The organism is Actinoplanes sp. SE50/110 (genome assembly GCF_900119315.1).
Classification (GTDB): domain Bacteria; phylum Actinomycetota; class Actinomycetes; order Mycobacteriales; family Micromonosporaceae; genus Actinoplanes.
Genome location: NZ_LT827010.1, coordinates 7,629,019 through 7,744,361, shown reverse-complemented (window position 1 = coordinate 7,744,361; position 115,343 = coordinate 7,629,019). Strand labels below are relative to the sequence as shown.

Sequence of the window (115,343 nt, the reverse complement as noted above, 5' to 3'; positions counted from 1 at the left end):
GCACGAATACGTCAACCACCCGGAGGGCACCGCGCTCTCCGAGCAGCGTCGCGCGAACGGGGCGGAGAAGCCGTACGGCATCAGGATCTGGTGTCTCGGCAATGAGCTCGACGGGCCCTGGCAGATCGGGCACAAGGCCGCACAGGAGTACGGGCTGCTGGCCGCCGCCACGGCGCGGGCCCTCAAATCCGCCGAACCGGACCTCGAACTCGTCGTGTGCGGCAGCTCCAGCTCGACCATGCCGACCTTCGGCGCCTGGGAGTCGACGGTCCTGGAGCACGCGTACGACGTGGTGGAATACGTCTCCTGCCACGCCTACTACGAGGAGCACGACGGCGACCTGGGCTCCTTCCTGGCCAGCGCGGTCGACATGGACCACTTCGTGAACAGCATCGTGGCCACCGCCGACGCGGTCGGCGCCCGGCTGAAGAGCACCAGGAAGATCAACCTGTCGTTCGACGAGTGGAACGTCTGGTACCTCTCCCGGTTCCAGAACGCGCCGCTGCCGAACGAGTGGGAGGTCGCCCCGCGGGTCATCGAGGACCGGTACAACGTGGCCGACGCGGTGGTGGTCGGCAACCTGCTGATCTCGCTGCTCCGGCACAGCGACCGGGTGACCGCGGCCTGCCAGGCCCAGCTGGTCAACGTGATCGCCCCGATCATGACCGAGCCCGGCGGCCCGGCCTGGCGGCAGACCATCTTCCACCCGTTCGCCCGCACCGCGGCGCTGGCCAAGGGCGAGGTGCTGGAGACCCGGGTGGACAGCCCGACCTATCAGACCGCCAGATACGGCGAGGCCGACCTGGTCGACGCGGTGGCGACCCACGACCCGGCGACCGGCGACGTGACGCTGTTCGTGGTCAACCGGTCGCAGGACGGGCCGGTCGAGCTGACCGTGGACCTCGCCGCCTTCGGCGCCGGGCTCGCGGTCGGCGAGTCGGTCACTCTCGCCGACGACGATGTACGGGCGGTCAACACCCGCGACGACCCGGAGCGGGTGACCCTGCACCCGACCGCCGGCATCACCGTGGACGGCACTACGGTGACCGTCCCGCTGCCGCGAGTGTCCTGGACGGCGCTGCGCCTGAGCCGCTGACGTCGTGGCGCATCGGTTCTCCCCGATGCGCCACCCGGTCTTCCGGCTTTCGGCGAAAAATTGTTATCCGCCACCGGAAAAAACGTCGACGTTAAAGCAACCTTAAACGATGCCCGGGATCGGCCTCCGGCTTCCCATAATGGGAGGCCCCGCACCGATCTCCCGGAGGCTGTTTCCGATGCGCCGGAAAAGAACATTCCTGCTGACCTCGCTGGCGACCGTCGCCGCGCTCGGCACCGCCTGGTTCGCGCTGCCCGCCTCGGCCGCGTCCGCCACAGCCACCCTGCGTACCGTCTCCGACTGGGGCTCCGGCTGGCAGGACGAGGTGGTCGTGAGCAACGACGGCCGGTCCGCGATGACCTCCTGGAAAGTCGAATTCGACCTGCCCGCGGGCACCTCGATCGGCAGTTTCTGGGATACCGACATGGCGGCCGCCGGCAGTCACCGCACATTCACGAATCGTAGTTGGAACGGCGCGATTCCGGTGGGCCAGTAGGTGACGTTCGGCTTCGTCGGGTCGGGCGCGCAGCCGGTGAACTGCAAGCTGAACGGCGCCCCCTGCGGCGACTCGGCCCCGGTGCCGGTCCCCACCACCGTCCCCGCTTCCCCCACCGCGCCCGCCACCCCTGCCGTCCCCGCCACCTCCGCTCCCGCTACTTCCGGTCCCGTCACCACCTCCGCCCCGGCCACCATCCCGCCGAGGGAGGCTCTGCTCCCGGTCACGGTGACCAACAAGACCGGCCGCGGCGACGCCGTCCATCTCTACGTCCTCGGCGTCAACCTGGACACCGGCAAACTCGGCTACGTCGACCGAGCAGGCAGGTTCACCGCCTGGTCCGGCGGTGGCGCCGTCCCGCTCGCCGCCCCGGACGTCTCCATCCCCGGACCGGCCACCGGCGCCAGCACCACCATCAGGGTCCCGCGCAACCTTTCCGGCCGCCTCTACTTCTCGTTCGGCCGGAAACTCGACTTCCGCCTCACCCGGGACGGCCTGGTCCAGCCCGCCCCGTGGGCGGCCGGCGACCCGAACCACGACATCCTCTTCGACTGGAGCGAGTTCACCGTCAACTCCTCCGGCCTGTGGCTGAACAGCTCCCAGGTCGACATGTTCGCCGTCCCGCACACGGTCAGCGTCACCGGCGGCTCGGGCACGACCAGCTCCACCGGCACCCCGGTCGCGAACGGCCGCCAGCGGGTGATCGACGCGATCAAGGCCAGCCCCGACTTCGCCAGAAGCGTCGTCACCCGCTCCGACGGCACCGTCCTGCGGGTCCTGGCCCCCGGCAAGGCCGCCGACGCCGGCCTGATGAGCCCCACCTATCTGGACCCGTACATCGCCACCGCGTGGAACGCCTACACCGGCAGGACGCTCACCGTCACCCCGTTCACCGACCGACCCACGGTCAGATACCTCGGTCGTACGTCCGGGAACGTCATGTCCTTCACCGACCCGGCCGGCCGGGTGGTGGCGTCCTTCACCCGCCCCTCCACGGCCGACGTCTGGGGCTGCGACGGCGCCCTCGGCGCCCCGAACGACCAGGTCGTCGGCCCCATCGCCCGCACCCTGTGCGCTGCGCTGCAGCGCTCCACGCTGGGCCGCATCGACACCCAGCCGGCCGGTCGGGCCGCCGACTTCTACCAGGGCAACCCGGCCAACCTGTACGCCAAGGCCGTCCATGCCGCCATGCTCGACGGCAAGGCGTACGCCTTCGCCTTCGACGACGTCCTCAACCAGGAGTCCCTGGTCCACGACGGCGACCCCCGCACCGCGGCGATCACCTTCACCCCGTTCTGACCGGTACGCTCCGGCTCCGCACGGACGGGCCGCGCCGCAACCCGGCGCGGCCCGTCCGCCGTCGTTTCACCGGACCGTCGGGCGGCCCACGTCGATCCGGGTCTCCCCGGTCACCGAGGTGTCCCATCCGACGGCGACACCGGCGCCGTGCCGGATGGTCAGCGTCGGGCCGCCGCCCCGCAGGCTCGGCGTCCGCAGCCGGTCGGCGGCCAGACGCGCCACCATGCCGTCCGGGACGAGCACGCTGACGTCGACGCCGTCGACCGCCCGCCGGACCGCCTCCCGCAGTGCGGCCGTCGCCTCGGGCGTCCCCCCGGACCGGCGGTGGTCGAGGATCGCCTGTCGCACCGGGGGCAGTGCGACGACGGCGCCGAGGTCGGCGGTGCAGGACGGGATCCGGTGGGTGAACACGCTGTGCTGACGGCTTCCGGTGCCGATCGAGACGCCGCTGGAGCGGATGATCCGGGTCTGCATGCCGTCGGTGCCCGTGGCCCGCACCGGCTCGACGCTGTGGAACCACGCCTCGGTGTCGGCCGCCTCGTCGTAGTCGAGCAGCGACGCGACCTCGATCACCGGTCGCTCGACGGTGCAGCGGTGCACGACGTGCACCGTGGTGCCGCAGCCGTAGACCACGGCGCGGCTGTCGCGGATGGTCAGGTCCGCTATCGGACGCCGGGGCGCCGACCCGTCGAGGCCGCCGGCCGGCCCGGGAAGCGTCCGGATCTCCGGCTCGCCACGGTTCTCCAGCTGCTCGATCACGGTGTCGAGCAGATCCGTCATGCTCTCGGGATCGTCGTGCCACGCGTGTTCCACTGCGCCGAGCTGCCGGCAGGCCCGGTCGATCTCCCGCAGGCACGCTCGGATGTCGGTCCGGCGCAGCTCGGCCAGCCGATCGGTGAGCGCCTGCGGATCGGCGACCAGCGGCAGCCGTCCGACCCGGACGATCAGGTCGTCGAGCCTGTCGAGCCGGGTCTCGACGACCCGCCATTCCGCCGTCCCGCTCGGCGCACCGGCCGCCAGCGTCGCGGCGACGGAGCGGTCGAGCTCGCGGAGCAGGGTGAGCGGGGAGTCGGCCGCGGCGTCGGTCGTCGCGTCGGTCGTCGCGTCGGCAATCGCGTCGGCCGCCTGGTCGAGCGGTGACCAGGGTTGCGGGCTGAACGGCTCGACCGGCTGGGAGAGGTGCTGTTCATCGATCGCCGGTCCGGACGGGGAGGACCATGCGAAGGTGCGACCGGGCGGTCCGGTGGTGGGGCGCGGGGCCGGCCGGGCCATTTCCGACATGAACCCATTCTGGCGCCCCGATCGCGCTCTGGCCGGGAACTCGCCACGGAAGGCGCCGCTACCGGGCCGAGGCGGCGGGCCGTGGGCGCGCGGCGGCGGCGCAAAAGGCGAGAGCATGGCTTGTGCACGCGCGATATAGAAAGATATCGTTCGAGCTTGTCGGTATGTGTGCGGCTCGGCGGCAAGTGGAGGCTGCGATGAAGCATCCGGGTTCTGGCTCGCGATGGATGCGGATCTTGATCGGCGCCGCGCTGGTGGTGGCGATGTCTCCGGCGCCGGTGCACGCGGCGGCGGCCGCCCCGAAGCCGAAACTCGCCCATTCGGTCACCTTCGACGGCTATTCGTTCCTGATCGACGGCCGGCGCACGTACCTCTGGTCGGGGGAGTTCCACTACTTCCGGCTCCCCAGCCCGAGCCTCTGGCTGGACATCTTCCAGAAGATGAAGGCGGCCGGCTTCAACGCCACCTCGCTCTACTTCGACTGGGGTTACCACTCGCCGGCGCCCGGGGTTTACGACTTCACCGGCGTGCGGGACGTCGACCTGCTGCTCGATATGGCCCAACGGGCCGGGCTGTACGTGATCGCGCGACCGGCCCCGTACATCAACGCGGAGGTGGACGGCGGCGGGCTGCCGGGCTGGCTCACCACCAAGGACGAACAGAACCGCACCGACGACCCCAGGTTCGAGGCCCACGCCGACGAGTGGCTCACCCAGATCGACCGGATCCTGGCCCGGCACCAGTTGACCAACGGCACCGGCTCGGTCATCGCGTACCAGGTCGAGAACGAGTACTACACCGGTACCACAGCCGGCCGGGCGTACATGCAGCACCTGGAGGACAAGGCGAAGGCGGACGGCATCACGGTGCCGCTGACCGGCAACAACAACGGCACGTTCAACTCCGGGACGGGCGCGCTCGACGTCGACGGCCCGGACTCGTACCCGCAGGGCTTCAACTGCTCGAACCCGGCCGCGTGGCAGGGCGTGCCGGACATCAGCTACGACCACCCTGCCGGGCGGCCGCTGTACACGCCGGAGTTCCAGGGCGGCGCCTTCGACCCGTGGGGCGGCCCCGGCTACGACAAATGCGCGCAGCTGATCAACGACCAGTTCGCGAACGTCTTCTACAAGAACAACATCGCGGTCGGAGCCACCGCGCAGAGCTTCTACATGACCTACGGCGGCACCAACTGGGGCTGGCTGGGCATGCCGGAGAACTACACGTCCTACGACTACGGCGCGGCGATCCGGGAGACCCGCCAGCTCGATCCGAAGTACTACCAGGACAAGCTGATCGGCTTTCTCACCCAGTCGATGCCCGACCTGACCAAGACCGACAAGATCCCGGTTACCGCGCCGGACGACCCGGCGATCGTCGACACCGCCCGGCGCAACCCGGACACCGGCGCCCAATTCCACGTGCTGCGGCACAACGACTCGACCTCGATCGCGGTCGACCGGACCCACATCGCGATCGACTTCAACGCCCGGGCCGGCACCTCGTACACCTACGACGACGCCGATCCCGCCCTGCAGTACACCGGCGCCTGGTCGCATGTGTCGAACCAGAGCTACACCGGCGGCGATTACCACAACTCGGAATCGTTCTCGAACGTCGCCGGCGACTCGCTCGCCGTCGATTTCACCGGGACCGCGATCCGCTGGATCGGCTCCAAGACCAACAACCACGGGTACGCGGACGTCTACGTCGACGGCGCGAAGCAGGCGACCGTCGACACCTCGGGCAGCGCCGCCCAGGCCGTGCTCTACCAGGCGGCCGGGCTGGCGACCGGTCCGCACACCCTGAAGATCGTGGTGACCGGGACACACGCCGCCGGCTCGACCGACGACTTCGTGCCGGTCGACGCGATCGACCTGCCGCCGGCCGTGGCCACCGCCGAGGCCGTCTACCCGAGGGTGCCGCAGAAGCCGGGCACCGCGATCACCCTGAACGGCCGCGACTCGGACATCATCGTGGCCGACGCCAAGCTGGGCGACAGCCAACTGCAGTACTCGACGTCGGAACTGCTGACCGACGCCCGGATCGGCTCGCGCGACGTGGCCGTCCTCTACGGTGACCCGGGGACGGACGGCGAGACCGTGCTGCGCTTCGGCAGCAAGCCCGCCGTCCAGGTGACAGGCGGCCCGGTCGAGCAGACCTGGGACCCGGCGACCGGCGACCTGCGGCTCGACTACACCCACTCCGGCCTGACCCGGGTGTCGATCACCCCGGCCTGGGGGCACCCGCTGCAGCTCCTGCTGGCCGACAAGGCGACGGCCGAGACGTTCTGGCGGCAGGACACCGCGGCGGGGCCGGTGCTGGTCCGCGGCAGCCACCTGCTGCGCACCGCGACCAGCGCGGCCGGTGGCCGGGCACTGGCGCTGACCGGCGACAACGCGACTGACCCGACCATCGAGGTCTTCACCGCGGCGACCGCGATCCGGTGGAACGGCCGTCCGCTACGGACCCGGTCGGCTGGGCCCGGCAGTTTCACCGCCGCCATCCCGGCCGCCGCGCCCGTCACCCTGCCCGCCCTGACCAACTGGAAACACCAGGCCGAGTCGCCGGAGGCGCAGCCCGGCTTCGACGACTCGAGCTGGCAGGTGGCCGACAAGACCAGCACGTTCAGCGTGACCGGCCCCGGCTCGCTGCCGGTGCTCTACGCCGACGACTACGGCTTCCACACCGGCAACACCTGGTACCGAGGCCGGTTCCGCACATCGGCCGGGACCACCGGGGTGCATCTCAGCTCCGATTCGGGCGGCGGCGCGCAGGCCTTCTCGGCCTGGCTCAACGGCGTCTTTCTGGGCAGCTCGACGAGCGGCAGCGGCGACTTCACCTTCCCGGCCGGCGCCCTGCGGACGACCGGCGACAACGTGGTCTCGGTGCTGACCGTGAACATGGGGCACGAGGAGGACTACAACTCGAGCAACGGCAACAAGGCGGCCCGCGGCCTTACCGGGGCCTCGCTGATCGGCGCGCCGACGGCGCCGGTCACATGGCGCCTCCAGGGTGTCCGGGGCGGGGAACGCGAGATCGACCCGGTCCGCGGCCCGCTCTCGACCGGCGGCCTCTACGGCGAGCGCGCCGGCTGGTCGCTCCCCGGCTTCGACGACCGCGCCTGGACGTCGACGACCCTGCCGAACCGCGACACCACACCCGGCGTCTCCTGGTACCGCACGACGGCTGACCTGCGCCTGCCGGCCGGTCAGGACACCTCGCTCGGGCTGACCGTGACCGACGACCCGCCGCACCGCTACCGTGCCGAGCTCTACGTCAACGGCTGGATGATCGGCAACTACGTCAACTACCTCGGGCCGCAGCACAGCTTCCCGATCCCGAACGGCATCCTGCGTACCGACGGCCGCAACTCGATCGCGATCGCGGTCTGGAACCTGGACGGCTCGACCGGCGGCCTGGGCGCGGTCTCGCTCACCGACTACGGCAGCTACGCCTCGTCGCTGCGGGTGGCCGACGTTACCAGCCCGTCCTACGACCCGCGGAAGTACGCCCTGCCGGCCGCCCCGGACGTCCACGTCGATTTGCAGGTTCCGGCCAGCGTCCAGCCCGGCACGGCGTTCACCGCGACCGCGACGGTCACCGGTCCGCGGTCGGTCTCCGACGTCGTCCCGGCCCTCACCGCGCCGGCCGGCTGGACGGTCAGCGCCCCGAGCCCCGCCAGGACCCGTGCGCTGCCCGCGATCGTGACGTGGCAGGTCCGGCCGCCCACCGGCGCCCAGCCGTCGACGGCCGCGCTGACGGCGACCGTCGCCTACTCCGAGCGCGGCCGCCGCTCGACCGCGCGGGATGAGCGGATCGTCGGCGACTACTCCCCGCCGCCCGCCGGCTCGGTCGCGGTCAGCGACCTGCCGTTGCTCTCCGCCACCAACGGTTGGGGACCGGTCGAGCGGAACCAGAGCAACGGCGAGCAGGGCGCCGGTGACGGCAAACCGATCACCATCGCCGGTCAGACCTACGCCAAGGGTCTCGGTACCAACGCGGTCAGCGACGTCGCCGTCTACCTGGGCGGCAAATGCACCCGGTTCACCGCTTCGGTGGGCGTTGACGACGAGCAGAAAGGCGCCGGCACGGTCACCTTCACGGTGGCTGCGGACGGTAAGACCCTGGCGACCACTCCGGTCCTGAAGGGCGGGCAGGCGGCCGCCTCGATCGACGTGGACGTCACCGGGGCGCAGGCGCTCGACCTGGTGGTCGGTGATGGCGGCGACGGGAACGGCAACGACCACGGCGACTGGGCGACCCCCACCCTCACCTGTAGTTGAGTCCACGGCGGCCGGTTTCGTTCAGCTGCCGGGGCGGAACCGGTCGGGCCGGTCCTTCTCGTAGTCCTCGGCCGGGAAGTCGCTCGGGCTCGCGCCGGTCAGGAACGCCTCGCGCACGCTCTCCGCATACGCCTCGTTGCGTGGGCGCCACGGCGTAGCGGGATGTACATGACGTTGCCCCAGCCCTTCTGGTCCTGCACCGGCGCGACGCTGTGAACCATGTCGCAGTGCCATCAGACCGAGTCGCCGGCTCGCACATCCGGGATGCCGGACAGCGCCGCCATGAGGTCGGGGTACCGACCGGTGCGGGAAAGCGGTGACGATGCGAGCGATCGGATCGCGGTCGGATCAGCACGATGATGGGTCAAGGGCTGTCATCGGTAGCTTGTGGCCGTGGCGTAAGGCTCGGGCCCGGCGTCGGTAGACGGTGCCGGCGGCGCCGATCGAGGCGGCGAGGTAGATGTTGACGGTCAGAGCGCCTCCATAGGCGAGGATGGGCGCCTTCTGGAGGAAAGCGACCTCCGCCAGGTAGTGGGCGACCAGGCCGGCGAGGAAGAGCGCACAGGTGGCGACGCCGCCGCGGCGTACGGCCGCCTTCTGCTGCGGTGACCAATACACCCGCGCGGCGCGGCCGCGCAGCGCGCCGAAGAGTGCGCCGATGCCCGCCGAGACGACGAGGTATGCCCATACGGCGGGGGTGAGGGTGAACCACCACGCGTTGAGGATGATGATCAGAATTCCCATGCCGCCGATGATCAGCGGCGCGGTCGGCCGGCCCGCGATGCTCTTCTCCTTGAACTGACCTCGGAAGATCAGCACCAGCACGAGGGTCGGCCATGACACGGAGATGATCAGCGCGGTCATCGGCTTGCCGCCGCGGTGGGTGCGAAAAGGTGGTGCAGGACGGCGGTGTAGGCGTCGGCGTCGAGGTGGGCGGATCGCCGTGCGAGGCCGATGGCGAATGCGTCGATGGCGCCGCGCAGCGCTCTGGCGAGGTCGTCGGTGCCGGCCGGCGGAACGCCGGTTTCGGCGCGCGCAGCCTCGATCAGCGCCGAAAGATCGGCGAGTATCGCCTCGTCGACGGCGGCGCACAACGTGCGGACGGCGGAGACTCCGCTGGTGCGCAGGATGATCAGGGCGACCGTGGCCTGCCGGCGGGCGGCGATCCAGGCGATGTTGGTCGCGACGTACGACCTCAGTGCGTCAGCGGCGCAGGCCTCTTGCCTCACGGGACTCATCGCGTCGGCCGCGTCGCGGTAGATCGAGCGGGTCACCGCGAGCAGCAACTCCTCGCGGGACCCGAAGTGGTAGGCGATGGTGCCCTTGCTGGCGCCGGTGCGTCCGGCGATCGCTGCGAACGACGCGGCCTCGATGCCCGACTCGGCGATCAGATCGATGGTCGCGGCGGTGAGTTGGGCCCGCCGCTGTCGCTCGGTGAAGCTGGCGGCGTCCTTCGGTTCTCGCACCAGGTCGGTAAACGTTTGCATGGCGGACAACGTAGCACGATCGTCTCAATAATTGAACGGCTGTTCAGAAATTGATTCGCATGGTCAACCGATGCGCCGCCGCCAGGCTGGAGCCGACGTCGAACGGGTTCCCCATGCGGTCGGCCAGCGTGGTCCAGGCCGCGCCGTACTCCATCAAGCCCCGTCTAACTGGTTGAACGGCAGGTTCAGACCTTGGCCTTGAACGTGCCGCGGTAGGCCTGCGGTGTCGTGCTCAGGCGCTGCGTGAAGTGGTGCCGCAGCGTCTGGGCGCTGCCGAAACCCGACCGGTCGGCGATCGCGTCGATGCCCAGGTCGGTCTCCTCCAGCAGGCGGCGGGCGAGCAGGACGCGCTGGGCGGTGAGCCAGTCGTGCGGGGTGGCGCCGGTCTCGGCGCGGAAGCGGCGGGCGAACGTGCGCGGGGCCATGTGCACGATGTCGGCCATCGTGTCGACGGTGTGCTCCCGGTCCAGGGTCTCCAGCAGCAGCGTCAGCAGCGGCTGCATGGTCTCGCAGCTGACCGTGGGCATCGGTGTCTCGATGAACTGCGCCTGGCCGCCGTCGCGGTGGGGTGGGACGACCATCCGGCGGGCGATCTGGGCGGCGACCGCCGAGCCCTGCTCCTCGCGGATCAGGTGCAGGCCGCTGTCGATGGCTGCGGCCGTGCCGGCACTGGTCAGGATGGTGCCGTCAGCGACGTAGAGGACGTCCGGGTCGACCTCGGCCCGGGGAAAGCGGGCGGCCAGGGCGGCCGTGTGCAGCCAGTGGGTGGTGCAGCGGCGGCCGTCGAGCAGGCCGGCCTCGCCGAGGGTGAACGCGCTGGTGCAGACGCTCATCACCCAGGCGCCGCGGGCATGGGCGCGGCGCAGCACGTCGAGGATCTCGGCCGGGACCGGGCGCAGGTCGTTGGGGGCGACGGCGACCAGGTCGGCGGTCTCGGCGGGGGCGAGGTCGTGGGTGGGTGCGATGGTGAACCCGGGGCGGGACCGGACCGGTTTCGCGTCGACACTGCACACGGCGAAGTCGTACGCCGGGAGGCCCTCCGCGGAGCGGTCGTAACCGAACAGTTCACAGAGGACACCCAGTTCGAAGGGTGCCACCCCGGACATGGTCAGCACCGCGACACTGCGCAACATGTCCCCACGGTAACCGGAGGTGGCAGGATTTTGAAGATGTATGGCATTCCTGCCACTGTCCCGGGAGTGGTTCCGGGACGACGCTGGAGGCATGGAAATCGCGATGCTCGTCTTCTTCGTCCTGCTCCTGGCCGCCTCACTGGCCGGGCTGACCGCCGACAGCCGGGACAGCGCCGACTGGAAACCCACCAACGACGGCCGCCGCGCCGCATGACGCGCGGCAGGGGAGGGCCGCCGGACCGCACCGGTCCGGCGGCCTGCGGAACCGGCTGACTCAGCCCAGGATCGACTTCGGCCGGAGGGAGACCACCGGCGGCAGCCGCTTGCCGTGCACCGCGGCGGCCGCGGCCACCCGGGTCGCCACCGTGCCCGGGTCGATCGGCTCGGTGAACGGCTGGTGCTCGGCCGCGCAGACGGTGCCCTTGGCCGGCAGCGTGCCGTTCAACAGGTACCGGTCGATCGCGGCGGTGGCGCAGTCACCCGTGCCGTACGCGGTGTGACCCCAGTTGTCGCTGCTCAGCAGCCGCGAGTTGGGCAGCGTCCGGCTCACCGCCACCGAGGAGTCGTAGTTGGTCGCCGGATCCCAGAAGCTGCCGACGATCAGCACCGGGGCTGCGGTCCTGTGGTTGAACGGGCCGCGGTACGCATCCTCGTCCCGCACGGTCCACGTGTCGCGGGCGCACGGGGTGTCGATGTAGCCCCAGGCCCGGCCGAAGTACGGGGCCTGCTTGTCACGGGCCGCGGTCGCCGCCGGCCAGGTCGCGGCGTTCTTCGGGTGGGTGCCGTCGGTGCAGATCACCGCGGTGCCGGCTTCGAGACCGTTGTCGTACGGGAAGTCGTAGCCGACCGATCGCGCCGCCTTGATCCGCTTCAGCAGGGTCGTGCGTGCCGCCGCCACGGCCGCCGGCGAGTCACCCTTGATCAGGGCGGCCACCTGCGCCGCGGTGTCCATCGCGCTCTCCCCGGCGTACGTCGAGTAGAGCCCGCCGAGCACGGCGCTGACGAAATCGGCGTACGTGATGGTGTACGTCCCCGATTCGTCGGTGATCACCAGCGGCTTCGCCTTGAGGCTGGCCGCGATCGCCGCGAAGTTCTTCTCCGGGTCACCGGCCGCGAACGAGCAGTACTTCTCCCCGGCCCTGTCGCAGCGCTTGAAGATCTCTTTCAGGGCGCGGTACGCACCGTCGGCCGAATGCAGACGGGCATCCAGGATCTGGTTGCCCGCGGCGCCGGCCCCGACCCAGGCCCGCGGATCGAGGTTGCCGTCGATGACGAGCGCCCGGAACCTGTCCGGGAACAGGTTGGCGTAGTACTCACCGAGCGCGGTGCCGTAGCTGAAGCCGAGATAGGTGAGCTTCCTGTCGCCGACCGCGCGGCGGATCACGTCCATGTCGCGGGCCACCTCGGTGGTGGACACCGCGCCGGACAGCGGTTTGCCGGTCGACGAGCACGCCTTGCCCAGGGCGCGGGCGCCCGCGACGTACGACGCCTCCTGCTTCCTTCCCAGCGGGAACGCGATGTTGAGCTGGTCGACGACCGCGGTCTGGTCCTTGACCGTCTTGAAGCAGCGGATGTTGGCGCTGGCGCCGATCCCGCGCGGGTCGACGCCGACGATGTCGAACTTCTGCAGCAGCTCGTCACTGAGGAAGTCCGATGCGCCGAGCGCGAAGTCGGTGGCCGAGCCGCCCGGGCCGCCCGGGTTGACGAACAGGCTGCCGATCCTGTGTTTCTGGTCCTTGGCCTTCACCCGCAGGACGGCGATCTCGGTCTTCGCGCCCTGGGGCCGGTCATAGTCGAGCGGCAGCTGAACGGTCGCGCACTCGGCGATCGCGTAGCATTTGTACCAGCCGAGCTTCGGGGTCGGAACCGCGTCGACCCCGGTGGCCGCCGCTTGGGCGGGGACGGACACGCTCGCGGCGAGAGCCACACCGGCAATTCCGGCGGCCGCGAAACGTGATCTGGAGAGGTGCATGAAGAGCCCCTTTCTCACGAGGCTCGCATCGTAGGAGACCGATGCACGCACCTTCCCCGATCGTGGTCAGACGCCGGTCACGGCCAGACTGCGGGTGATCACCGTGTCCCGCCACTGCGGGGTGCCGAACGCGGCGGGGTCCACCGTCGTACGCCGGCCGGTCAGCACGAAGCAGACCGTGACCGCGCTGACCACCCCGACCAGAGCGGACGCCCAGACCGCCGGCTGGCCGGTGCCCAGGCCGTAGACCAGCCAGGCCGAACTGGCCGCCGTGGCCAGCCGGAATCGCGCCGCGGACAGTCCCGAGATGTCCTGGGCGCGGTCGCGCAGCAAGGCCACCGGCTGCGGCAGCGCGGACAGCAGCGACGAGAGCGCGAGCACCGTGCCGAGCAGCGCGCCGGCCCGGGCCGCGGTGACGTGCGGCAGCAGCACGCTCGACGCCGCTGCGCAGATGGCGAAAAAAACCGGCCCGGCGATGCTCGCGGCACCCCGCAGGTTCGGCCGGCCGGCCAGCAACGCGATCAGCACGGCGACCCCGGCGATCAGGTTCAGTGTGTTCGACACCACCTGGATCCGGTCCCCGATCAGCAGCCCGTAGGTCAGCCAGCCGGCCGGCATCGCGACCGAGAGCAGTACCGCGGCCGGGGACAGTCCGCCGGTGCGGCGCCGAACGCACGAGAGGAAGACCTGGGGCCAGGCGATGGACATGGACAGGGCGGCCCCGAGAAGGCCGAAAGCGTGCGCAGACATGATCCGATTCCGAGTCGGGGGCGTGGAGTCACCCTCCGCATCGACCGGCGGTACGCATCGCTGATCATCAGCACCCGAATGGCAACCGTTCGCACCCCGGGGGTGACCGGAGCGGGCCGGCATTTGGCACAGTGGACTCATGCTGACCGACGTGGACCTGCCCGCGCCCGGCCTGCTGTGGACCCGCTGGGCGGCACTCAGCGCAGTGACGACCGGAACTGATCGCGGCACGCTGTGGTCGGTCGATCCGTCGGGCGCCCGCCACGACGACCCGGCGACCGGGTGGGCCCGCTTCGCTCTGCTCGACGGCCGCCGGGCGGTCCTGTACGGCGCGCATCACGACCACCACGCGGCGGTGTCGGCCGACCCGGCGGCGGATCCGCTGACCGGGGCGCCGGACTGGCTGCCATGGTCGGAGCTCACGTCACTGGCAGAAAGTGATCAGCTCGGGTTCGTGCTCTGGCACGATCAGGGCCGGTGGTCGCGGGTCCGGTACCGGCGGCCCTACGAGGACGGCCTGGCCGACGTCCTGTGGCCGCTGCTCACCGAGGCGGATGCCGTCGCCGCGCTGCACGCCCGGCACCCGCGGGCCGTCGGTCGCACCACGGCCGCCGCCCTGCTGCACGCCGCGATCCGCGGCGAGGTCGACGCCGGCCACCTCACCGCGCTGCTGGGTGAGGAAGCTGACATTCCGGCCGCGCTCGCCATCGCGGGCCGGGCCGGCCTCACCCCCGGCACCACCCCGCCCCGGATCCCGCCCGGCCGGCGCCCGGCGATGCGCCGGGTCCGGCACCTCAGCCACGGCGAACACGACCGGCTGGTCTGGGCGGCGATGCACGACGCGGCCGAGCTGCGGCGCCCGGCCCCGCCGGACACCGAGGAGCTCGGTGAACTGGTCCGCTGGCTGCGGGAACGCGCACCGGCCGGGGACGGCCGATGTTCACTGCTGGCCTACGCGGACGCGACCAGCTTCAGCTCGCAGCCCGGCGACCATCCGCCGGCGTCGCGGCCGGCCGAGGAGCGATACGCGGCTTTCCGCCGCTTGACCGAGCTGGTCCGGGCCCTGCGCCGCGCCGAGTCCGACCCGCGTTACGGCCGCTGGCTGTTCGTCCGGGTGGAGACGACCGCCGCGGGCCACGAGATCGAGCGCTGCTACGACTCGTGGCCGGCGTGGTGGCACGACGACGGCGTCTCCGGCCCGTGGCGCACCGACCTGCAGGAGGAGACGGACGCCCGACACGACCGCTGGCGCCCGTCCTGGACCCCGCTGCTGGACCCGGAGATCGCCTACCGCCCCACCTCCTGACCGGTCGCCGCCCAGCGGTCGCGGGTGAGGAAGGCCAGCCGGGCCCGCTTGTGCCCGAGGTCGATCTCCGGTCCCGGCTCGAACCCGTGCCGCCGCATCCGGGTCACCGCCCTGGTGTTGCGCACATCCGGCTCGACGACGATGCGCCGGACCGCCGGGTCGCGGAAGCAGAACCGCAGCAGCGCCGGGATCACGACGCTGGTCAGGTGCGGGAGGTGCCGGTCGCCCGGGTCGAACATCAGGTGCAGACCGAAGTCGCCGGGCCGGGTGTCGTAGCACCCGCCCACCGGGTCGTGCTCCGGCTGGTAGGTCTGGAAGACGCCGATCGGCCCCTCGTCGATGAGCTGGAGGTAGGCGTGGTGGGTGTCGAGGCTGTCGACGAAGGCGTAGATCTCCCGGACCTGCTCGGGGGTGTGGTCCAGCATTCCCCAGAACCGGTTGCGGGGCCGGGTCACCCACGTGTGGACCAGGTCGGCGTGCGCCGCCGGATCCAGCCGGACCAGGCTGAACTCGCCCAGGCCGGTGAGGTGCTCGGTGAAGACGGTGGTCATCGGGGCTCCAGGGTGAGGCGGTCCCAGTCGGTGACGAGGGGCACCAGGTCGCCGTTCGCCCACAGCGGCAACTGGTCGGAGAAATGCGGCGAGCCGGGGTCGTCGAGCGCGCCGAACGGGACGACCCACCGGCTGCGCTGCCGGTCGGCGAGGTCCCAGACGTAGCGGGCCACCGGGCCGCGCGTACACCGGTCGCTGACCCCGGGGACGCTGGACGTGTTCAGCACGCAGCCGGACGAGCCGCCCAGCTCGACCCGGGGCACGGTGACGTCCAGGCCGGTCAGCACCACCGGGGCGAGCAGGTGCCGGGCGCCCCAGGGACCGGGCGCCGGTGTGTCGGTGACGGTCAGGCCCAGACCGTCGAGGACGCCGTCCAGGTGGTGCCCGATCCGGGCTCGCGGGTCGGTCCACGGCGTGAAGAGCGGGTCGTACCCGGACGGGGCGAACAGCGGCCGCAACGCCGGATGACCGTGCAGGCCGCGCGCCGTCTGCGACCGGGACCACGCCTGGTGGCCCGGCGACCCGGCCGGCAGCGCGGTGTCCATGTGGATCTGCTCGGCGGTGGCGCCCCGGTCGAGCAGCTCACGGATCCGTGCGGCCCGGCCGGGCGGGCAGAAGTCCACGCCGTAGGGCGCGGTGTCCGGCCGGCGGTCGTTGGCGTTGACCGCCCTCGCCACCGGGGCCCGGAAACCCGGCGCCCAAGCCGGCTGCCAGGTGTGCCGCGGCTCCCAGGCCGGCACCGGCACCTGCCGGTTGCGGTCGTCGCGGACCGGCACCCGGCCCGCGGTCAGCTGCAGCAGCGTGCCCGCGGAGTCGGCCACCAGCACGCTGTTGACCGGCTCCACCCAGCCGGCGAAGGCGTCCGCCACCTCGCCCGCGGTGCGCGCGCGCAGCAGCGGCAGCAGGGCGCCGAAGCCCAGGTCGGACGACACCCGGGCCGGTGTTCGCAGGGTGAGGCCGCTGTCGATCAGTGGGCCACGGGCGGTCTCGATGACGTCGATCGGCACCGGCTCGGCGCCCCGGACGTCGATCGTCTCCCGATGCCGCCGCGCCGGCTCCCAGCCGTCCGGCCCCCGGGCCTCGAGCCCGGCGGGGGTCTCCCGGAACTCCTCCCGGTACAGGTCCTGGTAGTCGGCCATCGCGTTGGTCACCGCCCAGGCCACCTCCCCGGCGTGCCCGAAGTGCTGCACCCCGGGCACGCCCGGGAAGGTCAGCCCGGCCACGTCGAACTCGTCGCAGGCCAGCCGGATCTGCTGGTAGACGCCGGGCAGCTCGAGCAGCCGGTGCGGATCCCCGGCGATCTGCCCGGGCGTCGCCCAGGCGTTGCTGCCCGAGCCGCCCGGCGGTCCCTCGACCGAGAACCAGCCGGTCGCCGCCGGGCCGAGGGTCCGCTCGACGTGCTCCCGCCACAGCTTGTGGGGAAACGTCCCGAACAGGATGTGCTGCACCTGGAAGACACCGAGCGGCGACCACGGGTCCCAGTCGCACCCGCCGGCCCGCACGCCGTCGGCATAGGCGGTCAGGAACCGCCGGGTCTCGTCCGGCAGCCCGGCGAAACACCGGCGTGCGGTGTCGTCCAGGCGGGCACGCCGGGCGAACCGGTCCCACGGCACCTCGTCCGGGCCGGCCACGGCGGCCAGTCGGCCCAGCGACCGCAGCCGCTCGACGGTGATCTGCCGGCCCCGGTCGGCGGCGGTCACCCGCCCCTGCAGGCAGGCCAGTTCGAGGACCGAACCGGCCCGCAGGTGCGGGATCCCGTACGCGTCGCGGTAGACCCTCACCCGAACACCGCGATCGGGTTCTCCAGCTCACCCGCGAAGATCAGCGAGCCGGCCTGGTCGGTGAGGTCCACCATCTGCAGCGTGTCGCGCAGCTGCAACCGGTTCAGGCAGGAATGCCGGAACGTGGGCCGCAGCAGGTTCAGCCGGCCGGCCAGCTCCGGATGGTCCTTGGCGTGTCCCCGCACGCAGTCCCCGGCCAGCGTCCAGAAGTCGCGTTCGGCCAGCACCCCGTCGACCGCCAGGATCCCGGCCAGGTGCCGCAGGAACCCGTCGAAGACGTCGGTGAACAGGGCGAGTTCCTTGATCTCGTCGCTGACCTCGGCCCGGATCCGCTCGACCCGCGGTGGCAACGGCCGGTCGTCGAGCACCGCCACCTCCTCGCCGATGTCCTTGAGGAACACCCGGCTCGGCACGTGATCGGCCAGCACCAGGATCAGGTTCTCGCCGTGGGGCATGAAGGCGAGATCGTGGGCGAGCAGGCAGTGCACGATCGGCCGCAGGTAGGCCCGGAAGTAGGCCGCGACCCACGCGGCCGGCTCCCGGCCGGACTCCCGGATCAGCGCGGTGACCAGCGCGTCACCGGCCCGGTCCCGGTGCAGCAGGCTGGCCATGGTGGCCAGCCGCTCACCCTCGGCGAGCAGCGGCACCGGCGACTCCCGCCAGAGGGCGGCGAGCATCCTGGTGTACGCGCCGGCCGTGCCCGCCCGGTGGTAGGCGTCGCCGGTGTAGCCGATCGCCGCCACCTCGCGCAGCACACCGAAGCCGCATGCCCGCAGCTCCGGGTCGCCTCCGACGACCTGCGCCACCCACTCGTTGATCGGCGGCGTGTCCCGCATGTACTTCGGCGAGAGCCCGCGCAGGAAGCCCATGTTCTGCACCGCGATCGCGGTCTTCACGTAGTGCCGGTCGGGCCGGTCGACGTTGAAGAAGGTACGGATCGACTGCTGCGCGCGGTACCGGTCGGTGCCCTCGTCGAGCGGCACGATCGCCCGGCGCGCCACGTCCGCGGCGAAGGTCACGGTCAGCTTGTGCTCCCACTGCCAGGGATGGACCGGCAGGTAGCGGTAGTCGTCCGGGGCCAAGCCCAGCGAGCTCAGATACCGCTCGTGCCGCTCCAGCCCGGCGGCCCCGAGCTCGGCGAGATAGTGCGCCCGCTCGTCGCCGTCGGTGACGAACAGACTGGCATCCTTGCGGACGGCAACCCAGCGCAACCGGACCGGCCGGCCCGCCTCGGGGGCGTACGCCTCGTGGTCGCGCAGCCCGAAGCCGATCCGGCCGTTGTTGGCCACGAAGCCGGGATGCCCCTCGGTCATCGCCGTTTCGATGGTCGGGAAGTCGGCGTGCACCAGCTGCGCGGCGGTCTCCCGGCGGTGGGTCGCCTTCCACGCGGTGCCGGCCAGGGTCGCGGCGATCTCCTCCAGATAGGTGCCGAGCAGTCGCTCCGGGATGCCGAGCGTCTCGCGCAGCCCGCTGATGAAGTCGAGGGCATCGAGGGGGCCGTCCAGCGAGTCCGGGTCGACCACCCAGTGCTCCAGCGCGAACCGCCGCGCGCGGAAGGTCAGCGCACCCAGCCGGTACGCGCCGTCGCCGAGATCCTCCGGCGCGAGCAGCCGCTCGTGACTGAACTCGGCGATCGCCTTCGCGATCAGCCGCCGATGCGCGTACGCCATGACGGCCGGCCGCAGATGCGGCACGCTCATCTCGTACCCGGTGCGGGTGCAGAAGCTGAGGCGGGCCACCTTGTCGCGCAGCCGGACCTGTCCCTCCTCGACGAAACCGGCCTCCGCGTTCTTCCGGGCGATCGCCTCGTTGCGGACGTCCGGCTCCACGACCACCCGGTCGATCCGCGGGTCGGCGAAGCAGAAGTCGAGCACCGCGCGCAGCACCGCGGAGGTCACCCCGGAGCGCGGCCGGGAGGGGGGCGCGACCAGCACGTGCATGCCGATGTCACCGGGGCGCACCGGGTAGTGGCCGGCCAGCTCGCTGTGCGCCGGCTCGTACGTCTCGGCCAGGAACAGCGGGGTGCCGTCGTCGTCGAGCCCGAGCCACGCGTGGTGGTGCGGGTCGTCCCGGATCCGCTGATACTCCGCGCGGACCCGGTCCGGGCCGGCGCCCTGCAGTCCCCAGAAACGGGACCGCGGGTGGGTCACCCACCGGTGCAGCAGCTCCAGGTCACGGTCGAGGTCGAGGGGGATCAGCCGCATGTCGTCACCAGCTGCCGGGTGGGGACGCCGAACTCCTGGAAGGCGATCCGCTCCTCGATCGGATAGACCTCGCGCCCGGTCAGGCCGCGCAGGATCACCGAGTTGCGGTACGGACCCATGCCCAGGTCGGGGGCGGTCAGACTGTGGGTGTGCTCCTCGGCGTTCTGCACGAAGATCTCCTTGCCGGTCCGGTCGACCGAGTAGTCGACGGCCACGTCGAAGCGGCCGCGGGCGTCCCAGTTGATCCGGTCCCGGACCGGTTCCAGGAACGACGGCACCCGGGGCGTGTATCCGGTCGCCAGCACCAACCCTTCGGTGTTCGTGGCGAACGACCGGTCCTGCTCCCGGTGGTGCAGGCCGAGCGTGTACCGGCCGGCCGCCGCGTCCCAGGTGACGTCGGTCAGCTCGACACCGGTGAGCAGGCTCGTCGGGACCGGGCCGGTGAGACTCCCGGCGTACAACCTCTCGTGGATCGCGTCGACCAGGTCGGCGCTGATTCCCTTGTGGAGGTGACGCTGCTCGCGGGCCAGCCGGTCGCGGGTCGCCATCGGCAGGCCGTGGTGGTACCGGATGTACTCCGGTGAGGTCATCTCCAGCGTGAGCTTGGTGTACTCCATCGGGAAGAACCGCGGCGAGCGGGTGACCCAGCTCAGGTGGTATCCGTAGGTGTCGATCCCGGCGAGCAGGTCGTGGTAGATCTCGGCGGCGCTCTGCCCGCTGCCGACCACGGTGATCGACCCCAGGGTGCGCAGCCGGTCCCGGTGGGCGAGATAGTCGGCGCTGTGCACGTGCGGCACCCGGCCCGCGACGGCCGGGACGTGCGGGGCGGTGCCGACGCCCAGCACCAGCCGGCGCGCCCGGAACGTCTCCGCGGCGGTGTGCACCAGGTAGGCCTCACCGTCGTGGGTGACGGTGTCCACCCGGGCGTTCCACCGGATCGCGGGCAGCTGGGCGGCGACCCACCGGCAGTACGCGTTGTACTCGGCCCGCAGCGGGAAGAAGTTCTCCCGGATGTAGAACGGGTACAGCCGGCCCACCTGCTTGAGGTAGTTGAGGAAGCTGAACCGGGACGTCGGGTCGGCCATCGTGACCAGGTCGGCCAGGAACGGGACCTGGATGGTGACGCCCTCGATCATCAGGCCCGGGTGCCAGTCGAACCCGGGCCGGGCGTCCAGGAAGACGCCGTCCAGATCCGGCACGTTCTCGGTGAGCGCCGCGAGACCCAGGTTGAACGGGCCGACGCCGACGGCGGCGAAGTCGTAGGTGCGCATCAGGCCGGCACCGCCGGGCCGTGCAGCACGGCGGCCGCCTCGATCAGGTCCAGCGTGTCGTGCAGGTGCCCGGCCGTGGTGGCGGGGTTGAGCACGGTGAACTTCAGCCAGTGATGGCCGTCGACGGTGGTCCCGGCGACGATCGCGGCGCCGTCGTGGAACAGCCGCTGCCGCAGCCGGGGCATCAGCTCGTCGCATTCGGCCACGCTCATCCCGGCCGGGCGGAAGCGGAACAGCAGCGTGCTCAGCGTCGGTGCGGCCAGCGTCTCGAAGCCGGACCGGGTCCGCATCGCCGCGAAGATCTCGTGCGTGCGGTCGACCACGGTGTCGAACATGTCGCCGATCCGGTCGGCACCGATGGTCCGCAGCGTCATCCACAGCTTCAGCGCGTCGAAGCGCCGGGTCGTCTGCAGGCTCTTGTCCACCTGGTTGGGGACGGTCGCGGCGCGGGGGTTGAGGTAGTCGGCGTGCACCGCGATCCGGGACAGCGACTCACCCCGGCGCACCACCAGGGCGCTGCAGCTGACCGGCTGGAAGAAGCTCTTGTGGAAGTCGACGGTGACCGAGTCGGCCCGCTCGACGCCGTCCAGCAGGTGCCGGCGGCGGCGCGAGACGAGCAGACCGCAGCCGTACGCGGCGTCGACGTGCAACCAGATCCGCTGGTGCCCGCAGACCGCGGCGATCGCCGGGAGCGGGTCGATGCGCCCCAGGTCCGTGGTGCCGGCGGTGGCGACCACGGCCATCGGGATCCCGCCCGCACGGCGGACGTCGTCGATCGCCACGGCCAGCGCGGCCGCGTCCATCCGCCCGTCCCCGTCGGTCGCGACACCGACCACCGCGTCGCCGGCCAGGCCGAGGATGCCGGCCGACTTGATCACACTGAAGTGGCTCTGGGCGGTCGCGAAGATCCGCAGCCGGGGGAGCGCCTCCGCCCGGTCCCGCCGCTCCAGCGCGTGCTCCCGGGCCAGCAGCAGACCCTGCAGATTGGACTGGGTGCCCCCGCTGGTGAAGACACCGTCCGCGTCGGGCCCGAAACCGATCCGGCCGGCGGTCCAGTCCACCAGGCGGCGCTCGATCAGCGTGGCCGTGGTGCTCTGATCCCAGGTGTCCACCGAGGAGTTCACCGCCGAGAGGAGCACCTCGGCGCTGAGTGCCGGGATGACCACCGGGCAGTTCAGGTGCGCGACGTAGGTCGGCTCGTGGAACCAGACGGCGTTGTCCAGATAGAGCCGGGCAACCTCGTGCAGGGCCGCCCCGGTGTCACCGAGCGGCCGATCCAGATCGACCGCGTCGACCTGCTCACGCAGCTCGGCCACGGTCGCCCCGGCATACGGCTGGCGCACCGCCTTCACCCGATCGGCCAGCAGGGCCGAGGCGTGCCACACCGCCGACGTGTACGCGTCGAGGGTGGACCCCGAGAACAGATGCGGCAATACGGGCTCCAACGCGGCCTCCTATAAGGTTATCCTAACCTAACTTGGAGGAGGCTAGCCTGCCGCCGTCGGATGGCAAAGCCCGCCCCCGGGACCGGCGGTCAGCACGTGATCCGGAACGGCGCATCGACAGGGCGGCTTGCCGGCGTCGGGCGAATGCCGCCACCGGGCGGGCGACGAGAGCTCGGCGCGGTCGGCGCGGAACCCGGTCCGCGCGGCGAGATCCGCCGGCCCGCCTGGTCCACCGAGATCGTGCGCGACCACTACTGAGCCGTGGGCGGTGCCGCGATCCGGCGCCGCTGCACGGTTCAGTCCTCGATCGTCCGGCCCGGCCGGGCGGCCGGGCCGTTGCTGTCAGCGGAGGCGGGGGAGTTCCTCCTGGGCCGCGGACAGCCAGTCCAGGGCGTATTCCAGATCGGCCGCGGCGGCCCGGCGCGGGTAGTGGCGGTCGGCACGCGCGGCCGCCGCGCAGGATTCGATGGCGCGGCGGAGGCGGGCGTACAGGAAAGGGTCGTCGATCGGCGCGGGTGGGTCGGCGGCCCGGCGGTGGCGGCGGACCTGGAGGTGGCGGAGGCCGGCGCGCAGCGCGTAGGCCGCCCAGACCCCGGCGACCGCGATCGCGGCCAACGGCAGCGGGCGGGTCGCATGCGGGATCAGGAGCACCAGGGGCAGTACGACGAGGGCGACGGCGGCCAGCGCGACCGGGACGGTGACGCTGCTGATCGCCGACGGCTGGACGCGGTAGCGGGCGGCGGCGTTGCGGACCTCGTGGCGTACGTGGCCGAGGCGGGCGAAACCGACCCGGTCGGGGCGGTCGGCGGTCCAGTCGCGGCACTGGGCGTCGATGATCGCGGTGGTGAGTTCGCGGTCGATGCGGCGGTAGCGCGGGGACACGCCGCCGGTGAACGGATCATCCCGGACGTTCATGACAACTCCCGCGAGGCGACGGCGACGAAAGAGCGCGGGGCAGCGGCGGCAGGTGGGCATGCTGCCGCGGCCACAAAGGCAAGAAAGGCAAACAAGGCAAACAAGTCCGAAAGGGCGGACAAGGCCGATGAGGTGGTCATGGCCAGTCCTTGCCGGCGTCGTCGAGGTAACGCTCCAGGCAGTCGATGGCCTGGCACAGCAGCAGGTCCGCGTCGGCCAGCCGGGCCAGCACCGGATCGGTGGTCATCGCGCGGTGCAGGGCCGGGGTGTGCCAGTTGGCGCGGCCGGCGTGGCGCAGACCGGCCGACACCAGCTGCACCCGGGCCCGTTCCAGGGCGAACGGGACTGCCACCAGCCCGGACCCCGGCGAGTCCGGGAGTGGCGGCAGGTCGGGGGGTACGCCGCGGCGGCGCAGGACGGTGGCCAGGTGCAGGGCGGCGGCCAGCACCAGGGCGGAGAACATGGCCACGGCGGCCGGGGGTGCCTTCGTCGCGGTGGCGAGCGCGGCGCACAGGGTGACCACCACGGCGGTGACGGCAGTGTTCACCAGCATCGAGGTCAGGGCGGAGCGGCGGGGGAGCAGGGCGGCCAGGACGGCGTCGGCGGCGGCGAGCCGGCCGCAGGCGGAGCGGATCCAGACCTGTTCCACGTCGCCGTTCCCGGTGAGTTCGGCGAAGCCGTCGGCGATCAGCGCACGCACGGCGCCGACTTCGGCGGGCAGCGCGCGAACCGGCGACATACTCAGCAGAATCGCACCGATGGGGCGGTGGTGAACTGTCAGGTTTCTGCGTCGGGCCGGCGCCACCCGGCGGCGGGGCGCGCAATGGTCGACCGTTGGGCTCATGTCCACGGGGTGGCCGCCGATCGTCCCGCCGTGCGCAGACAGTGGCTGAAGCTGCCGGCCGGGACCGTGGCACGGACCCGGGTCGCCGCCGTGGCAGTCGGCGGCATCGGCATCGTGATGCAGCTGGGTCAGCTGGGCAACGCCATGCGGCCGGTCGCGTTCAGCCGTGTCTCCGGCGCGTCGATCGTCGCCCTGGTGCTCCTGCTGGTGGTCATGCACCGGCGGCAGCGCAGCGGATGGTGGAGCGTCCCGGTTATCCCGGTGCTGATCGCGGTGGGCGCGGCCGGTCTGCGGGACCCGCTGGCCGCAACCGCGCTGTCGCTGGCCACGCTGATCACCTGCACGCTCTACGACACGCCGCGCCGGTGGCTCGCCCGGGTGGTGGCGGCGCTGGTGGCCCTGCCGGCCGCGGTGGCCATCTCCCCGGACGTGCTGCCCCAGGCGCCTTCCTGGCACGCGCCGTCGGTGCTCGCCCTGCTGCCGCAGATCCTGCTGATGGGCCTGCTGACCCGGGCGTTCCATCTGGCGCTGCAGCGCCAGGAGCGGGCCGCCGAGCGGGACGCCCTGCTCACCCGAGCCGGGCAGAAGCTGCTCGCGGTCACCGACAACCAGGGGATCCACCGGGTCGGCGAGCGGACCGCGCTGCGGCTGGCCGACATGCATCCCGGGGTGGTGCTGGTGATCGTGGTGCGCGACGCCGACGGGCTGTTCGTGGAGTTCTGCGCCGGCGTCCCGTCCGGACCGGTCGGGACCCGGCTGTCGGGGGCGGCGCCCGATCCGGCGGAGCTGACCACGCTGCTGCCCGGTTACGGTCACTGGCACACGGACTCGCTGGGCGGCGACCCGGCCACCGCGCCGGTGCTGATGATGGTCGGCGGCCGCAGGGCGGTCCCGGTGGAGGTGCTGGACGCCTTCCGGAGCCTGTCCTACCAGGTGACGTTGGCCGGCGAGGCGCACCAGGCGCGGGTCGAGCTGGAGTACCGGGCGAACCACGACCAGCTGACCGGCCTGCCGACCCGGGCGAAGTTCCGGGCGGCGGCGGAGGCGGCGACCGGCGGGGTGGCGCTGCTCAACATCGACCTGGACGGGTTCAAGCGGGTCAACGACGAGCACGGGCACGCGGCCGGGGACGAGTTGCTGGTCGCGGTGGCCGGGCGGATCGCCACGGCGGCGGGCCGGCACGGGGTCGCGGCCCGGTTCGGCGGCGACGAGTTCGCCCTGCTGCTGACCGGCGTCGAGGATGCCGGGCAGGCCGAGGCGGCGGCCGGGCGGTTGTGCGCGGCGCTGGCCGAGCCGGTGCGGCTGGGTGCGGCGACGGTCCGGGTCGGCGCCAGCATCGGGGTCGCGCTGGCCGAGCCCGGTGTCGGCGTCACCGACCTGCTGCGCCGCGCCGACCTGGCGATGTACACGGCGAAGCACGGCGGCAAGAACCGGGTGGTCCGCTACGGCGTGGAGTGTCCGGCGGCGGTCTGAGCGAGCCAGGCGGCGGCGGCCTCGGCGGTGGGCACGGTCGCGGCCGCCGGCAGCGGCGGACGGTCGATCATCAGCACCGGTACGCCGAGCTCCCGCGCCGCCACGAGCTTCGCGTCCGATCCGCCGCTGTCCTTGGTCACCAGCACGTCGATCCGGTGCCGCAGGAGCAGGTCCCGCTCGCCCGCCACGGTGAACGGCCCCCGGTCGAGCAGCACTTCGAGGCGCCGGGGCAGCGGCGGCTCCGGCGGTTCCACCGATCGGGCCAGGAACCAGCAGTCGTCGCGGGCCGCGAACGCCCCGATCGTCTGCCGGCCGGTGGTCAGGAAGACCCGGCCGCCGGTCAGACGCGCGACGGCTGCTTCCAGGGACGCGACGCGGTGCCACGCGTCGCCCGGCGTCGCGGTCCAGCCGGGCCTCCGCACGACGAGCAGCGGTACGCCGGTGGCCGCGGCCGCCGAGCCCGCGTTGCCGCTGATCCCCGCCGCGAACGGGTGCGTGGCGTCGACCAGCACGTCGATCCGCTGCTCGACCAGGTACCGGGCCAGCCCGTCGGCCCCGCCGAACCCGCCGATCCGCACGTCCCCGGCCGGGCGCAGCGGCGCGCTGGTCCGCCCGGCCAGTGAGGTGGTCACCTCGTGGTCATCGGCGGTCAGCCCGGCGAGCCGGCGGGCCTCGGTCGTCCCGCCGAGCAGCAGGATCCTCACGGCCGGCAGCGGTCGGCCGAGTACAGGTGGCTGTCCGGGAACTGGGCCGCGGTCAGCGCCGCACCGACCACGATCACCGCGGTGCGCTTGATCCCGGCCTCCTCGACCTTGGCCGCGATGTCGGCGAGGGTGCCGCGGACGACCAGTTCGTCCGGCCGGCTGGCCCGGGCCACCACCGCGACCGGGCAGTCCGCGCCGTAGTTGCCGACCAGTTCGGCGACCACCGCGCCGATCCGCTGCACGGCCAGGTGCAGCACCATGGTGGCCCGGCTCGCCCCGAGGGTGGCCAGGTCTTCGCCGGGTGGCATCGCGGTGGCCCGCTCCGCGGTGCGGGTCAGGATCACCGTCTGCGCCACCGCCGGCACGGTGAACTCGCGGCCCAGGGTGGCGGCGGCCGCGGCGAACGCCGGCACGCCCGGGGTCACGTCGTACGGCACGCCGGCCGCGTCCAGGCGGCGCATCTGCTCGGCGACCGCGCTGAACACCGACGGGTCGCCGGAGTGCAGGCGGGCCACGTCCCGGCCGTCGGTGTGGGCGGCCACCATCTCGGCGACGATCTCGTCGAGGGTGAGGTTCGCGGTGTCGACCAGGCGCGCGCCGGGCGGGGCGGCGTCGAGGAGCTCGACGGGCACCAGGCTACCCGCGTACAGGATGATCGGACTCTGCCTCAGGAGCCGATGTCCGCGCAGCGTGATGAGGTCGGCGGCGCCGGGACCGGCGCCGATGAAATGTACGGTCAACGGGTTACCGCCCAGATCGTCACCGGCATGGAGGTGCGCCAGCCGGTGAAGCCACCGACCGGCGAGCCGCGCTGCACCGTCAGGCGGGTCAGCGCGCCGCCCAGTCTCGCGTATGCCGCGGCGACCACCGCCTCCGACTCGACGGTGACCGCGTTGGCCACCAGCCGGCCGCCCGGGCGCAGCGCCGCGAGACAGCTGTCGAGCACGCCGTCCCTGGTCAGGCCGCCACCGATGAAGATCGTGTCGGGCCGGGGGAGACCGTCGAGGGCGTCCGGGGCGCGGCCGTGCACCACCGTCAGGCCGGGGACGCCGAGCCTGGCGGCGTTCGCGGTGATCGTCGTCACCCGCTCGGCGGACGACTCGATCGCGATCGCCGCGCAGGCCGGATGGGCGCGCAGCCACTCGATGCCGATGCTGCCGGAGCCGGCACCGACGTCCCAGAGCAGCGCGCCGGGCACCGGGGCGAGGGCGGCCAGCGTCACCGCCCGCACCTCCCGCTTGGTCAGTTGCCCATCGCCGTCGTACGCGTCGTCGGGCAACCCGGTGACGACCGGAAGCGGCGGCCCGTCGCCGCACTCGACCGCGATCACGTTCAGCGGGTCGCCGGGTGGCAGCGCCCAGTCGCCGGCCGCGCCGGTGCACACCCGCTCCCGCGGCCCGCCGAGCTGCTCCAGGACGGTGAGCTGCGCCCGGGGATAGCCGCGCGCGGTCAGATAGGCGGCGACCGCGGCCGGGGTGTCCGCGCCGGCCGACAGGACCAGCAGGCGGCGGCCCGGGTTCAGCACCCGGCCGACGCTCGCCACCGGGGCGGTGACCAGGCTGACCACGTCGGTGCGGGCCAGGTCCCAGCCGAGCCGGGCGGCGGCCAGCGACACCGACGACGGGTGCGGCAGGACCCGCAGCCGCTCGGGGCCGAGCAGCGTCGCCAGGGTGGCGCCGATCCCGTGGAACATCGGGTCGCCGCTGGCCAGCACACAGATCCGGCGGCCGTGGTGGGCCGCGAACAGGTCGGGCAGCCCGGGCAGCATCGGGGACGGCCAGGGCACCCGCTCGGCCCCGACCGAATCCGGGAGCAGGGCCAGCTGACGGGGGCTCCCGAAGATCACTTCGGCCGCGGCGAGCGAGGCTGACGGCGTACCGCCGTAGTCCGGGAAACCGCCCGCGCCGATCCCGACGACCGTGACCACCGGAGGGTTTTCCGCACGCATCCGCAGAACCTATCCCGTCCCGGATTCCGGAATTTTCCGGTCCGTGGTTGAGCCATCCGGCGACCGCGTGCGTACGCATTCGTGACGGCGTCGACCGAGACCGGCCCGTCACGTCGGCCGCAGGGGTGGCGGACGCCGCGGGACTAGTGGTGAGCGGGTGAGGACGATGGCCATACCGGCCTTCCAGGACCAGCGTCAGCTGCCGGAGGACGACGACGGCTACTTCGCCGGCCTGCGCTCGGACACTGACGACCGGCCGTCCTGGAACGGGCCGTCGCATGCCGGGCCGACCTGGGACGCCATGCCGGAATGGCCGGCGGCGGCGCCGTCGCAGCCGGCCGATCCCTACCGGCGCGGCGACATCCTGGTCGAGTCGAACACCTCGCCGACCGGCTGGAAGGCCGGCACCGGCGTGCCGGTGCCGGAGGACCGGCCGCCGGCCGAGGCGACCTCGGGCAACCGGCTGTTCACCGTGATGCTGTTCTTCTCCGGGCTGGCCACCAGCGTCTCGCTGTGGCTGTTCGACACCCACGCCGGCGCGGTGCACGACACCGCCAGCATGATGCTGGCCACCGGCCGGATCACCGGGCTGATCGGCGGCTACCTGCTCTTCATCCAGCTGCTGATGATGAGCCGGGTGTCCTGGCTGGAGGAGTGGGTCGGGTCCCGCGACCTGCTCCGCTGGCACCGCTGGCTGGGCACGTCGATGCTGGTCGCGGTGCTCGCGCACATCGTCACCATCGTCTACGCGTACGCCCTGCAGGCCGACACCGGCGTGGTGGACCAGGCGTGGAGCGTGATCACCACGTTCCCCGAGATGATCAGCGCCACGGTGGCCACCGGTCTGCTCGTGCTGCTCTCCTTCACCTCGATCCGCTGGTTGCGGACCCACCTGCCGTACGAGCTGTGGCACCTGATCCACCTCACCGGCTACCTGGTGCTGCTGCTCGGCTACGGCCACCAGGTCGCCACCGGCGCGGACCTGAGCGGGCGGTACGCGTCGTACTTCTGGCCCGGCCTGGGCGCCCTGGTGATCGCCGCGCTGGTCTGGGGCCGGATCGTCGAACCGGTCTGGCTCAACGCCCGGCACCGGTTCAGCGTCGCCGAGGTGGTCGCCGAGGGTGCCAACACGTTCTCCATCTACATCGCCGCGAAGAACCTGGACAGGCTGCCCGCACAGGCCGGCCAGTTCATGCGCTGGCGGTTCCTGAACGCCAACGGCTGGTGGCAGTCGCACCCGTTCTCGCTGTCCGCCGCCCCCAACCGGGAGTGGCTGCGGCTGACGGTGACGGTGGCCGGCGGGCACACCGCCAAGCTCGGCGCGCTGCGGCCCGGCACCCCGGTCTGGGCGGAGGGACCGTTCGGGACGTTCACGGCCCAGCGGCGTACGCGTCGCCGGGCCCTGCTGATCGCCGGCGGCTCCGGCATCGCGCCGATCCGGGCGCTGCTGGAGGACATGCCGCCGGACACCATCGTGATCTACCGGGCCAGCCGCCCGGACGAGCTGGTCTTCCGGGCCGAGCTGGAGGAGCTGGCCGAGCAGCGGGACGCCTGGGTGCGCTACATCGTCGGCTCCCGCACCGACCCGGGGCCGCAGCGGCTGTTCACCGAGGCCGGCCTGCGCGGCCTGGTGCCCGACGTGAACCGGCGCGACGTGTACCTGTGCGGGCCGCCCGGGCTGGTCAACGCCGCGGTCGCCACCCTTCGCCAGCTCGAGGTGCCGGACAGCCAGCTGCACCTCGACCCCTTCGAGTTCTGATCCTTTTCGGGAGAATCGTCATGCGTCGTAGCACCGCAGCAGCCGTCGGCACCCTGACCGGTGCGGCCCTGATCCTCGGGGTGCGCCTGAGCGTGCAGCCGCCGGCGGCCCCGGCGGCCGAGGCCGCGCCCGTCGCGGATCAGCAGACCACGGAGCCGGCCGCGGGGAAGAAGCCGGCTTCTTCGGCGCCGTCGAAGAAGAAGGACGAGAAGCCGGCCGACAAAGCGGCCGACAAGCCGGCCGCGTCGGGGCTGAAGGACGGCACCTACAAGGGCCGGGCCGTGCAGAACCAGTACGGCACCGTGCAGGTCACCATCAAGGTGACCGGCGGCAAGGTGACCGACGCGACCGCGACCTACCCCAAGAACGGGTACAGCGGCACGATCAACCCGAACGCGGTCACCAAGCTCGGCCAGGAGACCCTCAAGGCGCAGAGCGCCAAGGTCGACACGGTCTCCGGCGCGACCTTCACCAGCGGCTCGTACAAGACGTCACTGCAGGCGGCGCTCGACGCGGCGGCGTAGGTTGCGGGGGTGCGGCACGTCGAACACGTCATGGGTACGGTCGTCAGCATCGACCTCGCCGACGACCTCCCCGAGTCCCGGCTGCGGGAGCTGATCGCGTCCACCTGCGCCTGGCTGCACGAGGTCGACGCGCGGTTCAGCACGTACTCCCACGACAGCGAGGTCAGCCGGCTGCGGCGGCGGGAGATCCGGCCCGAGGACTGCTCGGCCGACCTGCGGCTCGTCCTCGACCGCTGCGCCGACCTGTGGCGGGAGACCGACGGCTACTTCGACGCGTACGCGCGCGGCCCGCTCGACCCGTCCGGATACGTCAAAGGCTGGTCGGTCGAGGTCGCCTCGGCCCGGCTCGCGGCGGCCGGCTCCACCCGGCACCACCTCAACGCCGGCGGCGACATCCGGATGCGCGGCGCCGGACCGGGCGGCGGCCCCTGGCGGGTCGGTGTCCGGCACCCGTGGGAGGCCGACAAGCTCGCCTGGGTGCTCGGCGTGCGGGACGGTGCGGTGGCCACCTCCGGCACCTACGAGCGCGGCGCGCACATCTGGAACCCGCGCACCGGCCGGGCCGCGGCCGGGCTGCGGGCGGTCACCGTGACCGGGCCCGATCTGGCGGTCGCCGACGCGTACGCGACCGCCGCCCTCGCCATGGGTGAACCCGGCCTCGCCTGGCTGGCCGAACGGGTCGCCGACGGCTACGAATCGGCGGCGGTCACCGAGGACGGCCGGGCCTTCACCTCACCCGGCCTGCCGGTCATCGACTAGAAATCGGCGAACATGTACGGCGTACGGCGGGGGAAGAGCGCGTCCAGCCGCGTGATCGCGTCCCGGTCCAGATCACCCAGGCCGCGGGTGACCACCTCCACCGGGTCCAGCACGCCGTAGACCAGCGCGCTCAGGCCCGCGACGGTCAGCGTGGCCGCCGGGGTACCGCCCGGCCGCACGGTCAGCCGCCCGTCGTCGGCGCCCAGCCGCCACACCCCGCCGATCAGCGGATCCCCGGGCACCGCCACGGTGATCCCGCCCACGCCCACCTCGACCCCGGCGAGCGCCGGCAGATCCAGCACCCGGACCATCGGGGCGTTCCTGACCGGGTTCTGCACGGTCGCCGCGGTGGTCACGGTCATGTCGGTGCCCCACAGCTCGGGCAGCTCGTCCGCGCCGAGCAGCACCTCCACCCGGGACACCTGATCGACATGCCGGGCCAGGAACTGCAGCAGCAGCGCGCGGCCCAGCGGACCGGTGCTGAACAGATTCGACCCCAGCAGGTCACCACCGTGCGCGTCGATCCGGTAGCGCAGCCCGCCGACCGTCTCCCCGTCCACCCGGGCCAGGGCGATCCACACCGGGTCCTCGCGCAGCAACTGCGAACGGGTCTCGTCGAAGACCGCGAAGCCGTGCCGGTCGGCGAGGAGACGGTGGGTGAGAACGTCGTACTCCGCGAAGCCGTCCCGCCCCGGCAGACGCTGGACCGAACCGGGAAGCTCGCGCCGCAGCAGGTCGGAGAGCCCCTCCGGGGCGAACCGCGCCACCCGGACCCGGGGAATCCCGACATAACCGAACCGGGCGTAGAAGCTCGGCCGGAACGGGTACAGCGCGCTCACCGCGCAGCCCTGCTCCCGCGACTGCGCCAGCAGCCGATCCAGCAGCTGCCGCACCAGCCCACCGCGCCGCGCCTCCGGCCGCGAGGTCACCGACGCGACCCCGGCCATGTCGTGCACCACCCCGCGCACGTTCTGCCGCATCGGGTAGCCGGCCGCGCAGGCCAGCGTCTCCCCACCCGCCTCGGCCACCAGCATCGTGGTGGTCGCGAAGTACCGCTGGTTGGCCCGGTGCTTCGTCTCGTCCTCCGGCGTGCCCGGGGACGGCAACCAGGCGTAGGACTGCAGCGGGAACATCGTCGCGGTCCGCTCGTCAGCGGTGATCTGCCGGATCTGCATCCCGTCATCCAACCGGTTTCGCCAGCTCACAACACGCCGGGGCACCCCGGTTTGGAGAAGGGCCTGGTGACCGGCTATGGTTTTCGAGTCGCCGGGGAGACCGGGCGGCAACGCGGACGTAGCGCAGCTGGTAGCGCATCACCTTGCCAAGGTGAGGGTCGCGGGTTCGAATCCCGTCGTCCGCTCGGAGAGGCCTTCACACGTACACGTGCGGGTTCTGCTCGGTGGAGTGGCCGAGAGGCGAGGCAACGGCCTGCAAAGCCGTGTACACGGGTTCAAATCCCGTCTCCACCTCTCTATGGTGGGTGTGGTTTTACCGCGCGGGCGATTGGCGCAGCGGGAGCGCGCTTCCTTGACACGGAAGAGGTCACTGGTTCGATCCCAGTATCGCCCACCAAGGTTTTAACAGGTCAACGGCTCGTTACCGGTTTTCCGGTAACGAGCCGTTGCTGTTGTGGTCCTTACTGTGGGAGCAGAATGGGAGCGCAAGATCATCTAGTGCGTTGACCACGAACGTTCACCGGGTCTGATCGTCAGGCGGCCTTGGCTCGGGGTCGGCCCCAGCGTTGTTGGCGTTCGCTGCGGACTCGGGCTCGTTCGCGGCGTTGCGCGGCCAGGACGTCGGGGTGGCGGGCGTTGGCGTTGCGCCAGCGCAGGTATTGCTGCAGTTTGCGGGCCAGGACGGTGTGGTTCGGGTGGTTCGAGTTCGCCATGGTGAACATGCGCAGCGGCCCGAACTGCGCCTCGATCGGGTTGGCCCAGGACGCGCTGGTCGGCGTCAGGCACAGCTCGACCTTGTTACAAGCGGCCCAGGCCCGGATGGTCGGCGTTTTGTTCGCCGACAGGTTGTCCATGATCACGTAGATCGGCGCGCCGTCCGGCCGCGCTTTCCGGATGGACTTCAGCGCGGACAGGGTGTGGTCTGCGCCTTTACGTCGCCGGTTCACGCCCCAGAGCTGGTCGTCGCCGAGGCTGTAGCAGCCGTGGAAGTAGCGGATGCCGTGCGTGCGATGGTAGGTCGCCGGCAGCCGGTCCGGATGCGATCGCGGGGCCCAGCCGCGGCCGTGGTTGGGGCGGATCGACAACGGCCCGAACTGGTCGAACGCAAAGCTGCGGGTCGGGAATCGGGTGGTGACTTCCTCGATCCGGTCGAGTTTGGCGTCGAAGTCCGGGTCCTTCGACTCCTTCCAGGTCCGGGTCCGCTGCCAGCTGACCTGGTTACGGCGCAGGATCTGTCGCAGCCGTTCCCGGCCGATGATGACTTCAGGAGCGGCGTCGGTGGCCAGAAAATCGGCGAGTTTGCGCAGGCTCCAGCAGGTGAAAGGCCGCCCGAGCGTGCTCGGGCGGGCCGTGGCCGTCGCGACGATGAACGCTTCATCGTCGTCACTGATCCGGCGGGGACGGCCTCCCGCCCACTGAGGGTCCAGCGCACGTAAGCCGATCTCGTTGAACGAGTGGATCACGTCGCGGACGGTGTCCTCATGCCCGGCGATCAGGCTCGCGATCGCCGCGACGGGTGTCCCGGACGCGGACGCCATGATGATCAACGCCCGGCGCACCCGGACCGAATCGTGCTTGCCCCTGCGGACTAGTTGTTGCAGCTTGCGGCCTTCTTCTTGCGTCAACCGCCGTGCCCTGACCGGCTCGGCCAACCCGCTACCTCACTCTCCACGACGAATGTCACCGCCGTTGAGAGTGAGGCGTCGCCAGTAGTTACCGGTGGAAGTGATCCGGCGTGTCATCGACCCGGTGAACGTTCGTGGTCAACGCACTAGCCGGAGTATCGTTCCACTTCCATCACCGCGGAACAGCGCCCGCCGGGCCGCGTTGCCTGTTCAAGATCTTCAGGTGACGCGCTCGGCCGGAGGTGGCGGCCGTTCCGGAATTCGGTCCGCAACCCTGGTTCCGTATTGGCGGTACGGCTGCGACTTCCGGAACGGCGCGACGGAGCAGGTGGTGGTCAGCTGGTGGCGGCCGTCGGGCGGAGGTAGGCGTACACGGTCTCGCGGCTGATGCCGTACTCACGGGCCAGGTCGGCTTTGCGCTCGCCGGCGGCGACGCGTTCGCGGAGACGGTCGGCTTGTTCGGTGGTTAGCGCCGGCTTGCGGCCGGTGTACACGCCACGCTGCTTGGCTGCGGCGATGCCCTCGCGCTGGCGTTCGAGGATGAGGGCGCGTTCGAACTCGGCGAAGGCGCCCATCACGCTGAGCAGCAGGTTGGCCATGGGGGAGTCCTCGCCGGTGAAGACGAGGTTCTCCTTGACGAACTCGACCCGTACGCCTTGCCGGTCAGGGTGCGGACGAGGCGGCGGAGGTCGTCGAGGTTGCGGGCGAGGCGGTCCATCGAGTGGACCAGGACGGTGTCGCCGTCGCGGACGTAGGCGATCAGTTCGTCGAGAGCCGGCCGGGTGGTGTCCTTGCCGGACGCCTTGTCGGTGAAGACCCGCTCCACCTCGATCCCGTCGAGCTGGCGGACGGTGTTCTGGTCGACGGTGCTGACCCGGATGTAGCCGACGCGCTTCTTCTTCGCCTTCCTGACCACAACCTGTCAGGTTGAACTCTGTGAGGCCACCGGACAGGCGTCAAGAAACGCCACAACGGACCCTATTCTGACGTGCTTTGGTGCTGATGGGGTATGCGGTGTTGGGGCATACCCCAAGTGGGCGTTCCTGCTGTGCCTGCTGCGCACCACCGGGCGGTGCTTCGACTGGGTTTCGCTGGCCTGGCCTGGCCTCGGACGCAAAGGGTGCTGTGTCGCCCAACTATCTAGGCAGTCTAGCTAGACTCCCTAGATAGTTTTGGGTACGGTGTTAGTTATGCCGGTCAATTCATTGCCCGCTGAGTGGCTGCGCGGGACGCTCAGCCTGTGTGTGCTCGGCCTCCTGTCGGAGGGGGACTCGTACGGGTATGCGATCACGGAACGACTGGAGGAGGCCGGGCTTGGTGTGATCAAGGGAGGCACTCTCTATCCCCTGCTGGCTCGACTTGAGTCGCAACAGCTGGTGGAGCCGGTCTGGAGGAGTGGTCAGGGGCCGGACCGTAAGTATCTGCATCTCACCGACGCTGGACGTTCGGAACTTACCGACCTTCGATCACGGTGGAAGCGGTTCGCGTCCACCGTTGACTCGCTGGCTCACGGCAGGACGAAGGATGATCATGGTGGCTAACACGACTGATTCAGCATGGATCAATGACTTCAAGCTCCAGCTCGCCAGCCAGAAGATGCCGTCAGCCGCCATCAGTAGGGCGGTCGAGGATGTCGATTCGCACTGTGTCGACAGCGGACAAAGTCCCCGTGAGGCGTTCGGTGAGCCGAGGGAGTACGCGGCGGTCCTGGCCAGTGAGATGAGCCCTGCACCCCCGGATCGGGGATACGCCCGTCGCCGGGTGGCGTCGCTGCTGCCACTCACGCTGGGGCTCGCAGCGGGGGTTTCCTGGGCGTTCACGGATGAGTCCACGTCATCGATCAGCCTGGGACAGATCCTGTTCGTGGTCGTCATTGTTCCCGCCTGGGTTTTCGTGACGGCGCCATTGGCACCAGCTCGTTCCCGTGACGCACGGACTCCGGAACGTCGTGCGTTTGACGAACGGGGATGGCGGGGCCTGTGGGCCTCTTTGGGGCTGGCCGCAGCAGGTGTCGCGCTGTGGATCACGCTTGACCAGACGGTGTTCCATCTGCCGACGTGGGTAGTCGGCGTGGTAGCCGCAGTCCTGCTCGTATGCGGCTTGGTCGCCGGCCGGTTTGCCTCAGTCAAGCCGGGACAATGAGGTAGTGCGCCCTGCCGAGGCTGCACACCAGCCTCGGCAGGACGCACTCGGTTCCGCTTACTTGATCAGCACACGTATTCCTTGATCAGGTTGCCGATCGCGGCGACGGAGATCCCGCCCGCGATGACGGCCTGCCACGAGCTAACCCGCATGGTGATGCCGGCGATGGCGACCATCGCGCTTTCCGACAGCCCGGTGATCATGAAGGCGATGAAGGCGACGCCGACGGCTGCGAGGGCGGCGACCGCAGCCGCGATCTTGGCCTTGCACCACACGCTGGTGCCGCCCGCCATCGGCCCGACGACCGACCCGGTCCTGGCCGCCGACTTGCTGATTGCCGACTTGCCGTCGAGAACGATGTCCCGGTCGCTCACCGAGATGGTGTGCTTCGAGCCGTCTGCGGCAGTGAACGAAGCGGAGCCCGTGGACTCCAGGGATTTGAAGGTCTCGTCGTAGACCTTCTGCGCCGCCGCATTCGTGCTGGCGTACGTGTCGGCCTTGACCGCGCTGGCCGAGCTGCTGCCAAGCACCCCGGTGGACGCTGAGGCTCCGGTGGAGAAGGTCAGAACCATCGCTGCGGCGGTCACCATGCCGGTGAGGACTTTCAGGCCTTGACGAAACACTTAGACTCCACTTAATAGATTATCTTCGATGTCTAACAATGCATTGCACCGCAGCAGAGCGCCGATAACGGCGCTGTAGTGGTGCGGATTCTGTGGCTTACTCTTCTTGGTGGGTAAGCCACGCCCGGAGCGCAGTTTTCTAAGCGCGGAAGAGGGGGACGGCGTGTACGTCAATATCCGTCTTAGGGATTAGGCTTGAACCGCGCCTGCGGATCCGGGATTCGGGCCTCGGGAATTGGTGGTGCTGTGCCGAGGGCTGCCCCTGCTGAAGGGGCCGTTAATTTCTTGAGCCGTGAATCAATCACTCACATGACGGGGAAGTAGCCGCTCCGGCTGGACGTCGATTCGTTCCAATGCGTAGCGGCGACTTGATCACATCGTTCCTCCCCTCTTCCGAGGTGCCTCGACCAACGCGTTGGTGGTCTCTCGCCAGAATGAACGCGGTCGATGCCCAGATTTACTGCATCGGTCTCAGGAAATTTTTTCCCGGCCCCCTCTCGCACGTCTTGGCCGTGGTGTCCCGACGCCTTGACCAGCAACGCTCAGCTCAGTACCTGGCGCAACCTCTTCAGCGCTCGTACGGTCTGGCTGGTCACTGTGCCGGGTGTGCACCCGAGAGCTCGAGCGGTCTGTTCCACGCTGAGGTCACGGAAGAAGCGCATGGAGAGGACCGTCCGTTGACGCTCACCGAGCTGGCTCATCGCAGCTGCCAGCACGGTTCGGTCCTCCACCGCGTCCTGGGCGGCAGGTTGATAGCCGGCCTCGATGATCACTGAGGTTAAGAGCTCGTGACGCCAGCGCGAGCGCCGGCGCTCGGTCAGAAGACTGGTCACCACCACCTGCCGGGCGTATGCCCTCAGGCCGCCTTGCTTGCACAGCCGAGGCCAAAGACGATAGATCTTCCATAGGGCCGTCTGGACGAGGTCGTCAGCTTCGTGCCAATCCCCGCACATACCGTAGGCCTCGTGGCGCAACCACTGCCGGACCGCTTCTGCAAATGCTTCGAAGCAGGCGTCGTCGGCCTCAACCGCCATCCCCCGTTCCCCCGTTTCCCCGTGCTAGCGTCGTTCGGTCATATGGCATGCCGCTGGGAACGACGTCGTGCTACCGAAGATGAACCGATGCCGGACAATCAAGATCCACATCAGCGCGCAAAACTGTCTTCACCCTCCGTTCATCACTGCGTGACAATTGCTAACGGTTAAGAGGAAGTTCCATACCTCAATGTCTATGTTGCGAACTTTTTCATGCATAGCACGACCTGGCAAGGCCGATATAAGCCCGGCAGCGGCAAACCGATCTGATGGCGCCACTGCCGCCATCAGAACCGGCTCCAGTCACCTGATTTGCAACCCTGAGGACTTCCGATCTGCGATCCTCCGGGGTCATCGAAGAAAGCCAGATGACGCCTCGCGATGGGCAGGACGGGGGTAGGCGGCGCCGTTCGCGGCGTCCCTGTTCAGCCCGCGCCGGTCAGTGTTCTTACCGCTGCCTGCCGAAGAAGGCACTTCGCGCAGCTGGCCGCGGTGAGCGCGGCTTGCTGGCGGGCCCTGCTCGCGGCCGTAGCCGACGAGCACGCCGGCGAGGGGCCAGGACTCCCGGCCGCCTGTCCGCCCGCGCCGCCGCCGTCGCGCTGACTCTGCTTTCGGTCCAGCGGACCGGGCCAGAGCGTCGCTTAACCTCCCACGCCGCAGTGGTCAGCCACTGCGTCAACTGCTTTACGTCGACCACCGAGCACTTGTGGAAGCCCGGCTAGCAGAACCTCGCCGGCCGGCAGCGGATTCTCGGCAACGACCATCTTCGACACCCTGGCCCCGTAGCACCTCGAAATGGCTCGCCGCACCAGGAATGTCTAAATGGGGTGTACCCCAAATCACATACCCCGCCGCGACCGGGCTACGTCGTGCTCTTCCACGCGCGTAGCGCTTCACCCATGGCCACTGTTTCCGGGTGCTGCTCGCCGAGCACCCGCACCGTATCGACGAGCACCTGCTCCTGCAGGGCGATGGCGTCGGCGGTATGCCCCGCCTGCCGATACGAGGCGGCGAGGTTGCCCCGGGCGATCAGGGTGTCCGGGTGCTGCTCGCCGAGCACCCGCACCGTATCGACGAGCACCTGCTCCTCCAGGCCGATGGCGTCGGCGGTACGCCCCGCCTGCCGATACGAGGCGGCAAGGTTGCCCCGGGCGATCAGGGTGTCCGGGTGCTGCTCGCCGAGCACCCGCACCGTATCGACGAGCACCTGCTCCTCCAGGCCGATGGCGTCGGCGGTATGCCCCGCCTGCCGATACGAGGCGGCGAGGTTGCCCCGGGCGCGCAGGGTGCCCGGGTGCTGCTCGCCGAGCACCCGCACCGTATCGACGAGCACCTGCTCCTCCAGGGCGATGGCGTCGGCGGTACGCCCCGCCAGCCGATACGAGGCGGCGAGGCTGGCCCGGGCCGTGAGGGTGTCCGGGTGATCGTCGCCGAGCAGTCGGGTGGCTTGGTCGGTCATGTGCTGCCAGTAGGCGACGGCGGTGGTGTGCAGGCCGGCGTTGAGCAGACTGATTCCGGCCCGGTACAGCAGTGTGGGCCCGTCGGGGTGCCAGAGCAGGTCACCGGCGTGCTCGGCCAAGGTGGTGGTGTTGCTGCGTAAGGCGGTGATCAGGTCGGTGGTGCCGTGGTCGATGTCGGGCCATACCGCGCGCAGGGCGTCCGCGGCCGCCTGGGCGACGGGGCTGGGGTCGGTGAGGGTTTCACGGGTGGCGCGGGCGGTCTGGGCGTGGATGCGCACGCTGCGGGCGGTGTCGGCGCTGGTGTGGGCGATCAGCCCGTAGCGGTCCAGCAGCCGTAGCACCTGCCGGGCCTGCTCGGCGGTGACCGGGACGCCGGCACCGGTGCTGCGGTGCGAGGCCAGGTAGTCGGTGACCGCAGTGGTCGTCCACAGGGTGTCGGGGTGCCCGGCCGGGTCGAGCAGGGCAGCCAACCCGAGGGCGGGGCGGGCCAACCCGACGGGTTCGCGCTGGTCGGCGGCGTCTACACCGAGCAGCAGGGTCACGGCCACGGGGATGCCGTAGTCGTCGCTGTCAGCCTCGGCCGGCATCAGCTTCGCCAGCGGCGCGGCGCTGGTGTAGCGGTCGAGGTAGGCGGCGCAGCTTTCCTCTTGGTCGATCATGTAGGCGGCGGCGTGGGACAGAGCCAGGGGCAGATGGCCCAGGGCCATCCCGAGCTGGTGGGCCGTCGACTCGTCGAACAGGTGCAGGCACCCGCCGTCGGTCAGCCGCTGGGCCAGGTAGGCGACGGACTCGGTCGGGCTGTACACGTCGACGTCGATGCGGTGCCGGCCCCCACCGGTCAAGACGGCGTCTCGGCGGCGGGTCGTGGCCAGCGTCCACCCGGTACGCCCGTGCGGCGGCCACCATCCCCTCACCTGTGCCGGGTCGGTGATGTCGTCCAGCACCACCAGCCAGGCCCGGTCGGTGGTCCTCAGCCAGGACAGGAACGCTTTCGCGTCCGTGGCCGGGTCGGTCCCATCAGCGCCGGGCGCCGCGACTTTGGTCGCGGCGGCGGCGTAGGTGGTGACGATCTGGTCGGTGCTGGCGGCGTTGACCCACACCACCACATCCGTACGTTCCGCGATGGCTTGCCGGGCGAACCAGGCCGCGAGCTGCGACTTACCGACCCCGCCACCTCCGGCCAGCACCTGCGTCCCCCGACCTAACGCCTGTTGCTGGTCGGGTTGGGTGAGCACGACGTCGCGGCCGGCCCGGTGCGCCGCCTCCACCCGCTGACGCAGCCCCGGACGGGGTTGGAACGCTGACGCCTGCACGGGCAGTGAAGAAACCTCGATGATCGGCCACACCGGGTCCGGTCGCGACGGCGCAGGCCGCAGGTCGATGTAGATACCGGTATTGGCGATGCCGCCCCGGTCGGCACAGGCGTCCCCCGAGCCGACCACCCGACCTCCGCCGAGACCTTCACCGCCCGCAGCGGTGGTCACGGCCGCGGCGAGCGGTACACGCCGGTGTTGGCCACCGAGCCGTGCCCCTCCGCGCGCGCCTCCCCCGACCGGGTCACCTGCGCCGCCCGGTCACCGGCCGCGCCGGCGATACCGGTGCTGGCGTGCCCTCCGGCGGTCGCGGTGGCAGCACCGCTGTCGGTGACCCGGTCCGCGTCCACCACCGCTTCCAGCAACGCCGCGGCCGCCGCGAGGATCTGCTCATCGTCGACCGCGCCCGAGACAGTCAACTCCTGCCCCAGCCGCGCCTGCCACACCTGCGGATCCGTCTCGTCCGCGTCCAACGCCGCGCGTGCCTCACCCCGCACCCACGGCTTCAACATCGCCTTGAACCCGGCATACGCGTCCCGCACCACCGCCGACGCGGTGTCCTTCACCCCCGCGCTCGCTCCAGCGGCCAACGCACCCACGATCAGCTCAAGGTTCGACACCAGCGCCTCCCTATTCACGGCTGAAGCAAACCCCGATTGTCACCATCGACACCAGTTGATCACAGCGCGAAACGCGTGTCCCGCGGACATCAACGCCGCTTCACCCAGACGAGACTCCTGCGCGCACCCGCAGCGGCGAGGCACAGTCCCGGTGCACCTATCTCACCCTCGTGGCGCCCTGGTCAGGTGGTGGTCGGAGGGCGTCGCAAGGTTGCGTACGCCGCCACGGTGATCGCCATGGGGGTACCGATGGCGGGGTATACCGCAGATTGACAATCGACGTCCGTTCTAAGCGCTTATACGCGAGAAGTTCTAGGTTTATGTCGCAAACATGAGGTTCTGATCTGCCAGACCGTGTTGCAATCGCTTGGGCGTGTTTGCGCCTCCTGTCGTTGATGAGAGGAAGGTTCTATGAAGAAGGCTCTTGGTCGTCTGGCCGCAACTGCGGGGGCATTGGCCCTCACCCTTGCTGCCCCAGCGTCGCCAGCGCGTGCCGATAATCCTCGTGGGCAGGCCGGTTACGGCACCCAAGGCGCGGGTCAGACCGGTGGCAACGCTCAGGGCGCGGGTCAGACCGGTGGCAACGCTCAGACTGCGGGTCAGACCGCGGGTCAGTCTGCGGGTCAGACCGGCAACGCTCAGGGCGCGGGTCAGACCGGTGGCAACGCTCAGGGCGCGGGTCAGACCGGTGGCAACGCTCAGGGCGCGGGTCAGACCGGTGGCAACGCTCAGGGCGCGGGTCAGACCGGTGGCAACGCTCAGGCTGCGGGGCAGACCGGCAACGCTCAGGGCGCGGGTCAGACCGATGGCAACGCTCAGACTGCGGGTCAGACCGCGGGTCAGACCGCGGGTCAGTCTGCGGGTCAGACCGGCAACGCTCAGGGCGCGGGTCAGACCGGTGGCAACGCTCAGGGCGCGGGTCAGACCGATGGCAACGCTCAGACTGCGGGTCAGACCGCGGGTCAGACCGCGGGTCAGTCTGCGGGTCAGACCGGCAACGCTCAGGGCGCGGGTCAGACCGGTGGCAACGCTCAGGGCGCGGGTCAGACCGGTGGCAACGCTCAGGGCGCGGGTCAGACCGGTGGCAACGCTCAGGCTGCGGGGCAAGACGCGGGGCAGGGTGGTGGCCCTACCGCACCAAGCGGGATGTAACTAACTCTCAGTGATTGAACGCGTAGCCGGCCATGGCCTTCGGTCAGGACCGGCTACGCGTGTATTGGAAGCAGTGTGATGCCGTCAGCACCAAATTTGGCTTTCACCTGCGGGCCTCGTCCACCTGAAAGACCAGCTCTGCAATGCCGACCCGAGTGTTCACCACCCGGCTGTGTTCCACCAGCGATAGTCCGGCGTACTGTGCGCCGGGGACGGTGTTGACTGCCGCTTCCACGATCGCCTGCAGGGTTTCGTCGAGACTGTCCTCGTCCTGTAGGACCCTGGCCAGGTCGCTGAGCTTGACGGCGAGGTCATCGTTGATCCTCGCGGATGACTCGTTGCAGGCTGTGTGACGAGACGATCCGGAAGCTCCTTCCGCACCTCGACGCGGTGAGTATCGGGAGGATTGAGCAGACAGACGATGCGCTGTGGATGTCGGCCAGCGTGCGGGCTCGGACGGTGATTTGTTGGCCCTGCGGCACGGCGTCGGACCGTGTGCACGGGCAGTGCTCAACCGCAGGCTGCGCGAGGTCGCCACCGCCCAAAGGCCGGCTGGGGCTCGGACTCACGTCTTATGCGCGGGCGGCCTGAGGCTTCTGGGGTGCGACTTCGGTGATCCGCCGATGGGGCAACTCGGTCGGCGCAGACTGGCCATGTGGGTAAGCATGGGGGAGCCGCCGGCGGTAGCGCCAGGACGACGACCACGACCGTCGGCAAGAAGTCAATGATGTCGAACTCGGCCGTATCGCAGGGCGAGCCCGCGGCGGCCCGGAACCGGCAGCTAGCCGATCGGCAACAACCGCTTCGCGCCGCGAGTCCCGCGCATAGCAGCACATGCCGGTAACCCTCCTGACGAAAGGACAGGACATGAACGTCGGCAAAAATGTCACATGGTTCACGTCGAGCCGCAGTGGTGCCGCCGGGCACTGTGTCGAGACCGCGTTCCTGGAGAACAACCAGGTGGCTGTCCGTGACAGCAAGAACAGGGCCGGCCCGACGCTGATCTTCACCGGTCCCGAATGGGAGGCGTTCGTGGCCGGCGCGAAGGCCGGTGAATTCGACCTGCCGTAGGCCGACCGGTCGTACCGCTGGTGCGCCAGCGGCAGCATCAGCGGTCGCTCGGTCAGGACTTGGTGCCTTGCACCGACCAGGAGTAGATGTCCTGCTTTGACAGCGCCGTGCCGGTGCTGCCGGTGAAGCCGAGCCACGCTGCGTCGACGCCGGTCTCGGCGGTCAAGTCGATCGACTCGTCGAGGACGAGTTCCTCGGTCGTGCCGGCGCGTAAGGACTTCACGTACGCCTTCAGCTCGTGTGCGTCCGCGTTGTAGGTGATCCGCGCGTTGAACGGCCGCCCGTAGAGGGGAATTGACGGGTCGGCGGCCGCCATGTGGTGCTCGGGGTCGCCGTTGAGCACGACCGCGAGGTGGTTGCTGCTCGGGTCGGAGGTGTTTTGGAAGGTGTCGAACTCGACCGCGACGCTCTTCTTGATGCCCCGGTAACCCAGGCCGCCGCCCCAGCCGCCGAGGGCATGCGGACCGACTCCCTGGATGAGGAACGCGATGCCGTCGGCGCCTGGCCGTCCGTGGTGCAGGTAGACCCTGAAAGCCGTCTCGAAGGAGCTCGTGAGATCGAACTTCGGCAGGGCCCACGCCGAGCCGGTCTGCTCGTACCCACCGGCGGTGAGCCGGAGGATGCGCTGGTGCCGGCGACCGGCCACCAGAATGTCGGCAGTTCCGTTTCGGTCGAGCATGCGCGACGAGCCGTTGAAGTTCGGGAAGTCGACCGGGGTGTCGGCGCCGGCGGCGAACGCGCCGGTCGGTGTGGTGATCGCCGCGAGTGTGAGTGCGACGGAGCCTGCCAGCCCGGCCCGGATGAGGCGTGAAAAATGTGAACGGGACACGGTTCTGTCTGCCTCTCGATGTCATGCCAGCGGGAACGTGACTCAACGTAGGTCACTATCCGTGCGCGCGTGAGCGGATCTGACTATTGCTCCGAAGAGCCCGCACGCCCGCCGAAGGCGGCGACCTGATGGCCCGGCTGCAGAGCTGCCGATGGGGTGACTAAATGTCAGTGGATGCGCCGGCTATGTGGCAGTGCGCTCTGAAGCCGGTGGGGCTGGCGCGGTAGCGCAGGCTAGCGGGGTTAGAGCGTCCGGCAGCGTTGCACTGGCCGCTGCGGAGTCGAGCAGCATAGCCAGGTCACGAGGTGGTGCCGGCTCGCCGGTCGGTGCCGCCGCCAGGATCCGGTCGAGCCGGAACCCGCGCGCCGCGCGCCGGGTGCGGCACCACCCGATGAGATACCAGCGGCCCTGGGAGGTGAGCAGCCCGGCTGGTTCGATCTCCCGTTCGCTGTCACGTCCGGCGCTGTCGACGTAGCACAGCCGAAGCACGGCGTGACCGGTGATGGCCTGCTCTACCGCGCCGCGAACCGCCGGGCCGGGCCGGGGCGGCAGCGCTACGACCCGGGCGGCCAGGTTCCGGGCCACGTCCGAGGCGGGGCCGGACAACGAGGCGGCGATCTTCTGCAGAGCCGAGCGGACGGACCCTGAGTACGGGACGGTGCTGCCCACGGCGGCGAGCGCGAGGACCAGGGCGGATGCCTCGTCAGGGGTGAACCGGATCGGGGGCAGGGTCATCGCCGGGTCGATCACCCAGCCACCGCGCCGTCCCGGCACCGCACGGACCGGGACTCCGGTCTCCAGCAAGGTCTGTAGGTCACGCTGCACCGAGCGTCGGCTGACCTCGAAGCGGGCGGCGAGCGCCGCGACCGTCACCGGGCGCGGCGCCGCAGCGCGCAACTCCTCCACCAACGCATAGAGCCTACCGGTACGGTTCACGGCGCCGACGCTACCCGCGCGCATTGCGCAGGAAATCCTGGCCGCGGCGTTCCTCCCGGTCAGTGACGGTCAACGGGAACAGGGTGAACCCGTGCATGGCGCCGGCGACCACGTTCAGTTGTACGGGTGCCCCGGCGGCGGTCCACCGCGTCGCGAGGAACAGCGAGTCGTCCAGCCAGGGATCCATCGTGCCGACCACGATGCGCGCTGGTGGCAGGCCGGTCAGGTCCGCGTACAACGGCGAGATCTGCGGATCACGGCGCTGTACCGGGTCAAGCCCGGGGGTGACGCGTTCGTACGTAGCCCGCGCTGACGGGGTGTTGGCCAGCAGGCGACGGGAGCCGAACAACCGCTGGCTCGGCGTCATGGACAGGTCGTACGGCCCGAACAGCAAATGCGCCGCCTGGAAGGCGCCGATGACGCCATGTCGGTCGCGTAGGCGTAACAGGGTCAGCACACTCAAGTGGGCACCGGCCGACTCACCGCCGATAAGTAGCCGTCCGGCACCGAACTCCGCCTCGCTGTTTTTCACCAGCCACCGGGCGACCGTTTCGCAGTCGTCGGCCCCGGCCGGCAGTGGGTGCTCGGGCGCTAGGCGGTACTCGACACTGACCACGGCCAGCCGCGCTTGTTGGGCGAGCCGCCACAGCCGCTCGTCCTGCCCATCCGCCGAACCGAACGTCCAACCACCGCCGTGGATATGCAGGTACACGCCATCGACGTGGTCCGGGACGAATACCCGCACCGGCACGTCCTCGACCACCCGGTCTCGTCCCTGCGGCAGCCGCACCGGTGGCGCATCGCCGGCCAGCCGGTTGCGTCGCAGGGTGGCCAACGTCGCTGCGTCCAGCGACGCTTCGCGGGAAGGCCGGCTCGCGGCGGCTGCCTCAAACTGTGCGTTGAACGCCTCGGTTTCGGCGAGGCAGTCTTGGTCGACAAGGTTCATCGGGGAACCATCCCACCGGTATGCGACAGCGCCCTGTCACCGTTTTGGTATGGGCTGCCTCACAACGGACGACGTGCGGGCGGCAACGCGGTAGCTCTGTACGGATTTCAGCGTCCGTTGCGAACCGCCACCTCGATACCAAGATCTTCCAGCCCGATCCTCGGCGTGAACCGGCAGCCGCCGACCGGCCCCGCGGAGCTGCCTGCCTGCGGCAGCCCAGGAGATCACCGCGCTGCTGCAGGGAGGCCTGTGGTGTTGAGGTGTACCCCAAGCCGACACACTCAGCGACGCGCCTGCCCCCGCCAGTAGGCGAGGTTGTGGCGGGTGGTCAGGGTGTCGGGGTGGTCGGGGCCGAGTACCCGCAGATAGTCGTCGAGCAGTTGCTCGGAGGCGGTGGCGGCGCCGGCCGGGTCTCCGGCCTGGCCCCGCCAGTAGGCGAGGTTGTGGCGGGTGGTCAGGGTGTCGGGGTGGTCGGGGCCGAGTACCCGCAGATAGTCGTCGAGCAGTTGCTCGAAGGCGGTGGCGGCGCCGGCCGGGTCCCCGGCTTCGCCGCGCCATCGGGCGAGGTTGCTGCGGGTGGTCAGGGTGTGTGGGTGGTCGGGGCCGAGTACCCGCAGCCGGTCGGCGAGCAGCTGCTCGAAGGCGGTGGCGGCGCCGGCCGGGTCTCCGGCCTGGCCCCGCCAGTAGGCGAGGTTGTGGCGGGTGGTCAGGGTGTCGGGGTGGTCGGGGCCGAGTACCCGCAGCCGGTCGGCGAGCAGCTGTTCGTAGGCGGTGGCGGCGCTGGTCGGGTCCCCGGCGTGGCCCCGCCAGCGGGCGAGTTGGCTGCGGGTGGTCAGGGTGTGGGGGTGGTCGGGGCCGAGTACCCGCAGACAGGTGTCGAACAGTCGCTGGTAGGCGGTGATCGCGGCGTTGACCTGGCCGGTTTCTCCGAGACGGGTAGGGGCGTGGAACAACAGCGTATGCCCGTCTGGGGTGAGCAGGGTGTCGCCGGTGGTGGTGTGCAGGGCGGTGGTGTTGGCGTACAGGGTTTGGGTGTAGGCGGGATCGCGGTCGATGTCGGGCCATACCGTGAGCAGTGAGTCCGCGGCGACGGCGGCAAGTTCGGGTAGCCGGTCGTCGGGGATGGTGTCGCGGACGGCGCGTTGGACCAGGGCGTGTACCCGCACCATGCCGGTGCTGGTGTCGGCGGTGAGCAGGCTGAGCCGGTGCAGCGCCTGCAAACCGTCCCGTAACTGCTCTGCGTCGACCGGCCGGCCGACCCGGCTGTTGACGTAGCCGGCGACCTTGTCGGTGTCGAACACGGTGGCGGGGATGCCGTTGGGGTCGAGCAGGGCGGCCAGTTCGATCAACGGCCGGGCCACCCCGGCCGGCTTCAACGCGTCGGCCAACTCGATCGACAACGCCCAGGTCGCCGCGACGGTGGCCTGGTGGTCGTCGGGCAGCGCCCCATCGTCAGGTAGCAGGTCGGCCAGCCGGCGGCGTCGGTCGGCCAGCCGGGTGCGGTAGCCCGTGCACGACAGGTTCCGGTCCAGCAGATACGCCGCGGCCTGCGCCAACCCCAACGGCAGAAACCCCAGATCGCAGGCCAGTTCACGCGCCCCATCGAGCAGGTGCGGCTGGCCGGCCAGTTTGTGCGTCAGGTAGGTGTCGGCCTCGACGGGGGTGAACAGGCCCAGTGCGATGACGTGCCGGCCGGCCAGCAGGGCGGTGTCGCGGCGGCGGGTCGTGACGACCGTGCGTCCCACCGGCGGGACCGGTGGCCATAGGCCGCGTAGGTCGCCGGGGTCGGCCAGGTCGTCCAGCACGATCAGCCATCGCCGGTCGGTGGCGGCGAGCCAGGCCAGCAGCCGGGCCGCGCCCTGCTCCGGATCCGGGTCCTCGACCCCGCTGATCTCCGCGGCCGTCCGCGAGTATGCGGAGATGATGTTGCTGCGGGAGGTGGCGGTCACCCAGACCAACAGGTCCACCAGGTGTTCGTCCCAGTAGCGGTGGGCCAGTTCGGCGGCCAGCTGCGTTTTACCGACCCCGCCCAGGCCGGTGACGACCTGGCACACCACGGTGTGACCGGGCCCGGCGGTGTGCAGGGTCGTGTCCTCCCCACGCGGCTGACGGCAGTCCGCTCGGGGCGGCACTACCCCGACTCGGTGGGGCCAGGAAATGGGAACGCGGCCGTTGACGTGCACGGAACCGTAGATGGCTCCGGCAGTCACGCCGTGGTTGTTGCCGGTGTGGACAGGGGGCGGGCCGGTGAGGGCGCCGGGGACGGGTGGCCTTACGCCGTCGCCGGCGGGACTGGGGGGACCGGCGGCGTGTGGTTGACCGTCACTGGTGCGGTGATCGTGCCGCCGACCACGCCCGAGTTGGTTCCGACATTGATGTTGTACGTTGCGGCCCGCGCCGGGTCGGCTGCGGCCAGCAACCTTTGCGCGGCGGCAAGGACCTGCTCATCCTCGACGGCGCCGGAGGCCTGCAACTCCTTGGCCAGGCGCCCCTGCAGCGCGGTCTCGTCGGTCTCGTCGGCGTCCAGGGCGGCGCGTGCGTCACCGCGCACCCACGGCCGCAACATCGTCTTCAACCCGGCGTACGCGTCCTTGACCGCGGCTGATGCGGTGTCTTTCACACCAGCGCCCGCCCCGGCCGCCAACGCCGCCACAATTACCTCAAGATTCGACATCCGCACCCTCCTTAGACCGCATTGCCAAGTCCACAGTGTTACCTAGCGCAGCGAAACGATCACCACACAGCTCGTGTGTCAGAAAGACGCCGGCGCCTGCCAAGCCGTCGGCCGGCCTGCCGGGGAAGGCCGTAGCGCGCTGCCGCTTGCCTGCTACCAGGGGCGCGCGCCGCGCGGCAGCCGTATGGTCGGGCCGGCGCCGCTGATGTCTACCAGCCCGATGTCGGCGGGGATCGCGATCCGGGTGCGGCCGCGCCAGCGAACCCAGAGCGCCACTGCGCCCGCGTCGGCTTCGGCCACGAGTTTGCGCAGCGACCACACCTTGCCGGTCCGGTCGATCTCGATCGCGACCGGCGGCAGGTTGCCCGGGCGCTGGCACATCATGTCCAGGCGGGCCTGGTACGGGCCATTGCGGGTCTGCCGGGCGATCCTGGCGGGCACTTCACGCGCAACGTGCCAGCCCTGCCCGTCGGCCCAGGCCGCAACGTGCTCGGTTACGAGCGCGGTCACCTCTGGGAAGGTGCGGCCTTTCAACCCTGACGTTCGCCACAGTGACCGGCAAGCGCACAGGAGACGGCTTCGCCAGCATCGCCGCGATCGTCGACCTCATCAACCACATGACCCGATGGCGGCACATCAGCGGCCTCGAACTCATCCCACCAGGCAAGGTCACCCCACACATGTTCCGGCGCACCATGGCCATGCTGACCCGTGACACCCCAGGAGCCGAGATCGCCGTCGGCATGCAACTCAAGCATGTCGCCACCCGAGCCCTGGCGAACCGCATCACCAGCAGCTACATGGACAACGACCCCTCCTGGGCACGTCAGCTCGACAAATCGATCACGGAACGCCGTTTCGAGCGTCTGACCGAACTCTTCGACGCCGACACCGACGGTCACACCATCGGTTTCGGCCCTGGCGCCGACCGCATGCGCGAAACGTTCGCCGCCGTCCGCGCCCAAGCCGAGCAGCTACGCGCCACAAACCAAGCCCGCCGCGGCGACATCCGCGTCGAACGCGACCTGCTGCGCCGCACCCGGATTTCGATCCGGTTCGGCAAACTCAACCACTGCACCATGAACGACAACGATCCCGCCGGGGCAAAGTGCCTGGAAGACGCCATCGTGCCGGACGGCCACCTGGGCCCGCTGCTCGACCGCGGCCAGCCCAGCCGCTGCGCGAACAGCATCATCGCCCCCGCACACATCCCGATCTGGAGCGCCGAGCAGTCGTCTCTGCACCACCTGCTGGACACCGACAAACTGGCCCCCAGCCACCGGCGCCGTATCGAGGCCGAACTCAAGGAAGTAGACCGCGTCCTCGATCGGCACCACCCATGAGCGTCGGCGTGTCGCCCGCCACCCGGCAACGACTTCGTGCGGCGATGCAACGGCTGTTCGACAGCCGACCACAGCACACCGACGGCACGCTGACCAAGAACAACCTCTGGCGTGAAGCCCAAGTCAGCCGGGCCACGATGAACCGCGCCGCTGACATCCTTGCCGAATGGGACGCCCGCCCCGGTGACAGCCCTACCGGCCTGGCCGTTCGCCGTCGCGATGAACAACTAGAGCAACTACGCGAACGTCTGCGCGCCAGCACCCTTGAGCGCCGCACGCTGCAAGCGCAGCTTGACGCCGCCGCCACGGTGATCGCTGCGCTGCACACCGAGAACACCGCGCTACGCCGCCAAGCCACCGACCCCAGCTCTCACCTTGTCCCGTTCCGACGACGCCCTGGCCGGGAAGGACCTGCGCAGTAACGTGCGGGCCGGGGCGGCTACTCGGGCATTTGCGCGGCCGAGACGTCCCGGTCGTCCAGCACACCCCGGTACACCGGGTGCCGTAGCTGGGCGCGGCTGGTCCAGGACCGGTAGGCGATGCGGGCGACCACCTGCGGGTCGACCCAAGTCGCCTCGGTCATGGCCATGGCCTCGGCGGCGATCTGGCCGGCTCGGGCGACGGTCCGGGCGAGGTCAAGGCGATCAACCGGGCCGACCTGCTGACCAGGTATCTGAACGACTACCGGTTCTTCCTCCAGAAGATCGGCCGGTCGCCGGACATGATCGACATCGAGCCTGACTTCTGGGGCTATGTCCGGTCCCTCGGCAATCCGCACCGGGTGGCCGCGCAGGTGACCGCGGCGAATCCGAAGGATTGCGGTGCCCAGGAGAACAGTGCCGCGGGCCTGGCTCGTTGCCTGATCGCGATGGCGCGCAGGTACGCGCCGAAGACCACCGTGGGCATGCACCTGTCCTGCTGGGACTGGCAGACCGACAGTGCGGGGTGCGCCCGGGACTATCGGGACCTCGGCGCATCGAAGGCCGACTTCCTGGTCGGCGACGTGTCGGACCGGGATGCGGGCTGGTACGCGCTGCCGCAGCACGGCGGCTCCAACGGCTTCTGGACCGACGCGAAGGCCGCCGCGGCCCTGCGGTTCTACAAGTCGATGACCGAGGCGGTGGGCCGGCCGCTCGCGCTGTGGCAGGTCCCGGTGGGCAACATGGCGCAGAACAACACCCTCAACCATTATCGGGATGACAAGGTGGACTGGTTCTTCGCCCACATGGACCAGGTGGCGGCCGCGCACGTCGTCGCCCTGCTGTTCGGTGCGGGTCAGCAGGAGCAGACCTCTCTCCTGTCCCGAGGCCCTCCGCCGGCAAGCCCGGACACCCCGAGCCCCTGCGCGCCAGCGCCGGAATCGACCCGCAGAGCATCGACAACTGGTCGCAGGGCGACGTGACGCTGGTGACCGGGGAAACCGCGACCGCACTGGAGTTGACCGTCCGCGTCGTCACCACGCCGTACCTGTCCAGCTCCGGATTCTGGAGCACGATACCGGCCGACCACCTGACCACGACGGTCGAGCAACAGCCCGGCGCGCTGGTCTACCGGTTCACGCTGAAGCCGGGAACGAGTCTCGGCGCCGGCTCGTACACCTTCGCCGTGCAGTACCACCACGCTGTCGGCGGCCGGGATCCCGGCCGGGACACCTACCGGGCGACGGCCACCGTCGGCGGCAGGCCGGTCGCGGTGAGCGGGGGCTTCTGAGGCCGTTCCCCACGCCGGCGGTCACTTGTCGATCTTCACCTTGACGATGGTGTCGGACAGGATGCCGTCGGACAGCCGCAGGTAGGCGAATTTCGAGTCGGTGGGCACGTCGTAGACGAGGAAGCTGTCGACGGTCTTCCCCGGATCGATCGGCTTGCTGAGGTCGTCGGTGTTCTTGTTCAGGTACCACTCGGCGCTGGTGTTCCGGCTGAACACGCGCTCGGTGGGGCTGGAGGCCTCCAGGTCGAACGTGGGATAGGTGTCGGTCCTGGCGCCGACGTTCTTCGCCGAGAAGGCGATGACGCAGAACTTTCCCTCGGCCTTGATGACGTCGCTCTCGTCCCACGAGGTCGCCGGGTCGTCGGCCGTCCTGGTCATCGACTGTTTCGTGCAGTCGACGCTGCGGACCGTCGCCTCGAATCCCTTGACCTGTGCGGTGGCTCCGATCGCCACCTCCTGCACCTTCTTCTCGGGAGGCTGATACGAGTAGTCCGCGGCGGAGTGCGAGAAGCTGGAGAAGATCGGGACCATGACGATCAGCAGGAACACCAGCATTCCGCCGCCGGCGATCCAGGCGATCTTCTTCTGCCGGCGGACCAGGTCCGGCGTGAGGAGCGGCCGGGTGCTGACGGTGATGCGCGGCATGCCGGTGGCACCCGCGCCGAAGGGCCAGCCGGTCTGCGCGCCCGGCAGGGGCGACTCCCGCCGGCAGTACGGGCATCGCATCACCCCGGCGTCGTGGGCGACCTCCATCGCCGCGCCGCAGGACGGGCAGGTGGAGGACGTGTCGGCGGTCTGCCCCGGGGCGGTCATCGCGGCATCGGGGGCGGCGTGGTGGCGAACAGGGCGGCGAGCTCCGGCTGGTCGCCGGCCGGCGACCACTGGGCCATCCCGGCCCGCCACACCAGCGTCTCCCGGGTGATCGCACCGGTGCCCACCTGCACCCCGAGGGTGCCGAGCTCGAAGGGACCCTGCTGGCTGCCATGCAGAGCCACGTACCACGGCGTGCTCACCGGCAGCGGTGGTGGTTGCACCGGCATGGCGGGCGGCGCGGCGGCCCCGCCCACCCGCTGGCCGAAGAGCATCCCGACGCCCATTCCGGTGCCCAGCCCGGCGGCGCCGGGGTTGCGGGCGGCGTCCTCGATCGCGTTGGCGGTCTGGAACGTCGTGTATCGCTGCAGGTCGCCGATGATGCCCATCTGGGTACGCCGGTCCAGGGCCTGCTCCACCTCGGGCGGCACCGAGATGTTCCGGACGATCACCGCCGGGATCCGCAGTCCCATCGGGGCGACCTGCCCGGCGAGCGCCTCGGTGAGTTGCGCGCCGATCGCCTCCTGCTGGGCCGCCATGTCGAGCAGGGACACGTTCGCGGCGGCGAGAGCGGACGTCAACCGGCTCACGATCATCTGCTGGAGATACCCGGCGACCTCTTCGGTGCGGAACTCCGGATCGGTGCCCACCAGTTCGGTGAGCAACAGCCGCGGGTCGGTGATGCGCAGCGCGTACGCACCGTGGGCCCGCAGCCGCACCATGCCGAATTCGGGGTCCCGGACGATCACCGGGTTCTGGGTGCCCCACTTCAGGTCGGTGAACTGCCGGGTGTTGACGAAGTACACCTCGGCCTTGAACGGCGACTCGAATCCGTACCGCCAACCCTTGAGGGTGGACAGCACGGGGAGGTTCTGGGTGGTGAGAGTGTGCGTGCCGGGGCCGAAGGCGTCCGCGATGGTGCCCTCGTTCACCAGGACCGCCACCTGCGATTCGCGGACCACGAGGCGGGCATTCATCTTGATCTCGTTGTGGTACCGCGGGAATCGCCAGACGATCGTGTCGCGGCTGTCGTCCAGCCACTCGACGATGTCGATAAATTCGCCGCGTATCTTGTCTGCCATCGACATTCCGGACCTACCCGACATCTTTCAGGCGGCCGGTGTCCGGCTCGCGTCATCCGCGCCGGATGGTATCAACCGGGATCGACATTCCCCGCCGGGAGCCGCCTGACCGGTGGGACAGGCGGCTCCTCGTCAGCCGGCGATCAGTTGAGTTTCGGGGCGTCGTAGAGGTCCGAGGCGGACAGGTTCGGGACCGCGCTGCCGTCCCTGAGGCGCAGGGTGATCGTGGTCGGCCGGGTCTCGCCGGCTTTCTCCGGGTACCAGGCGAGGAAGTAGTGGTCGTCGACCGTGGCCTCGACCTTCCGGCCGTCCGGCGTGGTGACCGCCACCCCGGTGACGTCGGTGCCGAGGTGCCCGGACATCAGCCGCGCGTACCCCTCGTCGGTCTTGAGCTGGCCCCAGGCCTGCAGTTCGACGCCCTTGGCGCCCAGCTGCCCGTCGCTGACCGGCGACTCGAACGAGCTGCCCCAGTACACGGTCCCGGCCTTGTCGCGGAAGCAGGTGGCGGTCCACTGCTGTGTCGCGATGGCGACGTACCGGTACGCGCCGCGGGCTTCGCCGAGAACCTTGCGGGCATGGTCGAGCTGCGCCTGGGTGTAGCCCCAGTCGGGGGTCAGCTTCTGCGTCATGCAGTCCCGGCTGAGCGCCTGGGTGTCGCCGGCGCCCAGGGCGGCGGGGGTCCCGGTCCACGACGCGTACGCCGCCTGGTCACCGCTGAGACCGGGGATCACCAGGACCGCGGCGGACACGGCCGCGGCGGCGAGACCGGCCACCGCCCAGCGGCCGGTGTGGCGTACCGCCCGGCGCGGGGCGGTGACCGGCGCCCCGCCGGTGCGCGGCGAGCGGACGATGCGGTCCAGCAGGTCCTGGGCGGACGGGTGGTGCACGCGGCCCCGGCCCACGGGTTCGGCCGCGGCCCGCAGCCGCACGTCGAGGTCTCGGTGGTCGTTGCTGTTCATCGGTTCACTCCTGAGTCGCTGGTGGGGGCGGCGGCGGCCGCGACCCCGGTGTAGTGCCTACGCAGGCGGCGGCGGGCACGCATGAGCCGCAGGCTGAAAGCGGTGGTCGAGATGCCCAGCACCCGGGCGGCCTGCGGCCCGGTCAGGCCGTCCAGCGCGATCAGCGCGATGACCTGCTGGTCGTCCTGGCTGAGCTGCTCCCAGGCGCGGTTGAGGTCGACGCGGCCGGCGATGTCCACCGCCTCGGCGACCGGGTCCGGTCCGCCGGGTTCGCGCAGGATGCGCAGGGCCAGCGCGTGCTGCCGGTGATCGCTGCGCCGCCGGTTGCGCAGCACATGGTGAGCCACCGTGAACAGCCAGGCACGGGCCGGATCCAGGTCACCGGGGATGTCGTCGAGGCGGCGCCAGGCGGTGAGGAAGACCTCCGCGACGACGTCCTCGGCGGCCAGCTGGTGGGTGCGGCGTTCGACGAAGCAGAGCAGGTCGTCGTAGGTCGCCTCGAACAGGGCTCGGAAGGTGGCCTCGTCGTCCCGCGGGGTTTCCGCTCGCCGCTCGGCCACCATCGGGGCATTGGATCGGTTCACACCCCCTCATGTCCATCCGGGCGGCGATCACTTCACCCCGTTTTCCGCGGGGTCGCGGCGACCCCGTTCTCCGCGGGATCGCGGCGGGTCTCCGGCGATCGTGGGCGGGATGCGACCGACCGCGATGAATCTTTGCGGAGTTATTGCAGATCAGCCTTCATGATCGCGCGGGCGGCGGCCGGACGGGGTAGAGGGCGCGTGGCGATCTCATTACTGTCCCTCGATGTGGGACGACCGCCGTCCCGTCGAGTGGCGGATGCCCTCGTGTGCATGCGCGCTCGGACAGCTGAGGGGAGCTGACATGAGCAACTTCTTGATCAAGGCGGGAGACCGCCTGCTGGCCCGCGTCCTGCGGACCGAGGTCGCCGGGGCCTGCGTCCCGGACCACGGCCAGAGCTGCGGATCCATCACCTACGTCTGTCACCTGGGCCGGCTCTACAAGCACGACCCGGGCCGGGTGCAGTGCAACGGCCAGTGCGTCACCACCGTCACCTACGTCGGCACCTGCGACTGATCGTGTGATCGACGGGCGGCGGGCCCGGATCCGCCGCCCGCCCGGACGTGAGGGGACGTCTATGAGCATCACCGTCGCGGTCGCGCTGGCCCTGGTCGGCGCCGTCACCGTGCTCAACCTGTTCCTGCTCACCGCGGTCATGCGGCGCCTGCGCGCGCACGAGGCCGCGCACGCGCCGGCCGCGCTGGCGCTGCCCGAGCCCGGTCACCGGATCGGCGCGTTCCGCACGACCACCCCGGACGCACTGTCGGAGGAGGACCTCGCCGAGCCGGCCGTCGTGCTGTTCGTGATGCCCGGCTGCGCGCCCTGCCACGAGCTGCTGGACGCGGTGCCGGACGCCGGCTTCGACCCGGCGCGTACCTTCGTCCTGGTGGCCGGCGACGCCGCGCTGGCGCCCACCCGGGAGCTGGCCGCGCTGGTGCGCCCGCTGGGCCGGGTCGCGGTGATCGACCCGGACGGACCGGTGACCGCCGCGTTCGGCGGCATCCGGGGCTATCCGACGGTGGTGCACGTCGCCGCGGGCCGGGTGGTCGCCGCCGACCGCAGGCTGAGCGTGCTGGTCCGCTCCGCGGCCGGAGCGTGATGGCGGGCTCCGGCTTCTCCCGGGCCGCGGCGATCTGCCTGCGGCTCAGCTGGGCCGCGAGCCGGCCGGCCACGGTCGCGGTGATCGGGCTGTCCGCGGTCGCCAGTGTGCTGCCCGCGACGACCGCCTGGTTCGGCAAGGAGCTGATCGACGAGCTGACCCGCGGGCCGGCCGCCGCCACCGGCCGGGCCACCGTGTTCGCGGTGGCCGCCGCGCTGGCCGGCGCGGTGTTCGCCGGGCTGGCGCAGCTCGGCACTTTGGCCGGGGCGTACCTGCAGCGGGAGACCAACGCGCGGATCCAGGAGCGGCTGTTCGCGGCGGTCAACGGCTTCCACGGCGTCCGCCGCTTCGAGGATCCGGCCTTCCGGGACCGGCTGGAGCTGGCCGGCACCGGCGCGCAGCAGGCTCCGGAGAGCGTCACCACGATGCTCTCCGGTACCCTGCGGGGCGTTCTGACCATCGCCGGATACGCGGGTGTGCTGCTGACCGTGTGGCCACCGATGCTGCTCCTGCTCGCCCTGGCCGCGGTGCCCGCCTTCGCCACGTACCGCCGGATCGGCCGCCGCGCCGCCGGGGTCAGCGAGTCCACCGTGGCCCGCATCCGCCGGCAGCTCTCCTACCGGATGCTGATGACCGAGGCGGTCGCCGCCCGGGAGGTGCGGCTGTTCGGGTTGGGCCGGCTCTTCGCCGGTCGGTTCGCCGCGTCGCTGCGCGAGACGTCCGGCGCGGAGCTCGCCGACCGGCGGCGGGCAGCCGGCGCCGAGACCCTGTTGAGCCTGGCCGGGGCGGTCGTCGCGCTGGCCGGCACGCTGGTGATGATCCGCGAGGTGGCCGCCGGCCGGCTCAGCGTCGGCGGGTTCAGCCTGTTCACCGCCGCCGCGATCGGCGTGCAGGGCGCGCTCACCTCGGTCCTCTCCCAGATCGGCATGGCCACCCGCAACCTGGCCCTGTTCCACCACTACGCCGAGGTGGTGGGCGCGGCCCCGGACCTGGCCGACGGAGACCGCCCGGTCGCCCCGCTGACCGACGCGGTCACCCTGGACGACGTCTGGTTCCGCTACGACGAGGACGGTCCGTGGATCCTGCGCGGGGTGACGCTGCGGATCCCGCGCGGCGCCACGGTCGGGCTGGTCGGGCTCAACGGCGCCGGCAAGAGCACGCTGGTCAAGCTGCTCTGCCGGTTCTACGATCCGCAGCGGGGCACGGTCCGCTGGGACGGCACCGACCTGCGCGACCTGCGGATCGCCGGCTTGCGGCGGCGGCTCGGCGCGGCGTTCCAGGATTTCGTCCGGTACGACCTGACCGCCGCCGAGAACATCGGAGTGGGTGACGTCGATCGGCTCGACGACCGCCCGGCGATCCGGGCAGCGGCCCGGGCCGCCGGGATCGACGCGGCCGTCGAGGCGCTGCCGAAGGGCTACGACACGCTGATCAGCCGGATCTTCCTGGACGGTGACGACGCCGACGAGGGGGTCAACCTCTCCGGCGGCCAGTGGCAGCGGCTCGCGGTCGCCCGGGCGCTGATGCGCGAGGACTGCGATCTGGTCATCCTGGACGAGCCGAACGCCGGCCTGGACGCCGACGCCGACGCCGAGATCCAGGCGGCGCTGCGCGCCCACGCCGGCGACCGCACCACGCTGCTGGTCTCGCACCGGCTCGGCACGCTGCGCCACGCCGACGAGATCGTGGTGCTCTCCGGCGGCCGGATCACCGAGCGGGGCGACCACGACACGCTGCTCGCCGCCGGCGGCGAGTACGCCCGGCTGTTCCGCAAACAGTCGGCCGGCTACGTGCCCGCGGGAGGCTGACATGTGGTGGCTCGCGGTGCTCGCCGTGCCGCTCGCGGTGGCGGCCGCGGCCCGGGCCGGGTTGCGGGTGGTCGAGGTGCGGGGGCACAGCATGAACCCGGCGTACGCCGACGGCGACCGGATCCTGGTCCGGCGCGGCCGGGCCCGGACCGGCCGCCCGGTCGTCTTCCGCCGCCCGGATCTCGCCGGCCCGGCCGCGGCCGACGTCGACTGGCTGGTCAAACGGGTCGTCGCGACGGCCGGCCAGCCGGTGCCGCAGGCGCTGGCCGGCGTCGTCCCGGACGCCGTCGTGCCGCCCGGCCGGCTGCTGGTCCGCGGCGACAACCCGCACAGCATCGACTCACGCCACTTCGGCTACGTCGCGGAGGCCGACGTGCTCGGCGTCGCGATCCGCCGGCTGTCCACCGGAACGGGAGTGCCCGATCGTGCCGTGCCTTGAGATCGCCGCCCGGCTGCTGATCGGCACGGTGTTCGCGGTCGCCGTGGCCGGCAAGGTGCGCTCCGGCGCCGCGTACCGGGAACACGTCCGGTCGCTGCGGCGGATGGGCGTGCTGCCGGACCGATGGGTGCCGGCCGCGGCGGGCGCCGCGGCCGGGGCGGAGGCGGTGGTCGTGGTGCTGCTCGCGGTGCCGGCCCGGTGGACCGGGGTGCCCGGGTTCGCTCTGGCCGGTGGACTGCTGGCGGTGTTCACGGCGGCGATCGCGGTCAGCCTGCGCGGCGGCAACCGTGCCCCGTGCCGCTGTTTCGGCGCGTCCAGCACACCACTGGGCGGTGCCCACGTCGTACGCAATCTGCTGCTCCTCGGTGTCGATCTCGCAGCCCTGACCGCGATGTTCGTCGCGGCGCGGCCGGCGACCCTGGCCGGCGGCGTCGTCGCGGCCCTGGCCGGGCTGATCGCCGGCGCCCTGGTGACCAGCTATGACGACATCGTCGCGCTGTGGCGCCCGGCGTGATCGGCATCGGTCAGGGTCCATGATGGAGTGGGCGGCATCGCCGGTTCCAACAGGGCGCTTTCCTGTTCACTAGATCGATGACCGTCGCCTGTCACCCGATAGCCAGGGGGACAATCGGCCGGGTACGGTACAGACCTCGTAGCCGGTGATCTTCTGCCGTTTCGATACGACAGAGGTCTGATGGGGGAGCAATCGATGGCCGAGCCGGGTCGCTGGAGGGGCTGGTTGCGGCGGCGGCGGGTGGAGCAGGGCGGACCCGGCAGGCACGCCGCTCCGGAGACCCCGGCGCCGCCGGCGACGCAGCCCGAGCCGGTGGTGCGCGCCGCGGACAGGACGGACCCGTGGCGCCCGATCGCCGGGGAGTTCGCGCTCCGGCTGCTCACCCTTACGTGGGAAGCCGTTCATCACATCGGGGAAGCCGAATTCCGCGAGCAGGACGCCGAACGCCGCCAGATCCTGTTCCGGATCGACCACTCGGTGACCCGGGTGCGGCGACTCGCCGAGAATTTGCGGGTGCTCACCGGCGAGCCGCTCGACGACCCTGATCAGCAGGTGACCTCGCTGCACGACGTGACGCACGCGGCCGGGGCCGCGGTCGAGCACTACGAGCGGCTGCACTTCGGCCCGATCGCCGACCTGGCGGTCACCGCGACCGCCGCCGACGACGTGATCCGGATCCTCACCGAGCTGATCGACAACGCTGACCGGTACTCGCCGCCGACCGAACCGGTCACCATCGCCGCGCACCTGACCGGCGACGGCGACGTGGTGATCCGGGTCGAGGACACCGGCATCGGGCTGAACCCGGCGCACCTGCCGTGGATCGAGAGACTGCTGACCGACGGCCCCGGCGACGGCGAGCTGCAGCCGGCCCACCTGGGGCTGGCCGTCGCCGCGGTGCTCACCCACCGCCACGGTTCGCTGCGCGTGCGCCTGGTGCCCCGCCAGCCGCGCGGCACCGTCGCGATGCTGCTGATCGGCGCCGACCTGCTCTGCGAGTCCCCCCGGGTCGCCCCGGACGAGTCGCCGGCCGAGAAGCCACAGCCGGCGCCGAACGGCCGGAACCACCGGAACGACGTCACCATGGTGCTCCCGGCGATGCCGAAACCGATGCCGCGCCGGGTGCCGGCCAGCGTCCGGGCCAACGGCGCGACCCTGCCGCCGCCGCCCCCGGCCTCCACCGCCACCCACGAGACCACCTGGCACGACGACGCCGCCGCGTTCAACGCCGGCGTCGACGCCGCCCGCGCCCAGCAGGAAAGCCCCCCAGGCATCATGGAAGCTGAAGGACCGCAATGACTGACACCCAGCAACCGGACGTCTCCTGGCTGATCGGCCAGCTCGTCCGCGAGGTACCGACGATCACCGCGGTCGTCCTGGTCTCCGCCGACGGCCTGCAACTGGCCTCGTCCGGGCACCTGAGCCGGGAGCACGCGGAGAGCGTCGCCGCGCTCGCCGCCGGATTCCTCGGCATCACCGGCCAGCTCGGCGGCCTGCTGCAGCTCGGCGCCCCGGAGAACCTGAGCATCCGCTACCCGCACGGCCACCTGGCGTTCCTGCGGATCGACGACCCGGCCGGCGAGTTCGTCGCGGCGCTGCTGGTCGCGGCCCAACCGCAAACCCAGATCGGACATCTCGGGTACGCCATGACCACCTTCAGCCAAGCGGTCGGGCACGCCCTGACTCCGGAGACCCGTCACGCGCTGCACCAGCGCACCCTGCCCGCACCGGTTCGCTGAGCGGAGGCCACCATGGGCCGAAGGCCGGGACTGCACTGGAAGGTGCGCCCGTACATGACCGCGCGGGGCCGCACCGGCAGCCGCAGCCCCCTGTTGATGCACACCCTGGTGTCGACCGGAAACCGGTACGACCCGGTGCTGGCCGCCAGCCTCACCCCGGCCTCCCGGTCCCTCTACGAGCAGGCCCGCCGGACATCCTCGGTGGCCGAGCTGTCGGCATCCTGCGGGCTGCCGCTGGGCCTGACCCGGCTGCTGATCAGCGATCTGCTCAAAATCGATCAGCTGGTGGTGCACGACGCTCGCCCCTCGCAAGATCTAGCACTCCTGGAGAGACTTCGTGCAGGCCTCCTCCGCCTCACCTGAGATGCACTCTGCCAAGATCGTTATCGCCGGTGGGTTCGGCGTCGGCAAGACCACCGCGGTCGAGGCGATCTCGGAGATCCCGGCGATCCGCACCGAGTCGTGGATGACCGCGGCCGCCGCCCAGATCGACCACCTCGATCCCGGTATCGACAAGGTCACCACCACGGTCGCCATGGACTTCGGCCGCGTCACGGTCGACGATTCTCTTGTGCTGTATCTGTTCGGCACACCGGGCCAGCCCCGGTTCTGGCCGATGTGGGACGACCTGGTCCGGGGCGCGGTCGGCGCCCTGGTCCTGGTCGACACCAACCATCTGGAGAACTCGTTCGCCGCGGTCAACTACTTCGAGAACGACGCCGCGGTGCCATGGATCGTCTGCGTCAACCTCTTCCACGGGGTGCAGACCCACGACCTGGCCGAGGTCCGGGAGGCGCTCACGCTGCCCCCGCACATCCCGCTGATCGCCGCGGACGTCCGCGGCTCCCGCAACGTCGCGCAGGCACTGCTGGCCGTGGTGAACCACGCGACGGAGAAAGCCCGTCAGTAACAGGAGGCATCCCCCCATGCGCAAGATTCTGATCGTCGGAGCCGGCCAGGCCGGACTCCAACTCGCCCTCAGCCTGCACGCCGAAGGCTACGAGGTCACCCTCATGTCGGCCCGCACCCCCGACGAGATCCGCACCGGCTGGCCCACCTCCACCCAGGCCATGTTCGACCTCGCCCTCGGCACCGAACGGGCGTACGACCTCAACCACTGGGAGCACGTCACCCCACCCATCCACGGCCTGCGCCCGCAGCTGTCGGTCGAACGCGGCCGACTCGCCCTGGCCTTCAACGCCCCGCTGGAGCGCCCGGCCCAGTCCACCGACCAGCGGATCAAGATGTCCCGCTGGCTGCAGGATGCCGAGGAGCGCGGCGTCGAGGTGATCTACAACGCGGTCACCACCCAGGACCTGGACGCGATCACCCAGCTCGGCCGCTACGACCTGACCGTGGTCGCCGCCGGCAAGGGCGACCTGGTCGCCATGTTCGACCGTGACCCGGAGCGCTCCCCGTATTCCACCCCCCAGCGCGGTCTGGCCGTCGCCTACGTCCACGGTCTCGAACCGGACCCGGCCTGGCCCGACCCGCACGTCGGCTTCCACGCCCTGCCCGGCCTCGGCGAACTGTTCGTCATCCCGGCCCTCACCCACACCGGCCCGTGCGACATCCTCTTCTGGGAGGCGATCCCCGGCGGCCCCCTCGACCGCTGGGCCGGCCACCCCGGCCGGATGGCCCCCGACCAGCATTTGGCCATCACCCTGGAACTGGCCCGCGAACACCTGCCCTGGCTGCACGCCCGCGCGGAGAAGGTCGAGCTCACCGACGCCAAAGCCACTCTGCACGGGCGGTACACGCCCACGGTGCGCCGGCCGGTCGGCCACCTGCCGGGCGGCGGGGTGGCCCTTGGGCTGGCCGACGTCGTCATCGCCAACGATCCGATCACCGGGCAGGGCAGCAACACCGCGGCCAAAGCGGCCCACCACTACCTGCAGGCGATCCTGGCCCGGGGCGACGAGGCATTCGACGAAGCCTGGATGAACGCGACCTTCGAAAGCTTCTGGGGGGCGCACGGGGCGGCGGTCACCGGCTGGACCAACGCGATGCTGCAGCCCCTGCCGCCGCACGTGCAGCAACTGCTGGGGGCGGCTACCGGGAGTGAGACGATCGCCCGTCGGTTCGCGGCCGGCTTCAACGACCCGAACGACTTCCTGAACTGGTTCGTGGACCCGGAGAAGGCGGCGGCCTACCTCGCCGAGGTCAGCGGGGCGTAACCGACCCGACAGCGGGCGCACCCTCCCGGAGCGCCCGCCTGTCTACCGGGAAGCAGGATTCGTGGCGGCTGCGGGACGCCGTCCCGCGGTCTGCGGACGATCCGGGTTGAGCGCTGGGCGGCAAGCGCCGGGGACAGCGCAGCGGCGCTGCCCGGGGAGGGTGGCGCCGCTGCGGGAGGGGTGGGCTCAGTGGGCCTCGCCGAGGAGGCGGCGGACTTCGGCCAGGAGCTCGGCCTGGAAGGCGGCTACGTTGCCGTCCACGACGCCGATGCGGTAATCGGACCCGGTTTCCGGATCGTCTGCCAGTTGGGCGTCGCGGCGTCCCGCCGAGCCGTCGGCGTGGCCGGCGGTGTACGCCAGAAAAGCTTCTTCCATCAACGGGGCCTCCTCGAACACGCGGGCCAATCTCGCATGGATACGGATGCGAGGGGGCCATCCGTTCGACCGGATCGCCGCCAGTTGATCGTCCGGGCCACTCAGCCCTTCAGGTGGATCTTGGCGCGGGGGCGGCTCCACCACAGCGACAGCGCCAGGCCGGTGACGACGAGGACGGCGCCGACCAGGACGAACCAGAAGCTGATGTCGACGTCGGCCCGGTGCAGGCCGATCTCCTTCGGCAGATCGTGCAGGACGCCGTTGAGCTCGTCGGCGTCCTGGGCCTTGAAGTAGCGGCCACCGGTCAGGTCGGCCACCTGGTTCAGGGCGTCCTCGTCGATCTCCTGGACCCGGCCGTGGCCGCCGCCGAAGCCGCCACCGCCCGGGAGACCGCCGCCGCCCGGAAACGAGTCGCCGCTGACCTGGTCGGCCGTGCACACCATCGGCGACGGCCTGGTCGTTCCGAAACCGATGGTGAAGATCCGGACCCGGCGGGCCGCGGCCTCCCGGGCGGCGGTGACCGGGTCGACGCCGGTGGTGTTCGAACCGTCGGTGAGCACCACGATGGTGTCCGACTCGTAGTCGCCGCGGGCAATGGTGTCGCCCAGATCGGCGCCGGTGGCCGGGACGGCCGGGTTCATCTCGGCGATGGCGTCGATCGACGTGAGGATGGCCTGGCCGATCGCCGTGCCGCGGGCCGTTTTCAGGGTGTCGATGGCGTCGAGCAGTTCGTCCCTGTCGGTGGTGGGGGCGACCAGCAGGCCGGCGATGCCGGAGAAGGCGACCAGACCGATTCTGGTGCCGTCGCTCTGCGAGGTGACGAATCGGCGGGCCGAGTCGACGGCGGCGGACAGGCGGTTCGGGGTGACGTCCGTGCTGCACATCGACCCGGAGACGTCGATGGCCAGCAGGATCGACGTGTTGTCGGACTCCACCGGGACCCGCGCCTGCGGGCGGGCCACGCCGCCGGCCAGGGCGAGCAGGCCGGCCAGGAACAGGACGACCGGGATGCGGCGGTGCCAGTCGGAGCGGCCGGGGAGGGCGGCGCGGATCAGGGCGACGCTGGACACCGTGACCGCGGTGCGTCTGCGGCGGCGGTTCAGCCACCAGCGGGCGACGAGTAGCAGCGGGACGACCAGCAGTGCGGCCAGCGCCCACGGCCAGTGGAAAGACATCAGATGATCCTTCCGTGCCAGCGGGTGCCGAGCAGCCCACCGAGCGCCAGCAGCAGCAACGCGGCCCCGGCGAACGGGGCGGTCAGCTCCAGCGGCTCCTTCCTCGTGGTCAGCCGCAGGTCGATCGACGACGTGGCCCGGTTCAGCGTGTCGGCGTCCCCGGCCGCGTGATAGGCGCCACCGGTGACCTGGGCGACCGCGGTCAGCGTGCGCTCATCCAGGGCGGTGTTCAGGTGGTAGCCGTCGACCTCGACGGTGGCGCCCCGGGCGGTGCCCACGCCCACCGTCTGAATCCGCACCCCGGCCGCGGCGGCCATCTCGGCGGCGGCTTCGACGTCCGGGCCGCCGGTGTTCTCGCCGTCCGAGAAGATCACCATGGTGGCCGACGGCCAGTAGCCGAGCGTCCTGGTGTCCGCCGTCCCGCCGTCCTTGGGCAGGCTGACCGGTTTGCCGGTGATGGTGCCCAGGCCGACCAGGATGGCCTGGCCCAGCGACGTGCCGCCGCCGGGTCTGACCCGGGCGATGGCGGCTTCCGCGGCCGGGTGGTCGCCGGTCGGCGCCTGGGTGAGCAGCGCGGTGTCGCCGAAGACGAGCACGCCGACGTCGACCGTGTCCGGCTGGGCCTCGACGAACTCGGTGGCGGCGGCCTGCGCGGCGGCCAGCCGGGTGGGGCTGACGTCGGTGGCGGCCATGCTGTTGGAGATGTCGAAGGTGAGCAGCACGGTCCCGGACACCCGCGGCACCGACACCCGCGCCTGCGGCCGGGCCAGGCCGACGAGCAGGATGGGCAGGGCGGCGAGGAACAACGCGTACGGCAGGTGACGTCTCAAGCCGCCGCCGATCAGCGCACCGAAACCGGACGCCTTCAACGCCGCTGCGCGGCGTCTCTGCAGACCGACGTAGAAGACGACGGCACCGATGGTGAGCAGGACCGCCACGATGAGCAGGTACGGGTACCGAAAGCTCACCGCCGCCCCCTTCCCGACGCCTGCACCAGATGGACCAGCGCCGCCATCAGGTCCTGGTCCGTGGTGATCCGGTGATTCGCCACCCCGGCCCGGCGCATCACGTCGGCGAGTCCGGCCTCGCGGGCGCGCACCTGATCGGCCAGCCGCCCGCGCAGCACCGGGTCGCCGGTGTCGACCAGCAGCTGCTCGCCGGTCTCGGCGTCCTCGACCAGGATCACACCCAGGTCGGGCAGGACGAGTTCGGCCGGGTCGACGACCCGGATCACCACCACCTCGTGCCGGTGGGTGAGCTGACCGAGCGGGCGGTGCCAGCCGGGCGCGCCGATGAAGTCGCTCATCACGAAGATCAGGCAGCGGCGTCGGGCGGTGGTGGTCGCGGCCAGCCGCAGCATCGCGGCCAGGTCGGTGCCGGCGGCGGGCGGCTCCGTGGCCCTGCGGAACCGTTTCGGTTCTGCCGTGGCCGGCGGTTTGAGCAGCTCGTGGGCGATCCGCAGGACCTGGTCGCGGCCGGCGCGCGGCGGGATCACCCGCTGCGCGGCGTTGTCGAACAGGATCGCGCCGACCCGGTTGCCGCCCCGGGACACCACCCGGGCCAGGCTCACCGCGAGTTCGGTCGCCGCCGACTCCTTCCCCTCGTAACCGCCGAAGCGCATCGACGCCGACTTGTCGATCACCAGCCAGGCGGTCAGCTCGCGATCCTCGGTGTACTGCCGGACGTGCGGGTCGTCCAGCCGGGCGGTCACGTTCCAGTCGATGTGCCGGACGTCGTCCTCCGGCGTGTAGGCGCGCAGGTCGGTGAAGTCGAGCCCGCCGCCGTGCCACACCGTGCGGTACGCGCCCTGCAGTCGCCCGTCGAGGCGACGGCCGAGCTGCCACTCCAGGCGCCGCAGCAGCCGGTCGGGTGGGCTGGTCATGGGTCAGCGGCCCCGGCCGGCGGGCTCCGGGAACGGCAGGTTCGCCAGGATCTTGGCGAGGATCACGTCGGGGGTGACATCGTCGGAGAGGGCCTCGTAGGAGAGCACCATCCGGTGTCGCAGCACGTCCAGGGCGAGATCGGAGAGGTCCTCCGGGACAACATAGTCACGGCCCCGGAGGTACGCGAGGGCCCGCGCCGCCAGCACCAGACTGATCGACGCGCGCGGACTCGCACCGAAGGTCACGTACCGCGAGAGGTCCGTCAAACCGACCGTGGCCGGGTCGCGCGACGCGGTGGCCAGCTGCACCGCGAACTCGATCAGCGACGGGTCGACGTAGACCTGGTCGGCGGCCTGCTGCAGGGTGACCAGGGTGTCCGGGTCGATGATCCGCTGGAGCACCGCGGCCGGGGCCAGGGCCCGCTCGACCACCACGAACTCCTCGGTGGCGGTCGGGTAGCCGATCACCACCTTCATCATGAACCGGTCGACCTGCGCCTCCGGCAGTGGATAGACGCCCTCGTTCTCGATCGGGTTCTGGGTGGCCATCACCAGGAACGGGTTCGGCAGTCGGTGCGTCTGGCGGCCGATCGTGACCTGGCGCTCCTGCATCGTCTCCAGCAGCGCGCTCTGCACCTTCGCCGGCGCCCGGTTGATCTCGTCGGCCAGCAGCAGGTTGGTGAAGACCGGGCCGAGCTGCACCTTGAACTCGCCGCTGGGCTGGTGGTACACCCGGGTGCCGACGATGTCCGCGGGCACCAGGTCGGGGGTGAACTGCACCCGGTGGAACTCCCCGCCGATCGCCTCGGCCAGCGATTTCACGGCGAGGGTCTTGGCCAGTCCGGGCACCCCCTCGACCAGGATGTGGCCGCGCGCCAGCAGCGCCACGACCAGGCGTTCCAGCAGGATGTCCTGGCCCACGATGATCTTCTTGACCTCGTAGAGCACCTTCTCGATGTCTCCGGCGGCGGCCGGCGGGGCGTCGTTCCCGGTCATCTGTCCCGTCCTCGCTCTACAGGGGTGGTGCTCGTCCGTCGCCCTGCTCGCCACCGCCGAGCGCGGCGCCGATCGGGACGGCGAAACCGATGCCGATGAAGGTGCCGGCCCCGCTCGGGTTGGCCAGCGAGACCACGATCCCGACCACCTGACCCTGGTCGTCGACCAGCGGCCCGCCCGAGTTGCCCGGGTTGACCGCGGCGTCGAACTGGATCAGCCCGGCGATGTCACCCTGCTCGTCCCGGTCGAGCCTGCGGTCCAGCCCGGAGACCACGCCGCTGGTCGTCGAATCGACCAGGCCGAGCGGGTTGCCGATCGCCACCACCGGGTCGCCCACCTCGACGCCGCCGCCGAGCACCGCGGGCACCAGCGTGTCCGGCAGCTTCGCCGGGGTCAGCGTGGCGATGTCCAGCTTCGGGTTGCTCCTCGCCACCTTGGCCGGGGCGGTGGTTCCGTCGGCGAAGGTCAGCTTGATCGTCTCGGCGCCGTCGACCACGTGGTCGGCGGTCATCACGGTGCCGTCCGCGTTCGCGACCACGCCGGTGCCGGTGGCCGACTCCAGCGCCTTCTTCGCGTCGTGGCCGGTGGTCTGGATCAGCACCACGGACGGCAGCAACGTCTGATAGATCTGGGAGACCGCGAGCGGTCCCGGCGAGGCGGACGGTTTCGGCTGCGGCGCGGTGGCCTGCGGGGTGGCTTTCGGCCCGCCGCGCAGGAACACCACCGCGGTGATCACCACGGCCCAGAGCGCGACCAGGGCGAACAGCGCCTTGCGGCGACGCTCGGGCGAGTTCCACGAGCTCAGCCGGGTCGGGGTGGGCTCCTGCGGAGCGGGCTCCGGGGGATCGGAGCCGTCCGGCCGGAGCACGGTCATCACGGCACGACCGCCACACTCAGCATTTCTTGACGCTACAAGCGATTTCCCGGAATTCCCCGTGCGGCCGCCAATGGTCTCCGGTACGCAAGATCGCCCATTAACCCGTAAAGCAGGCATAACGGGGAGCTGTCAGCTCGTCCCCGAGACTGCCCGGCGCATCCGGCCGGCATCGGCCGACCACCGCGCCGGGCGCCGGGACCTGAAGCCACAGGGACCGCCTACAGGACGGACAGCCCGCTCACATCCAGGCCGGCGACGATCTCCTCATCGGACGAGCCCAAGGAGTCGCCGCAATGAGCAGCAACGAAGAAGCCGACCTTCCCACCGCGCCGAACCTCTTCCCGGCCGGTGCGGTGACCACCCTCCCGGCCCGCGACCCATGGTCCGGGGCCGCCGCTCCGGCAGCCGCGGGGCCGGCCGCCGAGACCGTGCCGACCGCCCCGGAATGGACCCGCACCGGCCAGATCCTGGAGGTCGCCGGGACTTCGTCCGCCGGCTCTCCGTCCGCTGGCGGGCCGGCGACGGGCCCCGTGTCCGCCGGGACTTCGTCCGCCGGCTCTCCGTCCGCTGGCGGGCCGGTGACGGGCCCCGTGTCCGCCGGGACTCCGGCCGCCGAGATCCCGATGAGCCCGCAGGCCGTCCCGCCGGGCGCCGTGCCGCCGCCCGGATCGTGGGCGCCGGTGGCCGTGGCGGGGAGGAAGCCGCGCAGCCCGAAGACGATCCTGATCGCCGCCGTCCTGGCCACCGCGGTGGCCAGCTCCGGCATCACCGCCGGGATCATGTCCGCGGTCGGCGGATCGTCGACCCCGGCGAGTTCTCAGCAGGGCGGGCCGGGCGGGCGCGGTGGGTTCCCCGGTGGAGGCGGCGGCTTCGGCGGGATGGACCAGAACGGCACCACCCAGGACGGGACCACCGGGCAGGGCGGCATCGGGCAGGGCGGCGCTGGGCAGGGCGGCATTGGGCAGGGCGGCGCCGGGCAGGGTGGGACCGCGCAGAACGGGACCACTCAGCAAGGGCGGACCGGGCAGGGCGGCACCACCGGCACCGGCACCTGACCCGGACCGTCATCGGTGACACGGCGCGAGGCGTGCCCCTTCCGGGTGCGCCTCGTCGCATGCCCGGACCCGGGCGGAATCGGCGCGCGGCGGCCGGAGCTTGCCGACGTACCGCCGCAATCGGCTCGGGAAGTGGAGCGCGGCCGGGAGGGGGCAGCGGATCCGGAGCGGGCGTGTCGGATCGAGGACGGGGGAGTGGCCCCGGGCGGGGAGCGGACCAGGCTGGACGGTGACGCGAACAGTGTCGGGGGTGGTCGGTGTGGGCGGTGAGTTCGTGGTGCGGGGGCGGATCCTGCTGCCGGCCGGGGAGCGGCCGGTGCGGGCCGCGCGGGTGGTGACCCGGGCCGAGGACGCCGGGCGGGCCGACGCGCCCGCGGTGGTGATCGCCGAGGCGGTGCAGGAGGCCGTGGCGTTGCCGGGCCGCGACGGCGTGCCGTTCGAGATCAGGGTGCCGGCCGCTGCGGCCGGACGGTGCACGCTGCGGTTCCACGTCGACGTCACCGGGTCGGGCGGGGTGACCGCCGGTGACTACGTGTCGACCCGGGTGTATCCGGTCGCCGCCTTCCCGGCCGGCCTCGACGTGCCGATGAGTCGCGTCACCTGACAGATTCGCAATGAGGCGAAGGAGTACGCGATGACACAGGTGGAGACGCCGGGTCCATGGCGTAACCAGGGCGAGTTCCGCGGTGGCGAACGCGGCACCGCGATGATCTCCGGGGTCACGTTCCGTCCCCGGCCGGTGGTGTTCAGCCGGATCGACGGGCTGGCGATCTTCGAGGGGGACATCGCCCTCGGCACCGTGGAACAACTGGAACGGCAGCTCGCGGACGCGCGCGAGCAGGCCGTGGCCGGCGACATCGCCTCCGCGGTGGCGATCAGCGGCACCCGGTTCCGGTGGCCGAACGCGCTGATCCCGTACGAGATCGACCCGGCCCTGCCGGACCAGCGGCGGGTGACCGACGCGATCGCCCACTGGGAGGCGAACACCCGGATCCGGTTCGTGGCGCGGACCGCGGCCAACGCCGGGCAGTACCCGAACTACGTCCGGTTCAGCGAGCAGGGCGGCTGCTGGTCGTTCGTCGGCATGCAGGGCAACGGCATGCAGACGATCAGTCTGGGCGCCGGCTGCACGGCCGGAAACGCGATCCACGAGATCGGGCACGCGGTCGGTCTGTGGCACGAGCAGAGCCGCGAGGACCGCGACATGTTCGTCCGGATCAACTGGGCCAACATCCAGGCCGGCCTGGAACACAACTTCGACCAGCACATCACCGACGGCGACGACCTCGAGGGCTACGACTACGGCTCGATCATGCATTACCCGCGGAACGCGTTCAGCGCCAACGGTCAGGACACCATCGTGCCGCTGCAGGCGAACGTGCAGATCGGCCAGCGGACGAAACTGTCGGCGAGCGACGTGGCCGCCGTCCACCAGATGTACGCGGCGATCCTGGGAGGAGGCTGGGCCGGCGGCTGGAGCGAACTGTACAGCGACAGCGACCACCTCAGCTCCCTCGACGTGATCGCCAACGCCGACGGCCGGCTGGAACTCTTCGGCGTCAACGAGGACGACCGGATCTGGCACACCTGGCAGACCCGGCCCAGCAGCGGCTGGGCCGGCGGATGGGCCGAGCTGTACAGCGACGTCGACCGGCTCACCCAGCTGCGCGCGGCCCGCAACCGGGACGGCCGGCTGGAGCTCTTCGGGGTGAACCGGGACGGCCGGATCTGGCACACCTGGCAGACCGCGCCCGGCAACGGGTGGGCCGGCGGCTGGGCCGAGCTCTACGGCCCGCACGACCGGCTCGTCTCCCTCGACGTGATCAACAACGCGGACGGGCGGCTGGAGGTCTTCGGGATCAACGCCGAGGGGCGGATCTGGCACACCTGGCAGACCGCGCCCGACAACGGCTGGAACGGTGGCTGGGCCGAGCTGTACAGCCCGGTCGACCGCCTGCACACCCTCCGCGCGGCCCGGGACGCCGACGGCCGCCTGGAGATCTTCGGGAGCAACGCCGAGGGCCGGATCTGGCACACCTGGCAGGTGCGGCCCAACGGTGGCTGGGTCAACGGCTGGAGCGAGCTGTACAGCCCGGTGGACCGGCTCGTCTCCCTCGACGTGATCAACAACGCGGACGGGCGGCTGGAGGTCTTCGGGATCAACGCCGAGGGCCGGATCTGGCACACCTGGCAGACCGCTCCGAGCAACGGCTGGAACGGCGGCTGGGCCGAGCTGTACAGCCGGACCGACCGGCTCCGGGTACTGCGCGCCGCCCGCAACGCCGACGGCCGCCTCGAAATCTTCGGGGTGAACAGCCAGGGACGGATCTGGCACACCTGGCAGATGCGGCCCGACGGCGGCTGGATCGGCGGCTGGCGCGAGCTCTACACCGACAGTGACTACCTGACCAACCTGGCCGTGCTCGCCAACGCCGACGGCCGGCTCGAAGTGTTCGGGCTCGGCGAAAAAGGCCGTATCTGGCACACCTGGCAGCTTTGAGCTGCCCTTTCCCGAGTGGCCGGGCCCGCCCCGGCCACTCGGCCCGACCCCGCTGCGATGGGGGTTCGGGGGGTCGGCTAATGTTTCTCTCGTCGCCGGGGAGACCGGGCGGCAACGCGGACGTAGCGCAGCTGGTAGCGCATCACCTTGCCAAGGTGAGGGTCGCGGGTTCGAATCCCGTCGTCCGCTCGGAGAGGCTGTTGCGGTTCCTCGCGAACGGCCTGCTCGGTGGAGTGGCCGAGAGGCGAGGCAACGGCCTGCAAAGCCGTGTACACGGGTTCAAATCCCGTCTCCACCTCGCTTTGCATTTGTGCTCGGGCGATTGGCGCAGCGGGAGCGCGCTTCCTTGACACGGAAGAGGTCACTGGTTCGATCCCAGTATCGCCCACCAAGGTTTTAACAGGTCAACGGCTCGTTACCGGTTTTCCGGTAACGAGCCGTTGCTGTTGTGGTCCTTACTGTGGGAGCAGAATGGGAGCGCAAGATCATCTAGTGCGTTGACCACGAACGTTCACCGGGTCTGATCGTCAGGCGGCCTTGGCTCGGGGTCGGCCCCAGCGTTGTTGGCGTTCGCTGCGGACTCGGGCTCGTTCGCGGCGTTGCGCGGCCAGGACGTCGGGGTGGCGGGCGTTGGCGTTGCGCCAGCGCAGGTATTGCTGCAGTTTGCGGGCCAGGACGGTGTGGTTCGGGTGGTTCGAGTTCGCCATGGTGAACATGCGCAGCGGCCCGAACTGCGCCTCGATCGGGTTGGCCCAGGACGCGCTGGTCGGCGTCAGGCACAGCTCGACCTTGTTACGAGCGGCCCAGGCCCGGATGGTCGGCGTTTTGTTCGCCGACAGGTTGTCCATGATTACGTAGATCGGCGCGCCGTCCGGCCGCGCTTTCCGGATGGACTTCAGCGCGGACAGGGTGTGGTCTGCGCCTTTGCGTCGCCGGTTCACGCCCCAGAGGTGGTCGTCGCCGAGGCTGTAGCAGCCGTGGAAGTAGCGGATGCCGTGCGTGCGATGGTAGGTCGCCGGCAGCCGGTCCGGATGCGATCGCGGGGCCCAGCCGCGGCCGTGGTTGGGGCGGATCGACAACGGCCCGAACTGGTCGAACGCAAAGCTGCGGGTCGGGAATCGGGTGGTGACTTCCTCGATCCGGTCGAGTTTGGCGTCGAAGTCCGGGTCCTTCGACTGCTTCCAGGTCCGGGTCCGCTGCCAGCTGACCTGGTTACGGCGCAGGATCTGTCGCAGCCGTTCCCGGCCGATGATGACTTCAGGAGCGGCGTCGGTGGCCAGAAAATCGGCGAGTTTGCGCAGGCTCCAGCAGGTGAAAGGCCGCCCGAGCGTGCTCGGGCGGGCCGTGGCCGTCGCGACGATGAACGCTTCATCGTCGTCACTGATCCGGCGGGGACGGCCTCCCGCCCACTGAGGGTCCAGCGCACGTAAGCCGATCTCGTTGAACGAGTGGATCACGTCGCGGACGGTGTCCTCATGCCCGGCGATCAGGCTCGCGATTGCTGCGACGGGTGTCCCGGACGCGGACGCCATGATGATCAACGCCCGGCGCACCCGGACCGAATCGTGCTTGCCTCTGCGGACTAGTTGTTGCAGCTTGCGGCCTTCTTCTTGCGTCAACCGCCGTGCCCTGACCGGCTCGGCCAACCCGCTACCTCACTCTCCACGACGAATGTCATCGCCGTTGAGAGTGAGGTGTTCCCAGCAGTTACCGGTGGAAGTGATCCGGCGTGTCATCGACCCGGTGAACGTTCGTGGTCAACGCACTAGAGCTTTTCGACATGTTGGCAACTCGCGGCGGGGGGTATTTGCAGATTGGGCTTGCGGAATCTGATTTCCCCCTTCTGACTGTGGGCTTCCAGGATGGGCAAGCGGTAGTTCACCTTTTTACCGACCCCGAAACCGTACTTCTGCTCGAAGGTGACGGAGTCGCCCCGCCGGGATCTCTAGTGGAGGTGCCGGTACAGGGAGAAATGGCCGTCTTTGCCGGAGATTTTGTTCTCGACCTAAACCATGCTCGGAATGTATTGCTCGATTTCTGTCGAGGTGTACCCCCAGCCGAGATGGGGGCTTGGGAAGAGCTCTAGTCTAGTGCTCCGGCAGGAGATCTGTTCTGAGCTAGTGCGTTGACCACGAACGTTCACCGGGTCTGATCGTTAGGCGGCCTTGGTTCGGGGTCGGCCCCAGCGTTGTTGGCGTTCGCTGCGGGCTCGGGCTCGTTCGCGGCGTTGCGCGGCCAGGACGTCGGGGTGGCGGGCGTTGGCGTTGCGCCAGCGCAGGTATTGCTGCAGTTTGCGGGCCAGGACGGTGTGGTTTGGGTGGTTCGAGTTCGCCATGGTGAACATGCGTAGCGGCCCGAACTGCGCCTCGATCGGGTTGGCCCAGGACGCGCTGGTCGGCGTCAGGCACAGCTCGACCTTGTTACGAGCGGCCCAGGCCCGGATGGTCGGTGTTTTGTTCGCCGACAGGTAGGACGGCGCAGCTTGCGCTGACGGGACGGGCCGGGGGGCGGCCCGCCCGGTCAGCGGCATGCGGTCAGCGGTGGTAGGTGCGGGTGCTGCTGTGGGAGACGTTGCCGGCTTTGTCGTAGGCGCGTAGCTGCACGGTGAACGTCCTGCCGTACTTGGCCGGGTTCAGGACGAAGCGGTAGCCGGGGGTGGTGTCGGTGGCAACGATCTTGCCGTTGACCAACATTTGCACCTTGGCGATCCGGTTGTGGTCGCTGGCGGTGGCGGTGATCGTGGCGGTCTTGGTCAGTTTGGCGCCGTTGGCGGGTGCTGCGCCGAACGCGAGGGCCGGTTTGGTGTTGTCGACGACGACGGTGCGGCTGGCGGAGGTTTCGTTGCCGAAGCGGTCGGTGGCCTGCCAGGTGTAGGTGAGTCGGCCGTCGCGTCCGGTCGGCACCTGCTGCTGGGAATTTCCGCTGGCGGCGTCGCTGCCGCTGTACACGGTGAAGTCGGCGACGCCGTTGGGGTCGCTGGCGACGACGGTCGTGGTGAAGCTAGTGCCCCGGACGAGCGCCATGGCGTCGGGGGTGATGTTGCTGATGCTCGGGCCGACGCGGTCGATCGCGAGCGGGAATATCGCGCTGGCAGGGTGTCCTGCTCCGTCCCAGACGCGGAGTTCGATGGTGGCTGTCGTGCCCGTGGTCATGTCTGGGGTCAGCCGGAATTCGTCGGGGTTGGTGGCGCGCAGGACGCCGTTGACCCACCATTCGGTGCGGCTGAGTCTCGACTTGTCGTTGACCACGGCGGTCAGGGTGGCGTAGGCGCCGATCGTTGTGGTGGTGCCGGGTTTGAGCGTGATCTGCGGGATGTAGTTGCTGAGGTGCTCGATGACCGGGGGGTCGTTGTCGACGATGTATCCGGTGATGACGTTGTTGGTGTTGCCGGCCCGGTCGGTCAGGATGAAGTACGGGATTTCGGATTGCTCGCTGGCGTCCCACTGGAAGGTCCAGGGGCCTTCGGTGCGGATGACGTCCTGGCCGGTGCTGTAGAAGTGCATTGCAATCTTCGTGACGTCGTCCGGGACGTCGGTCAGCGTGATGGTGACCGGTCCGCTCTCCATCGCGGTGCCGTAGGCGGGCGAAGGGGTGGCGGTCGGCAGGCTGGAGTCCAGGTGCACCCGGGTAGTGGCATCGGTCGTGTTGCCGGCGGGGTCCTTGACGCGCAGGGTGACGTCAAGGTCGGTGTCGGTGGGCAGCGCTTTGGCATTGAGTCGGATAGGGCCGTCCCAGTTGACGGGCATCGTCATGCTCAGTTTGCCGTTGAGCAGCACCTGCATCTGGGTGGTGCCGCTGTTGTCGGACACGATCGGCTTGAAGCCCTTGTAGGCGCCGACAAGTTGTCCCGGGGTGAGCCCGGTGGAGGTGATCACCGGCGGGGTGGTGTCCGGGACCGGTTCGTCGGCGTGCGCCGGTGTGGTGGCGGTCAGGCTGAGTGAGCCGATGACGACCGCGATGGTGCCTTTGCGTAGTCGTGCCATGGTCTTTCCTCGTCTAGCGTGCGGTGGCGGCACCCTACGCGCGTGAACAAATGAGGCTCACGGCTGGCTGCCGGTTTTGCTCTGTCGCCGGTGGTGAGGTGCTGCGGTGTGGGAGGCAAGCGGGTGTGGCCCGCCCTTGGCGGGGCGGGCCACTTGGTGCCGGTGTTATCCGATGGTGGTGGCGACGGTGGTCGTCCAGCCGCTGCCGATCTGGGTTTTGGTGCCGAGGGTGCCGGCGCCGGTGCCGGGGAAGAGGTAGGCGTTGCCGTTGGCGTCGACGCCGATGATGTCGGGTTTGCCGTCGACGTTGATGTCGATGACGGCGTATCTGAAGGAGCCCCAGCCGGTGCCGATCTGCGTGCGGCCCGCGGTGAACATCTGGTCACCCGGGTTGCCGGTGTTGGGGTAGATGAACAGGTTGCCGCTGGAGTCGACGGCGACCAGGTCGTCGCGGTTGTCGTTGTTGAGGTCGCCGGGGACCATCCGGTACGTGCTCCATCCGTGGCCGATGACCACCCGGCAGCAGCCGTTCGGGTAGTGGTACAGCGTGCCGATGGGGTCCTTGCCGGAGGGGTCGGTCGTGGTCCTGATGCTGAAGTGGTCCGGATGCATGTTGGCGTCCGCGTTGCCGGTGGAGTGGACGAATCCGTTCCAGCCGACACCGAGTTGGACGCGGCTGCGGAATCCGGAGGCGTGGTTGTTGGGGTACCACCAGAGGATGCCATCGGTGGTGTACCCGAGGAGGTCGGCGTAGCCGTCGAGGTCCCAGTCGGAGATGTCCCAGCGGTAGGACGACCAGCCGACGCCGATGGAGACGGGGGCGGCGAAGGTGGAGGTGCCGGTGCTGCGGTTGGCGTAAAGCCACATCTTGCCGTCGGAACCGACCGTCACGACGTCGTTGCGGCCGTCACCGTTGAAGTCGTGGTTGCCCGCGACCGGGTACTTCCACATCCTGTTCCAGGTCTGGACGAAGGCGACCTTGCCGCCGAAGTATCCGGCGGTGGCGGTGCCGGTTCCGGACCGGTGGGCGCCGATGCGCATCGGCATCGGCGTGGTGTTGGAGTCTGCCGGGGTCCACTTCACAGTGTGGGTGAAGCTGGCCATGTAGACGCTGTTGACGTAGAGGATTCCTAGGCCGGTGGTGGCGTCGTAGGTGACGGTGAGCTGTGACCAGGCGTTCCACGGTGCGCTGGCGGGGCCGGCAGTGGCGGAGTCCCACGTTGCGGTAGTGGTGTCGCCCTGGCTCATGGCGAAGCGCCAGGATTTGTCGCTGGGGTCGGCCCACAGTTTGTAGGCGGCGGTGTTCTTGCCGTCCTGGGACAGGACGGTGCCGCCGGTGGTGGGTTTGGCCCAGACGCTGAGGGTGAAGCTGGCGTTGGTCGGGACGGGCATCGACTTGGTGGTCAGGTAGCCCGTCTTGGTGTGCGCGTCAGGGCCGTTGAGCTCGACGTCGGGGCTGAACAGGTCGTTCGTGTCCCAGGTGGCCCCGTCGGTGGCGCCGGCCGCGCCGGCCGTGGCCCCGGATGCGTCCAGGTCGCCGACGATGTCCTTAGCCGTTGCGGCGTCGACGTTGCCGCTGTTTTGGTCGTTGAGCAGCCAGGCGTGGTTACCGGTGACCAGCGTCTGGGGCGTCTGGTTGGCGACGGCGCCCGTAGTGCCGGTCGTGCTGGTCACGCCGGTGACCAGGTACGAAGTGACGGTCGCTCCGGTGCCCAACGCCCACAGGTCGGGGGTGCCGTCGCGGTTGATGTCGGCGGCTTGCAGGCTGGTCGGGACGGTTGCCCACTTGGACACGTCAGTGTTGAGGGTGTACTTCGTGGCGGTCAGGGTCTTGGGCCCGTTGTCGTATTGGACGTTGCGCCACAGCGCGAGAGCGCCGGTGCTGCGGTTCCAGAGGAACATGTCGGCGCTGTCGTGCCCCGTCGTGGGGTCGTGGGTCAGCGTGCCGGCCATGGTCCAATCTTTCCAGTCGGTGCCGCCGGCCGGGTTTAGCAGGCCGGCAAGGGTGACTGGGTTGCCGAACGTGCCGTTGACGTTCTCGAAGTAGTTCACGTGGTAGGTGCCGTCGGCGGCTTTGCTGGTACCCAGCAGGCTCGCGAAAGGACTCGCCGTGCCGTCAGCGGCGACGGTGTTGAGCGTCGCTACCTGGTTGGGCTCGGTGCCTTGGATGGAGCTGAAGTCGTCCGGGCTGATTTCCTGCAGGCCGGAGATGGTGCCCTGATTCGAGTCGGACGGTTGTATCGGGGTGCCGTCTCCGCTGCCGGTGAGGATGGAGCCGGTGCCGGTGGCCGGGTCTACCGCGGGGTCCTTCTGCGTGTGGTACGAGATCACGTCTTGGCTGCCGTAGCCGGTGAACCGGCCGGTGATCACCTGGGTGCCGGTGTAGGACTTGGGGGTTTGGACGGTTGCCTGGCCGGTGCCATAGACGCCGATGTTGGCGGCCACGGGCATGACCTGACCGTTGTTGTTGCCGGCGGCAAGCCACAGACCCGGCGGGAGGTTGTTGGTGCCGCCGACGGTGACCAAGTCAGCGATGTCGTCACCGTTGAAGTCATCGGGCTGCGCCGGAGTCGCCGCGTAGGCGGTGACGGGCAGGGAACCGGTGTCACCGATGTTGCCACCGGGCGACAAGCTGGTCACGGTGACTACGTTGGAGAACCGCGTCGGCTTGATCTGCGCACTGCCTGCGCCGGTCGCGTCCGCGGTGACCTTGTAAGGCGCGCCGCCGTTGACCTGGATGAGGTAGCCGCTGGGCGTGGTGCCGTTGCTATTGGGCGTGATGAGGATCCGGGAGTTCTTGCCCTGGACCGGCGGGAACGTGTTGACGCTGGGGTCCGTGACGGTGGTGTCGAGGACGACGGTGGGCGCGCCAGTGCGCGTCGGGTCGTACCGGAAGGTGCAAGGGGCCGACCACTTCGAATAGTGGCTGGTGTCGCTCGGGCTGGCAGGGAAGTCGGTTACCCGAACCCGCCACGAGAACTGAGTGATCAGCTTGTTGCTGGCGCCGTCGACATCGGCGGCCTTACTCAGCGTGTCCTGAGGAACGTTGAGGACGGCGTTGTTCTTGTTGCTGGCCGTCGAGCTCATCGGGGTGGATGCGACCAGCTTGGTCGAGTCGCCGTCGCCGGTGGAGGGGAACAGGGACGCGTACTGCGTCTTGTACAGCTGGAAGCCGGCGCCCAGCGAAGCCGAGCCGCCCGCCGCCGCGTCCGGGTCGGTCACGTAGGCATACAGGCTGAGCGGACCGTTACCCACCGCCGAAGCCGGGCTTGCGTTGCAAGCGGTGCTGGGGCTGCTTGTCAGCTTCGTCGGCACATCCGGCGTGTGGTTGTAGGTGACGGTCATCGACACGGTCGACAGCAGGAAGTTCTTCCAGGCCCACTTGTCGGTTTCGTCACCGGCTTTGAGCATGAACGTCTGGAGGGTCTGCGGATTGCTCCCGTTGACGTCGGCGTTGATGGTCTTGGTGACATCGAAGCCGACGGTGATTGGCTTACAGCTGGTGTCATACCCGTGAGCGAAGCTCTGGGTCTGCACGGCTGCCCCGAGGTTGACGCCATCCCAGTAGGTCCACTTGGCGTTACCGGAGGTGAGCTTGGTGGTCGGCGCATACAGACTGATCGGTCTGGCGTCGCACGAGTACGAGTAGTTGTTCGACATGTTGAGCTCTGCCGAGTTGATCGTCGCGCCTTTGAGCACCGAGGGCAGCGCGAAGTTCAGCAGCGTACGGGAGACGATGGTGTCGCCGGAGTACCCCACCTGCAAGAAGCCCTGGCGGTCCGGGGTGGCCTTCCAATAGTTGCTGTCCGCATGGGATTTGGCGACGGTCGCCCAACCCGACAAGGTCGGGCTGGCCGGCGTCCACTGGAAGTCCGGATCGATGTAGAGCGGGTAGTGCGTGGTGCTGTCCTGCAGCATGCTGCCCGGCGTCAGCGTGATGCCGGTGCTCGTGGCCGTGGTCGGCAGCGGCGCCACGTTGGCGGCAGCTCCGGGTCCGTCCGGGCTGGACGCCGCCCGGGCCGCCCCGGCGTTGCGGCTGGTGGTGCTCGGCGTGACCGCCGAGCGCTGGGTGGTGGTCGTCGCGGCTGTCGTGGTGGAGTCCCACATCAGCGGTGTGGGAGCCGACAGCACGGTGCGTCCGGCCGCGTCCTTGCCGGCGACGTTGTTGGCGGCGTCGCTGGCCAGCGTGATACCGCTCGGATGGGCGGCCAGGACGAGCTTTTTCAGCGCCGGATTCGCGGCGGCAGCGGCGTCACGGACGACGAACACCTCAGAGAACCCGCCGTACACCGACGCCGTCGCCTGGAGATTGACGCCGGGCAGGACGTCGGCGTAGGTGGCGGTGTCACCAGCGACAGTAGGCTTAGGCAGCGTCATGGGAACGCTGAGATCGAACCCGAGGCCGGCTCCGGAAAGCTTCGCGAGCGGGCTGGTGCCACCGCCGGAGAGCACGACCGGGCTCGTCGACACGGCGGGGCTCAGGCTGCCGTCGGGGTTGGCGGTCAGCGTCGCGTCGAGATTCTTCCACTGGCCACCGACGCGCTGGCGGATCGGTGCGGCCGTCCGGGTCATGGTCAGGGTGCCATCAGGATTCGCGGTGAGCAGGTCGGTCGCCGTGGTGGCAGCGGTGACCTCGACCTTCGTACCGGTCTTCCGCGCTTGCGCGAGAGCTTGGTCGGTAGTCAGCAGGCTGGATGTCGTCTTGCTGACGTTACCGACGTAGCCGACGTCACCGTCGGGTGTCGCCGCGACCGCAGGCGACGACATCGAGGTGGCGACGAGCGTCGCCATCCCAGTGACCGCGGCGAGCCACCGCGGGCGTGAATTCAGCACACGCATGTTGAAGATTTCTTCCTCGCAACTAAAAGGTGTCTTATCTCGCCGCCGTCGGCAACGCGACCCGTCACAGGCCTGCCGAACTGTAAACGCAGCTCGCATATGAGGAGAAGCCGACGAACGGATCGATCAGGCCACAGCAAATTCCAGTGTTGAATAGCTCACACCGGGCGACCATTTCGTCCGTATTCACTACCGAAACAGTCCCCGTTTCTGGTTGCCATCTCGTCCATCCGCCCTTCGGGCAATCATCGTGAAGTACTTCTTCGCCGCGGCGTCATGGCTGTTCAGGGGAGAAACTGAGGAAAACCTGAGAGATGATCCGGTTGGCCGCTTACGTATGCTTTGGCGGATCTCTGCACTTGCGGCTCGTGTCTGCCTGTCTGCGCCAATCGACGCCACGCTCGCAGATTTATTCCGCCGATCGTTATTCATGCGTGATCATCAAGCGGGCGGGTTGCGGCACAATCTCGTGCCGTGATCTCGCGGTTTACCGGTCTGCATAAGCGCCGTTCAGGCGGCTCCCCCTCGGCCTATTCGACGGCCGAGGTTTCGGCGTATCTGCACCGCCGACACCGTTCCCGGCGGATGGCGGCAGTCGCCTCCGGACTTGTTCTGACGCTACTGGCCTCCGGGCAGGGCCAGGCTGTCGCGGCGCCCTCGACCGCCCCCGCGGCGAAGACGAACCCGGCTCCGGACGTCAAGCCCGGACGTGCCGTCAAGGGTGTCTACGCGCTGAAGCCGGCCAAGCAGCCGCACCGGCCCGATCCGGCCGAGCAGAAGTTCGTGCCGACCGCGACCACGCTGCCGCCGGCCGGCCATGCCGCGATCACGATCTCCGGCGCTGGCAAGTCACACGCCGCGGGAAGCGCCGTTTGGGCGCAGACCGTCGCCGCGGCTAAGACTCGAATGGCGGCCGCCTCCCCGGCTGCGGTCGACGTGCAGGTGCTCGACCAGCAGACCGCGACCAAGCTCGGGATCAATGGCGTTGTCATGACCGCCGCGGCACCGACCGCCGGTAAGGTCCGTCTCGGCGTCGACTACGCCGGCTTCGCCCAGGCCTTCGGCGGCAACTACGGATCACGGCTGCACCTGGTCCAGCTGCCCGCCTGTGCGCTGACCACCCCGCAGGTGGCGGCGTGCCGCAAGCCCGCCGACCTCGGCTCGGCCAACGACACGGCATCGCAGAGCGTGTCCGCCGTAGTCGATCTGCCTGCCACTCCGGCGACACCGCAGGCCGCTCCCGGCGCCAGCACCCGCTCCCTGGCCCCACAGAAAGCCGCGACCACGCAGCGCGCCGCTGTATTCGCCGCGACCGCGGCCACCGGCGGCGACGGCGGCTCGGCCGGTGGCTCTTACGCCGCGACCAGCCTGTCCCCGACCGGCACCTGGTCGGCCGGGAGCAGCACCGGCGCCTTCACCTATAACTACGCGTTCAAGGTGCCGCCCGCCGCGACCGGCATGGCTCCCGAAGTGGCGCTGGGCTACAACTCGTCCTCGGTAGACGGCGAGACCGTCTCCACGCAGGCGCAGGCGGACTGGGCCGGTGACGGCTGGGCGACGCCGCAGTCGTTCATCGAGCAGAGCTTTGTCTCCTGCGCCGACGACCCGGAGGGCAGCGCGGCGCCGAAGAAAATTGATGATAGGTGCTACAACGGTCCGGTTTTGACGATGTCGCTCAACGGTAACTCGTCGTCGCTGGTCTGGGACGCTACCAAGAAGGTCTGGAAGTCCGAGGACGACAACGGTGAGGTGATCACCAAGGTCACCGGGTCCAACAACGGCTCCGGCAGCTACGACACCTCCTACTGGACCGTCACCATGCGCAACGGTGCCGTGTTCCAGTTCGGCCGTAACCAGCTACCTAGCTGGACCTCCGGCAAGCCGCGCACCAACTCCGTCGACACCGTCCCAGTCTACGCCGCACACTCCGGCGACCCCTGCTACAACGCCACCTTCGACCAGTCCTGGTGCACGATGGCGTTCCGCTGGAACCTCGACTACGCCACCGACGCACACGGCAACGCGATGGCGTACTACTACCACCAGGACACCAACACCTACGCCCGCTACCAGGGCGCCACCAAGACCTCGTACGTGCGCGACAGCTACGTCGACCACATCGACTACGGCTTCACCGACGGCAATGCCTACGGCACCGCACCTAACCAGGTCGTGTTCAACACCGGCGACCGCTGCGTATCCGGCACCTGTCAGCCGTTGAACTCCACGAACAAGGCCAACTGGCCCGACGTCCCTTACGACCTGATCTGCACCTCGACCGGCACCTGCAACGTCTGGAGCCCATCCTTCTTCTCCACCGTGCGGCTCGCTTCGGTCGTCACCCAGCAGTACTCGACCGCCACCTCGAAGTACGAGGCGGTCGACACCTGGACGCTGGCGCACACCATGCCGGCTACCGGCGACAGCACCTCCCCGACGCTGTGGCTGAACTCGATCACCCACACCGGTAACGACACCAGCGCCCAGCCGAACTCCTCGGCGATCACCGTGCCCGCCGTCAAATTCGACAGCATCAAGCTGCAGAACCGGGTCGACACTGTCTCCGACGGCCTCCCGGCGTTCTACCGGCAGCGCATCAGCCAGATCACCACCGAGGCCGGATCGATCATCACCGCCGACTACAGCCGCACCAACGCATGCACCGCCCCGGTAACGATCACCCCGTCCTCGAATACGTCGTCGTGCTACCCGGTGCGCTGGACCCCGCCAAGCTACGTCGATCCGATCACCGACTGGTTCAACAAATACGTCGTCACCAAGATCACCCAGAGTGATCCGACCGGCAGCGCCGCTGCTCAGGTCACCAGCTACAGCTACCTGGGTGGTGCCGCCTGGCACTACGACGATAACGAGCTTGTCGAGGCCAAATATCGCACTTACGGCCAGTTCCGCGGTTACGGCAAGGTGCAAACCCGCACCGGTGACCTCACGAACGACAAGCAGACGCTGTCTGAGGTCACCTATTACCGCGGTATGAGCAAGAACAATAACACCACGCCTCTGCCATTAACTGATTCCCAGGGCGGAAGCCATGAAGATCTCAACGAGTTGGCCGGTACCACGCTCGAGTCCACCATTTATCGTGGCGATGGCGGCCCCGTCGAATCGTCAGAAATATCTTCGTATTGGGTTTCTGACGCTACCGCGACCCGGACCCGGACTGGCCTTTCTGCGCTGACCGCGAACTGGGTCTCAAAAGCCGAAACGTTTAGCCGTCAGCGAATCGCCAGCGGTGGGACGCCGACATACCGGTACACCCAGACCGATAACTCATACGATGCCGACATCGCAAGCCTTACCTTCGGTTCGCTGAGACAAACCTACTCCCACACGGTGCCGGTTGATGCGCAGTACGATACCTGTACTACGAACACCTACGCTCCGGTCAACAAGACCAAGAACATTGCCGGTCTAATCGCTGAAACCGAGGTCGTGTCTAGGGCGTGCGGCGGCTACACCGCCGGCAGCCCGTCTTCAGCGCCCGGCACCCTTAACCGCCTTACCGCCCCGGACAGCGTCACCCGCCCCGCACAGGTGGTTTCCGACGAGCGGTATTTCTACGACGACCCCACCTTCTCAACCACCTTCCCGCAGGCCGTCGCTCCGACTCGCGGCACGCGCACCATGGAGCAGCACGCTAACGGCTGGAACAGCACTGGCTATACATACAAGACGACTAACAAGACCGAGTACGACAGCTACGGCCGCACTATCGCTGCGTATGACGGTAACGGCAACAAAACTACAAATGTATACACCACCAACGCCGTCGGCCTCATTACCAGCACCACTACTACCAACGCCCTGAATCAGACCGTGGCCACCACCACCCTGGACACGCGGCGTTCTCTGCCATTGACAATCACCGACGCAAATAACGTCGTCACCACCCTTTGGTACGACGCGCTGGGCCGTTCCAAAGCAGTGTGGCTCAACTCTCGCACCACCGATCTGCCAGCAAACCGGCTATTCAGTTACACCCTGTCGCAGACCGGAATCTCGTCGGCGACCACACAGATCCTGAACGACGTCTCGCAGTACCAGCTGTCCACGCTGATCTACGACGGCATGCTGCGCCCCCGGCAAACCCAGCAGGGAACCCCGCGCGGCGGCCGGCTGGTCACCGACACCTTCTACGACAGCCGCGGCTGGACCAAAGCGGTCTACAACAACTGGTGGGACGACACCACCACCCCCGACACCAACCTGGTCTCTGCCGCGAACCTCGGTAAGCAGGTAGCCACCCAAACCCTGTTCACCTACGACGGCCTCGGCCGCGCCGTGAAACAGGAACAGGCCAAAGACAACGTCGTACAGACCGGCGAAACGACCACCACGGTCTACGCCGGCGACGCCACCACCGTCTTCCCGGCCACCGGCGGCACCGTCAGCACCAGCTACACCGATCCGCTCGGACGCACGGTCAAAACCGACACCTACAAGACGGTCCCAACCCTGACCACGCCGAGCAACACCTTCACCGGTGACTACACCTTTACCGGCGGCACGAAGATCTCCTCAACGTTCGGATACAACGACCAAGGCCTGCAGAACAGCATCAAGGACACCGCCGGCAACACCTGGACGACCAGCTACAACCTACTCGGCCAGGTCACCGGCAAAACCGACCCGGACGCAGGCACGTCAACCGGCATGACCTACGACGGCAACGGCAACCTCACCCAGGCCACCGACTCGCGCGGCAAGACCATCTCGTACACCTACGACAAGGCCAACCGCAAAACCGGCGTGTACGCGGCCACCGTCGCAGCCCAAGCCGCCGCGAACAAGCTCGCCGATTGGGTGTACGACAACTCCGACAACGCCGTCACCGGCATGACCAACCCGATCGGCCAGCTCACCTCGAGTACCGCCTACTGGGGTGCCAACCACGACGCCTACAAAACCCAGCAACTTGGCTTCACCATCTTCGGCACATCCAAGGGCGTCACCGTCACCATCCCGACTGCTGAGGGCACGCTTGCCGGCAGCTACACCTTCAACAAGGCCTACACCACGACCACCGGCCTACCTCTGCGTGACGTCTACCCAGCCGCCGGCGGCCTGGCCCAGGAAATCGTCACCTACGGCTACTCGACCCCTTATGACCTTCTGACCAGCAGCGTCGGCACGAACGCCTACGGCAAGATCACCGTGTTCGACGCCTGGAGCCGGGTCCAGCAGGAATCCATCGGTTCCTCACCCACCTACGGCTACGTCGTCAACAACTGGGACGCGCACACTGGCCGGCTCACCAACCAGACCGTTAGCCGCCAAACCGGCACCCCAGCCACCGTCCACTCCACGGACTACACGTACGACCCGATCGGTGACATCACCAAACTCGTCGAAACCCGGCAAGGGAGCACCGCCACCTCCGAGACCCAGTGCTACCGCGTTGACGGTTTCCGCCGCCTGCGCGCCGCCTGGACCGCCACGGACAGCTGCGCGGCCGAACCCACCAGTACCAGCAAAGCCACGGTCGGCGACGCCCTCGGCGCCTCCAGCGCCTACTGGACCACCTGGACCTTCAACGACCTCGGTGACCGCACCACCCAGACTCAGCACGCCATCGGCAGCGGCAACGACACCGTCACCAACTTCACCTACAACGGCAACGCCAAAAACCAGCCCCACACCCTGACCTCCACCGCGGCCACCACCGGCACCACCACGGTCAACACCGCTTACACCTATGACACCGCCGGCAACATGGCGACCCGGGCCGCGGGCAAGGGCAACCAGAGCCTGACGTGGGATGACGCCGGACGGCTCACCGCCATCACCGGCAGCACCGCGGGCAACACCAACTTCGTCTACGACGCCGACGGCGGCCTACTCCTGCAGAAAGACCCCGGCCAGACCACCCTGTACCTGCCCGGCGAACAGATCGCCCTCAACACCAGCACCAAAGCCCTCACCGCGACCCGGTATTACACGCTGCCTGGCGGCGGCAGCTGCATCCGCACCGGCAGCACCTACAGCTTCGCCCTCGCCGACCACAACGGCACACCCACGCTGTACCTGAACTCCACCATGTCCGCGCCGACGTGGCGGCAATACACCCCGGACGGTGCAACCCGAGGAGCGGGCGGCGCGTACCCCGACAACCGCGGCTTCCTTAACAAGCCTGTCAACAACAGCACGGGACTCATCCAAATTGGGGCCCGGAATTATGACCCGGCTACCGGTCGTTTCATCAGCGTTGATCCGCTTTTTAATCCAGACGATCAGCAGTCATGGAACGGGTATGCCTACGCGGAGAGCAATCCCGTAGCTTTCAGCGATCCGTCCGGTCTTCAGGTCCCGCCGGATGAGCGGATCCCTGGGTGGCAGATAAGCGGCGCTCCGGCTTGGGGAACTAGCGGTTTTAACACAGGCGGCAGCAACGGCAGTGGCAGCAGTGGCGGCAGTGGCGGAAAGAAGTCGACGGCTTCACTTGATGAAAAGACGGCAAACGGTCTAGAAAAGATCAGAGCTAAGATAGCCAAAAAGTATCAAGTGGCAACGATCGACGATCTGCCCGAGGCGCTACATGAATATGCCCTAGAGGACATCGAGTCCGAGGCGTGCCTGAAATACCCGAGTAGGTGCTACGACATTCTCAGTGCCATGGCGAGGGATCAGGTTTTTATCGCAAACCCAGGCGAAACTAAGGTTGACGGCCCGTATTCAAAATGGAAAGCCGCCAATGATGTTGCACAAGCCACTACAGAGGTCCTAGACGAAGACCCGAAACAGGTCATGGAAAACCATCTCAACCCTGAGGAGCGGGCTGGCCTGCTAAGGTCGATGAATAACGGCAAGTTCTACAGGTTCCGCATGTTGTACGGTCGCGCTCTACATAAGGCGGTCGCAGCGAAACTGATGAAGAGGTTCCCTGGCGAGTGGGTATATAAAGAATCCTGGGGTCCCGATTTGTTTCACAAGAGCGGAGCGGTCGTAGAAATTACTACCGCTGGGGAGATGAGTAATCATACAAGTCGATCCCAAAGAGAGCATGAAGCCTATAGGGATTATGAAGGTGCTGCCTATGTGGGCTACGCCAACGCTCCCCTTACGCAGGGAGAGATGTTCCGCCTTGCAGGAGAAATGGCGGCAGGCAACGACAGGTGAGAGCCTCGCCCGTGCACTGCGCGTCCAATATTAATTAGCGATATTGCTTTCTTGGGCTCCTGGGCTCTCTGCGAACTTGCCGCAGAGAGCCCAACCTTGTAAGCGGCGCGATTGGATAGTTAGACCGATATCACGCCTCCTTTGCGCTACAATGCATCCGTGAACGATAAGATGCTTTGGATAAGCGGCGAGAGGTTCCAGCGATATGACTTCGGCAGCCGGAAGCTCGAGTGGCTGTCAGTGACTTCGAGTAAGTTTGATGACTGCTCCTTCAAAAACTTGCGCGTAACGGGCGGTGCGCTGGGAGAGGGTAGCGTGCAGAGCGTCTTCTCTGACTGCTCGTTTGACGGATCTCATTTCTCCGGTGTGATGCTTGGGTATGTTCGATTCGAGAATTGCAGCTTCAGGGATGTGACGGCGCAGAGTTGGATGTGTCACAACGTAGATTTCGTAGACTGCGTATTTACTGGGCGACTGGACAAACTAACGGTGTTTGGTTCCTATGAGGGAATCGTTAACGAGATAAGTGGCAATGATCTAACAGGCGCGACGATGCTTGGTGGCGGCTTCCGTGCTGGAGTAGACCTGCGGAAGCAGAAGCTGCCTGCTGACAAACGGCATGTATTGATACCGGACCCTGAGGCGTTCCTAGTCAGGGCGATGGCTGCGGTACAGGAATGGCCTGATGGGGAGATGCGGCAATTCGCTGCGAGCTACCTGACGGTACTTGGTGAGGATTTCAGAAGCGGCCAGAATGAATTGCTTTACTGTGCCCGCGACTCCTCTGCCGCTGCGGCGGAAGCTAATAGTAGGATTCGTGCTTTAATTGAATCTGGTGCGAAATAGATGAACTCGGTGACGCGGCCGTGCTCGCGAGATGCTAGCGGTTGGCGGATGAGGTGTCGGCTTGGAATGAAATGGGACCGGTCGCACCTGGCCGGTTCCATCCGCGAGCACCAGCCCTACCAACCACGACCGGCAGAACAGCCCCTCGCTGCTTGACGAAACCCATAAGGACACCCCCGCCGGTAAGCCGGTGATCGCCGCCGGCTCACCGGCGGGTTGCCCTCCAGCTGCAGATCACGCAGATCCGCGGGAGGAACGCCATATCGCGGAGCGCCGCCTTCACCGCATCGGAGCTGCCAAAGCCCTCGGTGAGCTGCCGGCCGACCGTGAGGCCTACGATCCGGGCGGCGCCGTGAGCGCGCAGCATTTTCGCGGTACTCACCAGGGAGGCCCCCGAAGTCCAGGTGTCGTCGACAGGCAGGATCGCCAACCCCGGCAGCCGGGTGGAGGCGTTAAACCGAAAGTAGGAGGAATCCACGACACCACGCGCCGGACGCCCCTCCCTGGTCTTCGACATTAGGTTGAAGATCCATGGCACGGGCCAGTCGCTGATGAGGCTGGCGGCGGTCGGGAGCGGGTCGAAGGGGCGGTCGCCTCCCCAGCTCGGGACGTGGGTCGCGAAGTCCAAGGGGCCGAAGCGGGTTTCGAGGCAGCGCAGGTGCCGCACGAGAAGGCCACGGGTCAGCGCTGCCAGGGGCGCGGCCAGCCATCGGTGATCCGGGCCGAAGTTGTTGTAGCGGTGCAGCAGGGACTCCAGTCCGTCCGCGACCGACGATCCGATCGGCACGTAGCCATCCAGCACGCCGTCATAGCCGCGGCAATGCTGACATCGACGAAACGAAACGCCCTTAGGGTTCAGTCGGACGGCCCCGAAACAGATGTCGCACCACCCGGCCGCGCAGATCGGCGACGGCTTACGGTCCGCCGCTTCGCTTATTTTTTGAGATCTGCAAGCGGGCCAACTCGGCAACCGCCCTAAGGCGTGTTTTGGAAGCTGGTCATAGCCACTCGCCGATGATCACGATGGTCAGGGCGGCTTGGAACCGGACTGCCAGCTTTTCGTAGCGGGTGGCGATGCCCCGGTAGCGCTTGAGTCGGGCGATGCTGTTCTCGACGGCGTGACGCTTGCGGTAGAGGGCCTTGTCGAACTTCGGCGGGCGTCCGCCGCGGGATCCTTTGGCCTTGCGGTGGGCGTCCTGGTCCTTCTTGCTGGGGATGCAGGCCTTTGGTGCGAGCGCCGGCGGCGTGCTGATGGGCGCGGCTGGTCATCGAGTCGACGCTGACCGTCCAGATGATCCTGCCGTTGGTATCGGCGGCGGCCTGCAATGCCGCGAGGATCCGGTCCCAGGTGCCGTCACGCTGCCAGCGGCGGAACAGGCCGTAGACCGTCTGCCAGGGCGGGTAGACGGCAGGGACGTCACGCCACGGGGTGCCCATCCGGATTCGCCCCCGGATCGCGTCGATGAGCTGCCGTTTGTCCCACTTCGGCGGACGACCGGTCGTGGACGCGGCAGGAAGAAGCGGGGCCAGCACGGCCCACTGCCGGTCGGTCAGTCATGCCGCCTCGTCACCGCTAAGGTGGCCACGAGGTCTCCGGTATGAAGTTCTTGCTTGGTCGCAGAACCAGATACCGGAGACCTCTTCAGTTATCGATCACCGCCACGCCGGAACATCGATCAACCGTCAGCTTCTAAAACACGCCTTAGACCCTTAGGCGCGGGCGCGGGCCGCAGCAGCCTATGGGGTCGCCCCACCCATCTCGGCCGCACGCCGGGGCCTCGGCCGGTCAGCGTCGCGCATGCCACCGGCGTGATGGCACCTCGATGTCTTTACTCAAGGTGACGGCGTTCGTGGGTGGTCCGTGGGTGATCGGATGTCGGCGACCGTTCCAGAACTACGGCGGCTAAACCAGCACGATCGAGTCGGGCCTGCTGGTCCTGGCGGCCTGCAATTCGGTGACTCGGCCACGACCTGCCGAAACCCGAACGGCCTCTGAGCTGGCAAGACGACTTTGGCACAAGGTTCTTTGAATGAGGTTACGAAGCGTGCTAGTGCCTACTAGGCGTCTAACTACGGATCTGAAGGTTAGAAGTTCGAGTCCCTTCGGGCGCACTTCTTCGATTGAGGCCTGAGCTGCGGAAACGCGGTTCGGGCCTTTCTCGTTGTCCGGCCTTGTAGAGAGGTTGGGTGGCGAGTGGGTGGCACATGGGTGTCATCACTTTCCGCGACTGACCGGGTTGCGGCGGCTGCGTGACCTGCGGCTTCGTTTCTTACTGGTGGGCCATTTCTCCGAAGGTGCTTCTTTTCCGGCGCGCCCGGTGGGCCGGTTCTTCGCCGCTTTCTCCTTGATGCGTTGGCGGGTGTGCCGGGCCGCGGCCAGCACCAACGCGGCCGTCGCGTCGGCGCAGCGGCGCTGGGAGTCGGGCAGGACGCTGGTGTAGGTGTCGGCGGTGACCACGATGCTGGAGTGTCCAAGCAAATCCTGCAGCGTCTTCAGATCCGCGCAGGCCTCGTGCCAGGGAGGCGGCGCCGTGGCGCAGGTCATGCAGCCGGACCGGGGGTAGGCCGGCGCGGATGGTGAGCTTGCGGAACCGGGTGGTGGCGTAGCTCAGGTTGATCGGTTCGCCGTCCTTGCGGGTGAAGACGTAGCCGGCGGATGCCAGTTCACGGCGGACGCGGGCGCGTTTACGGTGGGAGCGAATATGGGAGCACAAGCTCGCCTCAGACGGCGTTGAACGGTGCTGAACAGCGTTGACCTGCCGGGAATGGCGGCCTGGGTCCGCTGGTCAACGCCCAATCCGCTGGTCAGCGGGTCGTTGGCCGTTCCTTGACACGGAAGAGGTCACTGGTTCGATCCCAGTATCGCCCACCAAAGGTTTTAGCAGGTCACATGCTCGTTACCGGATTCTCGGTAACGAGCATTTGCCGTTGTGGTCCTTACTGGGAGAGCGCAGGATCGGATAGAGGCTGCCCGCGCATCGGGTCCACCCGATGACGTTTTTTCCATACGGCTGCACCAGGCCTCGCCCGGCTGAGGTCCCGACCTCGACAGATCGGATCAGTGGAGATCTGTCCCGATCGCGTCACGCAGCTCAGCCACAACCTGTTCCGGTTCGGCGAGGCAGCGCCATGCCGGTACCCGCTTGACTGTTGCGGCGGAGGCGATGATGTCCAGGCGGCTCAGCACCCTTCGTAGCGAGTGGCCGTCCGGATCGCCGTCGGGGTCGTCGACCAGCACGGCCAGCCGCTTGTCGCCGAGGCTGATCGTGAAGTCGACGGGGTAACCCGGCAGCGGCGTTTCCCAATGCACTGTCAGTCCGGTCTCGCGAAGGCCGGCGATCAGCCGATCGGCCGGTCGTGGGCCGACATCGGTACCTGCTGCTGTCGTGCGGGTAGGGCTGGCGAGATCGGCCAGCAGACCGCGTTGTCCGGACCACCATGACCGGTCACCGGCGACGATGAGTTGGGAGCGGGCGCGGGTGATCGCCACGTTCCACAGGTTGGTCTGGTTGACGAGCCAGCCGCGGGTGCGTTCGCTGATGCCCTGGGCGCCGACCGGCGAGACGACCATGATGTCCTTCTCGCTGCCCTGGAACTTGTGGATGGTCGCGCAGAGCAGGTTGTCGGTGAGCCCCTGGTCGAGGAGGGCGCGCTGGAGATGGCGCTGCTGTTCGGCCAGGGGAGTCACGACGCCGATCGAGGCTTCCGGATACTCCTTGCGCACCCGCTGCACCTCGGTCACCACGGCCTGGATCTCGTCGGCGTTCCGGCCCGATCCGGTGGCGCCCTTGGTGAAGTGGCCGGGCACGTCGACCCAGCGGGTGGCGGGTTCGGCCGGTGCGGCGAGCCGACCCGGGTCGGTCAGTACGGTCAGCCGGTTCTGGTAGACCACCCGGTTCGGGGCATCGATGATCTCCGGGTGGCAGCGGTAGTGTTCGTCGAGCAGGATGGTGCTTCCCGCTGCGGCGGCGAATGCCTCGTACGCCGAATGGTCGCGGTAGGTCAGTCGCCGATTCGTCAGCCAGCCGTGACCGAGTCCCGCACGGGCCTGCTCCCTGCGGTCGTCGTCGGCGGAGAGCTCGACGACCGGGGTCAGCTGCCGTGGGTCGCCGATGATGAGGGCGCGTTCTGCTCGGTAGAGCATCGGCAGGATGTCCGCGACGGTGCACTGGGCTGCCTCGTCGATGATCACCAGGTCGAACAGGCCGGCCCGGGGTTGCAGTCGGCGGGCCGACTTCGCGGTGACCGCCCACCCGGGGAGCGCCTTGACGAGGGCCGACATGTAGGTCCAGCTGCTCCCGTTCGGCTTGGCCATCTCGTCGGCGCGATTGCGGAGCAGGGTGGTGTTTCCGCTGACCCGCGTGGCGATCTGGGCGCGCAGAAGCTCCTTGCTGTGCTCGGCTCTGGTGTCGTGCTGCAAGGTCCGTAAGCGCTGCCATGCGTCCTCAACGGCGTGTGGCAGTGCCACGAGTTGCCGCTGTCGTTCACGCCAGCATTGCTCGATGACCGCACTCTCGCCGAGGACGGTGATCGCATCGCGGTCGAAGGCCCCGGATGACCGTAGCCGTCTGCGGTACCACCATCCGAACCAGCGGCTCCGTAGCGCCCGTTCGGTGAGGTCGACCAGCTTGGCCAGGGTGCGCTCATCCGTGTCGGTGAGTGTCGCGTCGCGTGCGAAGGCAAGGTCGGCGAGATCTCGTTCGAGCCGGCGATGGTGATCGAGTTCTTCCCGCAGCTGTTCGATCTCGTGTGCCACGAGACGAAGCTCGTGGAACGGGCCGCGCGTGTCCGCCGCTGGTGGCGGCCACGCCTGCATCACCTCGGCGAGGTACTGCGGTTCCTGCTGCCGGTAGTCCTTGTTCCCGGTACGCAGGATCAGGCCGGAGCCGACCATGGCGGTGACCCGCTCGACCACCTCGTCGACGGCCCGGTTGTTCGTCGAGCCGATCAGCACGCTCTGCCCGGCCGCCGTGGCAGTGGCCAGCAAGGCGGTGACCAACTGGCTCTTACCGGTACCGGGCGGTCCCTGCGCAACCGTCAACGGCCTGCTCATCGCAGCCCGGATGATCTCCTCCTGGGTCTCGTTCACCGAGCTCGGCGCCACCGTCAGCACGTCGGCCGCAGGTTCGACCCGCGGGTCGTCGTTCGCGTTCGACAGCGCGCCGAGAGCGGTCGACGCGATCTTCCCGGCGTTCTTGACGATCTCCTGCAGGTCCTCGATCAGTTGTCGATCGGGGGACTCGGTGCTTCCGGCGGCGAACAGCATCCCGGCGTTCTGCACGCGGTTGAGTGGTCCTCGGTCAACCCTGCCGGCCAGGTTCTGCGGATCGAGTGGCGAGGCCGGCTTGAGGCCGAACGCCTTGGCGACCAGGTTCACGGCGTCGGCGAGGGATCGGCGATCGCCGGGAACGAGTCGTTCCGCTACGGCCTCGCGCAACTCGTCGGCCTCGACCACGGACAACTGGAAGTGGTCGACGAGGGCGGGACTGGGTTGCGGCGGTGCGGGATGAGCCAACCCGTCGGCGCCTACGGTCAGATCGCAGACGAGCAACGGCGCCCAATGGAGCTGCTGCCGGCCCTTCGGGGACAGCGTCACCACCGGGTAGCCGTACTGCAGGGATCGGCCACCAGCCTCCGCCGCCTTGGCGAGTTGTTGTCCTCGTTCTCCGAAGCGGACCGGTTCACTGGCCGAGAACACGACCTCACGGCCGGCGGGGGCGGGGACATACGAGTCACCCGCTACCGGATCCACGAAGAACTGAAGAACGGCGGAACGCTGCAGGCAGTTGACGTAGTAGCCGAGCAGCCGCCGCCACCGCTCCGTGTCGAACGGTGCATCGTCCGGCTCCTCAGCCGGTTTGCCGGGTACGTGTCGCCGGCGCTCGACAGATCCGCTGACCAGAGGGATCGGCTCAGTGACACCCTCGCTCGACTCGACCGGCTTCTCCTCTCGGCGGCGGCGCGACATCTCCGTCATCGCGTACCGAGAGAGGTCGCTCGCCGTGATCCAGCCGTCTTCAGCGGTGCCTTGGGCCGCGCCGCGGAGACCGGTGAGCAGCACCTCGGTGAAAAGCGAAGGCCGATCCGGACCTTGCGCCTTCGAGGCCTTCAGATGGCTGCTCGACTGCAGCAGGAACGTGCCGCGTTCCCGCTTGAGCCGACGGGGCTCCTGCCGCACGCCGCCGGTGAACCGATGCCGCGCCGTGAACGACCCCGAGAAGCAGCAGTCCAGAAGAACCACCTTCTGGCCGGCCTTGGTGTCGTTCAGCATATGGCGCAGGATGCCTTCGACATCGAACGCAGTGGTGTGGAGGATCGACGTGTCGGTGTCGATCGTCCCGAGGAACAGAGACTGCCGGTCGCCGTGCAGAACCCCGTGGCCGGAGTAGTAGAACAGTGCGAGATCGCCGGCGAGCCGGGCACCGTAGAACTCCTCGACGAGCTGTTTCATCTGCACTGCGGGAAGATCGATGCGCGCCGTGACGCTGTCGAACTCGCCATCGGTCTCCAGCAGGGTCTGCAGTTGCTCGACGTCCTGCCGGACACCGGGCAGCGGGGTCAGCTTCCGATCAGCGTGATAGGTCGCCGTCCCCAGTATCAGGGCGTGCCGACCCATCAGCGGGAACGCTCGATCGCATCACGAACAATGTCGATCATCTTGGCCGTCTCCGCCTTGGTCGCCTGATCGATCGTGAACTCGACGTCCCCGATCCGCAGATGGGCCCGGCGACCCTGATTACGGTGGAGAAAGCCCACCACGAGGTCGACGAGCGCCTGTGCGTAGCCCGGATCGGTGCCGGCGACCGCGGCGACGGCGGCAAGCACGACCTCGCCGACGCCCTTCCCGTCGGGAACAGCGGGCGCTTCGAGCCGACTCACCTCGCCTATGTCGCGCAGGTCCTCTTCGAGTTCTTCGGTCAGCTGGTCGAGAACGAAGTCGTCGTCCTCCGGCAACGGCGTGAAACTGACCTCGATGAAGACCTCGGACACTATGCCTCCCGCAGAACCCGACTCAAAAGCATCCGAAACGCTACGGATTGTTAGAGCGGCACAGTTAAATATGTCGGGTTCCCGACATGATGGTGATTGCCGGCGATCGGGGTCGGGTGCGGTCATGAACTGCGCGCGCCACGCTGACCTGGCTGGATGCCGGCGTCCCGCCCGCAGGACCGTCGCCGGCCGGTCGGTACGGCGGCGGGGGCTGTCGCCGTACCGACCGGTTGCCGGTTTGGGTGGGGGTCAGCTGGTGGGTCCGGTGGTGATGCCGGTGGTGTGGGCTTGTTGTTGCCAGCGTTGGTGTTCGTTGTTTTCGGTGGTGGTGGTGGGTGTTTGGGTGGTGTTGTCGTGGCAGGCGTTGGGGGCGCAATCGGTGAGTACGGGGGCGAGGGGGACGGGTTTGCCGGTGGGGCTGATGTAGGTGACGGCGGTGGTGTTGCCGGTGGCGGCGTTCGCGGTGAAGAACGTTTCGTGGTAGAGGTTGCGGATGTAGAAGCCGGTGTAGTGGCTGTTGATGACGCGTCCGTCGGGGAGCCGGCCGGTGGAGATCATCCGGTTGCCGGTGATGAGGTTGTGGTGGCCTTCCGCGATCGCGATGCAGATGTTGGAGAACGACACGCAGTGGTTGCCGCGGCAGGTCAGGTAGCGGGAGGCGTGTTCGGCGGTGTTGCCGGGTGAGCTGTCGCCGCATGTGATCATGCTGCCGTTGTTGCTGAGGGTGGGGTCTTTGGCGTAGGCGCCGCGTAGGTAGTTGTCGGTGATCAGGGCGGGTCGGGCGGGGGTGCCCGCGACGCCGGTCACGCTGATGATGTCGCTGTAGTCGCTCTGGCCGGGTTGGTTGACGATCTCGTTCCAGGAGATTTCGAAGTGTCGGGGTTCGATGATGCCGAGGGTGGCGGAGAAGAACCCGGCGCAGGAACCCTGTTTCGTCGTGCGGGGGTCGGGGTTGTGCTGCGGGTCGCAGCGGCCCCGGGTGACCCGGCCGTCGGTGTCGAACGCCCGGTTCCGGGAGATGAGCAGTTCGTCCATGCTGCCGGGTTTACGGTCGCCGGTGATGTGGATGCCACGGGTGTGCCGGAACTCGTTGTTGGTGATGACGACCCGGTGGGGCCAGACGGCTTTGAAGAAGAAGCCACGGGCCCGGCCGGTCAGCCCGGGATCGAGGCCTTCCCCGGTGCAGTTGCGGACCGTGACGTTCATGCTGATCTGGGTGGCGCGGTCGGTGCTCCACGCGCCGATCAGGGTGCCGGGTCCCCGGACGTGACACTGCTCGATGATCACCGGTTCGCTGGTGTGGATGGTGACCGCGGCGACGTCCGGGTTCGTGCTGGCCCAGTTCCCGCGGTAGGTGCCACCCTTGGTGATCTCCAACGGCCCCGCATACACGATCGGGGCGGCCGTGGACATGGCGGACGGCGTAGCTCCGGGAGTGCCCGCGAGCGCGGCCCCGGCCGGGGCGGTGGTGGTCGTGGTGATGCGCGCTGTCGCTGATGCGCTCGGCCGGCCCGCGGCCGTACCCGCCGCGTGGTTGTCTCCCCGGGGGCCACACGCGCCGATGAAAAGCGTCAGGGAAATGGCCGCGATGAAACCGGCTAGTGCTGTCCGAACCCGAGTGGACTCACCTCGGTCGCGATGCAATGACATGGATTCTCGTCCCATTCTTGGTGTACCGGCAAGGGGGGAGAATAGGTCCGCGAAGGCCAATAGGGAACCGCTGAAAACTCACATCAAGTTTGTGATATCTCAGCTCATGCCGTGACTCGCGCGGGGGTGGCCGTCCCTATCCAGCCTCGGCGGTGGCCTTTCGGTGATTCACCGGGTACGGTTTCGGCGGCCGGACAAAGCTGTGCGAGGTAATGATGACATCGACGGACGATCGCGTATTGAATGCGGCAATGGGTGGTGATCGCCGGGCTCGGGAGGACCTGTTCCGGCGACAGTTGCCGGTGATCTACTCCGCGGTCGCCCGGCTGGTTCCCGCGGAACGTGTCGACGATGTCGTGCAGGAGACCGCGACCCGGGCGATCGAACACCTCGACGAGCTCCGGGACACGTCCCGCCTGCGTTCCTGGCTGCTGACCATCGCGCTGCACGAGGCGCGGCGAGACCGGGCGGCGCGCTCGGTGGCACCCGACTGGCGCCTTCCGGAGCCCGGCCCCGATATCGATCCACAGGATGTGGCGGTCGCCCGCGTGACGATGTCCGGTCAGCGGCGGGAACTGGCCGCCGCGACCGCCTGGCTGGATCCGGACGACCGGGAGCTGCTCACGCTCTGGTGGCTGGAGACGCTGGGAGAGATGGACCGGCCGGCGGTGGCCTCGACGCTCGAGCAGGAGGCCGCCTACGTGGCCGTGCGGTTGCAGCGGCTGCGGGAGCGGCTCATGAAGGCGCGCGTCCTCGTCCGCGTACTGGCCGGCACGGATTCCTGCCCGGAGCTGGCGGCGGAGTCGTCCGGGTGGGACGGCGAGCCTTCCGCGCTCTGGCGCAAGCGTTTCCTGCGTCACGTCTCGTCGTGTGGCCGATGCGGCGCGGCGGGCGGCGCCCTGATTCCGCCGGAGCGGCTGCTGCCCGCCTTCCCGCTGCTGGTGCCGGCGCCGGCGTTTGCCGCAGTGTCGTCCGCGGCCGCCGGAGCTCCGGCGAAGGCCGCCGGAACGCAGGTGAAGACGGTCGTACGAGCGGTGCGCCGGTTGCAGTCGCTGGGTGGCAACACTGCCGCCGCGGTGGTGGCCACGGTGGCGGTCGCCGCGGCGTCGATCGGCGTTTACGCTGTCCGGGCGCATCGACCCGACCCCGCCCCGGCGGCCGCGGTGGAGCCGGCGGCTCCCGGCTCGCCGGCCGGACGGGCCCCGAGCGCGGCCCCCGCATCGTCGGCACCGGCGCCGGCCCGGGCCTCCGTCACTCCGATCGTGTATGCGGGGCCGTTGGAGATCACCAAGGGTGGCACCTACCGCGGGAACTGGGCCAGCACGAACCCGGACGTCGCCGCGGTCACCATCCACACCAGCGAACCGGTGATCATCGAGCAGTGTCACGTCCGGGGACCCGGCACCCTGATCGGCGCGTGGAGCACCGACCGCGCCACCCAGATCAGCATGAACGTCACGGTCCGCAACTGCACCGGGGAAGGCCTCGATCCCGGGCTGACCGGCCGGGCCCGTGGCTTCTTCTTCAAAGCCGTCTGGCCCCACCGGGTCGTCATCACCAACAACGAGTTCCGGCACACCCGTGGCATCCACATCACCGGCGACCGTAAACCCGGCAGCATGGACGAACTGCTCATCTCCCGGAACCGGGCGTTCGACACCGACGGCCGGGTCACCCGGGGCCGCTGCGACCCGCAGCACAACCCCGACCCCCGCACGACGAAACAGGGTTCCTGCGCCGGGTTCTTCTCCGCCACCCTCGGCATCATCGAACCCCGACACTTCGAAATCTCCTGGAACGAGATCGTCAACCAACCCGGCCAGAGCGACTACAGCGACATCATCAGCGTGACCGGCGTCGCGGGCACCCCCGCCCGACCCGCCCTGATCACCGACAACTACCTACGCGGCGCCTACGCCAAAGACCCCACCCTCAGCAACAACGGCAGCATGATCACATGCGGCGACAGCTCACCCGGCAACACCGCCGAACACGCCTCCCGCTACCTGACCTGCCGCGGCAACCACTGCGTGTCGTTCTCCAACATCTGCATCGCGATCGCGGAAGGCCACCACAACCTCATCACCGGCAACCGGATGATCTCCACCGGCCGGCTCCCCGACGGACGCGTCATCAACAGCCACTACACCGGCTTCTACATCCGCAACCTCTACCACGAAACGTTCTTCACCGCGAACGCCGCCACCGGCAACACCACCGCCGTCACCTACATCAGCCCCACCGGCAAACCCGTCCCCCTCGCCCCCGTACTCACCGATTGCGCCCCCAACGCCTGCCACGACAACACCACCCAAACACCCACCACCACCACCGAAAACAACGAACACCAACGCTGGCAACAACAAGCCCACACCACCGGCATCACCACCGGACCCACCAGCTGACCCCCACCAAAACCGGCAACCGGCGGTGCTCCGAACGAACAGCTGTCGGGCCGGACGCCCACCCGGGCGTCCGGCCCGATCGGTATCGTGCTTCCCTGCGCTCTACAGGTTGTCGATGCGGGCCAGGAGCTCTTCCTCGGAAAGGTTCTCCAGGACCGCGTCCTGCTTGCGGCCCAGGATCGCCAGCAGCTTCTCCTTCTCCAGCTTCTTGGCGGCCGCCGCCTTCGCCGCCTGGTCCTCCGCGAGGCGGACCGCGATGACGTGTTTGACCACCTCCAGCTTGGCCTCCCAGGTGGCCTTGGCCGGGTTGCCGTCGGTGGCTACGAAGGACTCGGTGTCGACGGCCTTGAGCTCGGCGTTGACGGCCCTGGCCACGTCGTCGAGGCTGAAACCGGACTTGGCGGTCAGCGGCAGGTCCCACAGCTGTTCGGTGCTGAGCAGGCCCTTGGCCGACGGGTAGCGGAACTTCTCCCGCGTGGCCTTCTCGAAAACGGTCACGATCGTCCCTTCGGGGTATGGGGCGTCAGAACTGGATGCTGATGAGGCGGCGCCGGCCGCCGGTCATGGTGACCTTGGCGACCACCGCGTTGCGGACCGTGGAGCTGAAGCCGAGGCCGGACAGCTGATCCTGCGCCGGCTCACACTTGGTGCGGTCGCCGAGCACCTCGAACACCTTGCGGTGCGCCAGCAGATCGTCGCGGAGGAACTCGTTGTAGATGCCCCGGGTCGGCTGGTCGTTCACGCACCCCTGCAGGATGAAGAAGTAGTGGCGGTTGCCGACCTCGTTGCCGTCGAAGTGGTTCGGCGAGTACATGATGGTGGAAACCGGCACGAACTGTTCGGTGGTGATGCCCCACACCTCCCGGCCGGCGCTGCCCAGCCGCATGTCCTCGCCCGGCCGGAAGGCGGTGATCACCTCGTCGGTGACCGTCATCCGGCCCACCTCGACGGTCTCCTTCTGGCCGACCGCCCGGTCGTGGCGATAGTGCTCGATCCGCCCGTTGCTCTCGGTCTCGATGACGAAGCCGACCCGGGTGCTCTCCCGCTTGCGGAACTGGTTCACCTCGATCCGGTACTCCCCGTCCGGGACGGTGCCGGTCCAGGTGACGTTCTCCACCGGCTCGCGGGAGAACGCCCCGCCGGCGTTCATGTCGACGTCCAGCTTGTTGCGCTTGTCCTGGTACCAGATGTGGTCGCCGTTGGGTTCGAACACGTGCAGGTCGAGGTCGTCGTGGTTGAACCAGGACAGGCTCACCCGCAGCTTGCCGGTGACGTTCCCGCCGGCCCGCTTGACCCTCTCCCTGATCGAGTCGGTCACATTGCCGCCGTACGACCAGGCGAAATCGTTGTCCCACCGGAACAGCCGCGGGGCGTCCGGGTGCCGGCCCGTGGTGAGACTGACCAGGTGTGGCTCGTGGCTGTCGGCGACCCACAGGTCGATGGCCGCGGCACCGGGCATGATGTCCTTCAGGAAGACGGCCACCGGGACCTCCTCCGGCTTCGCGTCCCGCGGGCGCGCCGCTGCCGACCCGGTGGTGGCCGCCTGCATGAGCAGCCCCTCGATGCCGTCCTTCATCCGCGACTGCGTGTCGTTGTCGACCCACAGCACATTGGTGACCGACACGTCGGACAGCCGGGCGAACCGCCGCTGCAACGACTCCTCGACACCCAGCTCGTCGATCGTCTTCATGGCGGCCTGCACCATGGCCGGGGTGATCAACGCGGTGGGACGCTGGTAGTTCTGCGGTGCCACCTTCGTCTCGAACGACCGGACCGCGTGCTCCGGATCGACACCCGCGGACAGATCCTGGACCAGGGTGCCGATCACCGTGTTGCGGAACCGGGCCGCCGGGTTCACCGCGTTGGCGAAGACGAAGGCCCGTCGGTCCGTCGCCTGCGTCCACCTGTTCCGCAGCGACCGGAACTCGGTCACCGCCCGGCGGTGCTCCGCGCCACGGTAGAGGGCGTTGTCGTCGATCAGGTCGACGACGGTGTCCAGGGCGGGCGTGGTCAGCTCGGCCAGACCACGCTGGAACACCTGCACCGCCGCGTCGAAGACGCCCCGGGCCGCGCCGATGTCCTCGGCGCGATGCCGCTTCTCCACCCTGCCGTGCAGGTGGTCCCACACCTCGACCCGGCCGTCGCGCAGCGCCCGGGTGGTCTTCGTCCCGTACCGCGCCTGGGTCGACCGGAAGATGGTGGACAGCGGCAGCGTGCCGACGAACTCGTCCATCGCGGCGGCGACGACCGAGAACACCGGGTCGGACGCGGACACCCCGGACCACACCGAGCGCACCTGTCCGTCGCGGATCTCGACGACGTTTCCGAAGTTCTTCACGAACACGCGGCAGGTCGAACAGTCGTACTCGGACCGCTCCCGGAAACGGACATTGGTGCCGGCCGGAAAGGCGTCGAGAAAGGTGAGCCAGAGCGAATCCCGGTCGAGCCCGTCGCCGACGACGAACAGCTCGTCCTTGGACATCGTGGACAGACGGGCGCTCACATCCGTCACGAACTGCTGGAAACCGTCCACCGTGTCATCCCCCTCGATCACCGCCGATCCTAGGGAGCCCGCCTCGCCGGAGAAACGCATTTCCGATCCGGCAGGGATCTACGGTGGCACCGTGACGTTGACCGGTGAACTTGTGGCCGCGGTTGCCGCGGAACTCCGCGACCTCGGCGTGGTCCGCGGAAAGCACCAGGCGCTGATGGTGCGCGGCGAGCGTGGCGACACGGTGCTGGTGAAGCTGGAACGCCATGCCAGCCCGCCGCGGATGGAGGAGTTCGTCGTCGACATCTCCTCTGCCCTTCCACGACCTCATGTGCCGGATCGAGGACCTGAGCACCACGGATCTGCGGGATCTCACCCGCTTCTTCCGGTCGCGCTCTGACGATCCCAGCCTGGCTCAGCTGGCGGACTGGATCGAGAAGCACTTCCAGTGACCGCTCCGGAGCACCCCGGAGATGCCGGTGCCTGGGCGAACGGAGCGCCCTGAACAGCCTGAACGCCGCGCCGCCTACCTGTTCGAGCAGGCGACCGGCCGGACCCTGTGCACCCTCAGCGATAGGCGGCGTGACCGGTGAGGGCCTGGCCGATGACCAGGGTGTGGATCTCCGAGGTGCCCTCGTAGGTCAGCACCGACTCCAGGTTGTTGGCGTGCCGCAGCGGTGAGTATTCGAGGGTGATGCCGCTGCCGCCGAGGATGGTGCGGCACTCGCGGGCGACGGCCAGCGCCTTGCGGACGTTGTTGAGTTTGCCGACGCTGACCTGGTGCGGCTTCAGGGTGCCGGCGTCCTTGAGCCGGCCCAGGTGCAGGGCGAGCAGCGCACCGGTGTTCACGTCGACCGCCATGTTGGCGAGTTTCTCCTGGGTGAGCTGGAAGGCCGCGATCGGCCGGTCGAACTGCACCCGGCTGCCGGCGTAGTCGAGCGCCACCTGCAGCGCGTCGCGGGCGGCGCCGACCGCGCCGAAGATGATGCCGAACCGGGCCTCGTTCAGACAGCTGAGCGGGGCGCCGAGGCTGCGGGCTCCGGGCAGCCGGGCGGAGTCGGGCAGCCGGACCTCGTCGAGGATCAGCTCGCCGGTGATCGACGCCCGCAGGGACAGCTTCTGCTTGATGGTGCGGCTGGTGAAGCCGGGGGTGCCGCGCGGCACCAGGAAGCCGCGGATGCCGTCCTCGGTCTGCGCCCAGACCGTGGCGATGTCGGCGATGCTGCCGTTGGTGATCCACATCTTGGTGCCGGTGAGGATCCAGTCGTCGCCGTCGCGGACCGCCCGGGTGCGCATGTTGGCCGGGTCGCTGCCGAAGTCGGGCTCGGTCAGGCCGAAGCAGCCGATCGCCTCGCCGGCCGCCATCCGCGGGAGCCACTCCTGCTTCTGCTCCGGCGACCCGTATCTCCAGATGGAGAACATCGCCAGGGAGCCCTGCACGGAGACGAAGCTGCGCAGCCCCGAGTCGCCGGCCTCCAGCTCCAGGCAGGCCAGGCCGTACGCCACGGCGCTGGTCCCGGCACACCCGTAGCCCTCCAGGTGCATCCCGAGCACACCGAGTCTGCCCAGCTCGGGCGCGAGCTCGCGGGGGAAGGTGCCGGCCTCGAACCACTCCGCGACGTGTGGGCGCACCCGGTCGGCGACGAACCGGCGGACGGTCTCCTGGATCTGCCGTTCCTCGTCGCTGAGCAGTCCGGCGACGTCGAGCAGTTCCAGCGGGTCGGTGAGGGCCATGCGTCCTCCAAGGTTTCGGCGCACCCGATTCAGCGATGGTACGGCCGCCCCCGGCTCACTACGGTGAGGCCTTGGACAAAAGGGGAGTCACGATGGCCGAGCTCGATGCGCTCGACCGGCTGGGCCCCGGTGATCACGCCTGCCTCGTCTTCGACGACGAGTCCGTGTGGGCCCGCGGTGTGGCGTCGTTCATCCGGTCCGGGCTGCGTCGGCATCTGCGGATCATGTATTGCGGGCGGGACGCCGACCGGCTGCCGGCCATCCTCGGCGGCCTGGGCCTGAACGTCGGCGCGGCGCTGGAATCCGGTCAGCTCGCCCTGGCGGGGGTGGACACGGCGTACCTCCGCAAGGGGGTCTTCGATCCGGAAGCGAGCCTGCTGGCCTGGGCGGCGCAGGTCGCCGCCGCCCGCGCGGCCGGCTATCGCGGGATGGTCGGGATCGGCGACATGTCGTGGGCGTGCCGGTACGCCGGCATCGAGCAGCTCGCCTGGTACGAGGCGCAGGTGAACCGGATCTGCGTGGACGGTTTCACGATGGGCGTGTGCCTCTACGACCGGCGGCTGTTCAGCGAGCCGGACCTGCGCCGGGTGACCCGCACCCATCCGGCGCCGCTGCTGCGGGCGGTGCGCACCAGCGAGCCGCGCGGCCTGCGGGTCGCCGGGGAGGCGGACCTGTCGAACCGGCAGGCGCTGCGCGCGGTGGTCGAGCATCTGATCGAGGACACCGCGGCCGGCCCGGAACCGGTCACCCTGGATCTGAGCGACCTGCGGTTCGCCGACTCGGCCGCCGCCCGGATCCTGCTCACCCCGGCCCGCGGGACCCCGCTGCGGGTCACCGGGGTGAGCGGCCCGCTGCGCCGGCTGCTGGACTTCCACTGGTCCGGACCGCCCGAGGACCTGCGAATCGAGTAGAACACTCCACTTCTCTTCCGGTGTGCCGATGGTGCCTGTTGGCAGGACTGTGCCCCGCGGGGGCACCGGAGGATCAGCGGAGGAGTGGGATGCGCGGCCAACCGTCTGACCGTCGCATGGACGAGGGCTTCACGCTGCTCGAGGTGCTCGTGGCGCTGGCCGTGATCAGTGCCGCGATGGCCGGTCTGGGCGCATTCTTCGTCAACGGTGCGCTCACCGTCGCTCAGCAGCGTGATCAACGCTACGCCGCACGGCTCGCCAGCAGCGCGCTCGAGCAGGTCCGCGCCCTGGAAGGCTCGGCGCTGCTCGACGGGCGCGGTCAGGCGAAGGTTGACCAGCAGTGGGCGGAGGTGCAGAGCGGGCCGTTCGCGAGCATGATGCAGCCGTACCTGTCGCACATGCTGAAGCTGGGCATCCCGAACAGCACCGAGGGCGACAACGCGGCGCTGCCGACCGTGCCCAAGCCGGTCACCGTCGGCACCACCAGCTACCAGCAGAGCATCTTCGTCGGCCCGTGCGAGGTCTACGTGACCCGCGACGACGACTGTGTCGTGCCGCTCCCGCTGACCGACCCGAACCGTCCCACCGACGCCACCTCGATCCTGTCGTACTACCGCGTGGTGGTGCTGGAGACCTGGCGGCACAAGACCTGCACGGCGCCCGGCAACCAGTGCGGCTATGTCGCCTCGACGCTGGTCTCCAGCAAGAAGGACGACGCCAAGTTCAGTTCCACCCGGGCGATCCCGAAGATCCGCCAGCCCGACATGAAGGTCTTCTACCGCAACCTCAACAAGGTCTCGGTCAAGATGAAGGTGACCGGCGGCAACCTGCCGAACACCTGGAGCGCGGTCAACCTGCCCGACGGGCTCAGCATCGACCCGCAGACCGGCATGGTCGGCGGCACCCCCACCAAGCTGGGCACCTGGTCCAACGCCACCACCGGCACCTACGTCAGGGTGGTGGAGAACGCGCCGCCGACCGGCACGCTGTCCCCGCGCTCGGACAACGACAAGGCGCTCGGCCTGACCTGGAAGGTGATCGACCCGCCGGTCGCCAGGTCGCCCGCCACGTGGAGCTACGCCGGCGCCGCGATCAGCATCGCGCCGGTCGTGGTGGACACCTCGGTGCCCTACACGTACTCGATCTCCGGCCTGCCCGCCGAGCTGTCGTTCGACCCGGCCACCGGGGTGATCACCGGGACGCCGGCGCAGACCTTCAGCGCCACCGTCACGGCCGTCACCACCGCGAACTACGTCGCGATCGACGTGCCGTTCGCACACACGGTGGTCCAGCCGCTGACCCTGCAGCCGATCACCGACCAGACGGTCGACCTGGTGTCGACGGTCAGCGTGCCCGCGGTCGCCGCCGGCGGTGACGGAAAGTACACGTTCACCGCGACCGGCCTGCCGGTGGAGCTGAGCATCAACGCCACCACCGGCGTGATCTCCGGCGGCCCGGTGCTCATCGCCGGCCGGTACCTGCCGACGGTCACGGTGAAGGACGGGCTCGGTGGGTCGGTGAGCGTCAGCTTCGTGATGCAGGTGGGCTCGCCGTCGACCACCCTGATGTTCACCGCTCCGGCGGCCGTGCAGACCTCCAGCGCCGGTAAGGCGGTGACGATACCGATCACCACCAACGCCGACGCGCTCAATGTGAAGGGCGTCAAGGTCACCGCCACCGGGCTGCCGACGGGTGTCTCGGTGGACAAGAAGGGCGAGAACCTCACCGGCACCCCGCTGCTGCCCGGCGTCTACACCGTCACGCTGACCGGTACCCCGTCGGGCAAGGACGCGCAGGTCACGCAGTACACGTTCGTCTGGACGATCCTGTGAACACCCGGAAGGGGGGCGGCGTGCCGCCGTGGAAGCGCCGTCCGGCCGACGATGACGATCAGGGCTTCTCGCTGATGGAGGTCCTGGTCACCACCGGGATCATGTCGGTGGTGACGATCGTCGCGGTGACCGCCCTGCTGCAGATCTACTCCGGCACCCGGCAGATCGAACAGAACTCGGTCGCCGGTGACCAGCTGGACATCAGCTATGTCCGGCTGGACCGGGAGCTGCACTACGCGACGTACGTGTACGGCCCGACCCCGGGGGCGACCAACTCCCGGTCGTACCTGGAGTTCGCGGTTCCGCCCCGGCAGAAGCTCCTGACGGACACCGTCGACCCGCCCGTCCGCTGCCGGCAACTGATGTTCGACCCGGTCAAGAAGACGTTGACGATGGCCACCTGGGACCTGCCCGGCACCACGCCGGGCACCCCGGCCACGCTCGCCACCGACGTGGTGCTCGACGCCGGCGCCACGACCCCGTTCGCCGTCGTCAAGCCGGGGGACACGCCGTTCGTCACCGCGAGCGCCGGGACGGTCGGGGTGGGTCCGCAGTTCAACGCCAACTATCTGATGGTCCGGATCCGGTTCCAGGCGAAGGTCGGCGACGCCGTCCAGCGTTTCGACAACTCGTTCACCTCGCAGAACATCACCGATGAGAACGACGGTGACACGTCCGCCGACCCGGTGCCGGACCCGGACAGGAACTGCAGCAACGTAGGGAGGCCGTAGCCATGATGACGCTTCACCGGTCCGGCGACGACGATCGCGGATCGCTGCCCATCGCGATGATGGTGGTGCTGACCGGCCTGGTCCTCTCGGTCGCGGTCCTTCCGATGATCGTCCGGCAGGTCAGCGGGGAACGGTCGATTTCGGACCGCAACACCGCCCTGGCCGGGGCCCGCATCGGCCTGGACGTGGTGATGGCCCGGATCGCGTCGGCCAGCATGAAGATCGCCGCGTCCGACCCCTCGGCCGTCGGCCTCCTGGAGGATCTGCCGGACTGCAGGAATCCGGTCGAGGGTGACGTCGGCGTGGGCCAGGAGAAGCTCAAGTATTCGGTGACGATCGCCTACAAGGACTCCGAGGGCACCTCGCTCACCTGTCCGCTCACCAAGGTCCCGAAGACCGCGGAGCTCAAATCCACCGGTGCGGGCTCGCTGAACGTCGCCCCGATCGGCAAGCCCGCCCAGTACGGCTCCCGCGTCCTGAACGCCTCCTACACGTTCGCGCTGGACAACGACAACCAGAAGGCGGTCGGCGGCTCCATCCGGATCGACACCTCGACGGTCGGCAACCTCTGCATGGACGCGGTGTCGAAGACCCCGGCGGCGGGCGCGCCGGTGAAGGCGCGGCTCTGCGACGGCAGCAGCACCCAGCAGTTCCAGTACACCGAAGAGCTCTACCTCAAGCTGGTGAACTCGGAGACCGACGCCTACCCGAACGGCATGTGCGTGTTCGGCACCACGGCGCACGCCAACGGCAAGGCGGTCGTGCTGCAGCCCTGCCCGAGCGGCAGCATCGTGGCCGACTTCCAGTGGAGCCTGGACAACAACAGCGAGCTGAAGTCGACCAGCCCGACCCGGACGGTGGAGAACTTCTGCATCAACCTCACCACCGGCAGCAAGGTGGACACCCCGCTGGTGCTGAACTCCTGCAGCAGCAACTCGTCGCTGAACGTCTGGCGCTTCGACGCCGGGGTGGGCGCCGGCATGGCCGGGGAGGAGACCTACCAGCTGGTCAACTACTCCCAGTTCAGCCGCTGCCTGGACGTGACCAGTCGGTCGGTCACCTCGACGTACATGATCGCGTGGTTCTGCAAGCAGGACCCGAACGGTGTCGTGGACTGGAACCAGACCTGGTACCACCCGGTGCCGGTGGCTCCGGCGGTCGAGAAGCAGGGCGTCATCTACGTGATCTCGAGCGGCAAGCGGTACTGCCTGAAGTCGCCGCTGGTGGCCACCACCAGCAGCTGGGTGACGGTGACCGCGACCGGCTGCCCGCAGACCACCGTGACCAGCAACGTCGGGATCCCCGCCGAACTGCTGTGGAACGTACGCCGGGCCACCGGCAGCTACACCACCAGCTACCGGATCGAGGATGCCAAGGGCCTGTGCCTGCAGCCCACCGACCTCGCCACCGGGGTCAAGAACGTGGATCTCCACGCGGACGGCACCAGCAAGGTGAAGGTGGCCGTCTGCAGCAGCGCCGAGCTGCAGAAGTGGAACGCTCCGCCGGACATCAGCAACTCCAGTCCGCTGACCGGCGTCAAGGAGAACTGAGAGCGGGGCCGGGGCACACCGATGCCCCGGCCTCCGCGCCCGGGCGGCTGAACCGGTCAGGAAACGAGAAGCCGGCCGGCTCCGGCCGCCACTAGCCTTTCCACCATGGAGACCACGCACCCCGCCGACAGCCACGACCTCATCCGCGTGCACGGCGCGCGGGTCAACAACCTCAAGGACGTCAGCGTCGAGATCCCGAAACGCCGGCTCACCGTCTTCACCGGGGTGTCCGGCTCGGGCAAGAGCTCCCTGGTCTTCGGCACCATCGCGGCCGAGTCCCAGCGGATGATCAACGAGACGTACAGCGCGTTCGTGCAGGGCTTCATGCCCGCGCTGGCCCGGCCCGAGGTGGACGTGCTGGACGGGCTGACCACGGCGATCCTGGTCGACCAGGAGCGGATGGGCGCCGACCCGCGCTCCACGGTCGGTACCGCCACCGACGCCAACGCCATGCTGCGGATCCTGTTCAGCCGGCTCGGCGACCCGCACATCGGCTCCCCGCAGGCGTACTCGTTCAACGTCGCCTCGATCTCCGGCGCCGGCGCGGTCACCATGGCGAAGGGCGGGGTCACCACCAGGGAACGCCGCAGCTTCAGCATCACCGGCGGAATGTGCCCGCGGTGCGAGGGCCGCGGCGCGGTCACCGACTTCGACCTGACCGCGCTGTACGACGACAGCAAGTCGCTGAACGAGGGCGCGCTGACCATCCCCGGGTACAGCATGGACGGCTGGTTCGGGCGGATCTTCCGGGGCTGCGGATACTTCGACCCGGACAAGCCGATCAGCGAATACACCAAGCGGGAGTTGACCGACCTGCTCCACCGCGAGCCGACGAAGATCAAGGTCGACGGGATCAACCTGACCTTCACCGGGCTCATCCCGTCCATCCAGAAGTCGTTCCTGGCCAAGGACCGGGAAGCGATGCAGCCGCACATCCGGGCCTTCGTCGACCGGGCGATCACGTTCACCACCTGCCCCGACTGCGATGGCACCCGGCTCAACGAGGGCGCCCGCGCGTCGAAGATCCGCGGGGTGAACATCGCCGACGCGTGCCGGATGCAGATCAGCGACCTGGCCGCCTGGGTGCGCGACCTCGACGAGCCGTCGGTCGCCCCACTGCTCGGCAAACTCCGGCACACCCTCGACTCGTTCATCGAGATCGGCCTCGGCTACCTGTCCCTGGACCGGCCGGCCGGCACCCTGTCCGGCGGTGAGGCGCAGCGCACCAAGATGATCCGCCACCTGGGCTCGTCGCTCACCGACGTGACGTACGTCTTCGACGAGCCCACGATCGGTCTGCACCCGCACGACATCCAGCGGATGAACGACCTGCTGCGGCAACTGCGCGACAAGGGCAACACGGTCCTGGTGGTGGAACACAAGCCGGAGGCGATCGCGATCGCCGACCACGTGGTCGACCTCGGGCCGCTGGCCGGGGCGGGCGGCGGCGAAGTCGTCTACCAGGGCACCCTCGAAGGGCTGCGGGCCAGCGGGACCCTGACCGGGCGGCACCTCGACGACCGGGCGGCGGTGAAGAACGACGTCCGCAAGCCGTCCGGATTTCTGGAGGTGCGCGGAGCGGACCGGCACAATCTGCGCGGTGTCGACGTCGACATCCCGATGGGTGTGCTGGTCGTCGTCACCGGCGTCGCCGGGTCGGGCAAGAGCAGCCTGATCCACGGCTCGGTGGCCGGGCGGGACGGGGTGGTCACCGTCGATCAGGGCGCGATCCGCGGGTCGCGGCGCAGCAACCCGGCGACGTACACCGGTCTGCTCGAACCGATCCGCAAACAGTTCGCCAAGGTCAACGGCGTGAAGCCGGCGCTGTTCAGCGCCAACTCCGAAGGCGCCTGCCCGAACTGCAACGGCAACGGGGTGATCTACACCGATCTGGGGATGATGGCCGGGGTGGCGACCACCTGCGAGGTGTGCGAGGGGCGGCGGTTCGACGCGTCGGTGCTCGACTACCGCGTCGCGGGGAAGAACATCAGCGAGGTGCTGGCGATGCCGGTGGCCGAGGCGGTGGAGTTCTTCGCGGCGGGGGACGGGCGGAATCCGGCGGCGCACCGGATCCTGGCGCGGCTTCTCGACGTGGGGCTGGGATATCTGACGCTGGGGCAGCCGCTGTCGACCCTCTCCGGTGGGGAGCGGCAGCGGGTGAAACTGGCCGTGCACATGGGGGAGCCGGGCGGGGTGTTCATCCTCGACGAGCCGACCACCGGGCTGCACCTCGCCGACGTGGAACAACTGCTGGGACTGCTCGACCGGCTGGTGGACGCGGGACGGTCGGTGATCGTGATCGAGCATCACCAGGCGGTGATGGCGCACGCCGACTGGATCATCGATCTGGGGCCGGGCGCGGGACATGACGGCGGACTCGTCGTCTTCGAGGGCACGCCGGCGGAGTTGGTGGCCGGGCGGTCGACGCTGACCGGTGAGCACCTGGCGGCCTACGTGCGGGCGTAGGTCATCATGTGCCGATGCGCCGTTACCTGCTGATTCTCGCCCTGGGGCTGGTCTGCCTGACCTCCGCGGACACCGTCGGGGTGCGGCTGGTGGCGTGGCCGGCCCCGGCGCGCAGCTCGGGGCCGCTGGTGGCGCACCCGGGGTGGACCTCGTGCGCCGGGGTCGATGCGTCCGACGAGTCGGCGCTGGCGCTGCCGCTGCTGGACGACACGTTCACCCCGGTGGCGGCGGTCTCCTGCGCCGTCGGCCCGGACCGTACCGCTGTGCCGGGCGGTGCCGGTGCGCTTGCCGTGGTGCTCCAGGAGCGGCGGTTCGAGGACGTCGGCACGCTGGTGGCCGCACTCCGCCAGCCGGATCGGACCGCCGTGCGCTCCGATGCGCTGGTCGACGGCGACCTCTTGTGCACGCTGGAGAAACGGCCTGTCCCGTGGGTCGCGGTGATCGACGCGCACGGGCGCTGGGTGCACCCCGGACTGCCCGTGGAGGCGTGCGGGCAGGTGTCCCACCGCCTGCTCGATCTGATCCGGGCCATGCCCGCCACACGGGTGGTGACGACGCCACTGCATTGACCGTCGCCGCTCTGTTGGGGAGGGGTGTCTGACCGGCGGGAAAGCGTTGTCCGGATGGGCCGTCCCGGCGGCCGGACGGATCTTGCGGGCGCCGGTGTCGGGTCTCTAGCGTCGTCCAGTCCGGGAAAAGATCAGGAAAGACACCGGCCAGTGACCCGGGAGGGTTCTTGATGCGCGACGACGCGTTCCGCGCGTACTTCGAAAAGCATCATGCTTCGCTGTCCCGGCTCGCCTACCTGATGACCGGGGAGACGGCGGTCGCCGACGATCTCGCCGCGGACGCGCTCACCGAGGTCTGGCGGCACTGGGACCGGGTGCAGGCCGCCGACGATCCGGTCGCCTACGGGCACGGGATCCTGATGAACCTGGCCCGCCAGTGGGTCCGCCGCCGTGGCCGGGAACGACTGATCGCCCTCGGGCTGTCCGGGCGGGCCACGGCCGGCAGCGACGTGCCCGCGGTGCTCGACGTGCGCAGCGCCCTGCGCAAACTGCCGCACCGCCGCCGGGCATGCGTAGTCTTGCGGTACGCGTTCGACCTGTCCGAGCGCGAAGTCGCCACGACGCTGGGCATCTCCGTCGGCGCGGTGAAAAGCGCCACCTCTCGGGGTGCGAAACAGTTGGCCGGCCTGCTGGGCGGGACGGTCACCCGGATCGACGGCTGGGAGGCGGCCCGATGAGGCCCTCGGACGAGCACCACGACGGTCCGGCGCGCCCCCGTGCCCCGCGCTCCGGCGACGCGCCGCCCACCGACGATCGACTGCGGGCGGTGCTGCGCGCGGAGGCCGCGGCGCACCGGCCCGACCGGGAGGCGATGCTGGCCCGGGTCACCACCTCGGTGATGAGCGAGCCGATGGCCCGCCGCCGGGGCGGGTCCCGGCTGCGGCTGGCCCTGGTCGGCGCGCTGGTCGCGGTCTTCGGCGGCGGCGGGGTCGCGGCGCAGTGGGCGCTGACCGGCGACGGCGACCGGAACGACGCGACGCCGGTCGTCACCGTCACGGCCACCACGCCCGCGACGACTCCGGCTACGCCGCCGCCCGCCACCGGCCGTCCGGCGCCCAGCTCGGCGGTCCCGTCCGGCACCCCGCCGACGTCCTCGAAGCCGGCCGTTGTGGGCGCCCCGGCGACCAGCCCGGCCGCCGTCCGGAGCCGGCCCGGGAACACCCGCGTCGAGCAGGGGCCGCTCTGGTCGGACGGCTCCGTCGACGCCGGCGGTGGGTCGAGCGTGGTCACCCTGAGGACCGGGGAGAGAATCACCGCGCTCACCGTCACGATCCGGCTCGTCAAGACGCCCGGGCTGGTCTCGCGCGGTGGCACCAAGTCGGTGCCCGGCGCCAGCGTCACCACGAAGGTCGAGGACCGGGGTGACGCGTTGCTCTACACGTTCACCCTGTCTTCGGCCGACCGGGTGGCACCGGGGACGTACACGTTCACCGCGAAGTACGTGCACGCCGACGGCGGCCGGGACGCCGGTGGCGACACCTACGAGGCGGTGGCGACGACCGCGGGCGGGCAGTCCCTCGACGTCTACGGCGACTTCTATCCGGCGGGGTGACCTGCTCCCCTGCGGAGGATGAGAAGTCACCCGGCGGGCGCCCACGATGGCACGATGAGGATGCGTACCGGCGTGAGTTCCGTCCTGGTCCCGGTGTGCGGTGCCGGTGTTCTGGTGGGCTGTGGCCGGTCGGCGTCGCCGCGCCCGGCAGCGTCGAGCCCGGCCCGCGCGGGAGCATGCGAGCCGCACCCCGGCGGACGCGCGTACAAAAGACTTCGCCCTTAATGGGGAACCGGAACCGGAGCCACCCGCCAGATGCGGGCTGCGTAGTCGGCCACCGTCCGGTCCGAGGAGAAGAAGCCGCTGCGCGCCGTGTTCAGAATCGACAGCCGGGTCCAGCGCCGCGGATCCCGCCAGGCCCGCTCCACCTCCTCCTGCGCGTCCAGATAGGACCGGTAATCGGCGAGCGTCAGATACTCGTCCCAGCCCAACAGCGAGTCCGCCACCTCCCGGCCCACCCCGCCGAACATCCCGGCCGAAATGGCGTCCAGCGCCGCTCTCAATTCCGGGTCCTGTTCGTAGAAGCGTTTCGCGTCGTATCCGCCGAGTCGCACCTCGGCGGCCTGGAAGGCGTCGAGGCCGAACAGGAAGAAGTTCTCCTCGCCGACCCGGGCGCGGATCTCGATGTTGGCGCCGTCCAGGGTGCCGATGGTGACCGCGCCGTTGAGCGCCAGTTTCATGTTGCCGGTGCCGCTGGCCTCCTTGCCGGCCAGCGAGATCTGCTCGCTGAGGTCGGCGGCCGGAATGATGCGTTCGGCCAGGGTGACGTTGTAGTTCTCGGCGAACACGATTCTCAGGTACGGCGCGACCACCGGATCCGCCGCGATCGTCGCGCCGACCGCGTTGATCAGCCGGATGATGCTCTTCGCGGCGTGGTAGGCCGGGGCCGCCTTGCCGGCGAACAGCACGGTGCGCGGCACCCAGTCGCCGGTCGGGTGCTGCCGGATCCGGTGGTACATGGTGATCACGTGCAGGAGTTTGAGCTGCTGCCGCTTGTACTCGTGGAACCTTTTGATCATCACGTCGGTGAGCGAGTCCGGGTCGCCGGCCGCCAGGTCCACCTTGTTGGCGCGCTTCACCGCCCGCCAGCGTTCGGCGAACGACGCGTCCCCGGCGAGACGTTCCAGCCCGGCGAGCTGTTCCAGGTCGTGCAGCCAGCCGTCGCCGCCGAGCCCCTCGGTGATCAGGTCGGAGAGCCGCGGGTTGGCGAGTTTGACGAACCGGCGGGGCGAGACGCCGTTGGTGACGTTCTGGAACTTGGCCGGCCACAGGTCGGCGAAGTCGTTCAGCACGGTTTCGCGCAGCAGTTTCGAGTGCAGCTCGGCGACCCCGTTGACCGCCTCGGTGCCGACCACGGCGAGATGCGCCATCCGGACCCGGCGCTCACCCTCCTCGCCGATGATCGACATTCGGCGGACCCGGTCGGTGTCGCCCGGGAACCGCTGCTCGACCTCGCGCAGGAACAGCATGTTGATCAGATAGATGATCTCCAGGTGCCGGGGCAGGAGCCGCTCGAACAGGTGCACCGGCCAGGTCTCCAGGGCTTCCGGCAGCAGCGTGTGACAGGTGTAGGCGAACGTCCGCCGGGTGATCGACCAGGCCCGGTCCCAGTCCAGCCCGTACTCGTCGACCAGCAGCCGCATCAGCTCCG

Annotated in this window: 95 protein-coding genes, 6 tRNA genes and 4 pseudogenes (2 of these 105 only partly in view); 49 read left to right on the top strand and 56 right to left on the bottom strand. The window is 69.4% G+C overall.

Annotated features, from left to right (window positions below; all coding sequences use genetic code 11):
* From ACSP50_RS34540 to ACSP50_RS34535, 3 genes are all read left to right on the top strand, one after another.
* A protein-coding gene (locus ACSP50_RS34540; protein ID WP_014693960.1) for an alpha-N-arabinofuranosidase crosses the window boundary here: on the top strand, positions 1–1,096 show its 3' portion. Its footprint begins 413 nt before the window's first position; the window shows 1,096 of its 1,509 coding nt (coding positions 414–1,509); the start codon falls outside the window, past its left edge; its stop codon occupies positions 1,094–1,096.
* Between the two features lie 178 nt (positions 1,097–1,274).
* Entirely contained in the window at positions 1,275–1,592 is a 318-nt protein-coding gene (locus ACSP50_RS44470; protein ID WP_014693959.1) for a cellulose binding domain-containing protein, read from the top strand.
* Positions 1,593–2,891 carry a beta-1,3-glucanase family protein gene (locus ACSP50_RS34535; protein WP_014693958.1) on the top strand — a complete coding sequence of 433 codons (1,299 nt, stop codon included), beginning with the start codon at positions 1,593–1,595 and terminating at the stop codon, positions 2,889–2,891.
* A gap of 66 nt (positions 2,892–2,957) precedes the next feature.
* Here ACSP50_RS34535 and ACSP50_RS34530 read toward each other — a convergent pair whose 3' ends face one another.
* Complete coding sequence (locus tag ACSP50_RS34530) at positions 2,958–4,172, bottom strand: hypothetical protein (RefSeq protein WP_014693957.1); 1,215 nt, start codon at positions 4,170–4,172, stop codon at positions 2,958–2,960.
* Between the two features lie 227 nt (positions 4,173–4,399).
* On the opposite strand from ACSP50_RS34530, the gene ACSP50_RS34525 reads away from it, so the two are divergent.
* Entirely contained in the window at positions 4,400–8,458 is a 4,059-nt protein-coding gene (locus tag ACSP50_RS34525) for a beta-galactosidase (RefSeq protein WP_231956777.1), read from the top strand.
* A gap of 21 nt (positions 8,459–8,479) precedes the next feature.
* Here the strand turns inward: ACSP50_RS34525 and ACSP50_RS44465 are convergent.
* The 4 genes and pseudogenes from ACSP50_RS44465 to ACSP50_RS34505 all read right to left on the bottom strand — a co-directional run bounded on the left by ACSP50_RS44465 (position 8,480) and on the right by ACSP50_RS34505 (position 11,078).
* Positions 8,480–8,679 (bottom strand): annotated as a pseudogene (locus ACSP50_RS44465) (YbiU family protein).
* A gap of 127 nt (positions 8,680–8,806) precedes the next feature.
* The gene (locus tag ACSP50_RS34515; protein WP_014693955.1) at positions 8,807–9,322 is read right to left on the bottom strand and encodes a hypothetical protein; all 516 of its coding nucleotides are present in this window, start codon (positions 9,320–9,322) and stop codon (positions 8,807–8,809) included.
* Positions 9,319–9,945 carry a TetR/AcrR family transcriptional regulator gene (locus tag ACSP50_RS34510; RefSeq protein ID WP_014693954.1) on the bottom strand — a complete coding sequence of 209 codons (627 nt, stop codon included), beginning with the start codon at positions 9,943–9,945 and terminating at the stop codon, positions 9,319–9,321. Before ACSP50_RS34510 ends, ACSP50_RS34515 begins: the two co-directional genes overlap by 4 nt.
* Before the next feature lie 185 nt (positions 9,946–10,130).
* Complete coding sequence (locus tag ACSP50_RS34505; RefSeq protein WP_014693952.1) at positions 10,131–11,078, bottom strand: GlxA family transcriptional regulator; 948 nt, start codon at positions 11,076–11,078, stop codon at positions 10,131–10,133.
* Positions 11,079–11,118: 40 nt separating this feature from the next.
* Here ACSP50_RS34505 and ACSP50_RS42810 point away from each other — a divergent pair, with 40 nt between their 5' ends.
* The gene (locus ACSP50_RS42810) at positions 11,119–11,292 is read left to right on the top strand and encodes a hypothetical protein (RefSeq protein WP_014693951.1); all 174 of its coding nucleotides are present in this window, start codon (positions 11,119–11,121) and stop codon (positions 11,290–11,292) included.
* Between the two features lie 60 nt (positions 11,293–11,352).
* Here ACSP50_RS42810 and ACSP50_RS34500 read toward each other — a convergent pair whose 3' ends face one another.
* Together ACSP50_RS34500 and ACSP50_RS34495 are read right to left on the bottom strand one after the other, a co-directional pair.
* Positions 11,353–13,050, bottom strand: coding sequence for an alpha/beta hydrolase (locus tag ACSP50_RS34500; RefSeq protein ID WP_014693950.1), 1,698 nt, complete (start codon positions 13,048–13,050; stop codon positions 11,353–11,355).
* 66 nt (positions 13,051–13,116) lie between these two features.
* Positions 13,117–13,800, bottom strand: a complete 684-nt coding sequence (locus tag ACSP50_RS34495; RefSeq protein WP_014693949.1) for a SemiSWEET transporter — start codon at positions 13,798–13,800, stop codon at positions 13,117–13,119.
* Between the two features lie 139 nt (positions 13,801–13,939).
* Here ACSP50_RS34495 and ACSP50_RS34490 point away from each other — a divergent pair, with 139 nt between their 5' ends.
* The gene (locus ACSP50_RS34490) at positions 13,940–15,106 is read left to right on the top strand and encodes a hypothetical protein (RefSeq protein WP_014693948.1); all 1,167 of its coding nucleotides are present in this window, start codon (positions 13,940–13,942) and stop codon (positions 15,104–15,106) included.
* Here ACSP50_RS34490 and ACSP50_RS34485 read toward each other — a convergent pair.
* From ACSP50_RS34485 to ACSP50_RS34455, 7 genes are all read right to left on the bottom strand, one after another.
* Complete coding sequence (locus tag ACSP50_RS34485) at positions 15,088–15,657, bottom strand: GNAT family N-acetyltransferase (protein WP_014693947.1); 570 nt, start codon at positions 15,655–15,657, stop codon at positions 15,088–15,090. The genes ACSP50_RS34490 and ACSP50_RS34485 overlap by 19 nt on opposite strands.
* Positions 15,654–17,438, bottom strand: a complete 1,785-nt coding sequence (locus tag ACSP50_RS34480; protein WP_014693946.1) for a penicillin acylase family protein — start codon at positions 17,436–17,438, stop codon at positions 15,654–15,656. Before ACSP50_RS34480 ends, ACSP50_RS34485 begins: the two co-directional genes overlap by 4 nt.
* Positions 17,435–19,642 carry a GNAT family N-acetyltransferase gene (locus ACSP50_RS34475; protein ID WP_014693945.1) on the bottom strand — a complete coding sequence of 736 codons (2,208 nt, stop codon included), beginning with the start codon at positions 19,640–19,642 and terminating at the stop codon, positions 17,435–17,437. The genes ACSP50_RS34480 and ACSP50_RS34475 overlap by 4 nt, the downstream gene beginning before the upstream one ends.
* Positions 19,633–20,913, bottom strand: a complete 1,281-nt coding sequence (locus ACSP50_RS34470; RefSeq protein ID WP_014693944.1) for a lysine N(6)-hydroxylase/L-ornithine N(5)-oxygenase family protein — start codon at positions 20,911–20,913, stop codon at positions 19,633–19,635. The genes ACSP50_RS34475 and ACSP50_RS34470 overlap by 10 nt, the downstream gene beginning before the upstream one ends.
* Positions 20,913–22,358, bottom strand: coding sequence for an aspartate aminotransferase family protein (locus ACSP50_RS34465; RefSeq protein ID WP_014693943.1), 1,446 nt, complete (start codon positions 22,356–22,358; stop codon positions 20,913–20,915). Before ACSP50_RS34465 ends, ACSP50_RS34470 begins: the two co-directional genes overlap by 1 nt.
* A gap of 342 nt (positions 22,359–22,700) precedes the next feature.
* Complete coding sequence (locus ACSP50_RS34460; RefSeq protein WP_014693942.1) at positions 22,701–23,273, bottom strand: hypothetical protein; 573 nt, start codon at positions 23,271–23,273, stop codon at positions 22,701–22,703.
* A 136-nt stretch (positions 23,274–23,409) separates the two neighbouring features.
* The gene (locus ACSP50_RS34455; protein WP_014693941.1) at positions 23,410–24,012 is read right to left on the bottom strand and encodes a hypothetical protein; all 603 of its coding nucleotides are present in this window, start codon (positions 24,010–24,012) and stop codon (positions 23,410–23,412) included.
* Between the two features lie 135 nt (positions 24,013–24,147).
* On the opposite strand from ACSP50_RS34455, the gene ACSP50_RS34450 reads away from it, so the two are divergent.
* Entirely contained in the window at positions 24,148–25,590 is a 1,443-nt protein-coding gene (locus ACSP50_RS34450) for a GGDEF domain-containing protein (RefSeq protein ID WP_157432816.1), read from the top strand.
* On the opposite strand, the gene ACSP50_RS34445 is transcribed toward ACSP50_RS34450, so the two are convergent.
* Genes ACSP50_RS34445 through ACSP50_RS34435 form a run of 3 tightly spaced genes read right to left on the bottom strand, consistent with a single transcriptional unit; the run spans position 25,560 to position 28,242 of the window.
* Entirely contained in the window at positions 25,560–26,294 is a 735-nt protein-coding gene (locus ACSP50_RS34445; protein WP_014693939.1) for a cobalt-precorrin-6A reductase, read from the bottom strand. The two genes, ACSP50_RS34450 and ACSP50_RS34445, sit on opposite strands and share 31 nt — an antisense overlap.
* Entirely contained in the window at positions 26,291–27,034 is a 744-nt protein-coding gene (gene cobM, locus ACSP50_RS34440) for a precorrin-4 C(11)-methyltransferase (protein ID WP_014693938.1), read from the bottom strand. Before cobM ends, ACSP50_RS34445 begins: the two co-directional genes overlap by 4 nt.
* Entirely contained in the window at positions 27,031–28,242 is a 1,212-nt protein-coding gene (locus tag ACSP50_RS34435; protein ID WP_014693937.1) for a bifunctional cobalt-precorrin-7 (C(5))-methyltransferase/cobalt-precorrin-6B (C(15))-methyltransferase, read from the bottom strand. Before ACSP50_RS34435 ends, cobM begins: the two co-directional genes overlap by 4 nt.
* Positions 28,243–28,408: 166 nt before the next feature.
* Here ACSP50_RS34435 and ACSP50_RS34430 point away from each other — a divergent pair, with 166 nt between their 5' ends.
* The 3 genes from ACSP50_RS34430 to ACSP50_RS34420 are packed head-to-tail and all read left to right on the top strand — an operon-like array spanning position 28,409 to position 31,284.
* The gene (locus ACSP50_RS34430) at positions 28,409–30,001 is read left to right on the top strand and encodes a ferric reductase-like transmembrane domain-containing protein (protein WP_014693936.1); all 1,593 of its coding nucleotides are present in this window, start codon (positions 28,409–28,411) and stop codon (positions 29,999–30,001) included.
* A gap of 20 nt (positions 30,002–30,021) precedes the next feature.
* A complete protein-coding gene (locus ACSP50_RS34425; RefSeq protein WP_014693935.1) occupies positions 30,022–30,525 on the top strand; it encodes an FMN-binding protein in 504 nt (167 codons plus the stop codon).
* Positions 30,526–30,555: 30 nt separating this feature from the next.
* On the top strand, positions 30,556–31,284 hold the full coding sequence (locus ACSP50_RS34420) for an FAD:protein FMN transferase (RefSeq protein ID WP_014693934.1): 729 nt from the start codon (positions 30,556–30,558) through the stop codon (positions 31,282–31,284).
* Here ACSP50_RS34420 and eis read toward each other — a convergent pair.
* Positions 31,281–32,459, bottom strand: a complete 1,179-nt coding sequence (gene eis / locus ACSP50_RS34415; protein ID WP_014693933.1) for an enhanced intracellular survival protein Eis — start codon at positions 32,457–32,459, stop codon at positions 31,281–31,283. The two genes, ACSP50_RS34420 and eis, sit on opposite strands and share 4 nt — an antisense overlap.
* Before the next feature lie 112 nt (positions 32,460–32,571).
* Here eis and ACSP50_RS34410 point away from each other — a divergent pair.
* The 3 genes from ACSP50_RS34410 to ACSP50_RS34400 all read left to right on the top strand — a co-directional run bounded on the left by ACSP50_RS34410 (position 32,572) and on the right by ACSP50_RS34400 (position 32,856).
* Positions 32,572–32,644, top strand: a tRNA-Gly gene (locus ACSP50_RS34410).
* 38 nt (positions 32,645–32,682) lie between these two features.
* Positions 32,683–32,753: transfer RNA gene (locus ACSP50_RS34405), tRNA-Cys, on the top strand.
* Between the two features lie 28 nt (positions 32,754–32,781).
* Positions 32,782–32,856 (top strand) — tRNA-Val (locus ACSP50_RS34400).
* Between the two features lie 136 nt (positions 32,857–32,992).
* On the opposite strand, the gene ACSP50_RS34395 is transcribed toward ACSP50_RS34400, so the two are convergent.
* Entirely contained in the window at positions 32,993–34,111 is a 1,119-nt protein-coding gene (locus ACSP50_RS34395) for an IS630 family transposase (protein ID WP_014693932.1), read from the bottom strand.
* Positions 34,112–34,419: 308 nt separating this feature from the next.
* Positions 34,420–35,000, bottom strand: a pseudogene (locus tag ACSP50_RS44940) (recombinase family protein).
* Between the two features lie 274 nt (positions 35,001–35,274).
* On the opposite strand from ACSP50_RS44940, the gene ACSP50_RS45275 reads away from it, so the two are divergent.
* Together ACSP50_RS45275 and ACSP50_RS42805 are read left to right on the top strand one after the other, a co-directional pair.
* The gene (locus ACSP50_RS45275; RefSeq protein WP_014693931.1) at positions 35,275–35,625 is read left to right on the top strand and encodes a PadR family transcriptional regulator; all 351 of its coding nucleotides are present in this window, start codon (positions 35,275–35,277) and stop codon (positions 35,623–35,625) included.
* Positions 35,609–36,226, top strand: coding sequence for a hypothetical protein (locus tag ACSP50_RS42805; RefSeq protein WP_014693930.1), 618 nt, complete (start codon positions 35,609–35,611; stop codon positions 36,224–36,226). The genes ACSP50_RS45275 and ACSP50_RS42805 overlap by 17 nt, the downstream gene beginning before the upstream one ends.
* 65 nt (positions 36,227–36,291) lie before the next feature.
* On the opposite strand, the gene ACSP50_RS34380 is transcribed toward ACSP50_RS42805, so the two are convergent.
* The 5 genes from ACSP50_RS34380 to ACSP50_RS42795 form a co-directional block, all read right to left on the bottom strand.
* Positions 36,292–36,816 (bottom strand): hypothetical protein, encoded by a 525-nt coding sequence (locus ACSP50_RS34380; protein WP_043512755.1) that lies wholly within the window; start codon positions 36,814–36,816, stop codon positions 36,292–36,294.
* Between the two features lie 575 nt (positions 36,817–37,391).
* Positions 37,392–37,883, bottom strand: coding sequence for an RNA polymerase sigma factor (locus ACSP50_RS34375; RefSeq protein ID WP_014693928.1), 492 nt, complete (start codon positions 37,881–37,883; stop codon positions 37,392–37,394).
* An 862-nt stretch (positions 37,884–38,745) separates the two neighbouring features.
* On the bottom strand, positions 38,746–40,785 hold the full coding sequence (locus tag ACSP50_RS44935) for a tetratricopeptide repeat protein (protein WP_014693927.1): 2,040 nt from the start codon (positions 40,783–40,785) through the stop codon (positions 38,746–38,748).
* A gap of 38 nt (positions 40,786–40,823) precedes the next feature.
* Positions 40,824–41,276 (bottom strand): hypothetical protein, encoded by a 453-nt coding sequence (locus ACSP50_RS43610; protein WP_014693926.1) that lies wholly within the window; start codon positions 41,274–41,276, stop codon positions 40,824–40,826.
* Positions 41,277–41,594: 318 nt separating this feature from the next.
* A complete protein-coding gene (locus ACSP50_RS42795) occupies positions 41,595–42,383 on the bottom strand; it encodes a hypothetical protein (protein WP_014693925.1) in 789 nt (262 codons plus the stop codon).
* A gap of 912 nt (positions 42,384–43,295) precedes the next feature.
* Here ACSP50_RS42795 and ACSP50_RS34360 point away from each other — a divergent pair.
* Complete coding sequence (locus ACSP50_RS34360) at positions 43,296–43,499, top strand: DUF397 domain-containing protein (protein ID WP_014693923.1); 204 nt, start codon at positions 43,296–43,298, stop codon at positions 43,497–43,499.
* 52 nt (positions 43,500–43,551) lie between these two features.
* On the opposite strand, the gene ACSP50_RS34355 is transcribed toward ACSP50_RS34360, so the two are convergent.
* The 6 genes from ACSP50_RS34355 to ACSP50_RS34330 form a co-directional block, all read right to left on the bottom strand.
* Complete coding sequence (locus ACSP50_RS34355) at positions 43,552–44,328, bottom strand: L-type lectin-domain containing protein (RefSeq protein WP_014693922.1); 777 nt, start codon at positions 44,326–44,328, stop codon at positions 43,552–43,554.
* Positions 44,329–44,511: 183 nt separating this feature from the next.
* Positions 44,512–45,264 carry a YafY family protein gene (locus tag ACSP50_RS34350; protein ID WP_043516146.1) on the bottom strand — a complete coding sequence of 251 codons (753 nt, stop codon included), beginning with the start codon at positions 45,262–45,264 and terminating at the stop codon, positions 44,512–44,514.
* Between the two features lie 10 nt (positions 45,265–45,274).
* Complete coding sequence (locus ACSP50_RS34345; RefSeq protein WP_014693920.1) at positions 45,275–46,210, bottom strand: alpha/beta hydrolase; 936 nt, start codon at positions 46,208–46,210, stop codon at positions 45,275–45,277.
* A 281-nt stretch (positions 46,211–46,491) separates the two neighbouring features.
* Positions 46,492–48,267: a tetratricopeptide repeat protein gene (locus tag ACSP50_RS34340; RefSeq protein ID WP_172898811.1), complete on the bottom strand. Its 1,776-nt coding sequence runs from the start codon at positions 48,265–48,267 to the stop codon at positions 46,492–46,494.
* A 215-nt stretch (positions 48,268–48,482) separates the two neighbouring features.
* On the bottom strand, positions 48,483–48,884 hold the full coding sequence (locus ACSP50_RS34335; RefSeq protein WP_014693918.1) for a hypothetical protein: 402 nt from the start codon (positions 48,882–48,884) through the stop codon (positions 48,483–48,485).
* A gap of 153 nt (positions 48,885–49,037) precedes the next feature.
* Positions 49,038–49,394, bottom strand: a complete 357-nt coding sequence (locus ACSP50_RS34330; RefSeq protein ID WP_014693917.1) for a hypothetical protein — start codon at positions 49,392–49,394, stop codon at positions 49,038–49,040.
* Positions 49,395–49,435: 41 nt separating this feature from the next.
* On the opposite strand from ACSP50_RS34330, the gene ACSP50_RS43605 reads away from it, so the two are divergent.
* Positions 49,436–50,227 (top strand): hypothetical protein, encoded by a 792-nt coding sequence (locus tag ACSP50_RS43605; protein WP_014693916.1) that lies wholly within the window; start codon positions 49,436–49,438, stop codon positions 50,225–50,227.
* Positions 50,224–50,649: a hypothetical protein gene (locus ACSP50_RS34320; protein WP_085945608.1), complete on the top strand. Its 426-nt coding sequence runs from the start codon at positions 50,224–50,226 to the stop codon at positions 50,647–50,649. Before ACSP50_RS43605 ends, ACSP50_RS34320 begins: the two co-directional genes overlap by 4 nt.
* 17 nt (positions 50,650–50,666) lie before the next feature.
* Here the strand turns inward: ACSP50_RS34320 and ACSP50_RS42790 are convergent, their stop codons facing one another.
* On the bottom strand, positions 50,667–50,810 hold the full coding sequence (locus ACSP50_RS42790) for a hypothetical protein (protein WP_014693915.1): 144 nt from the start codon (positions 50,808–50,810) through the stop codon (positions 50,667–50,669).
* Positions 50,811–50,948: 138 nt separating this feature from the next.
* On the opposite strand from ACSP50_RS42790, the gene ACSP50_RS34315 reads away from it, so the two are divergent.
* Together ACSP50_RS34315 and ACSP50_RS34310 are read left to right on the top strand one after the other, a co-directional pair.
* Entirely contained in the window at positions 50,949–51,629 is a 681-nt protein-coding gene (locus tag ACSP50_RS34315; protein WP_014693914.1) for a hypothetical protein, read from the top strand.
* A 5-nt stretch (positions 51,630–51,634) separates the two neighbouring features.
* The gene (locus tag ACSP50_RS34310) at positions 51,635–51,937 is read left to right on the top strand and encodes a hypothetical protein (protein ID WP_155123713.1); all 303 of its coding nucleotides are present in this window, start codon (positions 51,635–51,637) and stop codon (positions 51,935–51,937) included.
* Between the two features lie 21 nt (positions 51,938–51,958).
* On the opposite strand, the gene ACSP50_RS34305 is transcribed toward ACSP50_RS34310, so the two are convergent.
* From ACSP50_RS34305 to ACSP50_RS34290, 4 genes are all read right to left on the bottom strand, one after another.
* Positions 51,959–52,750 (bottom strand): DUF4352 domain-containing protein, encoded by a 792-nt coding sequence (locus ACSP50_RS34305; RefSeq protein ID WP_014693912.1) that lies wholly within the window; start codon positions 52,748–52,750, stop codon positions 51,959–51,961.
* Positions 52,747–53,829 carry an SPFH domain-containing protein gene (locus tag ACSP50_RS34300; protein WP_014693911.1) on the bottom strand — a complete coding sequence of 361 codons (1,083 nt, stop codon included), beginning with the start codon at positions 53,827–53,829 and terminating at the stop codon, positions 52,747–52,749. Before ACSP50_RS34300 ends, ACSP50_RS34305 begins: the two co-directional genes overlap by 4 nt.
* Positions 53,830–53,972: 143 nt before the next feature.
* Positions 53,973–54,788 (bottom strand): hypothetical protein, encoded by an 816-nt coding sequence (locus ACSP50_RS34295; protein WP_014693910.1) that lies wholly within the window; start codon positions 54,786–54,788, stop codon positions 53,973–53,975.
* A complete protein-coding gene (locus ACSP50_RS34290; protein WP_231956776.1) occupies positions 54,785–55,372 on the bottom strand; it encodes an RNA polymerase sigma factor in 588 nt (195 codons plus the stop codon). The genes ACSP50_RS34295 and ACSP50_RS34290 overlap by 4 nt, the downstream gene beginning before the upstream one ends.
* A 301-nt stretch (positions 55,373–55,673) precedes the next feature.
* Between ACSP50_RS34290 and ACSP50_RS34285 the strand changes: the two genes are divergently transcribed.
* The 10 genes from ACSP50_RS34285 (at position 55,674) to ACSP50_RS34240 (ending at position 63,146) form a co-directional block, all read left to right on the top strand.
* Positions 55,674–55,886: a hypothetical protein gene (locus tag ACSP50_RS34285; protein ID WP_014693908.1), complete on the top strand. Its 213-nt coding sequence runs from the start codon at positions 55,674–55,676 to the stop codon at positions 55,884–55,886.
* A 61-nt stretch (positions 55,887–55,947) separates the two neighbouring features.
* Entirely contained in the window at positions 55,948–56,469 is a 522-nt protein-coding gene (locus ACSP50_RS34280) for a hypothetical protein (protein WP_014693907.1), read from the top strand.
* Entirely contained in the window at positions 56,469–58,277 is a 1,809-nt protein-coding gene (locus ACSP50_RS34275) for an ABC transporter ATP-binding protein (RefSeq protein ID WP_014693906.1), read from the top strand. Before ACSP50_RS34280 ends, ACSP50_RS34275 begins: the two co-directional genes overlap by 1 nt.
* A gap of 1 nt (position 58,278) precedes the next feature.
* Positions 58,279–58,716, top strand: a complete 438-nt coding sequence (locus ACSP50_RS34270) for a S26 family signal peptidase (RefSeq protein ID WP_014693905.1) — start codon at positions 58,279–58,281, stop codon at positions 58,714–58,716.
* Positions 58,703–59,230 carry a MauE/DoxX family redox-associated membrane protein gene (locus tag ACSP50_RS34265; protein WP_014693904.1) on the top strand — a complete coding sequence of 176 codons (528 nt, stop codon included), beginning with the start codon at positions 58,703–58,705 and terminating at the stop codon, positions 59,228–59,230. Before ACSP50_RS34270 ends, ACSP50_RS34265 begins: the two co-directional genes overlap by 14 nt.
* A gap of 195 nt (positions 59,231–59,425) precedes the next feature.
* Entirely contained in the window at positions 59,426–60,529 is a 1,104-nt protein-coding gene (locus ACSP50_RS34260) for a sensor histidine kinase KdpD (protein WP_014693903.1), read from the top strand.
* Entirely contained in the window at positions 60,526–60,969 is a 444-nt protein-coding gene (locus ACSP50_RS34255) for a roadblock/LC7 domain-containing protein (protein WP_014693902.1), read from the top strand. The genes ACSP50_RS34260 and ACSP50_RS34255 overlap by 4 nt, the downstream gene beginning before the upstream one ends.
* Positions 60,970–61,023: 54 nt before the next feature.
* The gene (locus ACSP50_RS34250) at positions 61,024–61,332 is read left to right on the top strand and encodes a DUF742 domain-containing protein (RefSeq protein WP_197688105.1); all 309 of its coding nucleotides are present in this window, start codon (positions 61,024–61,026) and stop codon (positions 61,330–61,332) included.
* Between the two features lies 1 nt (position 61,333).
* On the top strand, positions 61,334–61,879 hold the full coding sequence (locus ACSP50_RS34245) for an ATP/GTP-binding protein (RefSeq protein ID WP_043516123.1): 546 nt from the start codon (positions 61,334–61,336) through the stop codon (positions 61,877–61,879).
* A 16-nt stretch (positions 61,880–61,895) separates the two neighbouring features.
* Positions 61,896–63,146, top strand: a complete 1,251-nt coding sequence (locus ACSP50_RS34240; protein ID WP_014693899.1) for a styrene monooxygenase/indole monooxygenase family protein — start codon at positions 61,896–61,898, stop codon at positions 63,144–63,146.
* Between the two features lie 186 nt (positions 63,147–63,332).
* On the opposite strand, the gene ACSP50_RS34235 is transcribed toward ACSP50_RS34240, so the two are convergent.
* The 6 genes from ACSP50_RS34235 to ACSP50_RS34210 all read right to left on the bottom strand — a co-directional run bounded on the left by ACSP50_RS34235 (position 63,333) and on the right by ACSP50_RS34210 (position 68,448).
* Complete coding sequence (locus tag ACSP50_RS34235; RefSeq protein ID WP_231956775.1) at positions 63,333–63,542, bottom strand: hypothetical protein; 210 nt, start codon at positions 63,540–63,542, stop codon at positions 63,333–63,335.
* An 80-nt stretch (positions 63,543–63,622) separates the two neighbouring features.
* Entirely contained in the window at positions 63,623–64,696 is a 1,074-nt protein-coding gene (locus ACSP50_RS34230; RefSeq protein ID WP_014693897.1) for a VWA domain-containing protein, read from the bottom strand.
* Positions 64,696–65,664, bottom strand: coding sequence for a VWA domain-containing protein (locus ACSP50_RS34225; RefSeq protein ID WP_014693896.1), 969 nt, complete (start codon positions 65,662–65,664; stop codon positions 64,696–64,698). The genes ACSP50_RS34230 and ACSP50_RS34225 overlap by 1 nt, the downstream gene beginning before the upstream one ends.
* Positions 65,661–66,578, bottom strand: a complete 918-nt coding sequence (locus ACSP50_RS34220; RefSeq protein ID WP_014693895.1) for a DUF58 domain-containing protein — start codon at positions 66,576–66,578, stop codon at positions 65,661–65,663. Before ACSP50_RS34220 ends, ACSP50_RS34225 begins: the two co-directional genes overlap by 4 nt.
* A gap of 3 nt (positions 66,579–66,581) precedes the next feature.
* A complete protein-coding gene (locus ACSP50_RS34215) occupies positions 66,582–67,574 on the bottom strand; it encodes a MoxR family ATPase (protein ID WP_014693894.1) in 993 nt (330 codons plus the stop codon).
* 16 nt (positions 67,575–67,590) lie between these two features.
* Positions 67,591–68,448 (bottom strand): S1C family serine protease, encoded by an 858-nt coding sequence (locus tag ACSP50_RS34210; protein ID WP_014693893.1) that lies wholly within the window; start codon positions 68,446–68,448, stop codon positions 67,591–67,593.
* 296 nt (positions 68,449–68,744) lie between these two features.
* Between ACSP50_RS34210 and ACSP50_RS34205 the strand changes: the two genes are divergently transcribed.
* The 6 genes from ACSP50_RS34205 (at position 68,745) to ACSP50_RS34180 (ending at position 72,397) form a co-directional block, all read left to right on the top strand.
* Positions 68,745–69,506: a hypothetical protein gene (locus ACSP50_RS34205; RefSeq protein ID WP_014693892.1), complete on the top strand. Its 762-nt coding sequence runs from the start codon at positions 68,745–68,747 to the stop codon at positions 69,504–69,506.
* Positions 69,507–69,735: 229 nt separating this feature from the next.
* A complete protein-coding gene (locus tag ACSP50_RS34200; RefSeq protein ID WP_155123712.1) occupies positions 69,736–70,110 on the top strand; it encodes a hypothetical protein in 375 nt (124 codons plus the stop codon).
* A 30-nt stretch (positions 70,111–70,140) separates the two neighbouring features.
* Positions 70,141–72,006 (top strand): Dot/Icm T4SS effector Zinc-dependent metalloprotease LegP, encoded by a 1,866-nt coding sequence (legP, locus tag ACSP50_RS42785; RefSeq protein ID WP_014693890.1) that lies wholly within the window; start codon positions 70,141–70,143, stop codon positions 72,004–72,006.
* A 116-nt stretch (positions 72,007–72,122) separates the two neighbouring features.
* Positions 72,123–72,195: transfer RNA gene (locus ACSP50_RS34190), tRNA-Gly, on the top strand.
* 38 nt (positions 72,196–72,233) lie between these two features.
* Positions 72,234–72,304: transfer RNA gene (locus tag ACSP50_RS34185), tRNA-Cys, on the top strand.
* A gap of 18 nt (positions 72,305–72,322) precedes the next feature.
* Positions 72,323–72,397 (top strand) — tRNA-Val (locus tag ACSP50_RS34180).
* Between the two features lie 136 nt (positions 72,398–72,533).
* Here the strand turns inward: ACSP50_RS34180 and ACSP50_RS34175 are convergent.
* From ACSP50_RS34175 to ACSP50_RS34160, 4 genes and pseudogenes are all read right to left on the bottom strand, one after another.
* Entirely contained in the window at positions 72,534–73,652 is a 1,119-nt protein-coding gene (locus ACSP50_RS34175) for an IS630 family transposase (protein WP_014693889.1), read from the bottom strand.
* Positions 73,653–74,161: 509 nt separating this feature from the next.
* Positions 74,162–74,473: pseudogene (locus ACSP50_RS34170) on the bottom strand (integrase); the annotation flags it as partial.
* 67 nt (positions 74,474–74,540) lie between these two features.
* Positions 74,541–75,989: an Ig-like domain-containing protein gene (locus tag ACSP50_RS34165; RefSeq protein ID WP_014693887.1), complete on the bottom strand. Its 1,449-nt coding sequence runs from the start codon at positions 75,987–75,989 to the stop codon at positions 74,541–74,543.
* Positions 75,990–76,154: 165 nt separating this feature from the next.
* Positions 76,155–80,780: an FG-GAP-like repeat-containing protein gene (locus tag ACSP50_RS34160; protein ID WP_043512746.1), complete on the bottom strand. Its 4,626-nt coding sequence runs from the start codon at positions 80,778–80,780 to the stop codon at positions 76,155–76,157.
* Positions 80,781–81,078: 298 nt separating this feature from the next.
* On the opposite strand from ACSP50_RS34160, the gene ACSP50_RS42780 reads away from it, so the two are divergent.
* From ACSP50_RS42780 to ACSP50_RS42775, 3 genes are all read left to right on the top strand, one after another.
* On the top strand, positions 81,079–81,306 hold the full coding sequence (locus tag ACSP50_RS42780) for a hypothetical protein (protein ID WP_155123711.1): 228 nt from the start codon (positions 81,079–81,081) through the stop codon (positions 81,304–81,306).
* Positions 81,303–87,965, top strand: a complete 6,663-nt coding sequence (locus tag ACSP50_RS44930) for an RHS repeat-associated core domain-containing protein (protein ID WP_155123710.1) — start codon at positions 81,303–81,305, stop codon at positions 87,963–87,965. Before ACSP50_RS42780 ends, ACSP50_RS44930 begins: the two co-directional genes overlap by 4 nt.
* 159 nt (positions 87,966–88,124) lie before the next feature.
* Entirely contained in the window at positions 88,125–88,811 is a 687-nt protein-coding gene (locus ACSP50_RS42775; protein WP_155123709.1) for a pentapeptide repeat-containing protein, read from the top strand.
* 205 nt (positions 88,812–89,016) lie between these two features.
* Here ACSP50_RS42775 and ACSP50_RS34150 read toward each other — a convergent pair whose 3' ends face one another.
* From ACSP50_RS34150 to ACSP50_RS34125, 6 genes and pseudogenes are all read right to left on the bottom strand, one after another.
* Positions 89,017–89,613, bottom strand: a complete 597-nt coding sequence (locus ACSP50_RS34150; RefSeq protein ID WP_043512744.1) for a phosphoribosyltransferase — start codon at positions 89,611–89,613, stop codon at positions 89,017–89,019.
* A 196-nt stretch (positions 89,614–89,809) separates the two neighbouring features.
* Positions 89,810–90,397: pseudogene (locus ACSP50_RS34145) on the bottom strand (IS5 family transposase).
* Between the two features lie 629 nt (positions 90,398–91,026).
* Positions 91,027–91,356 (bottom strand): hypothetical protein, encoded by a 330-nt coding sequence (locus tag ACSP50_RS45270; protein ID WP_014693883.1) that lies wholly within the window; start codon positions 91,354–91,356, stop codon positions 91,027–91,029.
* A gap of 513 nt (positions 91,357–91,869) precedes the next feature.
* On the bottom strand, positions 91,870–95,427 hold the full coding sequence (locus ACSP50_RS34135) for an AAA domain-containing protein (protein ID WP_014693882.1): 3,558 nt from the start codon (positions 95,425–95,427) through the stop codon (positions 91,870–91,872).
* Positions 95,427–95,801 carry a hypothetical protein gene (locus ACSP50_RS34130; protein ID WP_014693881.1) on the bottom strand — a complete coding sequence of 125 codons (375 nt, stop codon included), beginning with the start codon at positions 95,799–95,801 and terminating at the stop codon, positions 95,427–95,429. Before ACSP50_RS34130 ends, ACSP50_RS34135 begins: the two co-directional genes overlap by 1 nt.
* Before the next feature lie 249 nt (positions 95,802–96,050).
* Positions 96,051–97,214, bottom strand: coding sequence for a hypothetical protein (locus tag ACSP50_RS34125; protein WP_014693880.1), 1,164 nt, complete (start codon positions 97,212–97,214; stop codon positions 96,051–96,053).
* A 488-nt stretch (positions 97,215–97,702) separates the two neighbouring features.
* Here ACSP50_RS34125 and ACSP50_RS34120 point away from each other — a divergent pair, with 488 nt between their 5' ends.
* Positions 97,703–99,856, top strand: a complete 2,154-nt coding sequence (locus ACSP50_RS34120; protein ID WP_052311799.1) for a sigma-70 family RNA polymerase sigma factor — start codon at positions 97,703–97,705, stop codon at positions 99,854–99,856.
* A gap of 102 nt (positions 99,857–99,958) precedes the next feature.
* Here the strand turns inward: ACSP50_RS34120 and ACSP50_RS34115 are convergent, their stop codons facing one another.
* Both ACSP50_RS34115 and ACSP50_RS34110 read right to left on the bottom strand, forming a co-directional pair.
* Positions 99,959–100,354, bottom strand: coding sequence for a hypothetical protein (locus ACSP50_RS34115; RefSeq protein WP_014693878.1), 396 nt, complete (start codon positions 100,352–100,354; stop codon positions 99,959–99,961).
* A gap of 25 nt (positions 100,355–100,379) precedes the next feature.
* A complete protein-coding gene (locus ACSP50_RS34110) occupies positions 100,380–102,389 on the bottom strand; it encodes a hypothetical protein (RefSeq protein WP_043516111.1) in 2,010 nt (669 codons plus the stop codon).
* 91 nt (positions 102,390–102,480) lie between these two features.
* On the opposite strand from ACSP50_RS34110, the gene ACSP50_RS42770 reads away from it, so the two are divergent.
* Positions 102,481–102,747 (top strand): hypothetical protein, encoded by a 267-nt coding sequence (locus tag ACSP50_RS42770; RefSeq protein ID WP_155123708.1) that lies wholly within the window; start codon positions 102,481–102,483, stop codon positions 102,745–102,747.
* Between the two features lie 167 nt (positions 102,748–102,914).
* Here ACSP50_RS42770 and ACSP50_RS34105 read toward each other — a convergent pair whose 3' ends face one another.
* Positions 102,915–104,081: an acyl-CoA dehydrogenase family protein gene (locus tag ACSP50_RS34105; protein WP_014693875.1), complete on the bottom strand. Its 1,167-nt coding sequence runs from the start codon at positions 104,079–104,081 to the stop codon at positions 102,915–102,917.
* Between the two features lie 92 nt (positions 104,082–104,173).
* Between ACSP50_RS34105 and ACSP50_RS34100 the strand changes: the two genes are divergently transcribed.
* The 8 genes from ACSP50_RS34100 (at position 104,174) to ACSP50_RS34065 (ending at position 113,692) form a co-directional block, all read left to right on the top strand.
* Positions 104,174–104,992: an MEDS domain-containing protein gene (locus tag ACSP50_RS34100; RefSeq protein ID WP_014693874.1), complete on the top strand. Its 819-nt coding sequence runs from the start codon at positions 104,174–104,176 to the stop codon at positions 104,990–104,992.
* A 116-nt stretch (positions 104,993–105,108) separates the two neighbouring features.
* A complete protein-coding gene (locus tag ACSP50_RS34095) occupies positions 105,109–106,824 on the top strand; it encodes a putative Ig domain-containing protein (protein WP_043512739.1) in 1,716 nt (571 codons plus the stop codon).
* 20 nt (positions 106,825–106,844) lie between these two features.
* The gene (locus ACSP50_RS34090) at positions 106,845–107,555 is read left to right on the top strand and encodes a type II secretion system protein J (RefSeq protein ID WP_155123707.1); all 711 of its coding nucleotides are present in this window, start codon (positions 106,845–106,847) and stop codon (positions 107,553–107,555) included.
* 2 nt (positions 107,556–107,557) lie between these two features.
* Positions 107,558–109,105: an RICIN domain-containing protein gene (locus ACSP50_RS34085; RefSeq protein ID WP_014693871.1), complete on the top strand. Its 1,548-nt coding sequence runs from the start codon at positions 107,558–107,560 to the stop codon at positions 109,103–109,105.
* Positions 109,106–109,210: 105 nt separating this feature from the next.
* Positions 109,211–111,571: an excinuclease ABC subunit UvrA gene (locus tag ACSP50_RS34080; protein WP_014693870.1), complete on the top strand. Its 2,361-nt coding sequence runs from the start codon at positions 109,211–109,213 to the stop codon at positions 111,569–111,571.
* Between the two features lie 14 nt (positions 111,572–111,585).
* The gene (locus tag ACSP50_RS34075) at positions 111,586–112,140 is read left to right on the top strand and encodes a hypothetical protein (protein WP_014693869.1); all 555 of its coding nucleotides are present in this window, start codon (positions 111,586–111,588) and stop codon (positions 112,138–112,140) included.
* A gap of 170 nt (positions 112,141–112,310) precedes the next feature.
* Positions 112,311–112,817 carry a SigE family RNA polymerase sigma factor gene (locus ACSP50_RS34070; protein WP_014693868.1) on the top strand — a complete coding sequence of 169 codons (507 nt, stop codon included), beginning with the start codon at positions 112,311–112,313 and terminating at the stop codon, positions 112,815–112,817.
* Positions 112,814–113,692, top strand: coding sequence for a hypothetical protein (locus ACSP50_RS34065; RefSeq protein ID WP_014693867.1), 879 nt, complete (start codon positions 112,814–112,816; stop codon positions 113,690–113,692). The genes ACSP50_RS34070 and ACSP50_RS34065 overlap by 4 nt, the downstream gene beginning before the upstream one ends.
* 221 nt (positions 113,693–113,913) lie before the next feature.
* Here the strand turns inward: ACSP50_RS34065 and ACSP50_RS34060 are convergent, their stop codons facing one another.
* Positions 113,914–115,343: the 3' portion of a glycogen/starch/alpha-glucan phosphorylase gene (locus ACSP50_RS34060; RefSeq protein WP_043512736.1), read on the bottom strand. It continues 1,012 nt past the right edge of the window; only the last 1,430 of its 2,442 coding nucleotides appear in the window; the start codon falls outside the window, past its right edge; the stop codon is at positions 113,914–113,916.

Bases quoted from the DNA above. Each gene is read 5' to 3' on its own strand.
- ACSP50_RS44470 (WP_014693959.1), top strand. From the start codon at position 1,275: ATGCGCCGGAAAAGAACATTCCTGCTGACCTCGCTGGCGACCGTCGCC.
- ACSP50_RS34530 (WP_014693957.1), bottom strand. From the start codon at position 4,172: ATGTCGGAAATGGCCCGGCCGGCCCCGCGCCCCACCACCGGACCGCCC.
- ACSP50_RS34525 (WP_231956777.1), top strand. From the start codon at position 4,400: ATGCGGATCTTGATCGGCGCCGCGCTGGTGGTGGCGATGTCTCCGGCG.
- ACSP50_RS34515 (WP_014693955.1), bottom strand. From the start codon at position 9,322: ATGACCGCGCTGATCATCTCCGTGTCATGGCCGACCCTCGTGCTGGTG.
- ACSP50_RS34510 (WP_014693954.1), bottom strand. From the start codon at position 9,945: ATGCAAACGTTTACCGACCTGGTGCGAGAACCGAAGGACGCCGCCAGC.
- ACSP50_RS34505 (WP_014693952.1), bottom strand. From the start codon at position 11,078: ATGTTGCGCAGTGTCGCGGTGCTGACCATGTCCGGGGTGGCACCCTTC.
- ACSP50_RS42810 (WP_014693951.1), top strand. From the start codon at position 11,119: ATGGCATTCCTGCCACTGTCCCGGGAGTGGTTCCGGGACGACGCTGGA.
- ACSP50_RS34500 (WP_014693950.1), bottom strand. From the start codon at position 13,050: ATGCACCTCTCCAGATCACGTTTCGCGGCCGCCGGAATTGCCGGTGTG.
- ACSP50_RS34495 (WP_014693949.1), bottom strand. From the start codon at position 13,800: ATGTCTGCGCACGCTTTCGGCCTTCTCGGGGCCGCCCTGTCCATGTCC.
- ACSP50_RS34490 (WP_014693948.1), top strand. From the start codon at position 13,940: ATGCTGACCGACGTGGACCTGCCCGCGCCCGGCCTGCTGTGGACCCGC.
- ACSP50_RS34485 (WP_014693947.1), bottom strand. From the start codon at position 15,657: ATGACCACCGTCTTCACCGAGCACCTCACCGGCCTGGGCGAGTTCAGC.
- ACSP50_RS34475 (WP_014693945.1), bottom strand. From the start codon at position 19,642: ATGCGGCTGATCCCCCTCGACCTCGACCGTGACCTGGAGCTGCTGCAC.
- ACSP50_RS34470 (WP_014693944.1), bottom strand. From the start codon at position 20,913: ATGCGCACCTACGACTTCGCCGCCGTCGGCGTCGGCCCGTTCAACCTG.
- ACSP50_RS34460 (WP_014693942.1), bottom strand. From the start codon at position 23,273: ATGAACGTCCGGGATGATCCGTTCACCGGCGGCGTGTCCCCGCGCTAC.
- ACSP50_RS34455 (WP_014693941.1), bottom strand. From the start codon at position 24,012: ATGTCGCCGGTTCGCGCGCTGCCCGCCGAAGTCGGCGCCGTGCGTGCG.
- ACSP50_RS34435 (WP_014693937.1), bottom strand. From the start codon at position 28,242: ATGCGTGCGGAAAACCCTCCGGTGGTCACGGTCGTCGGGATCGGCGCG.
- ACSP50_RS34430 (WP_014693936.1), top strand. From the start codon at position 28,409: ATGGCCATACCGGCCTTCCAGGACCAGCGTCAGCTGCCGGAGGACGAC.
- ACSP50_RS34425 (WP_014693935.1), top strand. From the start codon at position 30,022: ATGCGTCGTAGCACCGCAGCAGCCGTCGGCACCCTGACCGGTGCGGCC.
- ACSP50_RS34420 (WP_014693934.1), top strand. From the start codon at position 30,556: ATGGGTACGGTCGTCAGCATCGACCTCGCCGACGACCTCCCCGAGTCC.
- eis (WP_014693933.1), bottom strand. From the start codon at position 32,459: ATGCAGATCCGGCAGATCACCGCTGACGAGCGGACCGCGACGATGTTC.
- ACSP50_RS45275 (WP_014693931.1), top strand. From the start codon at position 35,275: ATGCCGGTCAATTCATTGCCCGCTGAGTGGCTGCGCGGGACGCTCAGC.
- ACSP50_RS42805 (WP_014693930.1), top strand. From the start codon at position 35,609: ATGATCATGGTGGCTAACACGACTGATTCAGCATGGATCAATGACTTC.
- ACSP50_RS34380 (WP_043512755.1), bottom strand. From the start codon at position 36,816: ATGGTGACCGCCGCAGCGATGGTTCTGACCTTCTCCACCGGAGCCTCA.
- ACSP50_RS34375 (WP_014693928.1), bottom strand. From the start codon at position 37,883: ATGGCGGTTGAGGCCGACGACGCCTGCTTCGAAGCATTTGCAGAAGCG.
- ACSP50_RS34360 (WP_014693923.1), top strand. From the start codon at position 43,296: ATGAACGTCGGCAAAAATGTCACATGGTTCACGTCGAGCCGCAGTGGT.
- ACSP50_RS34345 (WP_014693920.1), bottom strand. From the start codon at position 46,210: ATGAACCTTGTCGACCAAGACTGCCTCGCCGAAACCGAGGCGTTCAAC.
- ACSP50_RS34335 (WP_014693918.1), bottom strand. From the start codon at position 48,884: ATGTCGAATCTTGAGGTAATTGTGGCGGCGTTGGCGGCCGGGGCGGGC.
- ACSP50_RS34320 (WP_085945608.1), top strand. From the start codon at position 50,224: ATGAGCGTCGGCGTGTCGCCCGCCACCCGGCAACGACTTCGTGCGGCG.
- ACSP50_RS42790 (WP_014693915.1), bottom strand. From the start codon at position 50,810: ATGACCGAGGCGACTTGGGTCGACCCGCAGGTGGTCGCCCGCATCGCC.
- ACSP50_RS34315 (WP_014693914.1), top strand. From the start codon at position 50,949: ATGATCGACATCGAGCCTGACTTCTGGGGCTATGTCCGGTCCCTCGGC.
- ACSP50_RS34305 (WP_014693912.1), bottom strand. From the start codon at position 52,750: ATGACCGCCCCGGGGCAGACCGCCGACACGTCCTCCACCTGCCCGTCC.
- ACSP50_RS34300 (WP_014693911.1), bottom strand. From the start codon at position 53,829: ATGGCAGACAAGATACGCGGCGAATTTATCGACATCGTCGAGTGGCTG.
- ACSP50_RS34295 (WP_014693910.1), bottom strand. From the start codon at position 54,788: ATGAACAGCAACGACCACCGAGACCTCGACGTGCGGCTGCGGGCCGCG.
- ACSP50_RS34285 (WP_014693908.1), top strand. From the start codon at position 55,674: ATGAGCAACTTCTTGATCAAGGCGGGAGACCGCCTGCTGGCCCGCGTC.
- ACSP50_RS34280 (WP_014693907.1), top strand. From the start codon at position 55,948: ATGAGCATCACCGTCGCGGTCGCGCTGGCCCTGGTCGGCGCCGTCACC.
- ACSP50_RS34275 (WP_014693906.1), top strand. From the start codon at position 56,469: ATGGCGGGCTCCGGCTTCTCCCGGGCCGCGGCGATCTGCCTGCGGCTC.
- ACSP50_RS34270 (WP_014693905.1), top strand. From the start codon at position 58,279: ATGTGGTGGCTCGCGGTGCTCGCCGTGCCGCTCGCGGTGGCGGCCGCG.
- ACSP50_RS34260 (WP_014693903.1), top strand. From the start codon at position 59,426: ATGGCCGAGCCGGGTCGCTGGAGGGGCTGGTTGCGGCGGCGGCGGGTG.
- ACSP50_RS34255 (WP_014693902.1), top strand. From the start codon at position 60,526: ATGACTGACACCCAGCAACCGGACGTCTCCTGGCTGATCGGCCAGCTC.
- ACSP50_RS34250 (WP_197688105.1), top strand. From the start codon at position 61,024: ATGACCGCGCGGGGCCGCACCGGCAGCCGCAGCCCCCTGTTGATGCAC.
- ACSP50_RS34245 (WP_043516123.1), top strand. From the start codon at position 61,334: ATGCACTCTGCCAAGATCGTTATCGCCGGTGGGTTCGGCGTCGGCAAG.
- ACSP50_RS34240 (WP_014693899.1), top strand. From the start codon at position 61,896: ATGCGCAAGATTCTGATCGTCGGAGCCGGCCAGGCCGGACTCCAACTC.
- ACSP50_RS34230 (WP_014693897.1), bottom strand. From the start codon at position 64,696: ATGTCTTTCCACTGGCCGTGGGCGCTGGCCGCACTGCTGGTCGTCCCG.
- ACSP50_RS34220 (WP_014693895.1), bottom strand. From the start codon at position 66,578: ATGACCAGCCCACCCGACCGGCTGCTGCGGCGCCTGGAGTGGCAGCTC.
- ACSP50_RS34215 (WP_014693894.1), bottom strand. From the start codon at position 67,574: ATGACCGGGAACGACGCCCCGCCGGCCGCCGCCGGAGACATCGAGAAG.
- ACSP50_RS34210 (WP_014693893.1), bottom strand. From the start codon at position 68,448: ATGACCGTGCTCCGGCCGGACGGCTCCGATCCCCCGGAGCCCGCTCCG.
- ACSP50_RS34205 (WP_014693892.1), top strand. From the start codon at position 68,745: ATGAGCAGCAACGAAGAAGCCGACCTTCCCACCGCGCCGAACCTCTTC.
- legP (WP_014693890.1), top strand. From the start codon at position 70,141: ATGACACAGGTGGAGACGCCGGGTCCATGGCGTAACCAGGGCGAGTTC.
- ACSP50_RS34165 (WP_014693887.1), bottom strand. From the start codon at position 75,989: ATGGCACGACTACGCAAAGGCACCATCGCGGTCGTCATCGGCTCACTC.
- ACSP50_RS34160 (WP_043512746.1), bottom strand. From the start codon at position 80,780: ATGGCGACGCTCGTCGCCACCTCGATGTCGTCGCCTGCGGTCGCGGCG.
- ACSP50_RS45270 (WP_014693883.1), bottom strand. From the start codon at position 91,356: ATGACCTGCGCCACGGCGCCGCCTCCCTGGCACGAGGCCTGCGCGGAT.
- ACSP50_RS34135 (WP_014693882.1), bottom strand. From the start codon at position 95,427: ATGGGTCGGCACGCCCTGATACTGGGGACGGCGACCTATCACGCTGAT.
- ACSP50_RS34125 (WP_014693880.1), bottom strand. From the start codon at position 97,214: ATGTCCACGGCCGCCCCGATCGTGTATGCGGGGCCGTTGGAGATCACC.
- ACSP50_RS34120 (WP_052311799.1), top strand. From the start codon at position 97,703: ATGGGTGGTGATCGCCGGGCTCGGGAGGACCTGTTCCGGCGACAGTTG.
- ACSP50_RS34105 (WP_014693875.1), bottom strand. From the start codon at position 104,081: ATGGCCCTCACCGACCCGCTGGAACTGCTCGACGTCGCCGGACTGCTC.
- ACSP50_RS34100 (WP_014693874.1), top strand. From the start codon at position 104,174: ATGGCCGAGCTCGATGCGCTCGACCGGCTGGGCCCCGGTGATCACGCC.
- ACSP50_RS34095 (WP_043512739.1), top strand. From the start codon at position 105,109: ATGGACGAGGGCTTCACGCTGCTCGAGGTGCTCGTGGCGCTGGCCGTG.
- ACSP50_RS34085 (WP_014693871.1), top strand. From the start codon at position 107,558: ATGATGACGCTTCACCGGTCCGGCGACGACGATCGCGGATCGCTGCCC.
- ACSP50_RS34080 (WP_014693870.1), top strand. From the start codon at position 109,211: ATGGAGACCACGCACCCCGCCGACAGCCACGACCTCATCCGCGTGCAC.
- ACSP50_RS34075 (WP_014693869.1), top strand. From the start codon at position 111,586: ATGCGCCGTTACCTGCTGATTCTCGCCCTGGGGCTGGTCTGCCTGACC.
- ACSP50_RS34070 (WP_014693868.1), top strand. From the start codon at position 112,311: ATGCGCGACGACGCGTTCCGCGCGTACTTCGAAAAGCATCATGCTTCG.
- ACSP50_RS34065 (WP_014693867.1), top strand. From the start codon at position 112,814: ATGAGGCCCTCGGACGAGCACCACGACGGTCCGGCGCGCCCCCGTGCC.